Source organism: Hahella sp. NS-SX17, from assembly GCF_057367735.1.
Genome location: NZ_CM170632.1, coordinates 2485343 through 2600685, shown reverse-complemented (window position 1 = coordinate 2600685; position 115343 = coordinate 2485343). Strand labels below are relative to the sequence as shown.

Genomic DNA, 115343 nt, shown 5'->3' with positions numbered 1-115343 from the left:
GGCCGCCATGGGCGAGGTTCGTCACTACTATTCCTGCCTACATAAACTCGGTCACCTGCAGGGAGAACTGGACACCGCCATAAAACAGGCGGAAAAGTTCAAGGAAAAGGGCGACAGTGAATCGAAAGAAAGCCGCCAGACATTGAAGAAAATTCGTCAAATGGTGGATGAAGTGGAGTGGCCATCCGGCTACGAAAGGCCCTCTCTGCTTTCTCAAGCCGCGGAGCTCATGGGCGAAATCCATACCATTCAGGTCCAGCATATTCAGGATCAGAAGCGTCTAAAACAAGAAGTGCAGAAAAATATTCAACAGCTAAGCGATGCGATCGACGAGGGGGCCGTCAAGCGCGCTCTAAAGCTGAATAAGGACATTTCCCGCACTTTGGAGCGTCTTCCCGGCAAGGTCGCACATGATCTGACGACCCGGTTTCGACTGGAGCAAAAGCGCCTGGAAGACTTAAAAGACTGGCAAGGCTTCGCTACTCGCCCTAAACAGGAAGACCTGTGCGAACGCATGGAGCACCTGGCCGACCAGCACCTGGAGCCGCACCTGAAAGCTCAGCGGATTCGTGAATTACAAAAAGAGTGGCGCACACTTGGAGGCTCTTCCGACCAGTCCCTGTGGAACCGCTTCCGCGATGCGTCCGAAAAGGCTTACGGGCCATGCCGAGAGTTTTTCAGCGAAGAGGAAAAGCTCAAAGAAGTTAACCTCAACAAACGCCAAGAAATTGTTCACCAGTTACGCGACTTCATCGATACCGTGGACTGGGCGGCGCCGGACTGGAAACTGGTGGACAAGATCAACCGCAAAGCACGGGAGGAATGGCGTCAGTACTACCCTGTGGACCCTCAGCACGGCAAGCAGGCGCAGAAGCAATTCAACGAGCTGCTGAAGTCCCTGGATGAAAGGTTAAGTGGCGAAAAAGCGCGTAACCAAGCAATCAAAGCGGACATTGTCAAACGCGCAGAAGCTTTGATTGCAGAAGAAGATATTCGCACCGCCACCCATCAGGCCAAGGCGTTGCAAAAAGAGTGGCAATCAGCGGGAATCACCGACCATCGTGAAGACCGACGCCTTTGGAGCGAGTTCCGCAAAGCCTGTGATCAGATATTCGGTCGCTTGAATGAAACGCGCCAAAAGCATCACGAAGAACAGCAACACAATGTACATAGAGCGGAAGAGCTCGTTGCCGCCGCCATTGCTTTAGCAGAGCACCCTGACGATAGCACTGAAAGCACACTCGCCTCGCTCTCCGAGGCGTTCAGCGAATTGGGTCATTTGGGTGACCAAGGCAAGGAGTTACACAGTCGCTTCAAAAACGCCGCCAAGACCTGCCGCAAAGCGCTCGAACAACGCAGCAAAACGTCCTACATCCATTATTGGGGCGGCATTCTTGATAACGGCGCTTACATCCAAACCATGACAAACGCCCAAAGCGTTGAGTGGCCGACTGAGCTAAATGAGTTACAGGCTTCACATAAAGCACAATTTGAGAGCGCACTCTCCCATTTTGATCAAACGGGAAGTCTGAACGAAATTTCCCAAGACGACGCTCGCGACTTGGTGCTCACGGCAGAAATTCTGGCGGAGACAGAAAGCCCGACCGAAGAAAAAACCCGTCGCATGCAACTTCAAGTAGAGCGTCTTACCGCTGGCATGCAGCAAACCGCCCCTCTGGAAAGCCCTATTAATAAATTCGAACAGATCGTCCTGCAATGGGCGACCGCCAAAACTACGGACGATGAAGCGGCGCAAAACTTTGAGAAACGCTTGCGTGTAGCCTTGGAAGGCATTGTCGCTAAGTTGCCCTCACATACTCATCGCGATTGAAACACCCGCCGCACACTCGCCGCCACTGGATTTACGGCGGCGTAGCGCAGCGGAAAATACGCCTGTAGAGACTGGGCCCCGATAATATTTATTCTCGGTGCCCTTCTTTGACATAAGTGATCGCTTTGGCCACCGCCCCCACAACTTCCTCTTTCATTTTCAAGAACTCATCCGAAGAGAGATAGAACGCCATGTCCACGCCATGCCGGAAATAACGGGCCGGTAAGTGGTTTAACGCAATACAAACAATGTCCGTCAGAAAGTCCTCATCCGGCTCCTGCCCCTCCATCTGTCTAGCCAGTTCCTCCAGCACCAATTTTTCATAGTAGTTATAAACATTGTCGAGAATAGACATAGCGCCTCCAGATAACCCCTTTTCCACTCACATCTGTAATCTGATTCAGACAAACCGCTACAGCCCGTTTTGACGTCCGCCCCGAATTAGTCATCGGCAGACAAGTAGCGTCCGTCCATCTATTTATCAGAAGCAGCATGTCAGCCCTTGCTCTTCAGCGGCTAATCGCTACGCAGGCGCGCCCATGGGCCTGATCATTAGCCTGCCACTATCGTTACCATGCAATTAATAATAGACCAGACCACCCGCCCCGCCATTGTCTCTATCCCTGGCATGAGAAAACTGTATGTTTTCGCCAATGTGGTTGTTCGTTCCTGTCATTTCTCCGGAATAATCCCTCGCATAAGGTTAATAACATCACCAGCGTTTAATAAAACAAGAAGGTACGATCCATGGACACAGACGCTTTTATTTTTGACAGTGTTCGCACACCGCGCAGCCGAGGTAAAAAAGACGGAGCCCTATACGAAGTCAAACCTGTCGATCTACTTGCAGGAACACTAAAAGCCCTGCAGGAGCGCAACCAGCTCGATACGCAAGAAGTAGACGATATCGTTATGGGTTGCGTGACCCCCGTCGGCGACCAAGGCGCGGACATCGCCAAAACAGCCGCTCTGGTCGCCAATTGGAGCGATGCGGCGGCCGGCGTCACACTGAGTCGCTTCTGTGCTTCCGGCCTGGAGGCGGTTAATCTGGCAGCGATGAAGGTTCGCTCTGGATGGGAAGATCTGGTGGTTGCGGGAGGCGTTGAGTCCATGTCCCGAGCGCCAATGGGCAGCGATGGCGGAGCCTGGGCGCTGGACCCAGCGACCAATCTGCGCACGCACTTCATTCCACAAGGCGTCAGCGCCGACCTGATCGCAACGATTGAAGGTTACTCACGCACTCAGGTGGATGAGTTCGCGCTGAACTCTCAACGCAAAGCCTCAGAAGCGAGAAGTCAGGGATTCTTCAAAAAGTCCATCATCCCTGTTACAGACCAAAATGGTCTTATCTTGCTGCAGGAAGACGAATTGATACGCCCAGATACATCTCTAGATGGCCTGTCGCAACTAAAGCCTTCGTTCCAGATGATGGGAGAAATGGGCTTCGACTTTGTGCCGAAAGAGAAATATCCCTTTGTTGAGCGCATGACACATGTTCACACCCCCGGAAATTCCTCCGGCATCGTCGACGGAGCGGCGGCGCTGTTAGTTGGCTCGAAGAAAAAAGGCGAGCAGCTGAACTTGAGGCCGCGCGCCCGTATTGTCGCTACCGCAGTCACAGGCTCCGATCCCACCATCATGCTGACAGGACCAGCGCCAGCTTCCCGTAAGGCATTGCAAAAGGCGGGTCTGACCGTATCCGATATCGATCTATTTGAAGTGAATGAGGCTTTCGCTGCAGTTGTCCTTAAATTCCAAAAAGAAATAGGGGCGCCCGACGAGAAGGTCAATGTGAATGGCGGAGCCATCGCCATGGGCCATCCCCTTGGCGCAACAGGAGCCATGATCCTTGGCTCATTGCTGGATGAATTGGAGCGCCGTCAACTGCGGTATGGGCTGGCTACTCTCTGCGTAGGCGGAGGCATGGGCATCGCCACTATCATCGAGCGAGTCTGAATAGCGCGTCAAATATTACCAACGGACAATGACAGCGAGAGATCACATGACAGCCATACGCTACGAAAAAGACCAGGAAAACATCGTCCTTTTGACTATGGACATGCCCGGCCAAAGCGCCAACACCATGAATGCAGAGTTCCGCAACGCCTTCAGCAATACGCTGCAGCGCCTGCAACAGGAAAAAGATCATATTGCTGGCGTCATTATTACTTCAGCGAAAAAGACTTTCTTTGCAGGCGGCGACCTGAGAGAGCTTATCCAAGTAAAGAAAGAAGAGGCGCAGGACTTTTTGGCCATGCTGACAAACAGCATCACGCAACCCCTGCGCCAGCTTGAGCTGCTGGGGCGGCCCGTCGTCGCAGCGATCAACGGAACCGCATTAGGTGGCGGCTGGGAGCTGGCGCTGGCCTGCCACGCTCGACTCGCACTATCGGACGAACGCATTGAGCTGGGTCTGCCTGAAGTGACATTGGGGCTGCTGCCCGGCGGCGGCGGAGTAGCGCGTCTGCCCAGATATCTGGGACTGGAGAAAGCGCTCCCTCTATTACTGGAAGGAAAGAAATTATCTCCCCAAAAAGCTCTGTCGATGGGGCTGGTGCATGAGTTGGCGGAAAACCAGGAGGCGCTTATTAACGCCGCAAAAAGCTGGATTAAAGCGAACCCCGCTCCCAAACAGCCTTGGGATACACAGGGTTATAAGATACCAGGAGGGTCGCCCAGCCATCCCAAGATTGCACAAATGCTGGCGATCGCTCCCGCTATGTTGAAAACCAAGACTAAGGGCTGCTACCCCGCCCCGGAAGCAATTCTTTCGGCCGCGGTTGAAGGCGCTCAAGTCGACTTCGATACCGCCCAAAAGATTGAATCCCGCTATTTTACCTACCTCACTACCAGCCAAGTGGCTAAAAACATGATTGGAACCTTCTGGTTTCAACTGAATGACCTGAAAGCGGGACAAAGCCGCCCCAAAGACATTCCAACGCATAAAATGTCCAAAGTCGGCGTACTCGGCGCAGGTATGATGGGCTCTGGCATTGCTTTCGCCTGCGCGCAAAAAGGACTGCAAGTCGTTCTTAAGGATGTAGAACAAGCTTCTGCGGAAAAAGGCAAAGCCTATTCGGATAAAGTGCTTAGTAAAAAAGTCAGTCAGGGACGAATGAGTGAGTCCCAAAAACAGGAAGTGCTCGACCGCATTACGCCCACAACAAGCGTCGACCTGTTGGAAGGTTGCGACCTCATTATCGAAGCCGTATTCGAAAACAGCGAGCTAAAAGCCAAAGTAACTCAGGAGAGTGAGCCAAAGTTACGGCAGGGGGGAATCTTCGCCTCTAACACCTCTACTATTCCGATCACACAACTCGCCCAGGCCTCCCGGGATTCAGAGAAGTTCATTGGGCTACACTTCTTCTCCCCCGTCGACAAAATGCAGCTGGTGGAAATCATTCTGGGCGAGTCCACTTCACAAGAGACGCTGGCCAAGGCCTTCGATTTTGTCATTCAGATCGGCAAGGCGCCTATCGTTGTGAACGATAGCAGGGGCTTCTTCACCTCGCGAGTCTTTGGCGCCTTCGTCAATGAGGGCGTGGCTATGCTGGCTGAAGGCATCCACCCAGCAGCTATAGAAAACGCCGCTCAGCTTGCCGGGATGCCGGTAGGGCCGCTTGCTTTATCTGATGAAGTCAGCCTGACACTGATGACTCACATCAGAGACCAGTCCCGCAAGGACGTCGAGGCAAACGGGAAAAAATGGACGCCGCACCCAGCAGAGCATGTGATTGACGCCATGGTGAACGAGTTTGACCGCAAGGGAAAAGCCGCAGGAGCCGGGTTTTATGAATACCCGGCCAAAGGCGCCAAACACCTGTGGCCACAGCTCGTTGAGAAGTATACTGATATGGCGTTAACCCAAAATGTGGAACTACAGGAACTGAAGGAGCGACTACTGTTCATTCAGTCTCTGGAGACCATGCGCTGCCTGGAAGAAAAAGTCCTGCGCTCGGTCAAGGACGCCAATATTGGAAGCATCTTCGGCTTAGGCTTTGCTCCCTGGACAGGAGGCGCAATTCAGTACGCCAACCAATATGGTTTGCGTCAATTCGTCGAGCGAGCCAATACTTTGCGCCATCGCCATGGCGAGCGCTTCACGCCACCCGCGTTGCTTGTATCTCTAGCGGAGCAAGGTGGGATATTCGAGTAGCGCCTCAGCCACTCAGCTCTATACCCACGGAACCTTCCAGCACATCATACTCTCCGCCGGAAGGCGAAGGTATTTAGCTCGAAGAAATGAGACAAGGGAGAGGCCGTCCCTCTCCCTTGTCCTGCATAACGCGCCACATAATCACATTCCATCCAGCACACTGCAGCTAGCGCCTGTCCTGAGCGCCTTTTCACACCTTAAGCAATTAGCGGCCATTATGGATAGATTGTCATTTGCTTTTTTGCAACCCAGCATTAACTCTAGAAACTAGGTGTGTGTAAATCTTCATCGGCAATTCCAACACATGCAGACAAAATACACTTTTGATTGTCAGTCATTGCAAAGGCTTACAATTGGTGATGATTAGATACTAGTTGGAACGGCGTATCTGACCTACAATCAAAGTGTTAATACTGTATAAAAGCTGTGGAGTCTTTATACCCTTGCACAATTATCCCGGATTTAGTCGTGAATAAGTTTAAGCATATGTTTTTGTTACAACGCCGCAGTCTCTACGCTGTCCTGTTTACCTCACTGTGTTCACTGGCGCTGGCCGGCAACGCCGCTGTCGCTTCTGGAACGAAGACGGAAAACCCGGACTATCTCAACCTGTCCCCTACCGCGGACCAGGAAAAAGCCAGCAGAGACATCGCAAGGCAGCTGCAGTACGCACACTACCGCAGTCTGAAAATAGATGGCGACGTCTCCTCTGAGGTGTTGGATAACTACATAAAATACCTCGACCCGCAGCGAATCTACTTCACACAAAGCGATATCGACGAATTTGAAAACTACCGTTATCGACTTGACGGCGCTATCAAATCCGGCCAGCTTGACCCCGCATTCCGTATCTATAACCGCTTCCAGTCACGCATCGTCGGCCGACTCAATTACATCACCGGTCTTCTCGACACAGGCGTTGATAAACTGGACTTCAAGAAAGACGAAGAGATCCTCATCGACAGAGAGGAAGCGCCTTGGGCGAAGAGCGAGAGCGAGCTTGACAGCCTCTGGCGAAAACGCCTGAAAAGCGCAATTTTAAGCCAGCGCCTGCTGGGCAAAACGGATGAGGACATCAGTAACGGTCTGCGTAAGCGCTACGATAGCCAGCTAAGCCGCATTAAACAGTCTCGCTCCGAGGATGTATTTCAGGCGTACATGAACGCCCTGACGAATATTTACGACCCTCACACACAATATTTTTCTCCTCGCAACTCTGAAAACTTCAACATCAATATGTCCCTATCGCTGGAAGGCATAGGCGCCGTATTGCAGTCGGATAATGAACACACCAAAGTCGTTAGATTAGTGCCAGCGGGTCCCGCCGACAAAAATGGAAAACTCAAGCCTGCAGACCGCATTGTTGGTGTTGGGCAAGGCGATAAAGGCGACATTGTCGATGTGGTGGGCTGGCGCCTGGAGGAAGTGGTAGACCTGATCCGAGGCCCTAAGAAATCAGTGGTTAGACTGGAAGTTATTCCAGCGACCGCCAGTAGCGATTCCGAAACTCGCATTATCAATATTGTACGGGACAAAGTGGACCTTGAAGATCAATCCGCCCAGAAACACGTGCTCAATATAAATCGCGGCGGGCGCGAGTATAAGCTGGGCGTTATCGACATCCCCACTTTCTACGCTGATTTTCGCGCCATGCAATCCGGCGATCCCAACTATCGCAGCACCACGCGCGACGTAAACAAACTCTTGAATGAACTTAAAGCTGAAGGGATAGACGGTCTAATTATTGACCTCCGCGATAATGGCGGCGGGGCATTGCAAGAAGCGATTCAGCTTACCGGCCTCTTTATTCAGGAAGGCCCCACTGTACAAGTGCGCACGGCGGACAATCGCGTACGCGTATATGACGACCCGGACGAGCAAATCGTCTACACCGGACCTATCGCGGTAATGGTCAACCGTATGAGCGCTTCCGCGTCGGAGATTTTCGCCGCCGCCATTCAGGATTACGGTCGAGGCGTAATCATTGGCGAACAGACTTTCGGCAAGGGCACGGTACAGTCTGTACGCGGCCTTAGTCACGGCCAATTAAAAATCACCGAAGCCAAGTTCTATCGTATTTCCGGCGGCAGCACACAGCACAAAGGGGTAACTCCCGACGTTATTATTCCTTCCGCCATTGACAAGAGCGAGATAGGAGAAGATGCGCTGCCGCAAGCTCTACCCTGGGACCACATTGACGCCGTTGCGCATCGTAGATACGGGAACTTCAGCCCTTTGATTTCCGATCTGGCGAAAAACCATGACACCCGCATGGAGAAAAACGCCGAATACCAGGCATTACTACAGGAAATTGACTTCCTCAAAGAAACAAAGTCGCAAAAAACCATTTCTCTACGTGAAGATATTCGTAAGCAAGAGCTGAAAAGCCTGCAAGACCGCGAGCTTGCCTATGTCAACATGAAGCGCGCCGCCAAGAAAGAGGCTCAGTTTAAGACATACAAGGACTATGAAACATTTCAGGAAGAACAGTCCGCGCAAGCGCCCGCGAAAAAGGATCTCGATTTCGTAGCGCGTGAAACCGGCGAAATACTGGTAGACGTGCTGACCATGCAGCGACAAATCGCTGACTCTAAAAGCTAAACACGCCCTGGCGCTAGCAGAAACAGGTTGCTGCTAGCGTCATTGACTTCACTTATTTTTTAATCGACAGTGCAACAAGATATTCATGGTTGCAGGTGATCTTATGTCTGGAGACAATATCAAGAAGTCCAATGGACCAAAAATCAGGACTGACGCCAAGGACAGCGATTCGATGCCCCCAGCGCATAAATCATCCAGTAAAAACAAAAGCGACGCCCCCACAGTCAAAGGAGATGAGAGCGGCTGGTTTAATCGCATCAGTGAATTAACCACTTCCGCCCTGAAAATCGCCAGACTAACCACAGACAGTTCTATTCGCGTTGGCAAAACCATCCTGAGAAACCAGGACCAATTAAAACTTATGGCTGCCGCAGGCCAGTCTCTCAAGGACCTTCGCGAAGTTGCAGGTCTTACCATTCATGAACTCAGCGACTCTCTGAGTCTCAAAGACAAAAGCTTATGGGAGGCCGTAGAGAATGGTACGGCAACCATTTCTTTCGAACTGATTCTGCGTCTTGCCGCTTTATTGGCCCGCAATGACCCCGTTCCCTTTATCCTCAAATATACGCGCACCTATAATCCAGAGCTGTGGCGCATTCTTAACGACTGGGGCTTGGGACGGTTGCCGTTACAGTATGAGCGCGAGCGCAAGTTTATTAACATCTATCGACGTCACGACGCGGCGCGCCAGCTATCCGACGAAGGCTTCGACAAAGTACTGGAGTTTACGCAGAAGGCGTTTGAGTTGGGTCTGCATTTCGTTGCAGAAAACGAGCGGCTCAGCAAACCGAATAAGGACGCAAAGCAGGCGGAGAAATCAACTTCAGAAGAACCGTATCCCTCTCACAACGATAAGACGACCACGACCAGACACTCAGAAGCATCTAAAGTCGAGAAGGAATAGGATAAAACAGCTGTGCTTGTTGAGGCGATAATGGCCTTAAAAAAATCGCGCCCCAATATGGAGCGCGGTATAAAGCGAAAGAAATAAAGCAGATCGCCAGCTTAGTTTTCCTTGATCTGGCTACCTTTCATAGTAATCACGCCTGAGGCTTTGGTATTTACCTTATTGCCGTTAATAGTGATATCGCCATTCTTTTTCATCGTGATGCTGGCTTTGCCCACCTGCAAGGTGATTTCATTCTTAGCCGTAATCTGTACACTCTTCGCGTCAACAGAGTACTCTTTAGTAACGGATTCAGTATGCTTGCCTTTAATCGACTCGGTACGATCCTTACCAATCTCCACCGTTACATTTTTACCAACATTCAGTGATGAATTTTCGCCGATGACCTCGTCTTTGTTTTTGCCAATATCGATACTCTGATTTTCGCCAACAGTCAGGCTGTCGTTTTTACCGATATTGATAGTTCTGTTTTCACCCACTTCCTCAGTCTGATTCTTTACGACGCTGATAGACTGGTTATTGCCAACGCTTTCCGTGTCGTCATTTTCAACCGTAATGTCTCTATCTTTTTGGGCGTGGACCCGGATCAACTCTTCGCCTTTTTCATCAATGAGCATAATCTCGTTATAGTCCTCCGTACCTCCGCCTTTGGAAGAGCGCGACTTTACTCCTGTATGCGTCTTTTTGGCTGGCAACTCGTAAGGAGGCATTTGCTCCGCATTATATACGCTTCCAATGATCAATGGACGGTCAGGATCTCCCTCAAGGAATGAGATAACCACTTCCTGACCTATACGCGGAATATACTGCGCACCCCAATTCTTACCGCTCCATATTTGCGCAACCCGAATCCAGCAAGAGCTTTTATCGTCCTTCTTGCCCAAACGGTCCCAATAAAACTGGACCTTGATGCGTCCAAACTCATCCGTATAAATCTCATCAGCGGATGGACCAACAACCAAAGCGGTTTGTGTACCGCTTATTACCGGCTTCGGCGTCTTAATCACAGGACGCATGATCGTAGCGCTTGGCGCGCACTGCAGGGAGTTGGAATAGTGCGGCGCTGATTCAACGCCTGCGCGGTAGCTACCCTCCTCTGCGTTGTGCGTCACACTAGTGACCACATACTTCTCTTTACTTTCCTTGGAATCAGGGTGAACCCCAACCGTAAAAATGTAACCTGAACACATCGACGGGTAGTTACTCTCCGCGTTAACAAGAGAATAGCCGCTTTCCAATGTTTCCATACGCGTCTTTGCGTAACCATCGCCTTCGCCCTTCTGGGCGTATTCGCCGGGATAGTCGTAAACTTCAAACTTACTGATATTCGGCAGTTTGACTTTAGTTCCCTGGAAAACCGCCAAACTGGTGGCTGGCGTCTCAAAGTTGTAGTCGGTTAAAGAAACTTTTCCGCTGACAAGCTGGTAAGCATGCTCCCAACTACTGATCTTGAACTTGGTGTGAGCACCATCGGTGACATCCAAAGATGGTTCGGATACCGTTTCATACCCTTTGCCGTTATCGCTGAGCACCAGTGTGTGTTTGCCTTCCTCATGCTGGAAGTAGTAGAAAATTCCCTCTTCCTCCAACAGCCGTGAAACAAAATCGAAGTCGCTTTCACGATACTGAACACAGTAGACCCGGTTCTCATATGTTTTTTGCAGACGCCAGCTAACGTCTGAAAAACCTAATTCACTAAAGACTTTATCGATTATTTTTTGAACTGTCAGCTCTTGAAATATTCGGCAGTCGCGACGGTATTTGAGTAAAGAAAACCAGGGGACCATTTTAAGTCTGTATTCCCTGTAATGATTCTCTTCAATCTGGTGCGCGGACATCTGGGTTACGATGCCCGAAAAGTGCCTGGGCTTACTGGGGTCTGCATGTACGCTGATGGTGACTTCTTTACCAACGATAGCGTTTGGATCAATGTTGTAATCTGTACTCCAGACCGTCGCTGTCGTCTCAAACGGTTCTGACAGGCATTCCGTTACCTTGAGTTTTTTCATTACAAGCACATCCGCCCCCAACGGCGACTTAATCGTCAGGAGCTGTTTATCTTGCTTCGGTCCCGCCATGGTCTAACCCTTCCATCAGCATGATTAATTTTTTGTCGCCTCATTTTCGGTAAGACTAGAGGCCTGATTCAAATTCGGTTTTCTGCAATTCTATATGACCGCCGCACATCTTGCATAAATCGAGGGCGGGTCACTTATCACCATTACAAACAGAGCGTCAAAACTAACTGAAAGCCGTCAGTAATAGCTGATTTTTTACGGATTTTTGGGCGCAGACATTTAGCGAGAATGTCATACACAGAAGGCGTGAAATTAAAGAGACATCAAGAAAGTTCATCCCTCTGCGCTTTAGCTATTAACCAAGCCAAAGAGCCCTGATTCTACGCAGTATGCACAATAACAAATGCAACGACATATTGAGCACGCTACGACTCAAAGCCGAGCACTAGAAACGGCTTAAATTCTATCTCATTGGAGATTATGCCTACACCAGCCATAGGGATGAGATTTGACCAGAGCACTCAAACAAAGGTCATGAGTTTGCTTTACCATAAAGCTTTTCATCGTCGCAGCCCCCTTCACATATGGCCTAGGCCATACCCCCTCTTGCCCTGCCATAACAAGACAAATACCATTTCATTCCAAAAACACAATTGCACTAGCCCCTAGGGCATTATTGAACACAGGTTTAAGGAGTAACAGTGAATCAGACGTCCCCTTCGCAGAAGGTCGTTAACGACTTATTCCGCATCGCGGAGTTACTGCGCTATACAGAACAGATCACCCCATACGGGTATGCCTGGCTGATGGAGTTTTGCGCAAATGTAGAAGCCAAAGAAGATGAGCGACAATTTAGCAGCACAATCCCCTCAATTCAGCCAATGACCGGCATCACCCCAGAGCCGTCTGCGACGACTCAGTTATCCCGCAGAAACGGCTAAATAAACCGCCAGCACGGATATAACCTATACGCCAGGGACTTGGCTTTAACTTTAAACGCCAGAAGCGACCTGAAGCTCCTTCCTCACTTTCCCCATCCATTCTGCAAAACCCGCATCCAATTCTTTCGCTTCGTCATCAAGCCAGTCCTGATAATCGTCGTATCGACCAAGCCGGAACCATAACACTAATCGCTCAATGTCGTCTGGACGCTGCTCGAACATGTAGCGCACCGCCCAATAACCCCAATGATAAATACGCGACTCATCGCTATTGTAGTTAGAGTGTAAAATGTCTGAAAAACGCACTGTTTCGGTCAGAGCCGCGTCTTCCGCATCTGGATAGTGATCCAAAAAGGCAATGTACTCAGCGACGCCTTCGGCCCACCACACATTATCTTCAACGTACTCCGACTCCAAGCCATACATGGTGTATCGCCCGTCCAGATAATGCACAAACTCATGATCCAAGTTCAGTATCCGATGGGAGTCTGAGACCTCCTCAGACTGATAAGCCAATACCCGCGCCTGATTAGCTTCATCAAAGGGATCGCCCTCATAGAAAACACCGCCAGCGGTCACTGCATCAGAGTCAAACAATAGCCAACCCAAATCAGAGAAGGTGTCTGAGTCTTCAAATATAACCATTTCCAGAGTGTCATTCTGGTCGTCAGAAACAGGCTCTCGCTCACTGTTCAGCATCTCGTGGAAGATATCTTCGCGCCGGGACAAAGACTCGCAGGCTGAGTCAAATTGCTCCTCCGTCATAGATTGGGCGCGTATTCTAACCGTCCCGCCACACGTACGCTCTCGGCGTAAAACAGTGGTTTCAACGCGCTTTCTATACTCACAGGCATTGTACTGTCTGCAGTTCGCCTTATCGTAATAATCCACTGAGCCAGCCAAAATACTCCACACGTTCGCCGTATCACGGCTCAGGTCATACCTGTTCATCAGACTACGTATGAAGCGCCCCGTATCGTCCCTTATCGCGTTATACTGCAGAAAGCGCCCGAGCTCTTTGGCGGCATTCATCAATAGATACTCGCGGCCGCCTGCCAACCACGAGTCTTTATCAATTATGAAACGATAGAGCGCATTAGGATATTGCGAGTCATGAGAGGCAATATCGATAAAGGCTTCATTGTCATGACCTTTATAGTAGATATTGAGTAGCTCATTTAACGCCGAATCATAGCGCCCACTAGCATTAGTCAATGAGCTCAACTTATCCAGCCAAGCGACGGAGGCGCTGACGACCTCCCCCTGATTACCGGAACTGTTCACCAGCTTTAAAGACAACTCCGCCAATCGTGCACTACCTGCCCTGGCAGCGCTCTGAAAAGCATTATTGGTAACCTGAACGGCGGCTACCGCAACCTGTTTCTGCAACGCCTTTCCATATAGCTTCTTCTTACGCGAGCGACTTCTTTCCTGCACATATCCCGCATGCAAGTATTGAATGAGGTTCGCCAGCTCATAGACGTTATCGTCTCGAAAATAAGACGACTCTGAAATAGCTGCTTGCGTAATGGCGGACATATTGGCTTCTGAAAAGATGCTGTGACGAGCTTGCTCCTCCATTGAGAGCATTTCCCTCACACAACCATGATCCATTTCCCATATGGCCAACACAAACTCGTCACCTGAAAGCACCGCCATTCCATCCAGATAGCAGTCAGACTCCCTCTCTTCCTCGTAGGAGAGTTCATCCTCTTTTGCTCGATTGTATGCCGGTAGCGGCGGGGGTAATTCCGATAACTTTTCCGGCTGCTCCGAGTTGTGTCGAAAATACTTTAAAAACTCCACGCCGCCCTTCGACCACGCCATAACGCTTATGGTGAGAATGAAAAAGATAGCGCCAACCACAATGGGGGCTCTAAACCATCTGTTTGCTGGCGTCATTACAATTCCTAAGGTGGCTTTCAGCTTATAAGAAAGAATACATCGCGGATTACGAAGGTCGCCGCGTGGGCAAGGAATATAGCCAGACCTGTGCGGTCGGTCTGTCTAAGAAAAGCATCAAATTGTATCAGATCGCCAAACCGGTACTGCATTTAAGCAGGCATTCAAGCCACTGGATCTCTTTCTGCGCAGCAACAATTGTTCAGGTCAAAATTCAACAGACTTACTTAAACAGTGGTGAGTCATCTGTGTTTTCATCTTAATCCTCAGTGACTTAGACATTTTTTCTTTACTTGCCCCACCCATTACTGTATACATAAACAGACATGGATAAACATATAGTACACACAGATTATTTCAGACCTTTTGGGGTCGCCGGAGGGTGGAGTGATTAAGCTGACCAAGCGCCAGGAGCAGGTTCTACAACTGATTCGCGAGCATATAGAGGAAACAGGTTATCCACCTACCCGGGCGGAGATTTCCAATCGCCTGGGCTTTCGCTCGGCTAACGCAGCAGAAGAACACTTGAAAGCGCTGGCGAGGAAGGGCGCGATTGAAATGGTGCCCGGGGCTTCTCGCGGCATTCGACTGCCAGTGACTGAAACGCAAAACCAGGGTATTCCAATAGTTGGCCAAGTAGCGGCGGGATACCCCATTCTCGCGCAGGAAAATATTGAAGAGTATTGCGAACTCCCTTCATCCTTCTTTACCCCTTCCGCCGACTATTTTCTTCGTGTCAAAGGCATGAGCATGAAGGACATCGGAATTCTTGATGGCGATTTGCTGGCCGTACACCGCACGACAGATGTCCACAATGGACAAATTGTGGTGGCGCGTATTGGCGATGAAGTGACAGTAAAACGCTTCCAGCGCCAAAAGAACAAAGTGCTTTTACTGCCGGAAAATGAAGAGTTCGAGCCGATTGAAGTAAACCTGTCACAACAGCCGTTGGACATTGAAGGACTGGGCGTCGGCGTCATTCGCCGCTAACAATGAACCGACAGAGCGCCGACTGCCTCTAATTGGCAGTCGGGGACTTTAATGAACAGTTTTCGGTTTTTCTTCCGCTTCTGACTGGCGGATTGCCTCCTCCCGCATATCTCCCACCAACTTAATAGCGGCATTAATCATAGCGTGAGCGACAGCCGCATCATTTTCCGCCAAATACGCCTTGGCTTCCTGACCAAAGCTGATTTTCACCAAATGTTCGCTGCCGCCCCCCATGGGTTGCAGTGCGAAGTCGCCATTCGGCAACTGAACAATTTCAAAGAAGCTTGATGCCATTTCCAAATCTCCTACTCGTAAGTTCTCACTGAAATGTTTTCTATCGTTCCAATACCCAGGAACGAACACATCAGAAAACTAGCCACAGGCGCCTCATTCATTTTCCTAAGCTGTTATCAGTCGAGGCCTGAGAGGGTTTCTTTCATTCAAGCTTACCTCTACCACTCAAAACTGTGCTCTCTCATCTCGTTGATGAACGCCTGCATGGACTCCAGTATCACCACTAACTCCATTACATAGGGAGCTGACGTGGCGGCGATAATATTTTCATTTTGCGGCGTTTCATTTTTTCGGGGGCGAGATATTTCCCCAAATTGTTTCAGCAGTTGAGCCAGCCAGGAATCGGGTTGAGCCGCCGTCAGCTTCATGCTGATTACTTCTGGCGATTCAACTTCCAACTGCCCTTCCAAGTCAGCGAGCGTCTCAATTTTAACTTTGATGCGACGCTGCTCCGCAAGCTCATTCAAGAAGCCGACATATGCCTGCTGCAGAAAACGCAAAGCCGCCCGTCCGGCGCATTGCTTTTCCGCCACCGTTGAGGATGTATCCCTCCACTGCAACTGCAGCTTGGCGAAAAACAGGTTTTCATTAACATAAGTCAGCCACTTATCGGACATACCTTAACTCATCAACAATAGCTCTTTGTTAGTGTATAGGTTTTTAACCATAAGTTCTTTAATAAAAAAATTCCCCTCCGGACTATTTCCTGAGGCGCAATTCCGATTCGTTTAGACGCCTAAATTTCCTACCATTGCTGACTCCCCCCGACTCAGGCTTCCGCAAAAATGGCGACAAACTATCAGCAGCCCCTTTCTCATAGCTTAGCACCCGATCCTCAGGCTCGCCCCTTACACAAGTTAACGTTCAGCAGCAACCCGCCATAAACGCTAACAAAGGCGCTAGTGAGAAAACTAGAATAATATTTTAGACTGCTATAATTTTGTCCAGGGAGAGAAAGTAAGGGAACTGTCTGTTACTTCTAGAAAGAGAGTGAGAAAGACATGGCTTATAGCCGTAACGCAAGAAAAAATATAAATAACGCACTGGTATTACTCGTATTTTCACTAATCGCGCAAAACGCCCCAGCTAAGGCGCCGCCGGATCAGGTTGCACGTTTGGACCGGGATCTCACGCCGCTTGGCGCCGAGAGGGCCGGTAGCGAAGGGGGGGAAGTGCCCTCTTGGGATGGAGGCATTAAGCAGCCGCCTGCGAATTATAATCCAGATAAATGGCATGCTGACCCCTTCGATGCGGACGTTCCACGCTTCATCATTAACGCCGGCAATGCACAGGATTATTCAGACAAACTGACCGAAGGCCACAAGGCTCTGCTGCAGAAGTATCCAAGCGATTACATTCTAAAAGTGTATCCCAGCCGCCGCAGCGCGTCTTACCCTGACCACGTCTACGCCGCTCTGAAACAAAACGCCGCCAAGGCGGAACTGATGCCTCGCGGAACCGGCGTTAAAGGCTCTTTGATCACCAGTCCGTTTCCGATCCCCAATCAAGGAGTGGAGATTATCTGGAATCATATCCTGCGCTACCGTGGCGAAGAGGCCGCCTTCCGCTCTTCGTTCGCCGCCACACTCCCGGATGGTTCCTACACGCCGGTGACGACAGATTATGAGTATTTCTTTGTGTATGCTCAGCAGCACAATCGGCCGGAAGACATCGACAACAAAATCTTCTACCTCAAAACCGAGGTAGTCGCACCCGCCAAGCTGGCTGGCACCATGAACCTGGTGCACGAAACGCTGGATCAGATTCGCTCTCCCAGACAGTCCTGGCGCTATCAGGCAGGAGAACGTCGCCTGCGACGCTCCCCTAACCTGGCTTACGACGCCGAGGCCCCAAATAGCGAAGGGCTGCGCACTACCGACCAGATTGATATGTACAACGGAGCGCCGGACCAATATGAATGGACGTTGATCGCCAAGAAGGTCATGTATGTGCCTTACAACGCTTACCCATTGCACTCCAGCAATTTACGCATGAACGATATCGTGCGTCCCGGCCACATCAATCAGGAACATGCGCGCTACGAAGCGCATCGGGTGTGGGTGGTGGAAGGCATCCTGCGCGAAGGGCTGGGTCACATCTATCACAAGCGCCGCATGTACTTTGATGAGGACTCATGGCAACTGCTGGTTGCGGAGGATTATGACGATAAAGGTGAACTGTGGCGCGTATCGGAAGCTCACTTGGTGAATTACTACGAAGTGAAAGCCCCCTGGACCACGCTGGAAGTTATTTACGACCTGAAGTCAGGGCGTTATTTCGTCGATGGCTTGGATAACGAAGAAAGGCCTCGCGACTTTGCGCCCGGGCTGAGAGATAGCGACTTCTCGACTTCCGCGGTACGCCGCGCCGCCAGACGCTAATGGTTATCCATTAGACTCCTATAACCCATCTTTCTCCCACTAAAAAAGGCCGCTGATTATAGCGGCCTTTCTATTGCTGCAACTCAGACAGCTATGCGCGGCTTAGCCCGCGTTAGAAAGCTCAAGCAGCAGTTTATTCAGACGGCTTACGTAGCCAGCGGGATCTTTCAGGTTCTCGCCGCCAGCCAATCGCGCCTGATCAAACAACACCCAGGTCAGATCTTCAAAGCGCGCGCCCTGCTCTTCACCCAGCTTTTTCACCAGAGGATGCTCAGGGTTGATCTCAAAGGTCGGTTTGTTCTCGGGCAACGCCTGACCCGCCGCTTCCATGATGCGGCGCATTTGCACGCCCATGTCGTAAGCGCCAACCACCAGACAGGCGGGCGAGTCGGTCAACCGGTGAGTTACACGCACTTCTTCCACGTGGTCTTTCAGCACTTCCTTCAAGCGGTTCAGTAAAGGTTCGGCTTCTTTTGAAACCTCTTCCTGCTTCTCCTTCTCCTCCTTGTCTTCAACCTCGCCCAGATCCAATTCGCCTTTGGCGATATCCTGGAAGTGCTTACCGTCAAACTCATTCAAATGGCTCATCAGCCACTCGTCAATACGGTCGTGCATCACGAGCACTTCAATGCCTTTCTTGCGGAAAATCTCCAGGTGCGGGCTCTTCACGCCAGCGCTGTAGGACTCGGCGGTGATGTAATAAATCTTATCCTGCCCTTGCTTCATGCGGCTGACATAGTCTTCCAAAGACTGAGTCTGCTTGTCGTCGTCCTGATGCGTGCTGGAGAAACGCATCAACTTGGCGATTTTCTCGCGGTTAGCGAAGTCTTCTGCCGGTCCTTCTTTCAGAACACGACCGAATTCATCCCAGAAGGACTGGTATTTTTCCGCATCGTCAGCAGCCAGCTTGGACAGCATATCCAGCACACGTTTGGTCAGGGCCGAACGCATGCTTTCCACCGCCTTGTCGTTCTGCAGAATTTCCCGCGATACGTTCAGGGACAGATCGTTGGAGTCCACCACACCTTTTACAAAACGCAGGTACAACGGCAGGAACTGCTCGGCGTCATCCATAATGAAAACACGCTGGATGTATAGCTTCAGACCACGGGGCGCTTCGCGATTCCACAAATCATAGGGCGCTTTAGCAGGAACATACAGCAGACTGGTGTAGTCCAGCTTGCCTTCCACACGGTTATGAGCCCACAGCAATGGATCGCTGAAATCATGAGCAATGTGCTTGTAGAATTCTTTGTAGTCTTCGTCTTTGATCTCGTTACGAGGCAAGGTCCAGAGAGCTGTCGCTTCGTTAACCGATTCGAATTCAGGCGCGGATTCCGCCTTCTCTTTGCCTTCTTCCTCTTCCCCAACATCCATATTTTCTTTGATCATTTCAACCGGAAAGGAAATATGGTCAGAGTATTTTTTCACCAGACTGCGCAAGCGCCAGCCGTTAGCGAACTCTTTCTCTTCTTCTTTCAAGTGCAACACAATACGCGTGCCGCGCTCTTCTTTGGTCACAGTTTCAATGGAGAAGTCGCCTTCTCCTCTGGACTCCCAGCGCACCCCTTCTTCAGGTTTCGAGCCTGCCCGTCGGGTGTAAACCTCCACTTTGTCGGCGACGATAAAAGCGCTGTAGAAGCCGACGCCGAACTGACCAATCAGACGTGAATCCTGCTTTTGATCGCCAGTCAGGCTGGAAAGGAACTCTGCTGTACCGGATTTGGCGATGGTGCCCAGATTCGTCACCACTTCATCACGGTTCATGCCGATACCGTTATCCGATAAAGTGATAGTCTGCGCTGTTTCGTCAAACTCCAGGCGAACTTTGAGGTCGTTGTCGCCTTCGTAAAGATCTTCTTTGCTCAACGCCTGAAAGCGTAACTTATCCAAGGCGTCCGACGCGTTGGAGACCAGTTCGCGAAGGAATATTTCCTTGTTGCTATAGAGCGAGTGAATCATCAGGTGAAGCAGTTGCTTCACTTCAGCCTGAAAGCCTAAGGTTTGTTTTTCTGTTGCAGTCGTCATCGGTCGACAAACTCCTGGCGTAAGTCCGTATCGGAAACAAGTGAAATAATATTGATTGCAGGCCGGCGATTTATCCGGCTCTTGTGGCCAGAAAGTGGGGGCGAATATGGATATTTCAACCGTTTCGGAGCTATGCTCACATTTTCATGACTAACAAATGCGAGAAACCCTGTGGGAGATGTCATTCCATTCAAGAGGCCGTCCCTGAAGAAGAAAGCCAAAGGTAAAACCTTGTGTCGCAACGGCTTTCACAAATGGGAAGTCAGTAAGGAAAAGCAATTCGACGTAAAATCAGGCAAGCTGGTGACGGTATACCGTTGCGCCCGCTGTGGCGAACAGAAAGTGCTCGCGTTGTAACGCCGCCGAACGCTCAACGCCCCGGCCAGGGCAAATCCCAAGGAGACGCCCACTCCTCCTCCAATAAGTCGCGCAACGCCTGGGACACAAACAGCTCTCCAAACTGCGGCGGACGGATGATCGCCAAGCGCTCCCCTTTATAACTGAAACGCACGCCATAAGCGTGCAAGTATGTGCGGTCAAAATCCCTGGCCGCCTTTCCCGCATATAATTCATCCCCGGCGATGGGCGCCGAGATACTTTTCAACGCAACGCGAATCTGATGCGTTTTCCCCGTTAATGGACGCACGATAAACGCCCTGACGCCGGGCATTAGGGTGTGGCTGAAGAATTGGGTGACGGCGGGATTTTCGCGCCCCTGGGTTAATTTCCAAGCGCCCGCGCGCGCCTTTTCCATATCGCCGATAATTTTACCCTGCTTTTTTTGTGGCTTTTGCCCAGACAGGGCTAAGTAAAATTTCTCAACTTGGCGGGTGCTGAACTGTTCGGTCAATTCGCGAGCTAACGCTGGTGTTTTCGGCAGCAATAATAATCCAGACGTCACTTTATCAAGACGATGCACAGGATAGACGCGGACGCCTAAGGCATCCGCCACACTGGAGCAAAGGCCCTGCACACCGTCTTCATCATGAAAAGATATTCCTGGCGCTTTATCAACGACCAGCAAGTCATCGTAGTCGGCGACTATTTGAAAAGAGGATGCATTCACCGTTTCACTCCACATCGGCCAGCAGGTGGAGCGGCAGTTTACCCCAGGTGTTTTCAATGCACGAGTGGAGACCGCCGAAACCAGTTAAAACACATTATTACGGCGTTGCGATCAATTAACGCCGAGAAGGCAATCCATTGCGGGAGAGAGACGCGTCTGGGATCAGGCTCGACTGCGATAGTCTTCGAGAGAGATAACTTCGGCATTGGAAACCGGGGCGGCTTCCGCCTCAGCCAAAGCGAAGTCATAACGCTCGTTCAAACAGTAACGCAGCTCCGCCAGGGACTCATGCATTAACTGACTGATCTTGATGCATGCCGCCAAGGGGGTCTTGGCTCTGGCGCGGGTCATATCAACCTTGAACTGAAGTCCACGCAGCTTACGCTGGCAGTCAGTCCGGGCGGAGGTGATGATGTACTCCACCATCTCTTCTCTTAGTGCTTCCAATGCTTCAGGCCTTTGTTTGGCCATTTCAAGCAATTCATCAAAATGTGGAAGTTCCATTCTAAGCTCTCTTACTACACAACAGCCTGATTCGGCTTTCATACTACCAGCGGCTTTTTGTTACTACTCAGCAGCCACCTGCTGAAAAGCGATAGGCTCTTAAGCTTCAAGCCGGTCTCACCCAGCGCTCAAGACATGGACCCAACCAGAAAAAGCCACACCCTTATTGTTCAGTTTTTAACCATATTTAGATAGTACAAGTCTGCTTTTGACCTGTACACATAAAATGCATTCTACCAGAAAAAAATGGCATGTTACATTGTGTAAGTTTAGTTATATCTGTGTAATCAAAAGGCTTTATATACAAGCCGGTTAGCATTACAAGCTAAGGTGAATGTGCAGATAAACAACCTAAGTGGTCTAGGAAAGATGGGGAAAAAGGCAGGCGCCTGTTAATAAAAATGTGAGGTTGAACACGCTCGGAAGGCCATTATGTGGACAGTTTGAAGCCTGGTAACAAACTGATTCAGTTTCCACTGAACAAACTGCGAAAACTTTTTAATCGGGCTTGAACGCGATCACGAGCAAGATGATAGGGAAACAACGTAACTCCAAGCCCCAGATCCATAACTAATTGAGAACGAGGAGCCTGTTCGTACATGCTCAGATAAGCCCCCGCCATGGCGGTGATGGAGCGACTCAAGTGCAGATAGTCACTTTGCACGATAATCCCAAGCTGATAGGTATTGGATAACAAGTGCATCACTGTCTGTAGCCTCCGCTGAATACCTTTCGCTCCTTCCTTATACAACTGTCTCAGAGCCTGGGAACCCAGTGGCGTGACGCCCTTTTTCTTTAGCGTATCCTGTAAGGCGGTGCGAATGGTCTCTTCGCGGTTGCGGTTATCTTCGGGATGGGTGCTCATTTCTATCAACGCATGTGTCAGGCGATCTACGTCGGCCGTCAGCGCTCCATAGACATAGTCCCACACCAGCGGCCACTTGCCCCGCATATCCACCACGTTGCCCCAGTCAATCAGAAACAGGCGACCTTCAGGCGTCACCATGATATTGCCCGGATGTAAATCACCGTGAAACTCTTGATACACCAAGACATGCTGCAGAGTGGTGAATAGAAAACGCTCCGCGACTTTCCGCCGCAGGTCTTCCTTCTCCTGTCCCGCCACTTCCCGCAGCAGGCGATCTATCGACAACGCCGTTTCCAGATATTCCATTTCAATAATGCGGCCAGTGGCGGAGTATATCTGCGGTACGGACCAGTTATCGCTGTCCAGAGAACGTCGATAAAAGCGCTTTTGTATCGCCGCTTCGTCTTCAAAATTCAGCTCTTGTTCGAACCCCCGCGTAAACTCTTTAACCTGGCGGGACATCGCCTCCAAGAATGGAAGCAGTTTGGTGTGGGGAGCCCAATACTGGCTCGATATCAACATCAATTCCAGGGCCAACGCCCCCATCTGAAACTCCCGTTCGAGATTATGTCTGGACACCTTCACGACAACCGGGATCAACATTTCAACCCCTTCTTTACGTACAGGTTTCTTCGCCGCATAAACAGAGCCGATGGAGCCTGAGCGTATGGGCTTGGCGGCGTCGAATCCAAAATAAATTTCATCGGGAAGCTTGCCGTAGCATTCAATAAACGCCTGATTCACTTCCTCTACCGTCATTGGCTGCACGTCTTCCTGAAATACTTTCAGCTCGGTCGCGATTTCGTCCGGTAGGAACTCTGCGTTAGCAGCGGCTACCTGCGCCATTTTGATGAACAAAGGGCCGAACTCGCGCACCATTTTCGCCACGATCTGCGCCTGCCCGGCGAAATCACGCGGATCGGTTTGTAAAAAAGGCTTGATATAACGGATAGCGCGGATCTGCCGCCGCAAAATCGCCAGGTCGCTGCGCAGTACTCTCGCCTTCTGCGCCATCTCGCTGATAGCGTGATTATTCACCTGACGCAGGTGCTTGATGCGATTAATGATATCCACCAGTAACGGCTCATATGCGCGTAATACGGAGCGGATGATATCCAGGTTGAGCTCGACCAACCCTTTCAGTTCCGGCGCGCTGATCAGCTCATGAAAGAACTGCCAGAATTCGTTAACAATGGCTTCAGGAATTTCCACCGGGCTCCGCGACACCGTCTGCTTGACCAAAAACTGAATCAGGCCCTCTGTCGTCTCTTCATTGGGGATCAGTTTGTATTTGCGCAGATAGCCCGTCAGGGCTTTGGACTGTTCAGAGATGGGATGCTGGTAGAGGGCTTCAAATAGCAGGTCCAGTTCGCAGGCCAGCTGCTCTCTGTCAATGGGATCGTCGCTGAGAATTAACTGGCCAATGGGGAGAAAGGACTTAGGCAGCTTTATCGTACTGACCGCAAACTGGCCAGCTCCCCGCAACACCCTGTCAGTTCGTTGCTTTAAAACCGGAAAGTTGATCTCGATGAACTTCTTTGGGTCCGATTCACTCATGTGGGCGCCAGAGCCTGATGCTGTCCATAGTTTGTTGTATGAAGTCCGACAAGCTCCAAGCTTATCAATATCATTCGAGGCAAAAAAGCAGTCTAGCACTTATCCACCAAGCGAATAGATAAAGTTTGATGGAGTTGGCCAAACTTAAAATGACCACTAGTCATTTACATTGATACACTGCTATTCGAATCCTGCCAGGCGCTCCAGCATGGGGATCGCTGCATGGCCTCAGTCATTTTCGAGCGATTACACGAGGATCTTACGAACAGACACAGAAGATAACGGGGGAAGGATTATGAGTGCGAAAACTGTATTGATTACGGGCGCCTCATCTGGCATCGGTTTAGCCTTGGCGCGAGTATTCGCCCGCCATGGCTGGAATCTCGCGTTGGTCGCCCGACGCAACGACAATCTGGAACGTTTGGCCGCAGAGCTGAAAGAGAAATATGAAACGGACAGCCAGTGCATCGGTTTTGACCTGACCTCTGATAACGCCGCGCGAGCGCTGTACGATGAAGTGCGTTTTCGCAACTTGCAGATAAACTGCTTGGTGAACAACGCCGGACGAGGGTATTTTGGCTCATTTATCGAACGTGACTACCAACTCGAAGAGGAAACCATCTACCTTAACGTGACCGTGCTCACCTCGCTTTGCAAATTGTTTGGCCGCGACATGGTGGAGCAAGGCGGCGGTCGCATCCTGAACATCGCCTCCATCGCCGGTTTTATGCCAGGGCCGAATTTCGCGGTATACCACGCCACCAAAGCTTACGTGTTATCGCTGTCGCGGGCGATTCACACTGAACTCAAATCACAGGGCGTCACTGTTACCGCATCCTGCCCCGGGCCCACGGAAACCGAGTTTTTCGACAAGGCGGGAACCGGCGTACTGAAAGCGATGGAGTACATCCGCCGCATGCCAGCGGAAAAAGTGGCGGAGCAGGCTTACGACGCGACGTTGAAAGGCAAGCCCGTTGTGGTCCATGGGATGCTCAACAAGATGATGGTGGAGTCGCCGCGTCTGGTTCCGAAGAGCTGGGTTGCGCCTGTCGTGAAGAGCCTGATGCGATAATTACAGGCCCCATTACTCAGCGGGCGCCTCTTTCAATCTGCGCCATTCTCTGACCGCGTCCGGGTCCATGCGGAAGTAATGCAGGACCTGAGACGCCACCAACAGACTGATCACCCCCGCAGCGATAAACAGCCCGTCATAACCCAGCATCTTGGCGACGAAGCCGCTGAATACGCCCGCCGCGCCGGAAACAATCACCTGAATACAGGCCTGCAGCGTAAAGTCCGCGCCTTCGTGTTCTTTGCGGCAGTAGTGCATCATCATGGCGAACAAGGCGACATTGGCCATGCTGTCGACTATCTGTTCGAATATGGCGACCGCCAGCACAATCGGCATCTCCGCCTCGCCGCCGCTGACAATGGCGTACATCGCCAGCGCGAGGGCCTGCAACAAAGAAAGCGACACCAGGCAGACCCTGGGACCGAAGCGATCATAAAAACCACCGCCGGCGAAAACCGCCGCCACGCCAACTAACGAGGACATCAGCGTCACCACACCCACATCCGCCAAGGACAACCCTTTATCCACCAGCATCGGCTTGATCATGCCTGATGCCAGACTGTCCGGCATCTTGAATAGCAGTAGCACAGCAACCCAGTAGATCATGCCGGGCTGGCGCAGGAAGGACAGGTAAGTATTTAGGATCAGCGCCAGACTCACTGGCGACTTGTCCTTCACACCCCCCGGGTTTTCGTCCGTCGGCGACAAATCGCCCAAGGGGCGCTCATCAAACAGAAATATCGGAATCAGACAGCACGCCAGAATCGCCGCCATACTATACAGGCTCAGGCTCCATCCTATTCCATCAATGGCCATCAACAGTAAGCTGGCGCTGACGATCATACCCACCTTGTAACCGCCGACCTGCAAAGCGTTCCCCCACCCTCTCATCGGCGGCGGCAACAGCTTCACCGCTAACCCATCCGTCGCAATATCCTGAGTGGCCGCGCCAAAGTTCATGCTCACCAGAACCAGCATAAACAGCAGAATAGACCAGCTACTGAGCTGCCCGGGATTCATCGACCCCAACCACAGCAGCAACCCGCTGACGACGCCTATGGCGAGAATAATCCAACCTCTATGCAATCCCAGCTGGAACAAGTTGTAGCGATCCACCCAAGGCGCCCATAAAAACTTCAGCACCCATGGGAACGCCAGCATTTTGATCAAGCCGATATACTCCAACGGAACGCCATGCTCCCGCAGCACAGGCGGAATCACATGCACCATCAAACCTGCGGGAAAACCCTCAGCAAAATAGAGACTTAACAAAAGCACAGAATGAAAGGGCGTAAAGCGCATGGGTTATTAAACGTCATTGGATTTAGGGTAGATAACGCGGCTCTTATTCTACCTGCAGGATGCCACATCATGGCGCACAGGAGACTTTGATCCTGAGCGGAAAATCTCTTTATACACGGTTGCAGGCATCTATCGTAGCGCCCGAGGAAAAACAAGCAGTTTTCGTGGGACACCGCACGACCTATTCCATAATGCTGATTTGGGGCGGAACAAATTTTAGCTACGATGCCACCTGATGCCTTTAAATATGGAGGTTTACTCTTTAACGCCCGGGACTCTCTGGGGCATCACAACCCAGCATGTTCTTTTTATCTTCAACTTTATGCGTAAATATCGAGCAAAAAAACGAACTTTGGTAGCTTTTCGCATAACTCTTTAACTAGCCTTAAAGGTGAATGTAATGGGATTACGATATATATTTTTCGGCGGCACAAGAGAGAAAAATGCAGACGGTAGCAAAAGACAGTTAGGCGCAGGCAAATCGCACTATGTGATTACAAAGTAGCCAGACCCGATAGCACTTTTTTTAAGTAACCATGGTCCCAGCCCGCTCGTAGCCTCTTAGTTTTTATACCTCCTTTGTCCGTCTTCTCATTCTTCAATAAATTCAACGCTATATGTCTCAACACCGCTAGATTCTCCGCGCTGTGTCCCATGCGATGCCGTGAGTCATCCTCTTTAAACGCTACATCCAGCACCCAATGCAGTTTGTTCTCTATGTGCCAGTGCTTTCGCGTCGCATCCAGGAAATATCTCGCATCCCCCTCTCGACTCGAAATATACAAGCGGCGCTCCAGCGTTCTTTGCCCTGACTCCATTCGCTCTGTTTCTACGACGATGAAACTCTTCAGGTCTTGCCAGCGACTTTGTTGCTTTTCCAGACCCTCCAGACTCGTTGAAACGCGGCAGCGCCGCTTCTCCTCCTCAGCACGCCCTGGTTCGCATACAAAGTCGACAAAATCCTCGCCGAAGCCTTTAGCCTCAGCCTCCACGTACCGGTCGTGAATCGCATCGTGTAATGAGGCCTGGTTTTCTTTCACGCCTACCAAATAATCTGCTTCCGCGTGACGGATATGCTTCACGATCTCCCGCTGGCATCCCATCGCGTCCAAGGTGACGAGACTTCCTTTTAATGACAATGCCTTCAACAGTTTAGGAATAGCAGTGATCTCATTGGATTTTTCCTGAGTTTTCACCTGTCCCAACACCAGTTCGTTCGCTGTCGACCAGGCGCTAACCATATGAATGGCGGGTTTGGAAGAGGATCGGTCGTATGAGCGCCGTAGCGTTTTGCCGTCTATTGCGATCTGATCATCTGGAATCTGCTCCGCCAGCGTCGAAGCCCAGGATAGAAAGCTTGTCTCTAGCGCCTCGGGATCTAACTTCGCAAAGATGTTGTTGAAGGTGTCGTGGGAGGGAATGCCGTTGGGCAGCTCCAGAAAAGACTCAAACCACTCTTTTTTAGCGTCGCCAAACCGAGTGATGGTAACCCAATCGTCAGCCCCACAGATGATCCCGCAGAGCGCGATGGTGAGAACATCATAGAAATTATGCCGCATATTGAGCGTCTCTCGACGAGGATCAGAAAGGCTGGAGAAATGGTGTTTAACGCCGTCAATTAAAGAAGAGCCCATAACAGTCCTTATTAGGGGAGAAAAAGGGGCGTACTCTATGAATTTACTGTCTAGTATTCAACCATATAGTGCGATTTGCCTGCAGTTAGGCGTTGCCCATAATAGCGCATTTGAGTTCGCTGCCCTTAATGTAATAAACGACTACAAATCGGGAAACATCAAGAAAATAAAAATAACCAATGCCGCAGACATGGTAAAAGCTCTGAACAACAATCAAATATCTTCTGTAAGCTCCTTGGACATACTTTGCCACGGAACGCCATACTCGCTTAATTTTTCCGAAAATGAGAATGAGAATTGCGGCTTAATTACAGGGTTCTTCGCAAAAGCCGGACTCGCCTTCTACTATTCTTCCTGGGATGATGGCATTTACTCATTTTCTGACGATAGCAGGTATGTTTCAGATATAGATTTCAAAGTTTTTACTGAAGATGCACGAATCCAAATACATGGCTGCAACACAGCCAGGGGATCTATGCCTGGCGATACCCTGACCATCGCCTTGTCTAAAGAGCTATATCAAGCTGGAAAGACCAAGTCGTATGTCATTGGACATACCGACAAATCAAATCCGAATATAAACGGAGCAAAAACGACCATTAGGCAACAGGACTACAGACATGGGGAAAGGTCGGTATACTCAAATGGAAATCTGATTCATACTACGCAGATATCAGGTGTAATCACCCATGAAAGCATTCAGAATATACTATGAAAAAGCTAGTTATTACTATATTAGTAGCACTCCCCATCATTACATACAAATTTGCTTTTTCATTACAGGGAGAAGAGGTAAAAATAGAAGCAATTTATCTTCAGCTGGCTTGTGAAAAATGTTACCACATGGAGGTAATATCCTCTTCAAACGAGGCGTTAATCGGAAAAACCATCATCCCGACCTCCTCCGTATTGAATATAGAGAATATATTAGCCAACAATCTGACTCCTACATCTAAAGTTTGCCTAAAAGGAAAACCCTACCTTTGGAACCCTAACTGGGGGAATATTGATCCTGACGGAATTAGATTTAACGTTATATCCCAATGCAATTAAACCCTGAATCTTTAAGGCCTGCAGCCAATCTCAACAGGAGCCCCCATGACATCGGACGTTTCACCATCCATTCAGCAGCTTGTTGATCAATTGCGTTTGTCGCCGCACCCTGAGGGTGGGTTTTATCGGAGGATTTTCGCTGCGCCTTTTGTTGTTTCTACGCCCCATGGCGAACGTCCGAGCGCAACGTTGATTTACTATTTACTGCCCCGAGGCGGCTTTTCTCAGTGGCACAGGCTCCGTAATGACGAGATCTGGCTTCATCTCGGGGGAGACCGTATCCAGATTCACGCTATTGCGCCGGATGGTGGGCTGGTCACACAAGCCATCGGCCCTGGCGGCGGCAGAGACGCGCACGTACCGGGTATGCGCTGGCTCGCCGCTGAGCCGGAATCAGGCTCTTCGGGTTATGCCTTAGTGAGCTGCATGGTATCCCCCGGGTTCGATTTCGCGGATTTTGAATTGGGCGACGCGGACGAGTTAACCCTCCTCTATCCCAAACACTTCGACCTTATTCTGCGCCTAAGCCGAAGCGGCTCCCAGGGGGGCTAAACCCGGATGCCCCCAGCGCGGGCAAGGGATATACTTCTACTATGACGCCGTATGATTTTGTCTCGGCATTCAGCACTGCGTCCGTATTGCATCCGCACTACGTCCGTACCGATTTCCAAGAAAGGAGAATGACTATCATGACCGCCGCCTACCAATGGCTTGAAGCGAAAGACTGCGTACTGGTTCTGGTGGATATCCAGGGCAAGCTCGCTCAGCTTATGCACGAGAAAGAAAGGCTGTTCTCTCAGTTGCAACGCATGGTCAAAGGCGCGTTGTTGTTTGATATCCCCATACTATGGATGGAACAACTTCCGGAAAAACTCGGCCCTACCATTCCAAAAATCACCGAGTTGCTCCCGGACCTGCGTCCGATTCCCAAGCATGCGTTCAGCTGCTACGGTGAGCCTCGCTTCGTGGAGGCGCTGCAGAAAAGCGGCAGAAAGCGGGTGTTGCTGACGGGTATTGAGAGCCATGTGTGCGTCTATCAATCCGCCTATCATTTAATTGAGGCTGGATATGACGTCACTTTGATCAATGACGCTATCTCCTCCCGCGATCCCGCCAATCGTGAGTTGGGCCTCCAACGCATGCAGGCGTTGGGCGCAACGCCCTCCAGCGTGGAAATGGTTCTGTTTGAACTGCAGAAAGAAGCCGCTGGCGAGCGCTTCAAGCCGATGGCGCAGTTATTCAAGTAAAGCGCTTCGGCCTGCCGACCGGAGAACGTCTATCTCTTTGATGACAAAGCAGATTAAACTGACGATTATAAAAAACGACTCAGCAGGCGGCGCGTCCGGTGTTAAGCGCTCCGCTTCCCATTAGAGGTGGTGATTGATATGAGCCAGAATCATGACGCGGGGATGTACGACTCGGTGACGATTAAACACGTCGGAGACCTTGATCTGATTGAAATTGAGCGCCCCGAGTGTTCAGCCAGCCTGACCCTGCAGGGCGGCCAGTTGATCAGTTACGCTCCTCGCGGCGAACATCCCGTCTTATGGCGCAATCCAGACGTGGCTTATCAAAAAGGGGAAGCCGTGCGTCAGGGAATCCCCATTTGCTGGCCCTGGTTCGCCTTTCTGGAGCGCAATGCAGACCCCGTGCGCAACAGCTTCCCAATCCAGGAAGCCCCCGCTCATGGCGTGGCGCGCAATGCCCTATGGCGTTTATTGAGCATTACTGAAGAAGAAACCAGCACCACCATTGCTTTTGAGCTGAACGCCGAGCCCTTGGGCCTGAAAGCGGTAGTCACCTATCGACTGGGCGTGGTGATGAAAATGGAGCTGGAATCGTTCAACTTGTCAGATCAGCCCAAGCACTTGAGCTGCGCCCTGCATACCTATTTCGCCGTGTCGGATATTCAACAGGTCAGCGTGCTGGACCTGGACGACCTGCCTTACATTGACTCACTGCGAGGGTGGAGCCTGCACAAGCAGGACGGTCCTCTGCACATTGCGGAAGAAGTGGATCGCATTTACTACGATACGCCGGCGATACTGCGCATCCATGATAAAAAGTGGGAGCGTTTCATCGTCCTGGAGTCCTCCGAAAGCCGTTCCGCCGTGGTATGGAATCCCTGGACCGAGAAGAGTAAACGCTTATCCCAGTTCTCTCCAGACAGCTACAGACAGATGCTGTGCGTGGAGACTGGGAAGCTGCTGAATGATTATATCGAGCTGGAGCCGGGCCAGAGCCACACACTGGATCTGACCCTGTCATCCCGTCGTTAGATCAGGGAGTGACGGTCTCCGCGCCTTGCGGATGCAGGTTCTTTGAATAGCTCATCGCCTGGAACGCCAGTTCAAAGCTGGCTTCCAGTTCGTCTTTCTGGCTGAGGAAGTACTCACACTCCGTTTCCACATCGCCTTCCTTCAACTCGTTCTGGAACTCCCATTTGAACTTCCAGTATGCGTCTTCAGCGTTGTATTTGCGGTCCGGGTGATTGTCCATTTTTCTGACGATGGCGACCAGATTGGCGCGCTCGCCTTCTATACCGCACAAATCATAGGCGGCGGAGGCCAGGGCCAGGGCTTTCACGGACTCATTGAACAGGTTATCCACCGCTGACAGCACCGCATCGGAGTCGCGCTTGATCTGTTCCGCCAGCTCCTGGATCTGCTGACGTTCCGCAGAGGCGTCCTCGCCATTGCGCACCTTGACTTCCAACTGGCTCAGCACCTGTTCACTGATATTTTCTCTGGAGACTTTGCCGTCGGAAAAAGACTTGGATATTTTTTGCAGGTCCTGGCTGGCCTTTTCCCTCTCTTGCTTGGAAGCGGTCATCAGCGTCTCGAACCTGCTTCCGTCGCCGTCGTCCGTTGAACATCCAGCCAGAGTAAAAATAAGGGGGATCATTATGAAACGAAGCACAGGCATCCATCACCTTTATAATTAAAAACAGAAGCATACATAATCGGACGCAGCAAGCAAATAATCCATCCGGCCCCTGGGACAAGTTCATTTCCAGACGCAATCGTTCGCGCATAGTCTACACTGATTAATAAATAAAACATGGAGTTAGTCACCCGTGCCAGATACCCATACCTCCGCCGATCCATTGACCCGGGAGCTGGATTCACGCATCCAGGCCGGCAACCTGGATATTCCCATGCTGCCGGAAGTGGCGCAGAAAGTAATCGCCATCACCAACAATCCTGACTCCAGCGCGTCCGAGCTGGTCAAAGTGATTCAGGGGGATCAGGCGCTGGCCGCGCGGGTCATGCGTATCGCCAACTCCGTCGCTTACTCCCCCAACGCTTCAATTGTATCTTTGCAGCAAGCCATCGCCCGCCTCGGCATGGTGTCGATCCGCGACATCGCCCTGGCCGCGTCCATCAACGCCCGCATGTTCAAGGCCCCCGGCTACGAAGATCGTATTGCGGCCATGTGGCGTCACGCGCTGGCGACGGCGCTCTGGTGCAAGGAAATCGCCCGGCGCGCGCGTATGAATGTCGAGGCTGCGTTCCTGTGCGGGCTTCTGCACTCAGTGGGCAAGCCCATCATGCTGCAGGAAACTCTGGACGTGGCGGGAGCGGAAGGGCTGCAACCTGAGCTGGACCTGTTGCTGGACATCGTAGAGGAGTTGCATCTGGACGCCGCCCGCCTGGCCCTGGAACACTGGCGCATGCCGGAGCTGATCATTGATGCGGTGACGCATCAGGATAACTATCTGGAAGCAGGCAATGGCAAGGATCAGGCAAAATTGATTCGCGCTGGAAAACAGTTCGCATCCCATTTTCTGTTTGATGAACCGGATAAAGACACCTTACTGGCACTGCCAGCCATGGCGGATTTGAATCTCTATCCGGATGAAGTCGCCGAATTGTATGAACAGTCCGACACCGTGAATCAAGGGCTGGAGGCCATGCGCGCATGAGCGACTTCGACATCATCGTCATCGGCAGCGGTCCCGCCGGCCAGAAAGCCGCCGTGCAAGCCGCCAAAGCAGGCAAACAAGTCGCTTTGATCGAGCGGGACGCTCTGCTTGGCGGCGCCTGCGTGCATCGCGGCACCATCCCCAGCAAGACACTGCGTGAGAATGCGCTACGCGTGAATAACATGCGCAAAAACGCCGCCCTGTTCCAGTTCAAACTCAGTGAAGACCTGGAAATGGCGACACTGATCGACCGCCTGGATGACGTCATGAGATCCCATGACGAGTACATGCGGCGACAGATCGACCGCAACGCCATCAAGCGCATCCACGGCCGGGCCCGGTTTCTCAGCCCTAACGAAGTGGAAGTGACCTCCGTCAGGGGAGAAAAGCAGGTGTTGAATACGGACTATGTGGTCATCGCCACTGGCTCGTTTCCCCGCAAGCCGGAACAAGTGCCGATCGATCATGAAAACATCTTCGACAGCGATTCGGTGCTGTCCATGCTGTATCTGCCAAAAAGTCTCGCCGTCCTCGGCGGCGGCGTTATCGCCAGTGAGTACGCCTCTATCTTTCAGGCTCTGGGCGTACGTGTGGTCATGATTGACCGCTACCCTCGCCCACTGGGTTTTCTCGACAAAGATCTCACTGACAACTTCGTCAACGCCTTCCAGGACATGGGCGGCGTGTGGATGGGGAACAGCGTGGTGAAAAAAGTGTACTTTGACGGCGTAAACGACGTCATCACCGAATTGGAGGACGGCCGCACCATCATTACCCAGAAACTGCTGTGCGCCGCCGGCAGAGAGGCCAACGTGAAGGATCTCGATATCGATAACGCCGGTCTGGCGCTGGACGAACGGGGCGTGATTCCCGTAGACGGACAATTGCGCACCCGGGTGCCGAATATCTTCGCCGCCGGCGATGTCATCGGGCCGCCATCGCTGGCTTCCGCCTCCATGGAGCAGGGTCGGCGCGCCGCCTGCAACGTTATCGGGCTGGAAGTAGGCAGCATGCCTGAGATGATACCTGTAGGCATCTACGGAGTGCCGGAGCTCTCATCCGTAGGCATGACCGAACAGGAAGCGCGCAAAGCCCATGGCCAGATCATCGTGGGACGGGCGCCGTTTTCGGAAATCGCCCGCGGACATATTTCGGGTAATCAGGACGGCATGCTGAAACTGGTGTGCGACGCCGAAGGTCGGCGGTTATTAGGCGTGCAGATCGTTGGCGAGGAGGCCACTGAACTCATACACATCGGGCAGATGGCGCTGCTGTCCAAATCCGATGTGGATATCTTCGTAGAGAGTATCTTCAACTTCCCCACCCTGGCGGAAGCTTATCGGGTGGCGGCGCTGGCGGTCATTGGTCAACGCGCTCGCCGCAACAGCGTCTACTAAAAAACACCCCGCGGACGCTCAGATCAATCCGCGGGCGCCTGTTGCAGCTCATACAGCGCATCGCTGATGTTCTCCACCTGCATGCGAAGGATATTTTCCGCTTCGTCCAGAGCCTGGTTGTAGGCGCGCGGACCAATTTCCCGCACAAAAAAATCAATAAGAAACTCCGCCTGAAAGCCGCCGATTTCCTGGTCCAATTCACTGGCGAAGTAGTCTTTCACTTTCGCAACCAGTTGCTGTTTTTCATCCCGCGTCAGTTCAATCATTCGCGTCCTCTCCTTTGCCTCCGCGCACCAATCCTTTAAACGCGACCCGCACCGCACGCCAGCGGTTGATCAGTAGCGCAGAGAATATCAAGAAACAACCCAGCATCTGCATGCCGGACATGGTTTCCCCCAACCATACCAAAGCCATCAGGGTGGTGAACACCGGCTCCATGGTCATGATCACCGCCGCATGGCTGACGGGCGTCAGACTCTGCGCGAAAGTCTGCAGAAAGAAACGCAGACTGGTGGCGATCACCGCGCTGGCGGCCACCCATCCCCAAATGCTCGCGCTGACCTGCTGCGGCCATTCCTCCAACATCAGAGACAGTCCTGAAGCCATGACGCCGACCGTCAGTAATTGCACTGTGGTCAAAGCAATGACCGGCACTTTCGCGGACATATGGGTGTTCAGGGTGAAGTTAAGGGAAAACAGCAGCGCAGAGGCCAGAAAGAACAACTGCCCCAATTCCGGGTGCAGACCGTTCCGCAATGACAGCAACGCCAAACCGCAAGTGGCGACGGGCAACGCCAGCCAAGTGGCGAGCGCCAGTTTTTCTCCAAATATTACTCGTGACACCAAGGGCGCCAGCACCATGGCCAGACTGGTGATGAAAGCCCCTTCTCCCACATGATCACCGTAAAACAGTCCGGAGATCCACAGGCACATGGCGGCGGCGAACAATACGCCCGTGGATAGCGCAATGCGCAGTTGCCTGGCGGACAACGACATCAACGCCCGCCGCCCCACCATCGCCAATATCAAACCGGCGCTGAAAAAACGAATGCCGATAAACAGCAGAGGGGGTAACCCCGAAAGCGCCTCCTTGGAGAATATCCAACCGGCGGCGGCCAACAGGGTGACCAACAGCAGTAATAAGTCCGCCTTTAAGTGGCTGGACTGAGACACAGGCGGACTCAAACTTGTTCTGATTGTTTGAGCGCCGCCAGTTTGGCGTCTTTCTCCCGCCACAATGCCGTCATCCACTCCCTGAACTCCTGCTTGAAAGCCTCATCATCGACGTTACGGCTTTTCAATTCCTCGGGAATCGTGACGCGGCGAATGTACATTTCCACCGCCGGCACGCGTCCGCACATAAAGTCCCGCAGTCGTGGCGCGCCGCCAGGGTAGTGAATGGTGATGTCCACCATGGTGGGAATGTATTCCCCCATTGCGCTGAGAACAAAGGCTACGCCGCCCAGTTTTGGCTTCAACAAATTCTGGTAGGGAGACTGCTGGCGCTCGTGTTTGCGTTTGGTGAAGCGAGTGCCTTCCACAAAGTTCATCACGCTTACCGGCGTCGTACGGAATTTTTCGCAGGCTTTACGCGTGGTCTCCATGTCCTTGCCTTTCAGTTCTGGACGTCTGGCGACCTGCTCCGGGGTATGCCGGCTCATGAACGGAAAGTCCAGTCCCCACCAGGCCAGGCCGATTACCGGCACCCAGATCAATTCTTTTTTCAGGAAAAACTTAAGAAAAGGAATACGTCGGTTGAGCACGTGCTGCATGGCGAAAATATCCACCCAGCTCTGATGATTACAGACCACCAGATACCAGCCCTCTCGCTGCAGCTCCTCCAGCCCTTCCACTTTCCATTGGGTGCGTTGGGTCAATTTCATCCAGGCGCTGTTGCAGGCGATCCAGGCCTCGGAAATCAGGATAATCAGGCGGGTACAGGCCTTACGCCACGCGGGAATCGGAATGATCAGCTTCAGAATGGCCGGGATGTACAGCAGCGTACACCAGAATATCGTGTTGATCGCCAGGGACAGGGAGGCCAGACAACCGACAAGGGGGGCTGGCAGAAAACTCAGCATAACAAGCTCCGGACAACGATTGGATTAAAGGCTCCGCGACGCACTCAGCCTCAAAGTTGGAATTTCTCCGCCAGCTCCGCGCATTCGCGATGCTGCGGGCAAAACGTCATATGGTCGTTCACCATCCCTACCGCCTGCATGAAGGCGTACACAATAGTGGTCCCCACAAAGGTGAAGCCAGCCTTTTTCAGCGCCTTGGACATGGCGTCGGAGACTTCCGTGCTGGTAGGCGCCTGCTGCATGGATTGCAGATGATTGACGATAGGCTTGCCGCCGACGAAATCCCAGAGAAAGTGAGAAAACTCGATGCCTTGATCCCGTAGCGCCAGATAGCCGCGGGCATTCTTGATAATAGACTGCACTTTCAGGCGATTGCGCACAATGCCGGGATTCTGCAGCAAGCGCTCGACGTCTTCCTCGGTGAAGCGCACGATGGCTTCCGGGTCGAAATCAGCGAAGGCTTCTTCATAATTTTTCTGCTTGCGCAGGATGGTGATCCAGGACAGGCCTGCCTGCTGACCGTCCAGACATAACTTGGCGAACAGCTCCTGAGAGTCCTTTACCGGACGCCCCCAAACATTATCGTGGTAGCTTACGTACTGAGGATCGTTCCCACACCAACTGCAGCGTTGCTCGGACGCCATACCGGTCTCTCCTGTTCTTCTTGCTCTTGTTTGTTCCTACACGTATTCATTCTTGCACGTGTTCGTTTTTACACATGTTCGTTCTTATTTTCGTCGACTGATCGCAGCTTCCGCCCAAGCCGTTCACGTCTCAGGGTTTTCCGCGTTTACGCCGTAGCTGCGACTATCTGAAGAGCCGCAACGGTGAGCGGCGTACAACCCGCCGTATTGTGCCGTCGCCCACGCCAAAAGCAAACCACCTGGAAACGAAAAACACGGTTGCCAGCGGCGACTTATCTCCTCACAATGGCTATCTTTGCGGCCCACCGACGGACGCAGCAGGATCGCAATATAACGATGGATTTGCATCTCCCTATGCCTGAATCAACGCCTCATACGCCTATTTCCGCCGAGCAGCGCGCAACGCTGACCCGTTTGCGAAAGCTTGCGTATCGCCTGGACGCCCAGTTCCGCATCCCTGTTCTGGGCGTACGAGTCGGCTGGGATTCCTTGATTGGCCTTGTGCCGTTGGTGGGTGACATCGTCGGCGGCTGCCTGTCCCTGTATCTGCTGTGGCAAGCCTGGCGCATTAAAGCCCCGAAAAGACTACTGTTGCGCATGCTCGCCAATATCGGCGTCGAGCTACTTGGCGGCGCCGCGCCGCTGATCGGCGACGCCTTCGATATTTACTGGAAAGCCAACCAGCGCAATATGGACATGCTCGCCGTCTATCTGGAAAAGCAGATCATGCCCCCACCGCCGAAACGCAGAACGCCCTGGCTTTGGATCAGTCTGAGCCTGGCTCTGCTGGTGTTGTTCATTCTCTATCTGCTCAGTACGCCTGAGCCATTTAATTTCAGTTAAAACTAATGAAAATATTTTGGGAATTGCGGTTCTTTTTCATCCGCAACTGGCCGCCCTATCTCGCGGCGGTGGTGATGCTAACGCTGGTGGCGCTATTGCTGATGCTGCCGCCTCACCTGATCGGCGAGTTTGTGGATCGCATCGCGCAGCAGACGCTGGATGCGGATTACCTGATGATGACAGTAGGCGAACTGCTGGCGTTGGCGGTGTTGATCTATATCTTCCGCGTGCTGTGGCGGATCTTCCTGTTCGGCGCCTCCCATAAACTGGCGGCGGAAACCCGGCAGGATCTATACCGACACTGGACCACCATGTCGCCGCAGTACTTCCGCAAACACACCACCGGCGATCTCATGGCCCACGCCACCAACGATGTCGAGGCCCTGCAGATGACCGCAGGCGAAGGCATTCTGGCCACTTTCGACGGCTTGCTGACCGGCATTATCGTGCTGGCGGTGATGATGATCACCCTGAGCTGGGACCTTACCCTGGTGGCGCTGCTGCCCTGGCCGATCATGGCGATCTTCATGTATCAGTTCGGCCGCAGTCTGCATACCGGCTTCTCGGACGCACAGGCCTCCTTTGGCGCATTGACGGAGCTGAGTCAGGAGTCTATCTCTGGTATTCGCACCATCAAAGCCTACGGTCAGGAGGACGCCATGGCGAAGCAATTCGCCAACGCCGCGGAAACCGCCACGCAAGCCTACATGAAAGTGGCCGCCACCGACGCCAAGTACGAACCGACCATTGTGCTGACCATAGGAGCTTCGTTCCTGTCCGCCGTCACCTATGGCGGCTGGCTGATTCACCAACAGACGCTGACGTTGGGCCAGCTCACCAGCTTCACCATGTATCTGGGTTACCTGATCTGGCCCATGTTCGCCTTCGGCTGGATGCTGAACATCGCCGAGCGGGGCTCCGCCGCTTATGATCGCATCAAACGGTTGCTGGCGGAGGCGCCGCAGATTCCCGATACCGGCGAGCTGAAGTCCCTGCCGGATACGTCTCTGCAGGTGGCCATCGATGCGTTCCATTATCCGGATCAGGAACCCGTTGCGGGCGACGCGGAGCAGGACGCCCTTTCCGCACAGGCGGCGCTGCGGGAGATTCAATTCCATCTGGCGGCGGGAAAAACACTGGGAATAACCGGGCCAACCGGCTCAGGCAAAACCACTCTGATCAAGCTTATCCTGCGTCAGTACGCCCTGCCGCCAGGATCAGTGGCCTGGGGCGGCGAATCAGTGGAGCGTTATCAACAGGCGGCGTTTCGCGCGCATGTCGCCTACGTCCCCCAGGAGCCTTTCCTGTTTTCCACCACGGTTGAGGAGAACCTTTCCCTGGGTCGTCCAGAGGCGAGCCGCGAGGAAATAGAAAAAGCGGCGGGGCTCGCGGCCCTGCATGAAGATATCGAGTTGTTCCAAAACGGTTATGACACCGTCGTCGGCGAACGCGGCGTCACCCTGTCCGGCGGCCAGAAGCAGCGTCTGGCGCTGGCGCGGGCGCTGCTTATCGACGCCCCTGTGCTGATCCTTGACGACGCCCTCTCCGCCGTGGACACCGGCACGGAAAACCGCATCCTGCAACACCTGAAGGACGCGCGTCGCGACACCACCACCATTATCGTCTCGCACCGCCTGTCCGCCCTGCGCCACGCCGACAAAATTCTGGTGCTGGATCAGGGGCAAATCCGGGAACAGGGCAATCACAGAGAACTGGTGGCGCAGGCCGGCTGGTACAGCCAGATTTACGAACTGCAGCAAATTGAGCAGGATCTGGACAGGGTTCAGCCGCAAGACAAGGTCGTGCGACAAGAGTAATCGCGGAACAAAGCGAGATAGCTGAGCCTCGATTTGCAGCGGCCGGCTTTTGAATTAATAAGTATCGAATAAACAAAGTACGGGGTTGGATAGGTTCATGCAGTGGCGGGTGTTTAAGCGGTTATTAGCCGCCAGCGCGAGCTGGAAGAAACTATGGATAGGCGGCTGCGCCATTCTGTTGCTGGCCACAGCGATGGATGTCCTGGGGCCTTACCTGATCAAGCATTTTATCGACGACTACCTGTCGCACGGGCGTTACATGGACTCAGGCTCAGTGCAACTGTTCGTCATTTACGTGGTGTCGCTGCTGATAGGTTCTTTGGCGCACTATGGCGCGCCGCTGGTGTTCAGCCGTATCGCTCTGCAGGTAGTGGAAAAACTGCGCAAAGACGTGTTTCAAAGCGTGCTGTCGCGTCCAGTGTCCTATTTCGACAAAAGCGCTACCGGCGCGCTGGTGTCGCGCTTGAGCAACGACACGGAAGCCGTAAAAGAGCTGTTCCTGAATGTGATCGCCAACTTCATCACCAACGTGGTGCTGGTCACCGGCATTTTCATCATGATGGCGGTGCTCGACGTCCGCCTCATGCTGGTGTGCCTGGCGCTGATGCCCTTGGTGGTCGGCGCCATGGTGATGTATCAGCGCCTCAGTACGCCCATGTTCCAGAAGGTGCGCGCATTGCTCAGCGACATCAACGCGCAGTTGCACGAATCCCTCAACGGCATGCCGATTATTCAACTGCTGAATCAGCAAAAGCGTTTCAACGAACGCTTTCGCAGCACAGTGCAGGAACACTTCCGCTGGCGGGTGAAGAATGTGAAGCTGGACGGTCTCATGCTGCGCGCCCTGATCGACATGTTTTCCATGGCCACCCTGGCGTCTATCGTGTACTTCTTTGGCAGGCAGTCTCTGGAAGACGTGGTGGAGATTGGCGTGCTCTACGCCTTCATCAGCTATCTGGGCCGCTTCGTCGAACCCCTGATCGAACTGACCCAGCGCCTCAACATCATGCAGCAATCCCTGGTGGCGGGACAGCGAGTGTTCGAACTGCTGGATACGGAACCGGAGCGTTTCGATGGCGTCAACCAGATCACCAACGGCCGCATCACCCTGCGCAATGTCAGTTTCAGTTATAACGGAGAAACCCAGGTATTGCAGGATGTATCTCTGGATATTCCCGCCGGCGGTATGCTCGGCGTGGTCGGACGCACCGGCAGTGGCAAAAGTACGCTGATGCAATTGCTGATCCGGTTTTATCCGGTCACAAAAGGCGACATTCTGATCGACGACCACCCCCTCAACACCCTCTCCGCGACCAGTCTGCGTCAGGATGTGTGTCTGGTGGAACAGGAACCGTTCCTGTTTCAGGGCACGCTGGCGGACAACCTGCGTCTGGATCGCGACTATAGCGAACAGGAAATGACGGAAGCCCTGGCCAAAGCCGGTCTTAAAAGTATGCTGCAGCGTCTACCGCAAGGGCTGGCCACGCCTCTTGGAGAGCGCGGCGGCAGATTGTCCAACGGCGAGCGTCACTTGGTGGCGCTGGCGCGGGCGTTACTGCGCAAGCCCAAAGTACTGATTCTCGACGAAGCGACCGCCACGGTGGACAGCGAAAGCGAGGCGCGAGTGCAGCAAGCGGTTAACCGGCTGCACGGCGAAGTGACGCTGATTGTCATCGCACACCGTCTTTCCACCATTCGCCACGCCGACAAGATCATCGTATTGCATCACGGCAAGCTGGTGGAGGAAGGCGACCATCGTCAGCTCATGTCGCTGGAGGGGCTCTACCAGCACCTGTACAGCATACAAACGGCGCATCTGCTCGCCGACTGAGAGCAGTGCTGGTCTGACAAGCCTGCGATTCACAGCTAAGCTTTTAGGGTCTGTCGACGAATAGGCATCGCCACTGCAGCCCCTATGCTTGAACTGAGAGTATTACTGCTCTTACTGATTGCTAATGGAGCCCCGGTGTTCGCCCGCTTTCTAATGGGCGATCGAGGCGGCCTTCCCATTGATTCCGGCGCCCGCTTCAAGGATGGCCGCCCCTTGCTCGGCCCTGGGAAAACCTGGCGGGGCCTTATCGCCGCCGTCCTTATCAGCGCCTTGGCTGCGCCCTTACTCGGCTTTTCCATACTGACCGGTTGCATGGTCGCGTTGTTGGCCATGCTCGGCGACATCATCACCAGTTTCTGCAAACGCCGCTTTAACCTGACGCCCAGCAGCCGCGCGCCGTTTCTGGATCAATTTCTGGAAACGGTATTGCCATTAGCCGCATATCAGCATGCCCTTGGCCTGTCCCTGTTGCAAATTGGCGTTATCTTTATCGCGTTTGTGCTTGTGAATTGGGGCATATCGCCCCTGCTGTTTCGGTTGGGCGTGCGCAAGAAACCCTATTGAGGCGCTTACTTCAGGTATCGACTCAGGAAGGGATTATTCACAACAGGCCAGCAGCAACACGCTGATTTCCCGCCTCAACTCCAGGTCATTAGTGGATTTGGCCAACTCGTTGGCCTGCAATAGCAACTCACGGGCGGCGTCCAGCTCGCCATCGTCGTAAAGCCGGTTAGCCATAGCGAAGGTAATCGAAGCTGAATAGTCCACAAGGTTCTGCTCTTCCGCGTAGGCCAGCGCCTTGCGGTATATCTGCAGCGCCTGCCGACTGTCGCAGGTAAAGTCCGCCAGCGCCTCCCACTGAAAGGGGTGATTTCTCGGGGTGAACTCGTTGTTTTCACACAGCTTTCGCAGCTGTTGGTAGTTGCGCCATAACGCTTTGGTGTCGCCTTCCGCCGAGGCGTTGACAATATCCACCGCCAACTGATGGATCTCGTCAAAAAACGGCAGGGCGATCCTGGTTGTCATGCCTGTGCGCCCTAGTTGACAGGGAAACCCGCAGGAATGGCCTCCCGCAGGTTTCCGGTGGAAGAAATAGTCATAATCCCCGCGCTCGAATGCGACGGAGAATGTACCGCCGATCACGACTGTAGTGTTCGGCCAACTCCAGATCGTTATCGCCGGGCGCCCGCGACTGTTCCAGCAAGCGCTCCAGTTCACCACTTTGCTCCAGTTGCTCGATATACTCCTTCATCAACTTAACGACATTCTGCGTTCTCTGAGTGTCCGCCATAGCAGTCTCCTTTCTATTTATTACTTATAAGGTCCTGTCCCATGAACTTCCAAGGACGTCCTGAGCACTGATTACAGCGAGAAATGCACTGGGGAATTGTTACAGTCCCCATACTTAATATGTAGAAGATGAAACCGGCGGACGCAAGTCGCAATTTTTCCCCCTATTGGGTGAACTGCGTTAATTTACGCGGCAAAACAGCCGATTGCAGGCGCTTTTTGATAACGAAAATAATCAGGCGCCGATTGAGGGAAACGGTAGCTCTAGGGGATGAGCTCCTGAGGCGGAATAGAGAGATCGGACACCCTGGCGATCCGCCTGTCCGCCCTGTTTTCGGGCGCGCAGCCCTGGACCTCTCCAAGCCTACTCTCTTTAAACACCGCGCCTGCGGAGACATTGAAGTAGTAGTGGAAGTTGGTTTGAAATTGACATACTCATCAAGCAGGTTATCGGTGACTTTAATCCCTCAAGCCACCGACTAACGGACGCAATCTTCTATAACCGTCAAATATTCTTAACGTAACCAGACCAGCCTGCCTCGGCTTTGACGCCAATCACCAGCGCTTCGCCGGTTTGCGGCCCCTGGGCCAGCAGGTCGCCGCTGGGGCTCCATACCGCGCTTTTGCCGATTGGCTCCCAGCCGCCGGAGGGGCCGCTGAAGTTGGCCATGACCACGCACATGCCATGGGTCTGTGCGTAATCCTGTAGTTTGGCGGTGTCTTCATCGTACCCGCCAGCGGTAATCAAGACCGAGCTCAAATAGGCGGCGGCGCCGGCGGCGGCCGTGTTGCGGGCATGGGTGGCGACGCCAGTATCCGCACAGATCGCCAGCCCTAATGCAACGCCTTGAAGCTCAAATACCTTTTCGCTGGCGCCCGGCGCAAAGTGCTGATCCTCACCAGGATGTAAATGCATTTTGCTGTAATGAAATAGCGGCGCTTCCGGGCTGATAACAAAGAGGCCGATGTGAGGCTTGCCTTGCCCTTCCTGCACCGGCGCGCCGACCATCAGCGTCACGCCCTGCTCTCGCGCCGCCGCCTGAAAGGGCGCCAGACGAGAATCCGTATCGGTGAACGCCAACTCCCTCGCCAGATCCGGCTCATACCCCGTCAGAGAAAGCTCAGGAAAAATGACCACATTAGCGCCTTCTGCGGCGGCCGCCGCTATCAACCGCAAATGTCTCCGCGTATTTTCCTTAACATCCCCTCGCACCGGGCCAAACTGAGCCGCGGCTATTTTGAAATCGCCTTGCATCATAAATTCCTTGATAAATTGCACGCGCCTGTCAGACATTGGACTGCCCCGGCGCGGCGACGCCTGACGCCGGGGCTGAATGGGCCGGCTATAACATTTTCAGAAGCACAAAAACAGCCACGCCCAACGAGCTGGACAGTATAAGCCGTTTAGTAAACAACATGAGCGCAAATGTGGCCACTGACGCTAAAAAATAGGGGTGCGTCAACAGGCTCAAAGACACCTCTTTCTCAACGAAAACCACTGCCGGCGCGACAAGCGCAGCAATGACCGCCGCCGGCGTCATGCGCAGAATGTTTTCCACTTTGGCAGGCAAGGGTTTTCCCGCCCAAACCACCCAGGGCAGATAACGAGGCAGAAACGCACACACGGCGATCAATGCAATCAGAATATAAATATCCATCTCAGCTTTCCTTAACCTCTTCCACAACCGCTTCCGCGTTTTTCGCCGGAACCCATCGACCGTACAACACGCCGGCGGCGACGCCCGCGACCGTCCCCAGAATGGTTCCCAATCCGTATGGCGCATGATGAGCCAATATCGCCGTCAGGCCTGCAACCGAAACAATGCAGTAAGCTTTTCTATCCACCAGACAGGACGCCAGCATGGCGACAAAAAGAGCGGTCATGGGGAAATCAACGCCGGAGCCCGCCCACTCAAGCAGCGCGGAGCCGACAAGAATGCCGACTACGGTGGCGGCAGTCCAGGCGCCGTAAATGGAAAACGATCCCCCCAAATAAAACCACTGGCGAGCCGTCACCGGCGCGTCTTTATCTTTAAACTTCTCCACAAAGATAAAGAACAGCGCATCGATCAGGCCAAACCCCATCACCAGTTTCCATCCGGGAGAAATATCATTGACCTTGTCCCGCAGTACGATGCTGTAAATCATCATACGCAGACTCAACGTGAGCACCGTCAGCAGAACCACCGTCCAGCTCGCTGACTCCTGCAGCATCATGTAGACGACAAACTGAATGGTTCCCGAGTTCGCCAACATGGCCAGCAGCAGCGTCTGCAAACCGGTCAGTCCACTGGTGACGCCCAACGCCCCAGCGATCATCGCCATCGGTATGGCGGAAAGAATAAATGGAGACATGGCTTTCACGCCATCCAGGAAGTGCTTTTGTCTTAATTGCGAGTTTAATGGCTGTCCGGAGCTGTCATCCGGTTTTGCGGCCACACTTTCCATACTAAAGGGCTCCCTCACTGCAAAGTTTTTCAAGGCTGGACATAAACGCCGCCGCTTCAACCTACGGTCACGACTGGGGTGAACAGCTTCAGATGCTCATCCCGGCTTTGCGGATTGTCGGACTCAAAGATCATCCAGCCAATCCGGTCATAGAATCCCGTGCTGGACTTGATCTTGTCGCCAATGCGCGCGTCTTGCTTTTGTTTGAGCACGTTCACGCTGCTTTCGAACTGAGCCGGAAAGGCGAAGGCCTTTAACTCGCCTTCCTGCGCCATGACGAACTCAATGCTGACCAGACGATCCCGGGCTATGATCGGAGCCGGAACAGTTTTATCCGCAAGGAAATTAAACTGATCCGCAAACACTTCCGCGCCCGTGCTGAAATGGATCAGATCGGTAATAAAGTCGCCGCCGAAGCGAGAGTGCAGCTCTATGATTTCTATCTTGTCGCCGTCCACTTTGAACTCAAGATGGAAGGGGCAGTTGCGCATGCCCAGCGCCTCAAATACCTGCTGGAAATAATCAGCAAACGTTTCCAAGTGGGGATGACGGGTGTAGAAAGTGTGGCCTGTTTCGACAAAATACGGAGCATCCGTCGTCCGCTTCTCCGTCAGACCGTAATAGTAGACCTGGCCATCAAAGACCTGCCCTTCCACGCTGAACTCTTTACCGCCGATATAGCTTTCCACGGTAAGCTCGGTTTTATCGCCGCCATAGGGATGGCTGCGAACGCGCTCCAGATAACCTTCCACTTCCGGATAGGAAGACAGCAGTTGCACACAAATGCTTCCTCCCAAACGCACCGGTTTGACGACAACCGGAAAGTCGACGGAGAGCAATGCTTCCGCCAGTTCGGCGACGGTGGTTCTGAATGACTGAACCGAGGACAGCCCCTTTTCCACCAGGGTGTGGCGCATCAGGCTTTTATCAATGCTGAACAGTTCCACGTCTTCGCTATGCCCTGCAAAGCCGAAGTGCTTGCGCACCTTGGCGGCGATGGTCAGTCCGGCTTCAGCGGTGGAGATAACCTGTGTACAGGCTTCCGCCTCCACAAGCCGGATCACGGCGTCCACGTCGGAGGGGGAGCAGGCCACAGCTTTGACGTTTTGCGGCCACCAGGAAGCGGGAATGCGATCAATCCGCTCCTGCATGTCGATAAACACAAACTCGTGCGCACAGTTTCCCGCCTGGCTGAGAATGGACTGCGCAACGTCCAGATTAAACGGCAATGGCAATATGGCCAGTTTCATGTCTGATCCTTGATTTCATGTGTTGTTATTAATACGCATGTCACGACAAAGGCCCCACGCCGTCTGGAGTGGGGCCTTAACGTTATTGGGACAGTCGCATCAGTTCGCTGACCGCTGCGGCGGTTTCCGCCGGTTTGGTCCGGCAGAAGTAATGGCCGCCGTCAGCCAGCTCAATCAACGCTACTGACTCGCACACCTTGCTCCATCCCAGGTATTGCTCCCGATACTGCGGCGTCAGGGGATCGTCTTGCGCCGCCACCATGGTCAGTGGCAGTGTCATAGGCGTCCCGTTTTCCGTTAAATCAGCAAGGTAACGGTTGGCGCCGCAGGCGTCATGACGGAAGGCTTTCACCAATTGCGCCAGTTGCGGCTCGGACAAGGCGTTCAGATCGCCGTAACCCGTCTGCGTCACCAGCCACTCGCCCACGTCCTTCAACGGCATGGATTCCAGCTCGGCCGCAAGGCTGCGGGAACGCTCCGCGTCAGGCAGTAACTTACCGCCGATAAATACGCCGGCGACGCGGCCGCTCTCCCGCAGCAGACCGGCGGTGGCCAGGGCGGCGGCGCTGCCGACGCAATGTCCCCAAATGAAGACGTCGCCGCTGATATTGGCGCTGATTTCCGCAGCGACCTTCTTCGCCAACTCCTCGACGGACAACAGCGCTTCACCGGTATCGCTCAGGTTATGCCCCGGTGGCTCCACGGCGAAAACCTGCACCTCGGCGTTCATCTCAGCAAGACGTTCGGCGAATGGCTTGAAGTTAATCGCGTTGCCGCCCGCATAGGGGAAACACACCAGAGTGACCGGCGCCGCACGCCGATCAGGAGTCAGCGCCACCAGAAGGTCAGCCTCGTCGGCGGGCATTTTCTTTCTGGCCACATCCGCCAGCGGGGCCAGAGTGGAGTTGCGCATGAGATCCACCAGGGAAATCAGTCCTTCCAGCAGAATCGTGACTTTCATCGCCGCCAGAGAGTTGCCGCCCAGATCAAAGAAGTTATCGTGGCGTCCAATATTCTCTTGGGGAATCTTGAGCGCCTGCGCCCAGGCCGCCGCGATGCGCGTCTCCACCGCGTCCAGAGGAGTCTGTTGCGCCGCCGCTGTGTCGACGGTTTTGCCCTGCTGCAACTCAGGCTTCCGGAAAATCAGCGTCGCCGCCTCGTTGACAATCTCAACGCCGCCATCCTGGACGTAGCGCCCCTTCAGTTCAGTGGGTCGCAATCCCAGGCCGTTCAGGGCCGGGTTAACATCAGTCTCCAGTCTGTCCGCTTCCGCGTTCACAAAGTACAGGTCTCCGACCGCTCCCACAGGGATAAAACGCCCTGATTCTCCCAGGAGATAAACGCCCGCATCCGTATTTTTCAGTTCTGGACGCTGCGCTAGACTCACCGGAACTTTAGCGCCCTGCTCTGCGATAACCGCCAGTTCCTGTTGCGTCAGAATGGGCTGGCGTCTGGGGTCCGCTTTGGGGTCCTGAGTCATGCTCTCAAAGATAGTGAGATAGTATTGCGCGAAGTTCTCCACCTGCTCCGCCGTGAAAGCGTGCTCGTGGTAGTGCAGACTGAGTTTCACATCGTCAGTGAAGAAGTGACGGCAAAACTCAGCCCGAATCGCGAATTCCGTCTCCGAGTTCGCCCGCACGTCCAGCAAATTGAACTCCGGCATTTCCTTGAGTTCTTTCAACAAATAGAAATGGGTGTAGTTGAAAGCGGTGTCGAACAGCGGCTCCTGCGTCCCGATATCCTGTTTCATGCGCGCCATGGGATAACGACGGTGCGGCAACAACGCTGCTTCCGCTTGATACACGCGTTGAATCAGGCCAGCCCAGGACTCCACATCGACATCCACCCGGAACGGCACTGTGTTGAGGAAAAGTCCGATCGCCTTGGTGGCGTCTTCCGCTTCAGGACGGCCGCTGTGTTCGTAACCGGTCATGACGTCAGCATCGCCGGACACCACGCTCAGGAACTTAAGATGCGCCGCCATCAACAGTGTTTTGACCGGAACCGCCAACTGGTCAGCCAGCGCAATGATCCTGTCGGACAACTGCTTGCTGATGTCCACCTCATGAAACAGCACAGACAGCTCCGAGACGGGCTGCGCGGAGTCCAGTTTGGGCAGACGGGTATATGTCGCGCCGTCCAGCATATTCTCCCAGAACGCACGATCACTGACGGAGCGCAACGACTGGGCTTCCAGGCCGATGTAATTGCGAATGTGATTGTCCACCAGCGGCTCGTCAAAGGTCCCGCCCTGCAGCAGCCTGTTGTAGATGCGGAACAGCTGCGTATGCACCAGAGTGATGCTCCAGCCGTCGAGGGCGGAGTTATGCTGACTGAGCACATAGCGGTACATGTTGTCGCGCAGGACATGCACATGCAGGCGCACCAGGCCGGGCTGATTCCATTCGAAACGGTACGCTTTCTCTTCCGCCAGCCAGTTCTGATGCCACTGTTCCTGCTCTTCTTCGCTCATTCCCCGCAGGTCGTGACAGTACAGCGGCGCTTCCACTTTCGTATGCACCATCTGGATATACTCGTCGAAGCCATCCAGGTGATAGCTGGTGCGGAAGATCGGGTTGCGCTTGACCAGAATGTCCGCCGCGCGCTTGAACACCTCCAGATTGATCGGGCTCTCAATGATGTAGCTGATAATGTCGTGATATTGCGCCGTGCCGAAAGTCAGCTCGTTCTGGAATATCAGTCCCGCCTGTAACATGGACAGCGGATAGGCGTCATCAACGCCTTGTGGCAGACGCTGGCGGTCCTGCTCGCCGAGCAGCTCAAACGCGTCAAAGCGGTGCTGCTGAAGCTCGCCTTTTTCTTCTTCCATCGCCTGCGCCAATGTCGCTATCGTAGGGTTGGCGAACAACTGCTGGAAGGTGAACTCCAGATCGAATTTTCTGGCCTTGGCGAGAACAGTGACGAAGTGAATCGAGTTGCCGCCAATCGCAAAAAAGTTATCGTGCACGCCAACGCGAGGCAACTGCAGCACCTCGCGCCAGATGCCCGCCAGAATTTCCTCGGTGCGGTTACGGGGCGCAGTATATTCCGCGGTTTGCAAATAGCTGTCCGGCGACGGCAGCGCTTTACGATCCAGTTTCCCGTTCGGCGACAGCGGCATTTGCTCCAACACGATAACCATATCTGGAACCATATAGGCCGGAACCTGCCCCGCCACATGCTGACGCAGGGTCTCTTGCTCCGGCTCGCCATTTGCGGTGACGTAGGCGACCAGTTTGTCCAGACCAGCGGCGCGGTGCACCAGCGTGACCGCGTCGCGCACGGCGGGATGGGAACGCAGAACCGCGTCGATTTCCTGCAGTTCAATACGAAAACCGCGTACTTTCACCTGATGATCCAGACGGCCCAGATACTCGATTTCACCATTGCCGAGCCAGCGCGCCAAATCGCCGGTTCTATACCAGCGTTCAGAGGCGTTTTCAGGATTTGTGACAAAGCGATCCGCCGTCATTTCCGGCAGCGCATGATAGCCCCTCGCCAAACCGACGCCAGCGATGCAAAGCTCTCCGGGAACGCCAACAGGCAGACGGCGCAACTGCTTGTCTACAATATGAATCTGAGTGTTATCGATGGGACTTCCAATAGTGACCCTGTCCAATTCAGGTTTGGCGGTGCAGTCAAGATGCGTGACGTCCACCGTCGCCTCGGTCGGCCCATACAGGTTGATCAGACGGGTTCCATTGGCTGCGTGCAGCAGCTTCTTGAAACGCTCCGCCTGATGCAGGGTCAACGCTTCGCCGGAGGTAAACACCTTGCGCAGAGACTGCAAGCGGGGCACTGCCTGAGTGGACTCCACATAATCCAGGAAGGCGTTCAGCATGGACGGCACAAAGTGCATGGTCGTCACCTTATTCGCCTCAATGGCCGCCACGATTTTCTCCGGTTCGCGCTCACCGCCGGGCTCCAGCATGCAGACGCGGGAGCCGGTAAAGAACCACCAGAACAATTCCCACACGGACACATCGAATGAAATCGGCGTTTTCTGCAGGATGAAGTCCTCCGCCGTTAGCGGATAGGCGTTCTGCATCCAGGCGATCCGGTTGATGACGGAGTGATGCTCGATTAAAACGCCCTTGGGTTTACCGGTAGAGCCTGAGGTGTAAATGGCGTAGGCGAGATTTTCCGCACCGCCAACTGTTGCAGACGCCGCCGCGCTCTCTGCGCCCTGCACTTTCTCGTCAATATCGATGACGGTATAGCCGGACGTATCCAACTGCAGCAGGTTACGATGCGTCAGAATGACGCTGGCGCCGCTGTTTTCCAGTACATACTGAATCCGGTTTGCCGGATAACCCGGGTCTATCGGCAAGTAGGCTCCTCCGGCTCTTAAAATCGCCAGGATCGCCACCATCATCTGCGTTGAGCGCTCGGCCGCCACCGCCACCAGCTGATCTTCCGCCACGCCGGCTGCCCGCAACTGCGCCGCCAGGGCGTTCACTGCGTCATTAAGCTGCGCATAGGTCAGTTGTTCCTGACCACAAACCACCGCCGTCGCATCCGGCGTCTGCGCCACCTGCTCAGCAAAAACCGTTTCGATTCTGACATCCCGGCGATATTCCCGCTCGGTCGCATTGACCTGCTGCAGCAACGCCTCATCCGCTGGCGTGGTGATGGAAGCCGCCGTGACCTCTGCGTCAGGCGCGCTTGCTAGCTCCAGCAGCAGCTTCTCAAAGTGTTCGGCGATACGCTGAATGCTGTCCGCATCAAACAGGCCATCGTCATAGGAAATCGTCAATTCCCCTTGCTCAGCGCCAACGAAGTGACTAAACAGCACCCGACACTGAAATTGACTGGATACCGAGTCGTCAGCCTTCTCAAGCGCTTCCAACGCCACATCAAAAAAGGGATTGCCGCCCTTCTCCGCTTCCAGGCCAAACTCATCCGCCAACACCGTCAACGGATAGTCGCAGAATTCCAGCCCCGCAAGCATGGCGTCCCGCGCCGCGCCCAGCAACTGCTTAAAATTCACGTGCGCCGGCGCCTGAATGCGCAGCGCCAGATAGTCGGACAGTTTGGTTTGCTCCGGTTGCAACGGCTGACCGATGCAGGCCGTGTCGGAGCCGGTGTAGCGACGCAGCAATTCCGCCAGCGCCGACAGCATGACCACTTGACGCGTCGCGGTTTTGCCGCCGCTTAACTTATGCAGGCGCTGCCTTACGTCGGCGTCCAATGTATGCACATAGCGCTGATTCAGCGACCCCGAAGGCTTCACTCTATCGGGATGAAACAGGCTTTTCTCCACCGGCTCAGCTAAAAGACTGCGCCAGTATTTTCCGTGCTCCGGCCGCTGCGCCGCCGCAACCTTTAATTGTCCTTTGGTTTCTATAGACTGCATGTCCTACTGCCTCTAAATTTTAAAATTCAAACTCGATTTCCGGTAACGCAACCGGGCCACTTTCTTCGTCCTGATTCAGCGTTCGAATCTGGCTATTCACATCGCTCAGCGCCTTATCCATGATCTCCAGCAGCCGATCACGGAGAGAAGCCATTGTCTTGGCGGTGAAAAGATCCCGATTGAAATGCCAGCTTGCTCGCAGGCTGGTTTCGCCATCTTCAATTTGCAGGTTGAGGTCATAGATGGCTGCGCCGGTCGCCGCCGGCGTCCAGATGATCGCCCCGCCCAGAAAGGTTTGTCTGCTCAGCCCTGTGTTCTGCAGCGCAAACATGGCGTCAAACAGCGGAGAGCGTCCATAAGAACGGTCCGCAGCAACCTGCGCCACCAGACGGTCAAAGGGGTAATCCTGGTTGTCGAAGGCGTTCAGCGTCATGTCGGCCACCTCCCGCAAATAGTCTTCAAAGCGCGCAGCCAGAGCCGGCCGCAGCCTCAAGCAGAGCGTATTCACGAACATCCCCTGAATGTCGTCGACGCCAGGGGCCAGACGACCCGCGACAGGCGTCCCGATGGTGATGTCGTCATCGCCGGTAACCTGAGCCAGGAAGACGCCATAACAGGACAGCAGGAACTGATAGACGCTGACCTGAAGACACTCGGACAGGCGACGAATGTTCGCCGTCCTCTCTTCTCCCAAATCAAACTCAAGAAACTCCCCACTGAGACTGCGCACCCCGGATCTTGGAAAGTCCGTAGGCAAATCCGGCAGCGCAGGCTTCTCCGCATACATCTTCAGCCAATAGGCTTCCTGCTCCGCCAGATGGGCCTGACCGCCGTCGCTGGCCAGCCAGTGCGCATAGTCACGATATTGCAGGGGCGACGCAGACAAACTTTCGCCGCGATACAGCGCCTCCCACTCTGCAAACAAACGGAGCAGTGAATAGCCGTCGGTCAAAATATGGTGGATATCGAAGAGCAGATAGGTTTTCTCTGAGTCGCGATAGAGCGCTGCGCGCCACAGGGGCCCCTGCTGCAAGTCGAAGGGCTGGATGAATTGGGCCAGCGCATTGAATACGTCTGAAGCCGCCGGCGCCTCCGCTATCGACACAGCTGGGTCGGCATGAATCAACTGCCGGGTAACTTCTCCTTCGCGTTCAAACGAGGTGCGGAGAATTTCGTGTCGACCCACTAATCGCCGCAAGGACTCCTGCAAGCGAACCGGGTCTATATCCGCCGGCAGCGCCACCCAAATCGGTAAATTGTAATGACAGGCGTCCGCCTGCTTGGATTGCTCGATGAACAAACGCACCTGTTGCGGCGTCGCTTCTATGCTGGCTTGCGCTGGAGAAGCAATCACTCCACCCGTTGTGGCGCTCCGCCCCGGTTGCCCTCTGACCAACGTCGCTAACTCCGCCACCGTGCCACTGCGCAGAACATCAGCGACAGAGACTTTCACGCCCAGGTCACGACGCGCCCGCGACGCGATCATGGCGGCGGTTAACGAGCTTGCGCCCAATCTGATCAGGTCGTCATCCGTCGCCAGATGGTCAATGTTCAAAAGCGAGCGGCCTATTTCCAGCAAGACGCGTTCGATATCATCCACCGCTTCGGCGCCGCCGGACTCTACCTGCTTCATCTCCGCCAGCGCGCGTCGGTCCACCTTGCCATTGACCGTCAACGGCAATTCAGGCATGGCCCAGACCGCCGCCGGAACCATGTGCGAGGGTAGTTGGTCGATGAGTTGCTGGCGCCAACTATCCAGATCAAACTCGTCAGCGACGCCTAAATAGCAATGCAGCCGATATTCCGCTGCGCCTTCGGGCTTGAGTGCGAGCACCAAGGCTTCACTCACCGTCGGATGCGACAGCGCCGCTTTCTCGATTTCGCCCAGCTCAACCCGAAAGCCGCGAATTTTGATCTGAAAATCCCGGCGTCCGAGAAACTCCAGCTCATCCTCGACATTCCAGCGCGCCCGGTCTCCCGTGCGGTAGATCCGGCTTCCTGGAGCATAAGGATGAGGTACGAATGCTTTGGCCGTTTCGTCTTCCCGCCCCAAATACCCTAACGCCAAGCCAGCGCCGCCGACATACAGCTCGCCCTCAAACAACGACGGCGTCAGACGACCAAACCGGTTTAGCACCAGCGCAACGGAATTACTGATGGGAGCGCCGATGGAAATACTGTCCAGTCGAGCGGGATCAATACGCTGCACCGTGGATATGACCCCGTTTTCAGTGGGGCCGTAGGCATTCAGAATGACGATTCCCGGACAGGCGGCGTATACCGCCGCCACCTGCTTCGGAGAAATCACATCGCCGCCCACCAGTAACTGACTCAAGGGCGCGAACATGGCGGGATCATCGCTGGCCAGCTGTGAAAACAGCGAGGTCGTAATCAACGCAACATCTGTTTTCCGTTCCCGGAAAAAACGCGCCAGTTCAACGCTGTCCAGGAGCACTTCCCGATCGACAATCTGCAGGCAGCCGCCGTTGAGCAGCGCCGCCCAGATTTCAAACACACTGGCGTCAAATCCTGTTGCGCCGGCCTGAGCCACGCGCACGCCGGGTTTCAGGTCGAGATAAGTGGCGCGCCGAACCAATCGCAGAACCCCTGCGTGCGTGTTCAGTACGCCTTTGGGACGCCCGGTAGTGCCGGACGTAAACATCAGATAGGCCGCCTGAGAATCCGCCGGGGCGGACTGCGACGACGTCTGGATTTGCAAGGCGCGCACCCGCCCGCCAGGCATGTCCAGCGCTAGCGACGCATGTGTCGCACCGGCCAGGGCGCTCGGCGGAGCCTCTTCACTGTGAATCAACACGACGGCCTGACTGTCCTCCATCAGCAACTGAATGCGCTCGGCGGGATAGTCAGGGTCCAAAGGCATATAGACGGCTCCCGCTTTGAGCGCCGCCAGTGCGGAAACCGCCATGGGGATGCTGCGCGGGGTATGAATGGCGACAACCTGACCTGGCTGCACGCCCAGCTCGCGCAGGGCTTGGGCGAGCTGGTAGCTGGCCTCATCCAGTTCAGCGTAAGTAAGGGACGCCTCACCATGGGTTATCGCCAGCGCCCTGGGGGTTTCCGCCACGCGCGCCGCAAAGGCTTCTTCAATTCTGGCGTATTCATCAAAGGGGGTGACCGTCGCCGTTCCCCGCTGCAACCGCTCAGTAATTTCATCCGGGGCTAAAAGCTCCAGCTGAGACAAAGGTTTGTCCTGCAACAAACCCATCTCCAGAATATTCATAATCGCAGTGCATAAAGGGCGCAGGTAGCCGTAGGATGCAAACACGCCGCCCCCCTGAACCAGCAGCTCGGCTCCCTCCGCCGTGACGCGCAGCCCCATGACAATGGGCGCACGCGGAGCGTCTCTCTCTCCCAGATTGAACAGCAGGGGCGTCAGCAAGTCCTGCGCCGGCGGCAGAAGACCATACTCTTCCGCGGCAAGCTTGAGATAAGGAAACGCGCGATGAGACAACGCTTCCGTCATCGTCTTCGCGATCAGATCAATCACTGAGGCCAGATCGGCGCTGGAATCCAGCGTGAACGTCAGCGGAATAATCGTGGCGTCGTCGAGTTGCACTGACAGCGTCAGCCGCTCCATGTCAGTAAAATGCATCAACGCCGTCAACCACCCCGCCAACGCTACTTGCTGCTGCGTAACGCCCATCTCAGCGGCTGCGCTTTCAATGGCGCTCAGCAGGTCTGCGCCAACAGGGATGCTCGCCACCAGACGCTCAACAGGCTCCGCCGCACGGAACGGCGCTTTCAGTTCCGTTGGCGACCACTCTGCGTCAAACAGACCCCGCCAATAGGTTTCCGCCGCGCGGATCGCTTCAAGCTCGGTGAAATCCATATCACTACCCTCCATTGCCGACCATTACCGGCGCCAGTTTTTCAATGGTCTGCCGCACGTATAACTCACGTATCGGAAGCGCAGGCAGACCCGCCGCTCTCATGGCGGAGGCGATTCTGACCGCATAAAGGGAGTTGCCGCCAAGGCTGAAAAAGTTGTCTGCCGCGGTCACTTCACGCCCCAGCACTTCACTCCAGACCCTGACCATGTCAGCGACGAGACGGTCGGCTTCTGTCTCCGCCGCAGTCTCTTCCAAGCTGGTTTTAGCAGGCTCGGAAGAACGCTCCGCCACGACCTTGGGCTTATCCGCCGCTTTGCGGCGCGCATTGGGTTCAGGCAGCTTCTTAACGTCCAGCTTGCCATTCGCCGTCAGCGGCATGGCGTCAACCGGAGTGAAAGTGGAAGGCACCATATAAGCCGGCAGCATCTTCTCCGCTTTGACGATCACGTCCTCCACGGCGATATCCGACAACACCAGATAACTGTCCAGACGGGCGGAAGCCGGATCGTTTTTATCCGGCTGGTTCAACACCACCGCCGCCGCCTCTACCCCATGGACGCCGAGCAACACTTTGCGGATTTCATCCAATTCGATGCGGAAGCCACGCAACTTCACCTGACTGTCCAGGCGCCCTAAATGCTCCAGGCGTCCGCATGGCAATAAACGCCCCTTGTCGCCGCTGCGATACATGCGACCACCGCAGAAGGGGTCGGGCATGAAGCGTTCTTCCGTCAATTCCGGACGGTTCAGGTATTGCGAAGCGACGCCCGCTCCCGCGACGTAAATTTCACCCGCCACGCCCACCGGCAGAATATTGCGGGCGGCGTCCAATACATATAAACGCCAACCAGGAATCGCCGGACCGACGGAGCGCGAACCGGCCATGGCCTCTGCGCGCGCAATGGTCTGGGCGGTGACATGCACCGTGGTTTCGGTGATGCCGAACATGTTCACCAGACGACAACGGGATTCGGGGTAGCGGTCGAACCACTTCATCAGCATCTTCGCGTCGAGGGGCTCGCCACCGAAAATAACCAGTCGCAAATGCTCCAGCGCAGCGCCGTTGCGTTCCATTTCCATAAACTGGGAGAAAGCGGAAGGGGTCTGGTTCAGCACCGAAACCTGCTTATCCCTGACCAGCTCCAGAAACTCGTCAGGCGCGCGGGAGACCCAATAGGGCACAATCACGAGATGGGCGCCCGTCAGCAGACTTCCCCATATTTCCCACACTGAGAAGTCGAACGCGGCGGAGTGGAAAAAGGTCCAGGCGTCCTGCGCATTGAGGCCAAAATCCTCCTGCGTCGCCGCCAGCAGGCTGACGACATTCTTGTGAGGAACCACCACGCCTTTGGGTTTGCCAGTCGATCCTGAGGTGTAAATCACATAGGCTGCGTCATCGGCGCTGATATGCTCTGCAGAGGGCGTCGTCACCCGCGCATCGTCAATATCCCGCTCCAGCTCTGACGGCGCTATCAGCCGCCGCGCCTCCGCCACCGGGAATGCGTCTGCGTCGGTAATCACCAGACAAATCTCGGCATTCTCACAGGTATATGACAGACGCTCTTCCGGATAGGCCGGGTCCATGGGGATATATATTGCCCCCGCTTTCAGAATCGCCAGCATAGACGCGATCAAATCAAATGACCGCTCCAGACAGATACCAACGCGATCACCGGGTTTGACGTTGAGCACAACCAGATTCAACGCCATGAGATGCGCCTTGCGCTCTAACTGCGCGTAGGTCATTTGCTCGTTTTCGTAGGAGAGCGCGACGGCGTCTGGGGTTTGAGCTGCCTGCCGGGCGAACAATTCCTCCAGACGTTCTGCTGGAATATCGCCAAGCTCACGGTCCACGCCTAACGCGGCGACTTCCTGCTGCGCCTTTTCATCCAGCAGCGGAAAGCTGCGCAGATTCAATTCGCCATCTTCGCGCAAGCGCTCATACGCCCGGCGCACGCACTGAAAGAACTGTTCGACGCTGTCTCCGGCAAACAAAGCGCCGTCAGCCAGCCCGCTGATGCAATATCGACCCTGCCCCTGACTCTCAATGAGCAGCGTGAGCGGATAAGGCGCTCCCAAAGATGGCGCATAGTCGCAAGCCGCCACCTTGGCGTGCGGTGACGCTGCGGCGTCATAGATGAGCGCGGCCAGAGACACTTCACCGCCGTTTTCACAGTCTTGCAGACGATTCGCCAGCTCCTGCGAGCGCCAGACCGGTTGCTGCAACGACTGCTCGATGTTTGCTTTAAGACGCTGCGCTGTGGCGTCTTCCTGCACCGGCGCGGTGACTAGCGACCATCCGCTCACCGACTCGGCGCGGCTGTCATTAACGGCAACGACGGGTACGTTCGTCGCAGAATAGCGAGCCCATACCGTAGCCAGCGCACTGATCCAACCCGCCACCAATTGCTGGTCATCCTGGCCGCTGAAAACGCCCAGACGCATTCTGATTACGCCCTCTTCGCCCTTGCCCCGCCAGTCTGGAAGCGGTGAAAAATCGGCGGATAGCAGAGAGGACAACTCCAGCTCAGATCCGGACGCCGCCGCAGGCGAATGGTAAACAGCGTCCTGTTCAGAGATCGCCGCACAGACGAATGCATCCAGGGATGCTTTATCAAAAACCGCGCGATTGGCGACAATCACCAAGTCAACCAAGCGGTCTGCGTAGGTTAATAACACCACGCGAATATAGGGAAACGTCTCGGCCAGCGGCCTCTCCATTTCCTTTCTGACCCGGTCCGCAGCCTGATAGCTGTCCGCCCGCAAATGCAGCGTCTCAATCCAGACGTACTCACGCCCCTCGGCCGCCTTTTGCATAAACGGCAGGGCTGCAAGGGCGTGTTTTAGCCGCATCGCAACGGCCTCTGAATTGACGGATTGCGTCAGGCGATAGGCGGCGGCGTGCAATGCGCTGGGCGCCACATCGCCGTCACTCAGGTAAGAGCTCAGATTCCCGGCCATTTCCGGGTAATTAAAAAAAGTGCTTTTCATGGAAGTGCCTTATGTCGAATGAGAAAATCTGGACAGTCCTTGGCGAAGACCTCTTTCCACCGCCTAACGCGCGGAGAAGCCGCCGTCGACGGTGATCACGCTTCCGGTGACCTGACGGGACTCGTCAGAAGCCAGCCAGACAGCGCTATGGGCGATATCCTCAGGCTCGATCAGCGCATTCATGGGCTGCGCCTGCACAAAGGTGTCTTCGTGCTCGGAGACGGGCACGTGCAGGGAGCGCGCGATCTCAGACAACATGCGGCCTTCAACATGGGAGGCGTCGCGAACGGACCCCGGGCATAACGCGTTGACCCGGACTTTAAGCGGGGCGTAATCAAGAGCGACGGCTTTGCTCAGACCGATGACGCCATGTTTGGCCGCGACATAACCGGAGAAATGGCGGTAACCGACCACCCCCGCCGTAGAGGCAATGTTAATGATGCTGCCGGAGCGACGCTCCGTCATGGCGGCGCCCACTGCGCGAATCATCCGCCAGGCGCCGGAAAGATCGACGTCAATCATGGTCGTCCATTCATCTTCACTGATGTCATGGGCGATTTTTCCTGACGGCGCAGCGATGCCTGCGTTATTCAACAGCACATCAATGCGCCCAAAGCGATCCAGCCCTTTTGCGACGACAGCATTGATCTCAGCTTGTCGCGTCACATCCGCCAGACCAGTCAATACCGCGACGCCCTGCTCTTCACATAATTGAGCGGTGTATTGAAGCTGGCTCTCCGATCCGAGGGGATAAGGCACGGTGGCGATATCTCTTCCAATATCCAGCAGTATCAGATCCGCCCCCTGTCTGGCGAACTCAAGGGCGCAGGCGCGCCCCAACCCTCTGGCTGCGCCGGTAACCAGCGCAACTTTTCCTTTTAGTCTCATAGTTATCTCCTTGACGACACTGCGATCCACTAATAACAAAAATTAAAGAACCGCACTTTCGATCAGGGCGATAAGCGCCTTGGGATCGTCCATCAAATACATATGACCGCCGGGGAGTTCTTCGTGCAGAGTTTGCACCGAAGAAGCTTTGCTCCAGAGCGCTTTATCCTCAGCCGTCACCAGTTCATCGTCACTGCCGCGAATAGTCAGCACCGTGATCGGCAAGGAGTCATCCGCCAGTGGTTGATAGCTTTCATGCATCTCCACATCCGCACGCAGCGTCGGCAACAACACTTCCCGCATGATGGGGTCTTCCAGGGCGGGATGAGAGTAGCCGGCAAATTCATTGACCCGGCGTACAAATTCATCATCCGGCAATCCAGAGGCGCGCTCTTCCCTGCTGTTCCATGGGCTTGGAGAGCCACTCACGATTAACCCCTGCACATTGGCCTTTTCCTCTCCGCACATGGCGCGCGCCAGCTCAAACGCCAGCACAGCGCCCAGGCTGTGTCCAAAAAAGACGATGGGTTTGGAGAAATCCAGCTCAGCCATTAACTCGGGCATGATTCCCTGCACTGCTTCCGCCACGCTAGTGTAGGCGGGCTCAACAAAGCGCTTCTCCCGTCCCGGCAACTGCACAGCGATCACATTGAGCTTCTCGGACAAATCCTTCCACTCGTGAAACACCGATGCGCCCGCGCCAGCGAAGGGGAGACAAACCAAGTTAACCAGAGAGACTTCTTTCATTTTCTGTATCCTTTAGTTATTACTATTTCCTTTTCCGCCGGCGCATTTATAAACGCCAGACAATAGGAGGCCATAAAGCCTGTTTAGCTTTATATAAAAATATAATGATCGGTATTTATCGACGGACTAGAATAAGTCTATGCGAGGTTCCATATACTTCCCTTTCCACAATTAATACTTCCTGATTCCCGTTAAAGTTGTCTAATTAGACAAAAACATCAAATACGCAAACCATTTAATGCTCGCCAGATTGCATAAGTATGACGCCAGAAGCGATATTTCTTATCACCCCCAATCAAAGCGCAACACCATAAGCCATTGATTTTTATTGGCACAAAAATCATTCTCGTTGTGAGCCGCTAGCAATGGCGCGCCTGACAGCATAAATTCCATAACGACAAGTTGATGTCATTTTTGCTACAACCTTAAAAACAAGGCGTGGAAATTTCACTTAAAAACTTAACTATACTTGTATAAACGGGATAAGAAGCGGTGGAGAGAGGAGCCCGAGAGAATATAGCCGGGATAGGACATAAACGGACGGATAGAGGCCGTCCCCTTTGGCTTATAATACAACATCCTGTAATACTCGTAGTGCTGTTAATGTTTAATCAACAAAACGTGATTATATATATTTTTTTAGCCGCTTCAATCCGGTAATCCGTATTTTTTACTATATTGCAGAGTTAGGGAATAAAGACGCCCTTCCCATCGCCAGTTTGCCCATTAGTCCAGCCCCAGTGGAAAAGCGATCTAAAGACATTTAAGCCAGGAAGGCGCATCAAAATCTCGCGCTCAACGTCACTTTTTCATCACCCAATTGTTCGTCATTTGTAGACAGTCTAACCATATCCGCCATATTTATCCCTTTTCAAATTCCCAATAAACTGCTCCTGACATTGAGAAACAGGCTTTCAACCCTACACTCTGGAGACGATATATGAGCAGCAACATCGCATTGGTTACTGGCGGAAACCGTGGTCTGGGCAAAAACACGGTCTTGCATCTGGCGAAAAAAGGCGTGGACATCATTCTGACCTACCACAGCAATCGCGCAGAGGCGGAGGATGTCGTCAGCGAGGTGCGTCAAATGGGCCGCAAGGCGGTCGCATTGCAACTAGACGTCGCTGAAAGCAAGAGTTTCGCGGACTTTGCCAAATCAGTCGCCCAGGAACTTAGCGTCAATTGGGGCCGTGAGCAGTTCGATTACCTGGTGAATAACGCGGGGATCGGCATCCATGCGCCTTTCGCGGAAACGACGGAAGAGCAGTTTGATCAGCTAGTGAATATTCATCTGAAAGGCGTTTATTTTCTGACGCAAAAACTCCTGCAGTTCATCGCAGATGGAGGCAGAATCGTTAATATTTCCACCGGTCTCGCCCGCTTCGCCCTGCCCGGTTACTCAGCGTACGCAGCAATGAAAGGCGGCGTGGAAGTGCTGACCCGTTATATGGCGAAAGAACTTGGAGCGCGAGGCATAGCGGTGAACGTGGTGGCGCCGGGCGCCATTGAAACGGATTTCGGTCAGGGATTGGTGCGCGATAATTCGGAGATAAACAAGTTTATCGCCTCACAAACCGCACTCGGACGTGCCGGTCTACCGGACGACATTGGCGGCGTCATCGCCTCTCTGCTCTCAGAGGACAATCGTTGGATCAATGCTCAACGTATTGAAGCGTCCGGCGGGATGTTTCTCTAAGCTGTCTCAGCGGACCAGCCCAAGGGCTGGTCCAATTATGCATTTGTTGTAATCTCAACCGCGTTTTCTTTGCAGAAGTCAGGCTCTATGATTGGGACGTTTCAGAATTAGATTAATGGCTCGCTATGTCCTCAATCCCGGCATCGTGGTACTACCTGCTTTTTCAGCTTCTATCCATCGCTCTCTGCACCACACTGCTCGCATTGATACTGCAACGTTTAGGCAAATCGGAATACTTTTCCTACGCTACAGGTATTCTTAGCGCTATTTTTATCTTCTTAGCCGCGCCGAGACTCCTGGGAGTTTATGCTCGCAGCGGACAAATCACGTTGGATATGGCGATAGGGTTCATCGACTTTTTAACCGTCGGTTTATTTGGCCTGATGTATGTCTTGGCGAGCAACGCTTTATCTTATTTAAAAGCCAAATGGGGAAAGCGCCGTTAACGCGATAATCCAACGCTGATATAGCCACACACCATCAATACGCCAGTCGCCAGGATGGCGATATAAACTCTTTTCTTTAGTGCGTTGCGTCCTCGGGCGGAAATAAAAGCCGCCACCGGAACCAGTATTCCCATTTCAATCAGCAGATTTCGCCAAAAGTAAAAATTAAGGAAATCGAGCTTTCCCGCGCTGGGCAGGAAGCCATAGTCAAAGGTGTATACAGTGTCGGTCAGCGGCCAGAATATGGGGTTCTTATGCACGCCAACACAGTAATCCATGAGCACGTGAGCCATGGAAGCGGCGCAAATCAAAAGCGGGTTGGCGTTCCTTAAGCGTTTGACGAACACATACTTTTTCAAACCCAGTCCGATGCAGGCGATCACCAGACTCGCCCCAATGGAGTGGGTATAACGGGGCGCTATATTGATGCCAAAACACCATGTCAGCAGATAATCCAGATCGGGGCATATGACCAACCCCATAAAGAAACAGCTCAGGAACAACTGTTCCGATTTGCTTTCCGGTTTGGCGTTATCGCCAATCGCCGCTCCAATCAGAGCATGGCCGAATATAGATGACATCGATTTGAATTACCGCCACTCACCAGTGTTTCAGGGCGCGATTCCACTGGTACAAACACCAGGCGAACACATTATAAGTTTTGTTCAACAGCCAGCGCAGACCGGGAACTTTGGACACCTTCGCCTTCCACTGCTCCGACGACGAAACCTCCCAGATAGCGATAAAGGCTTCATACCCCACGCGCAAATCGCCATTAAGGTCGATGACATGCAGCCGCTCTCGGACAAATTCGAGATCCGCATTGAGATCTTTCACCTTATCATTGTCCAGATGCACGTCTTCCCATTCGACACCACAGACCGCTCCCTTTTTCTGCTGGAATTTAATGCCAGCATCACACACCGGACAGGCGGAGTTGTAGAAAACGCGGATTTTAGGTTCCATTAGCGCCCCAAAAAGGAATACAGCATTGGACAATAATACAAGTCAGGAAACGCAAGCATATGGAAAAAGATCTTACGCTGGAAGCGCGTTTTAAAGCTCTGATACAGAGCGTCCCTGAGATCATGGAAACTATTGAGGCTTGCGCCAGTTATGGTTTGCCTGATTACTATCTGGCTGGCGGCGCACTCACCCAGGCGCTCTGGAACAGCATGCTTGGAGAGGCTCCTCTAAGCAGAGTGAAGGATTTCGATGTGGTCTATTTCGCGCATGAAGCATCAGCGTTGGAAAAAGAGCATGAGAATACGCTCAACCGCCTGACTCGCCATAGCATTCCTATTGATGTTAAAAATCAGGCGCATGTACACGCATGGTATCCACGCAAGTTTGGACACGACATCCCACCCTATCAAAGTGTGGAAGCCGGCATTTCGTCCTGGTTGCCCGCATTCGCGATTAGCGTGCGAAAACAGGTTGATGATCTAAAAATATTCGCGCCTTTCGGACTGAATGACGCCATGAACATGGTTATACGTCCCAACAAGTCCGTCATGAGCGCAGCCAACTATATGACCCTGGTGGATAGTTTTAAACGTCGATGGCCCATGATAACGACTCATCCTTGGGAAGGTTTCGATAATGCATAGCTCCACCCGGAGCCAGTCTGTTAGGATTTCGACCAACGATGCTTAATCAAACTGCTTCTTGAATTGGATCTGCATCGTTGTTGCGCCATAAATAAAGCCCGGAAATTGAGCCAGAGGCGACTTTCGCCCCGTACACGTCAAGGAAGTATCTGATATTTAACATCCATTCTCAGGAGGAGAATCTCAATGTCAGGATGCTTAGCCACCCTATTCCCAACGTCATTAATCCGGGCCGTACTTGCCCTCCCGTTGCTGCTGTACTTCTGCGCAGGGCCCTCGCTCTGTCTGGCGGAGGCTTTTGGAATCAGAATCAAGGATTCCGCCAAAAACTGGGGGATAACGCAGAACAGTTATTATTCCTTCAGTGTCCATAAAGACGCGCTCTTCGCCGGCGGACGCGCTGTGTATGGTTCTGGAGGTCCGACTGCGCGCCTGTTGCGCAGTGAAGATGGTGAGAATTGGGCGCAGGTGGACGTACCTTTCAGCACAGATGATAACGAAGTCCGTCGGGTCTGGTCCGCCCCCGACGGATATCTCTATGCGGTAACGCAGAGCGACACGCCCAAAATCTATCGCTCGCTGAATGGGCGGCATAACTGGACGCGGGTGAAGACACTATCCGAGGCGGATGAATACGGTCGCTGGTTTGAATCATTTCAAGGCTGTATTTATCTGGCGGGACGCAGCGACAAACACACTGAAGCCAGACTTTATCGTTCCTGCGATGGCGTCACCTGGAACGTAGCCGCCTCCTTCCCCGGCGTCACCGGCATTTTTTCCTTACTGGCTCGCGAGAATACGCTGTACTTGACGACAGGACTCCCGTACTCAGGTGAAGTCAGCGTAATGGCGTCGAGTAACGGATTAAATTGGTCGCGCGTGAATGAAACGACTTTCGCCAGCGATGAAACGCTGCATTCTCTGGTGGAGTGGCAAGGCGCATTTTGGCTGGGCACATTAAACAGCACGACTGGCGGAGCGATCTGGCGCTCAGAGGACATGCGCGTCTGGGAGAAAGTCACCGGTGACGGCATGGGAGTGGGTCTTGATGAAAAAGAGGTGTATCGGCTGTATCCCTGGGGAGATCTGCTAATCGCAGGAACCTACAATCCGGTGGATGGCGGCCGCCTATGGGCGACGGAGAACGGCCGCGACTGGGGCCAGATAGGCAGTCCCGGCGGCAACTCCGGGAGCCAATATAAAGGCGTATTTGATTTCATCGAGTTTCACGGAGCGCTTTACACCGCACACAGGGTCAGCTCCATCGCAACGAATATCCCGACTTTCCCGCAAGTCTTGTTGAGGCAGTAAGTCCTTCATAATAAAGGCGGTTTAGATGTCCGCCTTTATCTCCAACCGCTGAATTCAGCGCACAATCTCACTGGGACAAAATACTCGGATTCTGTGTCCGTCCGGGTCCTGAACGACAAAGGTATAGCCAAAGTCCATTTGCGTGGGCGCTTGTATCACCTTCGCCTGCATCGCGCTCAAGTCTTCCAACGCTGCGTCGACAGTTTCCTTGCTATCCAGCATCAGGCCAATCTCCGCGCCACCGCCGGTCATATCCGCTGCAGGCTTCACTTCCTGTTTTGCCCACAGTCCCAGCTTCCAGCCGGACTCCAATACAAACAGCGAGAAGCCTGGGGAGGATTCCACAGGGGCTTTCTCCAATACATTTGAGTAAAACGCCGTACTGACTGGCATATTGCTGACATACAAAATGATATAGCTAGGTTCTTTCATAATCGTTCTCCAAATTCGATCTATCACTGAATCCCGTTATCGGGCGAAGCTGAAGCGCTTGCTTAGCTTCCGTCGCTTCGTTGGAGGTCATCTTAGGCAGACATACTGCCAGTTTCTGGCAGTAGTGTTTTATTGCGGCTCCACGCCTTTGTATTCACGCCATTCCTTCAACAAGTCATGACGACGCCGGGGAATGCGAGCCTCCAGACTGTGGAGTTCACCGATACGGTCAGTGCGAAAATGGCGGAACCCTTTGCGCAGTTCGCACCATGCAACCACGACTCTGATGGTGTCGAAAAAGCCAATCGCGAATGGCCAGATGATCCGAGTGGATGGGTTACCCTCGCTGTCGCCGTATGCAATGCATAGTTTGCGCTCAGCCCGAATCGCCGCCCGCACTCTTTCCAGTATGCTGTCGTCCTGGGGTTGCATCGCTGCGGGTCCAACCAATAGCGTGGACGTCTCCAGCTCCTGGCGCAACTCGGCGGGGATCACCGCCGCAACTTTTGCAATCACATTACGGGCAGCTTCTCCCAACTTCGCATCGCCACGTCGGGAGACCCATCTGGAACCCAGCACCAGGGCCTCAATTTCTTCATCGGAGAACATCAAAGGCGGCAACATAAAGCCAGGACGCAACAGATACCCCACGCCCGGCTCCCCCTCAATATGCGCCCCCTGAGCCTGCAACGAAGCAATGTCGCGATACAACGTGCGAATACTGACGCCCAACTCAGACGCCAACTGCTTACCGCTCACCGGGTAACGGTAGCGACGCAGAGTCTGCATGAGTTCAAGCAAACGTTCAGCCCGTGACAATTTTGGTGTTCCTATGAGGGGAATCTGAAAGCATGAAGCACATACTGCCATAAACTGGCAGCTTGTGCTTAGGAAGGAAGAGATTTAGGAAGGGCTATTTGGCGTTGTTGTAGCGCGTAATCTCTTCGTTATCCCATATAGACTATTCGATTACTGTGCAGCCAACAGTACACTAACCACTGCCACTAACAGTGGCTCTCATTTTATAACCTCAAAAAGAAGTTTAACCAAGGATGATTATTTTCAAAGCTCTGAAATCCCCACATTTAGTATCACAGCTTCGTCAACGCAGAAAGCTTATAGCCAGCAACGAGTTTTGCTTACTTTGTTTAGTTAAAGTCACCGGTAACCACAATTTCCAGGAGTATGTATGATTCCAAAATCTGGAGTAGCACTAGGAGCCTTCCCTAAAGTAGAGTTTTTTATAGGTGGTGGGGGTGACAAAGGTGATTGGATTACAAATGTGACTAGAGCAACAGGAATCAAATAATGAGACTACTTTTACTATTATCACTCTCTACCTTCTTTCTTGGCTGCGCCACAGAAAAGCTTCATTTAACTAACGCCCAACTTTTCCCAGTAGAAGTCATAGATACAAAAGAATATTCCAAAGGAGATCCATATCTATTTACGGGTACGTATTTAGCACTGAAATTTGACTCTGACACACCTATAGACATACAAGACTTTCTCAATCAGTTTAGAGCATCATTAATAAAAGACAACGACGAAATTGAATTTTACAACGGCATATTAGATCGTGACAGCCCCCACTACATGAGCTTTCACGAAGGTCTAATGTCATTAGAAAAGACTGATTTTGATCGTATAGAATTTCAGCTTAGGTACGACCCAATGCTGACTCCAGACTACACGAGCAATGTTATTTCTTTTACAAAGGAAGAAGTATTAGAAGCGACAAAAAAACCAGTTATAGAGTATTAATAATACTCTCAAATAGCGGGCAAATATTCGCACGTTATTCTCGATCATCTAGTGAGCCTCTGAAAAACGTTGGCGAGGCCGCCAGTGCAAGGAAAAAGTCGGCGAAAAAGCGCAGTTTATCGTGAATAAATGAGCATTTTGAGCCGACTTTTGACGCCGTAATGGCGGCCGCAGGTAGTTTTTCAGAAGTTCCCTAGCAAGAACATCCAACTCAACAACAAAGTTTACGCCCTGAAAGAAGCGCAGGTATAACTCGACTTTGTGCGTCCCACTTAGCAAAAAAGACGAAGTGTACTTGACTACTTTGTTAGATGTTTGATGTTAATTGCGCGTAGATTGGAACCATGAGCCAGAAGCCGCCGAAGATATCGTTTTTTAACACCGAACCATGTGCATATTTTGAGCTTGAACCGAAATAGGTTGCAAAGAGCAAAACAATAGCAGCCAAGAACAAAACCCAAAACATACTTAGCCACATGCCGATACCGAGAATGGATATGCAGAAAATGCTGCCGAAGTAAAACCATTTTGATTCGGATTTTTTATTGGTGCGTAAACAGGTATACCAATACAACCCTGTATAGAGAAACAAAGCTACTACAGATAGGATGATAGTTTCCATTGGAAGGCACATCACGTCTGGCTCAACGGTGGAGTCACAAAACTCATTGGCTTATCCAGGGTTTTACTTGACCCGGCAAAAGTACTCATAGAATTCCCACTTATCATCCTTGATTGAGTAACAATCACCATCCAGGGTAATAACTCGAATTGAATGCTCAGGTGCACCTTCTCCTGGGTATTCCATACTAAATTGCTTATCAGAAACCTTATGAATTACGTGAGGAATGAATTCAAAATTTTCTGGCTTTTCGTCAACAAAATACGCTATAGATTCGTTTTCCCTGGATACCACTATCAATTTCCCGAAAAATCCACTTCTAAAGAACGCACGAGTTTTTTCCGGAATTCCAGGTGCGGCCTCCATGCTACGCAGCGTCATCTCTTCGTTTGATTGCCATGTTCCTACTAGATCGCTAACTTCGTAGGCTGCCGCCAGCGGAGAAAAAATAATACATTGAACTAAAATCGCTCTCTGAATGATTTTACTCATAACTCTTCAATCAACCGAAACGTCATCAGTTTTGTGCATTGACTTTATACGAGGCTATTGGCTCCTTCCTCAAACTCCGACCAATAATCATTGCAACGCCAATTGTTATCACTGTAACTGGAAAATCGATAACCCATAATGGAGAAACAAACCACTCCCCCATTAATATGGAAGTAATGATAACGCCAAGTAGGTCACTTATCGAAACTACCGCTATCAAATGAAAAATCGTATAGCGAACTTGGACTTTAGCGTAGTAGGAAAGCACCAGCAAACACACCAAATTTATCGGTAGATATTGATAGAATAAAAAGTCCAACGAAGACTGGCTTGCCAAATCCTCCCCCCAAAGCACTGTGTAAGCCGCGGACATTGAGACACCCACCACAAAGAGAATCAACGAATATTTAAGAATACTAAGAAAGTTCAAGGTGACTCCCGCCACATAACGTTTATATATCGCGCATACGCGCCTTTTGATTTCAAGGCGCTAAAGATACCTTCTCCGGGCTACTGATTCCAGCGTACGGCAGACCAACGTTCACGGCTTTATTCACGAAAAGCCGTGCGGTCGTTTGGCCGAGGTATTCACTGAAGTTAGAGCGGATAGAGGTCTTGTGGCGAAAGCGATTCGGAATAACGACCTCTATGACCGCATCTCGAAAAATACAACGACGTTCTGGAGGCGTCTGAAGGAAGCTGAAGCATGCAGGTTCCTTCAGGCGTTTGTGGGTGGAAAGGGCGCTATAGACGCTTACGAATGATGTCAAAGAGTGCGCTGGATTCCCGCTTTATAGGATCGGGTTCACCCTTCTCCATGGCGTCCCAGTATTTCCAGTTCACCTTCTTCGTTCCGAGTTCGTAATCCATCTGATCCCAGCTGTCCTCCCGAAACGCATAGAAAGCCCAGTGCAGATTAAGGCTGTCAGCGGCTTCCAGCACATCCTTCAGATATTCGCCACAACCAGGAATCGTTCTGGCGCAGCCAAATTCTCCCATCACCATCCGATTAATCGGGACTCCCGACTTTTTCGCCCAGTTTATGGGCTGTGAAATATAGGCGGCTAGTTGCTGCGGACCCCAATGCGACGCTTTCTCCCCAAATGGAATATCGCCTGGGTACACATAGCGGTCTTCTCTATTAATGTTGGGAGAGCTGGTAAAGTCATAGGGCTCATACATATGGAAGGAATAAAGAATATTTGAATCTTCAAGCCCGGATGGCCAGTAGGAAAAAGCATCCGCAGCAGCGTACCAGCCGGCATCCAGCATCACCGTTACGTTCAGATCAACCTGTCGTATCGTTTTGACCAATGATTGATAGAACAAGCGCAGGTCACGGGAGCTTCCCTGACTCTTCTTATACCACTGCGCCATGGCGTCAGAATCGGCATGCTCTTTCAGGTCGCTATTACGTTCCGGCGCGGGTTCGTTGACGAGGTTGAAGGCTGCAATAGCCGGATGCCCTTTCAAGGCTGTCGAGAGATCTTTCCAGAAGCGACTGGCGTCGTTCCAATTATTTTTGTCCGACCAGATCCGGTCATCAAAAACATCATTATTGTTCTGTGACCAGCGCATATTGGGCAAAGACAATGGAGCAATGACCACTTTCAGATTCGCCTTATGCGCCCGGTCCAGCACCTGCTTCAGTTGCGCCAGATCGGCGCTGTTCAGGGATTGGTAATGATCCGCATCGCCGATCAGAAAATCCCGACCTTCAGAAGGCCACTTGTCATATGCCAACCTAACCCAGGTCGCGCCATAGGCGGCGAGAGCGTCAAAGTACTCCTGTGTCGGAGGAAGCCGGTTAAAGCTGTTTGCGCCATGCTGTGGGGAATCCCAGAAACTCGCCGTTTCTGCTCTGATGAAACAGGAAAATAGAATGAGTGAAATAAATACAACGCGTCGAAGCACCAATTAAAATCTCCATGTTTTTAAAATAGGGCGACAATAAAGAGCGAAAGATAGAAGAATTCTCCCTATTTAAATATCGGTATTTCTGCTGCTTCTTGGCGAAAATCCACCAGGACCTGCTCATTTTTATTAACTGTCAGCAATAAATGAAAACCGGAGAAAGAATTGAAACATAATATCACCTTTATCAAGTCGGGAATGCTTGTCAGAGGATTACAGAAGAGGATCTGGCGAAATGACTACGGTTGGAAATGCTTTATGACTTTACTCTATCAAGCCCAACCGTTTATTTGTCGCTATTTTTTCCAAATTTAGGCTTTCCAGCCTTTGCAAGCAAACCGACGATTGTTATCACAAGCATAGCAACGAAAGTGTACTGCCCTAATACCTGAAAGATCCCCCAGGCCAGAGTCGCTACCACGAGACAGCCCACCAGGAATAATAGATTTTTCGCCATTATGCATACCTTTTTGATGAAACTTTCGCCATTACATAAATACTATACGATGAGGATTCCAGAGGCTGGTGTTATCGACGTTAAAAAGTAGAGCCCCCTGCGCTTGGCAGTATAATCTTCAGAGGTCGAACAGCCATTTTATGATAAGATCGGCAACTATAGAATATGACAGATCAATTAAGTAACTAAGACAGGTATCGGATGGATTACTCAGAAGAGCGCGCAACGCCTCATGATAAAGAAAAACTAGCCGCTCTCTATGTGAGATCACTCAAAGAAAGTTTAACAACTATAAACCGTTTCAATCCAGAAAATTTAAATCAACAATTTCTGGAATATTATGATGATTTTTGCTTTATAAAAATACTGGTAAAAAGTGAAATTGTTGGCTTATATAGCACTAAAAACATGCCCGACCACATTTGGCTAGTTCACTTATATATTGATCCTAAATACCAGTCGTTGGGCATTGGGACTAACATCCTCAACAACATCATTCGAGAAGCTAAAGAAAAGATGCTTCCTGTGCGACTAGCAACGATAGAAAAGAGTCCCGCCAATAATTTTTACATCAAAAATGGTTTTACGCTGGATTATGCGGAAGACACCAGTAATCACTACATCTATAAAGACTTATAGACCGTAGACGCCGCGCCCCAAGAAACAGATCATTTGCAGCCATTCCTTTGGTAAACGCATTACCTGTTTTCAGAGCATGCCTGAGGCCTTACGCAAGTACGCCACTCGGGCCGCCGAAAAGCTCCGAGAGAAGCAGCGGGCCTCCTTCGTTACCACGTTTATCCAAACCGGCATACTGAACCGTGCTACACCAATGCAGCAACCGTAAACCCGCCTTTTCCTTCTGACGATACACGCAATTTTATTGAGCTTACCTGGGTGTTACTGCAGAGGATCTGGCGGGATTGCCACCATTACTTAAAGGCAGGAGTAATGCTTTGTGACTTTTCTCCAGCCAAAGAGCCAGTTAATCAACCCGGAAACCGCGTGCCTTGGCTCTTTTGATTTGCTCTTCCGTCAAAGGCGGTTCGTCATCCGATTTCCAAAAGTATGGGAGCTTTTTCGCTACTTCATTCAAGGGAATAAATCCTTTGATCTTGTCACCTTCGGATACACTGTCCCACCCATCAACGGGGTTCCAGTATGACGCAGATATTGTAGCCATCCCGTATGTTCCAACCGCAATGATATACACTCCCTGCTCTTTCGGGGTATCACCTACAGTCCACTGAATATCTTCAAACATGAGACTCTCCATCAATATTCAGCCTGAACTTTTCCGCTTCACATGCATATTCCCATAGCTTCGTGGTTTCCCTTTCAAGAAACTCATGCGCCCCTGCCAAACCATGGTAATGAGAAAGCAGTGATTATCAAGAATAGCCCTCCGGGAATAAGTCGGCACAGAAGAATGAATCATAGGAAGGATTCTCCTGCTTATATTACTCAATCGTCTGATATTCCAGAGGCTATCTAGTAATAAGCACCATCGTCAATATAGAGAAACAAAGATGCAGGCATATTAATAGAAATAAAAAACAATAAAGGTATGGTCTTTTCTTTTTCTCGTAGATGCTAGACAAAAAGTATGCCTTACCAGATTTGTGGGTAGAGTAAAGATCATAAAGAGAAACGAAAAAAAGAATTACCGCCGCAGGACCGTAGGCCATAGCCACTGAAGCACTGCCCATATTCACCGCCCAAAAGGCTACATTATAAGAAACGACAAAAGCGATATTGGCTGTAAGTAGCGGTTTTAGTATAGTTTCAAGCTTGCATTCAGATTAGGGCTCATTGGCATATCAGGCGATTATAACCAAGTCTACTCATAGCTCCACGACTCTGGGGATTGCTGTAGCTCATACTGATAGCAGGCCACATAGTGTCGAAGTCCTCTATCGCCATCATAAAACTGGAGGACTTTCATGATCCCCTCTTTTATTTCCAGCTCATATCCATCATCAAGATCGTCGACAGGGAGCAGCTTTGTTGCTTGCTCGAAGTTACATAGCTTTAGCTGGAGGCAGTTCAAGGCGCGCATCACCATTGGAATGGACAGGTAGCATACCCCACTAAACATAATGTGAGCGGAAACATTCTCGCCAGGACCGCCAGAACTAGAATTGACCTCTAAAACCAAGTCATATGCTTCGCAATCAAAGCGAACAACCACTGCCTCGTCCAACCAGGACAACGTCTTATTAAATGTGTCTAGGTCCATATCGGAAACCTCCAGTGCGGGCCAAAAATTATGCAAAACAGCCATATCTAACGCGATAGTCCTCAATTATTGAGAGTGAAAAAGGGTGCATTGTAGTATGGAGCTAATGGAGACATTGAATATGCTGGATGTTGGACGGATGACTTTGTTTGGTTTGCTGGGCAGGGTATGCAGTAGCCTTGGGGAACGAATAGTTGGGTGAGCCCCACCACATGATAAGTAGTTGAACCTACTTTTCTGTCATCAGAGGTGTAAACTAAAGTAACATATCATTATTTCTGAACTCTAAAGCCTACCACCCCCACCTCAGCCTATCATATAGAGATGCGAGCTTTCTGAAGTAGCTGGAATAGCTAGACCCACTAGGATAAATTTTACCCATGTTATCTATCAAAAATGCTTTCAATGCATCCAAATCAATTTTATCTTTCTGTAAAAAAGGAATATAAGCAGCTGCATTCTCCGGCGTGGAATTTTTCACTACATCATTCAAGCTACAGTTTAAATATTTTTTTAAATATGCACTCTCATAGCCTTTAAGGCTATACTTTTTATTATCAATTGATACCAAATTCTCAAGATCAATCCCACTCTCACGATATTTTTCATCACTATCAATGCCAATATCTCTAAGATATTTAAATACAGGAACATAAGGAGTTCTTTTGCAGCAAACAGGCAACACTTTTCCCACTATTTCTTTTGAGTCGTAATTTTTATTATCCTTTAACACATCTTCAATAAGATCTTCCACACAAACCGGCGCGTATCCATAAGTAGATACACCCTCTGTCTCACCCAGATCATATTTTGATGCAATACCAACACCCACAATAAACTCAACATCATTTTTATTTTCAATCTCATCAACATCGAGGACGCATATTTTCTCCTCTGGATTAGATGACTTAACAAGTTCGTAAAGCTGCTCTTTGCAGTAGCGAAGAACACGAGCAGGTATTTTTCTTTTAGTCTCACTTATAGCTGAGTATACTGCACCAAAATTATTAGTTTTAACCATTACGAGCGGTATATGAACCCCATTTATTGTTAAGTATGTGTCTGAAACGTCTTCATTTTCACCCTCCCGAATACGCTGAATAAAAATCAGATTTCTACGCAATTGGCCAACATTATCACGCCCAATACACGCAGCTATAGCCCCCAGAAGACTACTAATATTTTCATCCGATATTGAATATCCAACAAACACAACTGGATGTTCGACAAATATTGTTATTAGCTTTGCAGCCAAGTATGCATTTTTATCATTAAAATCCTCATAGTCTTCTCTAGTTAAAACCAAAGTTTCTGGTTTTGACGAGCACCCATGTATCTTATAAATCTCACCAATTTCCTGCGGACAAGAAAAAAGCAAATCCTTTTGACCTATATAAACCTTATATTCAGGAAAAAGCTGCTCAATAAAGCCATCCCAATTTGTAGTGATAACTCCGTCCACATTCAGACCAGAAAGAAGCTCTATCTCAGACTTATACTCCGAAGAAATAGCCTTAGCTTGATCAAGCGTATCCAGATAATTGCAAATTTCAAACCTTAAAGCTGATGTTTCATCAACTGCATACTTCCGAAATTTTTCTACGCTTTCTTTATATTCTTCCGATCGCCACCATATAGTATTAAAGTCTTTAGCAAGCATACTTGCCACAGTAGGAATATGGGAATTAGAGTATGCTATGTAGTACTCAAATGGGTGCCCTGTTTTACAGAACCGCTGCAATAGACCGCGCCAGTCTTCTAAACCAAGATATCTTCGTGAAAAACCTGAACCCAAAAAAAGAAAAGGTCCTGCAGGGCGTGATCTAAATATATCAACAAGGTATGACTTAACATCCATAAATAGCTCCAATATATTACACTATAACCTCTGATTCATGACCAACCTCATACTTCATTTTTTAACGAACTAATAACACTTAGCTATAGCATGAAGAAATGGCACCCACTCAAGCAACACTTGACCTAATTAGAATGTCCGTTCCGCCTTTCGACGATCAAGTTTAGGGATCTGCCGCAACGCAGAAGAAAAATTTTCACTGTCCAAGTAGTAAAGCCGCACAACTTCCCCCATCTACTTATCCCTGGCTCGCAACTTCACCCCACCTTGACAGCCTCCTGATCATTAATCACAAGCGACCTCCCAGCCATCCACGCATATGGCGTGAACGACAGATAGCCAACGTTATTTGTATAAATTTAGACCACCTAGCCCACGGTTCCAGTAACAACGCGGCTTCACAACTCTTCATCTCATCGCCTAACCGCTATCAATTCATTTTCAATAACTTGGATATACATTCACACCAACCAGTCCATGTTCAGTTATCCCAACATCCCCCAATAAGCAGCCAGCTTTTCCACACCCCATATGCTTTACACATATAATCCCCCTAACAAACAGGAGGATGCGTGATGCCTGAATATCCTGACATTACTGTGTATATCGGTGCGTTGGAGCGGCGGGTTCTTGGGCGGGTGTTGGTGTCGGTGGAGTTGCATAGTTATTTTCTGTTGCGGACGGCGGAGCCGTCTTTGGAGACGGTGGTTGGCGCGAAGGTGACGCAGTTGCGGCGGATTGGTAAGCGTATCGCCATTGGCTTTGATAATGATGTCTGGATGGTGTTTCACCTGATGATTGCGGGGCGTTTGCATTGGCGCGAGGCGGGTAAGAAAGCGCCGGGGAAAAATGCGTTGATCAGCTTGCAGTTCCCTAATGGCGTTTTGTTTTTGACAGAAGCGGGAACCAAGAAACGGGCGTCGCTGCATCTTATCGGAGAGGAAGCAGGATTGGCGCAGATCAATCCGGGCGGTCTGGAGATTTTGGAGTCGGATCTTGCCGCGTTCCAACGGACATTGACCCGCAACAACCACACATTAAAAAGAGCGCTGACTGATCCGCATATTTTCAGCGGCGTCGGCAACGCCTATTCCGATGAAATTCTGCATGCGGCCCGACTATCTCCCATCGCGCAAACTCAAAAGCTGAGTCCAGAAGAAATTGAGCGCCTGTATCAGGCGTGCCGTACCTGTTTGACCACCTGGACGCAGCGTTTGCGCGACCAGTATGGCGACGCCTTTCCAGAAAAAGTCACCGCCTTTCGCGAAGACATGGCGGTGCATGGTCGCTACAACCTTCCCTGCCCGGTCTGTGGCGGAGCCGTGCAGCGCATACGCTATGCGACCAATGAGACCAACTATTGCCCCAACTGCCAGACGGAAGGACGCTTACTCGCGGATCGGGCATTGTCCCGTTTATTGAAAAAAGACTGGCCGAGAAGCGTTGAGGAACTGGAGAAAATTCGCGGCAAAAACGATCACTGAATAAAGCCGCCATGGCCGCCAATCAGTCGTTGGGGTCATTGCCAAAACTTCTCGGTCGGCTAAACTTTCGGCATGGATACACCATTAACCAGGCTTCGCCCGTCCCCGCAGGGTCATGGCCCAATAACAAGGACTCAGTATGCTGCAAGACCAGTTCGCGCCCAATTGGACGCTAACCCCTACATCCGGACTGCAAATCAACACCACCGCCATTTCCGCCAACGGCGCGCAACTTATCACCGGCACTTCCTCCGAATATGGAGAAAGTAGCGACTTCGCCATTTACAGCTACGCCACCGACGGCTCCGCGCCCTCGTTGCAATGGAGCGATCCGCTGGGCGATAACGTCACCCAAGGCGTATTCTGGGTCGCCGTGTCAGGCAACGGCGGATATGCCGCCGCAGGCGGGCAATACAGCAGCGGCAACGGCTTTCTGCGCACTTACAATGTCGGCGTCGGCGTTACCAGCCGTCAGGAGTTCAGCGTAGACAGCCGCATCAATGAAGTGGAAAGCAGTTACGACGGCTCCACCATGATCGCCGTGGAAGGCGCCAACGCCTTGCTGCTGACTTTAAACGGACAAACCTACACTGACTCGAAGACCTATGTCAGCGAATCCTATTTGCGCAGTTGCGGCGTCTGCGACACCGGCGAAATCGTGGTGGTGGGCGGCGAGTTGGACAGCTATTCGGAGAGCGTCGAATTCGCCCGCGGACGTAAACCGGCGAAACGTGCGGAAGTCAGCTCCACCGGACTGGTCATCCTCTACGCCAATCAAAGCGGGACCCTGGTGGAATACGGTCGCTTTCATACCGCCACTGGCGTTCTGCGCGTCGTCATCAGCGCTGACGGGGGCTACTTCGCCGCCTCCACCAAGAACGGCTATGTCTATTTATTCGCCACGCCGGACAACCCTGTCAGCGGCCTTACGCCCTTATGGTCCTACACGCCTTCCGACCAGTCTCTGGGCCTGACTTACGCCCTGGCCATCGCCAATGTCAACGGACAGGTCTATGTCGGCGCCGGAGGCAATTACGACGGTTCCGGCGTGACCAAATCCGCGTCTGACAGCCCCGGCTTCGGTTTCGCCTATATGCTGCAAAACGCCGGCGAGTCCGGGGGTTATTACCCGCAACGCCTGTGGATCAACCAGCTGGAATATTGCCCCAACCCCGGCATGAATATGGACGCCAACGCGCAGTATGTGACCTCCGCCGACGGCGAGCCCATCTTCAGCGACAGCAACTCATCGCCGCAGGAAGAAACGCCCGGCAACTTCTATCTGTTTAATGCGCAGACCGGTGACCTGTACTGGAAATACGCCACCTCGCTGATGAACTGGCCCATGTCCATCAACGCAGAAGGCACCGCCGTCTTCGCCGGCAGCGATGACGGCAGCGTGTATTACTGGGGCAGCCCGGCGCTTTGATTGTTTGAGAAAGGAAGATAAGACGGCTCAGGGAGTGAGCTTCACCACATTGGGAGCGCTGAACTTCCCGATGATTTCATGTAGGTCGCCAGCTTTAGAGAAGTAGAACCCCTGAGCCAGAAAACATTTGTTTTCCTTCAGGAATTTCACCTGTTCAGCGTCTTCCACCCCGACCGCCACCACGTTCAGCTTCAGGTTATGCGCCATGGAAATCATGGCTTTTACGATTTCCGCATCATCGGCGTTCCTTAGCATGTTATGAATAAATGACTTGTCGATCTTGATGCAATCGATCGGTAATTGTTTGAGATTGCTCATTGAAGAATAGCCGGCTCCGAAATCGTCCACCGTGATGCCAAAGCCCAGCTTGTTCAGGTCGGTGATGCTGCGATTGCTTTGCTCCAACTCCTCAATAATAGTGGCCTCCGTCAACTCCAGCCGGATATTGCAGGGCTCATTACGGTGCGCGGCGACGATGCGTCCGATATCTGCGATCAGCCCCTTGTCCCGTAACTGTCGCGCCGACACATTAATAGCCACGCCGACATCGGAGAAGCCCATTTTACGGAGTTCCCGCGTGGCGGAAATCACTTCACTGATCACCCATTTCCCCAGTTCCACGATTAAACCGGTCTCTTCCGCCAAAGGGATAAAGTGATCGGGATAGACAATGCCCTGGTTAGGGTGATTCCATCGCAACAGCGCTTCCAGTCCAACCAGCTTTTGGGTTTCCAGATCAATAACCGGTTGATAGTCGATCCGGAACTGTTTCTTCGACAGGCCCTGAATCATTTCCGCTTCCAGCGCCTGTTTCTTCCTGGCTTCCTCATTCATGGAATGAGAGAAAAACTGAATATCGTTCCGGCCATTGCGCTTGGCCTGATACATGGCGGTGTCCGCGTTTTTCAACAGCTCATCCAGCTCCACGCCGTCGTCAGGCGCAATACTGATGCCGATACTGGCGCCGACGAAATATTCTTTGCCAGCGAACTTGAACGGACGGTTCAAGGTCCGACGAATGCCCTGCGCCACGCGCCGGGCGTCAGCATGGCCGCGAATATCGGACAGGATCACCGTGAACTCATCGCCGCTGATGCGCGCCACAGTATCGTTCTTGCGCACATTCTGCTTGATGCGCGCCGCCACGGTTTTCAGCACTTCGTCGCCGGCGTCATGGCCATAGTTGTCGTTGATTTCCTTGAAGTGGTCAATGTCGATAAACATCAGGGCGATCATGGACTTGTCGCGCACCGCGCGAGTAATGGCGTTCTCCAGCCGCAGCTTGAACAGCAGTCGACTCTCCAGACCGGTCAGATGGTCGTAAAAGGCCAATTGCTCCATTTCATCCTTGCTCTTTTTCAGGAGCGTAATGTCTTCGCAGGTCACTACGTAATGGCTGACCTTTTCGGCTGCGGGACGAAAGACGCCATAATTGCGCGCCGCCTGCTCATAGATGGGGAAAATAGATATCTGCATCCATTGCTGGTTACGAGAGGCGTCATAACAGAGCCGCTCGTCGCGAATCATGGGTTCAGGCAACTCACGGAAATTGATCTGATCAAGGCGGGGAAAACTGATGCGCTCCTCCAGTGAAGAAATATGCTTGTCGAATACCTGCATATGATCGTAGCCGGACATCATCAGAAAGGCGTTGTTGACGTATACGATTACGCCATCGGCGTTGGTGATGATGACCCCGCTGCGGCTGCTCTCCACCGCCTTGGAAAGAAGCCGCAGGGACAACTCTCGCTGCTCCCGCTCCGCAATCTCCAACTTCAGCTCCTGGTTGGCCTGCGCCAGCGCCTCGGTTCTTTCCTCCACCCGGGCTTCCAGCGCATGGTTCAGTTTGTACAGCGCCTGCTCCTTCTCCATCAGGGTTTGAGTCTGTTCATACAGCGCCTGATTGGCCTCTCGCAGTTGATGAGTGTGCAACTCAACCCGATTCTTGAGCCGATTATTGAAGGTCAGCAACAGCAAAATACCCACCGCCCCGGCGATCACCACCAAACCGCCAACCCAAAGCGCGGTATGTAACACTAACCTTGCGTCGTTGCGGTCTGGATCGAATACGAATCCATCCAGCCTGTAGTCTCTGGGGGCCATATCCAAAGTGGCGAAGGTGTCCGCTATATGCCGCCACCGTCCCGGATTCATATGCCCGATTTCCACCAGCTTGGGCACGATCAGGTCTATGGTTTCCCGGGCTTCGTACACCAGCTCATCATATTGTTTGCGAGAGTTGTACTTGCTTTTCAACAACCGAATGACTTCTTCCGGGTTCTCCACCGCATAACGCCATCCCTCGATCGTCGCCTCGCGGAAACGCGTCACATCATCCGTATCGGTCATGGCGCGGTTCTCGGTTGTAAAAAGGGTATCGCCGTAGAAATCAATGCCGTAGCTGCGCGGGTCCATCAGGTTATAAGCGATCTGGCGTTTACGCAGCTGGTAAGGCAGGTCGGTCACGTAGCCCACCATGGCGTCCACACGATGCTCAACCAGATCATTGATATCGAAAGACAATGGCATTTGCTTGACCTGAGAAAGCAGCACGCCTTCCTTACGCAGGATACCAATGGTATTGGCCCCGTATGGCCCATGGGGAAACATGACGCGTTTATCGATCAAATCCTGCGGACTGAGTATCTCCGACTCCGCCAGACTCACTAACACCAGAGGCGAATGCTGAATCATCACCGCGACGGCGGTGACGGGCGCGCCCTGTAAGCGATAGAGCAGTAATTCAGAGTTGGCGACGCCATAGTCCGCCCTGCCCTGCACCACTTCATCGATGGGATTAATATCCGGCGACGCCTCCCGCAGAGTGACGTCAAAACCGGCTTTATGATAGAAACCTTTTTCGATAGCAGCGTAAAAGCCAGCGAATTGAAACTGGTGCAACCACTTTAACTGCACAACGACAGGAGTGAGTTCAGACTCCGCCGCCCCACTGATTCTCGTCATCAAACAAAGAATCAGCACGCATATCGTCCGGATACGGCCAATAGGAGAAGATGAGTTCGACATCTATGGCATTACCACCGGTTTTTTTCGGATGAAACGCGACGCCCGAAAAGCTGCTGTGACGCAACCCAATCATGATTGACCGGAATTATCTCTTTAAGCTTAGTAGATAATGTTCTCGCGCACGCTGGATTTCCATATCTACAACACATTTTTTCATCTCTGGGACAATATTTTACTTCCCTGATCACGACCATAGTGTTTCAGTAAGTTTGATTATTATCCCTACAGCCGTAAAAGTCCGGTCTATAGTTAAATTTCAGGCGATCTTTTTTCTTTTAACTCCCATACGGAAACAAAACGCCACACCCTTTCACTTGAAGCCGCCTGATCCGCAAAACAATAAAGTAGAGGTACATATACGATGAGCGTATTGAAACGGTTGCCTTGGCTTGCGTTCTTTTTAGGTTTATCCCTTTTCGCCAGTGCGAAAGAACTGGGCTTTCTCATTCCCGGCGGCGAAGGAGGCGGTTGGGACACCACCGCCCGCGAAGCCGGCGCCACGATGAAAACTATCGGACTGGTGGATGACGCCAAGTTCACCAACCTGTCCGGAGGCGGCGGCGGTCGCGCGCTGGACGACTTAGTGCGCAACGCGTCCAAGTACTCTGAGACCTTGATGGTGCAATCCACGCCATTGATTCTGCGCAGCCTGACCGGGGTGATCGACAAAGACTTCCGCGACATCACGCCCATCGCCACGGTGATTGCGGAGTATCAGGTCATAGCGGTGAAAGCGGACTCGTCGATTCAGTCCGTGTCGCAACTGGTGGACCTGATCCGGAGCCAGGCTGCGAAGAACCCGATTATCGGCGGCTCATCCAAAGAAAGCCTGGATCACATTACCGCGGCGCTGCTGCTCAAGTCCGCCGGCATCGGCATTGACCAGATGCGTTATGTCCCCAGCGACGGAGGCGGTGACGCTCTGGAGAAGCTGTACAAAGAAGTTGGCGTCGCCCTGGTGACAGGTTTGGGAGAAGTGGTCAACGACTATAAATCAGGCAAGCTGCGCCTGCTCGGCGTCACCAGCGATGAGCGTCTGGAAGGCTTTGACATCCCAACGATGAAGGAACAGGGCTTCGAACTGGTTTTCGCCAACTGGCGCGGTTTCTTCGGCGCTCCCGGCATGCCGTCGCAAGACGTCGCCCAGTATGCCGACATGCTGGAGAAACTGTCGCAGAGCGATCAATGGAAGCAAGTGAGAAGCAAGTACGGGTGGTCCAACTTCTATCACCGCGGCGACGCCATGCAGCGTTTTCTGGAGAATCAGGAAAAAGACATACGCGAAGTGTTGCTAACCTTGGGCGTTAAAGTGCGCTGATCTCATTTCAGATAAGCTTTAGACATGCGCCGACGAATGTCGGCGCTGTTGCGATGGAAATGCTCCTTTATCGGCGAACTTTCGCTACCGCCTCGATTTCCACCAGTGTGCCCGGCGACGCCAGCGAGGCGACACCCACGCCGGTCAGCGCAGGCCGCGACGCGCCCAGATAGTTGGCGAGTATGGGCGCCAGCTTATCCATGTGTTCAGCCAGCTCTCCTCTTACAAAAATGCGTACTTGCAGCAAGCTATCGACGGCAGCCCCGGCTTCTTTCAGCACAATGCTCAAATTCTCCAGCGCATTCACTGTCTGCGCCTCAATAGTATCGTTCTTTAACTCGTAATTAGCGTCCCAGTCCACCTGCCCGGATACAAACACCAGCCCCGTCTCCGTATCGACCGCCGCTTGCGACAACCCAAAAGGCGAGCCGTCATACAGCGCACTGGGGTTTACCTTATTAATGCTCATAAAAACCTCTAAAACCGACCAATTTTGTGCAGCCAGAGTAGAACCTGAGGCGTAATGGAGCGATCAAGCCGCCTTTGTAACCGATACAAGCGTCGCCTGATTGCCCCCAGAAATTATGGCCGGGAAGCGCTCCGCCTTACGACGCTGAGCGCCCACATGATCAGGGGATCGCTCTTGGCGCTGGGATGATAAGCCGCCACCACTTCATAGCCAGGCGGATATTTCTCAAGCGGAATTTCAAATAATCCTGCGCCAGGCAGCAGTCGCGAGGGAATAAAGGCCACCATGTCCGTCTCTTGTAAGTACTCCTTGGCGATATGGAAGGACGGTGCGGACAGGGTTACGTTGCGTCGCAAACCCTGCTGCTCGAACCAGGCGTCCGCGGACCCGGTAAACCCACCAATCCCCGGAGACGTCACAATAAAGTCACGCTCAACCAGCTTATCCAGGGTAATCTCCCCTTTCTCCGCCAACGCGGCGTCGGCGGAGACACAGAGGTACTTTTCAGTAAACAGCGCCTCGGACAACAGGCCTTCCGGCACATAGCCATGTGAGGTAAACGCCACATCAATTTCCCCTTGCCGCATCTTCCGGGTCAGACTGACGCTTTCGATATTGGCGACCACAACTTTCACCCTGGGCGCGCTCTTTCTGAGTTCCCTGACCAGCTCCGCCACGATCACTTTCTGAGTGTAATCCGTTGCGGAAATCACCAGAGTCCTTTCCATCTTCGCCAAAGAAAACGCCTCCGGCGCAGGAATCTCATGCAGACAGATCAACACCCGCTGAATATGGGGCTCGATCAGCTTCGCGTAGGACGTCGGCGCCACACCATGGCCGGTCCGCACAAACAATGGATCTCCCAGAATGTCACGCAATTTTTTCAGCTGCTGACTGATCGCCTGCTGGGACAGATCGAGAGACTCCGCCGCCGCCGAGATATTGCCGAACCGGTACAATGCGTCCAATGTCCGCAGATGGTGAATTTCCAGCTTTTCGATCATGCCTGCCTCAAAAGAGTTGGGGAGACCGCTGCAACGCAACGGGACTGAGATACTTGCCTGGTTAATGGGTTAATGGGTTAATGGGTTAATAAATTAATTGTATGAGCATGACGCAGGAATGGCGACGCATTACCCGAAAATCCGCCGGGAACAGGCAATCCGAAATTGAGTTTGTCCGCGGGATCGTTTAGCTTCGTCCGAACTTTCGCAGAGCCGTTCGCACCGTGATAAAGCTCCTTTAGGCCAAAGAAGGATAAGTGTTTGAAAGATATACTGTCTTATCTCAATGAAGAACAGTTCAAAGCCGTTAACGCCACCGAGGGAGCCACTCTGGTTCTGGCTGGCGCCGGCTCAGGCAAGACCCGCGTGGTCACCTATAAAGCCGCTCACCTTATCCTGAATAAAAAAGCGTCGCCGAAGTCCATCATTCTGGTGACGTTCACCAACAAGGCCGCGAATGAGATGCGCTCCAGGCTCGGGGAATTGATTGGGCCCATCGCCAAAACCCTCCATATCGGCACTTTCCACAAGCTGTTCCTCGACCTGATCCTGAAGCCCAGTTCCGACCGTCCCGTCACGCAAAAATATGGTTACAACCAGACGACGCGGGTTATCAGTGAACGTGAGGCCAGAGTCTTTATTGATTCATTCTGGGGCAATCTGGGCGAGGAGCAACAGCGCTTTGTCGCCAGAAACGCCATTTCTCTCAATGAGGCGCTGGCCTGTTTATCCCGCGCCAGAGCCAATGGTTTCGGCTCCAACGACTATGCGCCGCCGATGGAGCTTTCCAATCGCGAACGCATGATCGACCGCATCATGATGGCTTTATGGAAGCATCTGGACGAAGAAAAACGAAAACTCAACGCCATTGACGCGGACGATATTCTTTATATCGCCTGCAACGTCTTGAAAGAGGACCCGGAGTTGAGAAATGCGCTGCAGTATCATCTGAAACATTTCATCATCGACGAGTTTCAGGACTGTAACTACTTGCAATTCGAAGCCATTCGGCAGTTGGCGTCCAACTCCGAGTCCATCACTGTCGTCGGTGACTCCAAACAGTCCATTTATCAGTTCAGGGGGTCTGAGCCGACGGTTTTCCAGGCGTTTTTGGAAGCCTATGAGTCGCCCAGGGTCAAGGTCCTGGACACCAATTACCGTTCCTTGAGCAAGCTGGTGCGGCTCAGCAACAAACTGGCCGACAGCATGCCCCACCGTTTGCAGCAAGACGTTCCCATGCGCGCTCACAAGAGCGATGACGGCACAGTGCAGTTCGCTTCGCCTCAAAGCGTGGTGACGGAATCGGATGATGTCGCCACGAGCATTCAAAACCTGCTAAACACAGGTGCGCCCCCCGGCGAAATCGCCATTCTCTACAGGGAGAACAGCCAGCGTCTGCATATCGAACAAGCGTTGATTGCCCGCAGGATTCCCTATCTGGTGAACGAAGGCGTTCCTCTCATGCGCAGACGCGGCCCGCGGATGCTGCTGAGCATGTGCCTTGCGCCGTCGAACGGCGAGAGCATGGAGGAAGAAAAATATCTGGAGTACATCCTCAATAATAGCCGGATAAATATCCAGTGGCGGCACAAGAAGGCTGGAAAATACAAAGACGAAGCGACCTTTAAATATCTGGAGTTTATTTCCGACGCAGACGGCCGCCTCGGTGAAAAAGCCGCAGAGATCATTCGCGACGTACGCCTGATCAAAAAACTGAACGCCTGCCCACTCTCGCAGGCGGAAGAGCAATTATGGGAAATACTGCTGCGCCATACCTACTTCAGTCGTGAAGGCATGGAAAGCCTGCCCGCCAAGGTAGCGATCCAACAACTATTGGACGGTTTGAAAAAAGGCGTCAGTCTTGAACAAAGCGCTGAGGAACTACTGAACATAAACAGCGAGAAAACCGAGTCGGACAAAATTCATCTCATGACCATTCACGCGTCAAAAGGCGCCGAGTTCGACAGCGTTTTTCTGATCAATGCGACCCTGGCCGAGCGTAAAGAGAATGAGGGCAACAGGGAGGAGGAACGCCGGGTTTTCTATGTGGCGCTGACACGGGCTAAAAACAGACTGTACATATCCTGCCCGCAATACAACGAACGCGGGTTACGCCTGGAGCCTTCGCCTTATATTGCGGAACTCAGACGCGTTTAGAAGCCTTCCGCCCTGTTGGAGCAACGCGCGATGACTCAGGGGGACAAATAAATTCCTTCTATTTGTCCGCTACGACAAACCCTGCCAGTACACATTCCGCTGGCGGCTTATTTCCGTTAAATTCAGGAATAACGATGTCATATGAAATTTTTTTTCAGAAATTCGAAAACGGTGACGCTGGCGTCATTCCGTTTGAAGAGATAAATGCCATATTAAAAAATTATGGTGAGATTATTGAAGACGACTCCGACTTGGAGTTTGTCTCGAAGGTCGGCGAAATCTGTGAGCATGCATACTTATTCGGTGAATCCCGCGACGCCATTTCCGGGATAGTTTTTTTAAGACCAATACGGCATGAACTCCTGCCCCAAATTATTTTTGAATTGCTATCAATAGAAAACACCTGCTTTTTTGGTCCTGGTCTAGACTATCTGCAGGCAAGGACTGACATTTCTTCACAGCTACCAGAGTCGTTACTTGAAGGCGCTGAGTCAGGCCTGCAAATCATAGATTCCGCTTACAATTCATGGCCATTATCATAGAACGGCTAAAAGTCCGCCCCCCATCGAACTTTCGCCGCCTGGGCGATACACTGACGTTCTCGCAGACATCCCAACTATCTATTAACTGTCACAGAGAAATGCGCCATGTCGACGCCCATTGCATTAGACCTGCGGCGTTATTCGCCGGAAACGCAATGCCACAGCCACGATTATCACCAACTGGTGCTGCCGCTCAGCGGTCGCCTGGAGCTGGATGTGGCGGGACAGGGCGCGATGGTGGACCGGCGCACCGCGGCGGTGATCGAAGCAGGACGGGATCACGCCTTCGCCGGCGGCGAGGATAACCGCTTTGTGGTGGCGGATCTGCCAGTGGCCATGGAGCCCGCGCTGGGACGTCTACCGGCCTTCATCGACCTGGACTCTGGCTTGCGCTCCTATGTCCAATTTATCGCGATGGAGCTAGGTCACGGACGCCTGGGCGAAGCCTCCCGCGAACGTATACTCGGCTTATTACTGCAGTTGCTTCGGGAACGTTATGGCGCGGCGCTGAACCTGGACAAACGTTTGCTCGCCGCCCGCGACTTTCTGGACGCCCATCTGAGCGATCCGGTCACACTCGATCAGGTCGCCACCGCGGCGAGCCTGAGCCGCCGACACCTCTCAGATTTGTTCAAAAGCGCATTCGGCGTGACGCCGATGGATTATCTGCGAGATAAACGCATGCGCCTCGCCCTTGAGCTGCTTGAGAACAGCCGGTTCAGTATCCAGCACATCGCCATTGAGACCGGGTTTCAAAGTCAGGCCGCTTTCAGTGACCGTTTCCGACGTCATTTCGGCAAATCCCCCAAGCACTTCCGCCCACGAGAGAAAAACTAGCGCCGCAGCGACGAATTTTTCCCAGCGACAAAACGCTAAGCTGACGTTTCCGAACCTTTTCTTTTATACAACGAAAAACCTCATACAACGGAAAAGAAACGTCATGAACCGACAAGCCGCAACGTCCATCGGGTTCACTGCTGTCGTCTTATGGGGCGCATTGGCCCTGTTCACGCGCTGGAGCGCCGGCATTCCTCCCTTTCAGTTACTGGCGATGACTTTTAGTATCGCCGCATTGCTGATGCTGGGCAAAACGGTGGCGCAGGGAGGCAGTCTTCTACGCCTGCTACGGCAACCGGTTCGCGCCTGGTTATTGGGCGTGGGCGGTCTTTTCGGCTATCACCTGTTTTACTTCATTGCGTTGAATCAGGCGCCGGCGGTGGAAGCCAGCCTGATCGCCTATCTCTGGCCGCTGCTGATCGTCTGTTTTTCTGCAGTGCTGCTGAAAGAGTCTGCGGGAAAAGCGCTGTGGCTGGGAGGGTTGCTGACGCTGGCGGGCTGCTGGGCGCTGCTGTGGCGTCCTGGCGCAGGCTTCGATGTGCGTTACTTGAGCGGCTACGGCGCCGCGCTGCTCTGTGCTCTGATCTGGTCGTTGTATTCAGTGTTGTCCCGCACCTTGGCCTCGGTTCCCTCTGACGCAGTGGGACTGTATTGCCTGGGCGTATCCGCGTTGGCGGCGCTGTGTCATGGCGTACTGGAAGAGACCGTCTGGCCCCTGAGCGGCGGGCAATGGCTCGGTGTGATCGGCCTGGGGCTGGGCCCAGTGGGGATTGCATTCTTTACCTGGGATTACGGCGTCAAACGCGGCGATATTCAGCTATTAGGAGTTCTGTCCTACGCTGCGCCGCTGATTTCCACTTTATTGCTGATCGCTTTCGGCGAAGCGGAGTTCACCCTGACGGTGCTGCTTGGCTGCGGATTGATTGTCGGCGGAGCCTTGCTGGCGTCGCTGGGACCGGCGCTGCTGCGCAGGCCGGCCCGACAGGCTTAGGCGCGGGTAACCCGCGCCCAGGGCGTCACCACTTTCCGGGAGGCGCCTGATAAGACAGTATTGCGTCGAGCAGTTCCGCCGGGCTCTCCCGGATCAACAACGCATCCACATATCCCTGACTCAGAAAGCGTTCGTCCTGCATATGACGGATGAAATCAAGCAGTTTGTCGTAGTAACCAAGGGCGTTATAGAAGCAACTGGGTTTGCTGTGATAGCCCAACTGACTCCAGGTCCAGACTTCAAAAATTTCTTCTAATGTTCCCGCGCCGCCGGGCATGGCGATAAAAGCGTCTGACAACGCCGCCATTTTCGCTTTGCGTTCGTGCATATCCGCAACCACGAACAGCTCAGTCAAACCGGTATGCTCGATTTCCTTTTCTTTCAGCGCCACCGGTATCACCCCGGTCACCTTGCCTCCCGCCGCCAGCACCGCATCGGCGATGACGCCCATCAAGCCGACATGGCCGCCGCCGTACACCAGTTCGATGTCCCGTCGCGCCAGCTCTTCCCCCAGTGCTCTGGCGGCGACTTGATACTCTTCTCGCGCGCCCATGCTGGAGCCGCAAAATACTGCAATTCTCACAAACTTCCCCTTATAAATCAGTTTGATGCCAAAGCGCCTACACTATAACGCCGATACTGGGATCACGCTATGCGGTCGTGTTTCGATCAGGCATTGGGCCTGGTTAGAGAATGGCGGGGACCATCAACTCCGACCGACAAGCCGGCTCAGTAACGAATGGCGGCGTCCTGTTCATACAACGCCAAGGCCGCTTCCGCAGGCAGCGGCGGCGAAAACAGATAACCCTGCGCCAGATGAATGCCCAGACTTTCCACCACCTCCAACTGCTGAATTGTCTCGACGCCTTCCGCCACCACCGCCATGTCCATTTTTCGCGCCATCGCGATAATGCTGGAAAGAATCGCCTGACCTGCCTCATCGTCATGCAGGTCACGGAGGAATGAGCGGTCTATTTTCAACGTGTTGAAAGAGAATTTTTTCAGGTGACCAAGGGACGAATAGCCCACGCCAAAATTGTCCAGCGACACGCGGAAGCCTTGACTGCGCAGCTTGTCCAAAGTCATTGCGCAGCCTTTGCGATTTTCAAACAGCGCGCTTTCCGTGACCTCAAACTCAAAAATATTGCGGGACATGCCGGCATCGACAAGCAGTTGATTGATTTTGCCAAACACTTCGCCAGTCACCAGCTGGCCAGCGGTAATATTCAGCGATACCGATGGCTGTATACGGTACTTTTCTTCCAGCGCTTTGATGAACGCACAGGCGTGAGAGGCCACCAGCAAAGTGATGCGATCAATCATGCCTCGCTTTTCCGCCGCCGGCACGAACTCTAAAGGACTGATCCAGCCATACTGCTCTGATCGCAGACGCGCCAACGCCTCAAACCCCGTCAGACGCCGGTTGCGCAGATCAATAATCGGTTGAAAGCAGATCGTGAACTCATCCTTGTCCAGCGCTTTACTGATCAGGTTATCCAGCGCCAGTCGCGCCTGTTCGCTGTGTTCCAGCTGCGGCGAGAAAAACTCGTAACGCATCTTGCCATGGGCCTTGGCCGAATACATGGCGATGTCTGCATACTTGATCAAATCATTGACGCCGTCCGCGTCGTCCGGGCACATTGCGATGCCAATGCTGGCGCCGATAAAGGTCTCCTGTCCGTCCACTTTGAAGGGAGGCCTCAATTGATCCAGCACTCGTTGCGCCACCGCCGCCGCATTTTTACGGGCGCCGATGTTGGGCACAATAATGGTGAACTCGTCGCCGCCAAGCCGGAACAGAATATTGCGTTCGTCATCAGTCTCATCCGACGCGCTTTCTTCGGAGATCTGATAGATCACATCGGACGGACGCAGTATCGCGCTTAAGCGGCCAGTCACCGCCGTCAGCAAACTGTCCCCTACCTGATGGCCGTATACATCGTTGATCTGCTTGAAGCCGTCCAGGTCAATGAATAACAGCGCCAGCGTCTGCCGGCGCTCTTCATTACGCTGCATCAATACCGCCAGCATATGCGCCATGGCGTGCCGGTTAGGCAGTCCGGTCAGGCTGTCCGTGTACGCCTGGCTTTTCAGCTCGCGCGTATACTGTCTGATCCGCCCCTCCATTTCCAAAAACGCGTGCTGCAGACGCCCAATCTCGCCGCTTTGCATGCGCAGCGCCTTAGCTTTGTCCGGCGCATTGAGAATGTGATAGGTAGCCGTGGCCAGTTCTTTTACCGGTCGTACAATCATGCGGTCCATCTGCACGTAGATAAACCAGCCCAACAGTACAAACACCGCCACCAGCACCACAATGGCGGTGAACAGCAAACGATGGAATTCGCCGCGCGCTTCAGAAAAGGGCATGGCGTTATAGAGACGCCAGTCGCCGATCAAAGGGCGCGAATCCACCAGATAATTCTCTCCCATCATCCGCGCCATGTATTGGCCCGCCCCCTCGTCTTTGGCGTTCGCCGCATTGGACAGAGCCCGCGCCTGCGCCTTGGACAGACCGGAGGCATAGATGACCCCGCGTCCCCGGCTGGCGATGAAAGTAGCGTCCACTTCCGCTGCATCGCTCCCGGGGTCATGCCGCATCAACCACTTCATGTCCACCGTAAATTTGAGCACGCCTTTCACAACTTTATTGTTCTCGTAAGCGCCCAGGGAGCGGTCGATCATGTAAAGCGCGCGGTAAAAGGTCAGGTTTGAGCCTTCAAACCGCTGCTGGTCTATAAAATCGTAATAAGTGTTATAGGGGTCCTGCATGGCCTGTTGGAACAGGCTATCACCGGCGGGCTCCGCTTCCGGAGAGCGGATATCGTCAGCGATACGGATATCCTCCACCCCATCGGGCAGCAGCAGGACAATCTCCAGGTATTCGGGAAACAATGTGGCGTAACGGCTCAAGGCCTTGGCGGAAATATCATACATGAGAGAGTAACGCTCATCTCCCATGGACAAATAGCGATCCAGCACATCTTCGGAAGCCAGCAGTCGCATATTGGCCAGGGTGTGCTCTACGGAGCCATCCACATTGGCGGCCGCCAACGACGCGGACTCATCCAGTAAATGACGACTGCGACTTTCCCAGAAGTCCGTCAGCTCAACATACAGTGCGGTCGCCAGACTCAGAAAGCAGGTGAATGTCGCCACTACCAGCGTAATGATCAACCGCGCGCGTAACTTCATTGCAGAATCTGTTCGAACCCGAGATTGTGCCAGAGGCTCATCAAACGCCGCTTATAGAGCGTGCTGGGCGCCTTATGAGTTCCCATCCTGGGGTTAATGGCCGGAAATACAGTCTGATTGGCCAACAGTTCTTCCGGCAATATTTTCAACGCTTCTTCATTATAGGTGGCCGAATAAGTGAACGCGCAGTTGCGGGCGGCGTTGCGCGGTTCACTAATGAAGTTCAGGAATTGATAGGCCGCCTGCAGGTCCGAGGCGTAACGGCTGACCATAAAGTAATCGAACCAGACAATGCCGCCTTCTTCCGGCAAACGATATTCGATGTTCGGGTTGAACTGTTTCAGCATTAACGCATCGCCGCTGTAGGTCACCGCCGCCACTGCTTCTCCCGTCACCAGCAGCGACTCGCCGTTTGTCTTCAACGCGCGATAGCTCAGCACATGAGGTTTCTGGGCGGCAATCAACTCCGCCGCCAGCGTCAGCGCCTGGGGGGATTCGTCGTACATGTCATATCCCAGGGTTTGCAGCGCGATAGGCAGCATTTCCGTGGCCTGCGGCGTCATCACGATTTTGCCTTTCAGCTCATCTGAAGGACGAAACAACTGCATGAAACGGGATACCGGCTGCACCAGATCAGATCGATACGCAACGCCCTGCGTACCCCAGGCGTAGGGCGCGACATAGCCAGCCAATGCGGGCTGATGGCTCCGCCACAGATCGTTATTGTATTTGAGATTGGGCACTTCGGCTTCGCTCAGGGGGGCCACCCAACCCAGTTTGATATAGGCTTCCGCAGTCAGCCCGTCCATCAGAATGAGATCGAAACCCTGGCCATTGCGAGTGGCCATGATGCGATCGCGCTTCTCTTCATTCTGGTAATAGCTGAACTTCAGCTTGATAGGATGGGTTTTCTCGAATTCGGCGACCACCTCCGGGTCCAGGTAGTCTTCCCAGGTGAAAATATGCAAAACACTTTCAGCGCGACCGGCGAAACTGAACAGCGACAGCACACTGAAAATCACAAGCGCAACCATAGACCGTTTCACCAGACACACGCCTCCCCGCTTAATTAAAGGCTGCCTCAGTTTAATGCAAGCGCCTGGCGACGTTAGGGGGGGTCCTGTAAATTCGTGCAAAATCTGCAGCGGACGCAGAACAGAGTCCAGGTATCCGGACAGTTTTCAGGCGGCTGTCCCGCTACCTGTCAGCATCACTGAACACTTATTAACCAGCAGGCACCCACGCATCCCTAACCTATTGAATTGCAAACCAAGATAATCCTGGCTCAGAACTTGAAAAGCATTTAGCGCGTTCTTTGTGATATCTCAAACGATGACACAAATATAACTTCAAACATGGCGTGTCCTGTTCCTCAGACAGTCGCAACTAACGGATAACGCTCACCAAGGACGTACGATAACAACTCAAGGGGCCGAGCATGAGCAAATTCATATCGCTGAAGAGCACAGTCGTTCTGACATCCACGCTGGCCGCCGGCGGAGCCGGTCTGGCGGTGTCTCCCGGACAGGAAAGCATTGATTTACGTCGCCTCAATGTCGACGCCGCCCAGATCTCCATATCCGGTTTATCTTCCGGCGCATTCGCCGCTATGCAGGCTCACGTAGCCTATTCCAGGACCTTCATGGGCGCCGGACTGGTGGCGGGTGGACCTTACGGATGCGCAGAGGGCAGTTTGACCCAGGCTATAGGTGGCTGTATGAGTCAGGGCGACCTGTTGGGCGCCGACGAAATTCTGACTCTGACCCGCGCGATGGCGGAAAAAGGAAAGATCGACGGATTGGAATTCCTGCAAGATGATCGAGTGTGGATCTTTCATGGCAAAAGCGATCGCCGCGTCAGAGCGGCCTCTTCACAACGGGCGGCGGAGGTGTACCAGACGTTAAGCGGCAGCCAGAACGTTTCCGTCAATATTGATCTCGTTGACGCCGGTCACGCTATGCCGACGCAGAGCTTCGGGGCGGACTGCGCGCGCAGCGACTCGCCCTACATCGGCAATTGTCAGTATGACGCCGCTGGCCTGCTATTGAACCACATATATGGTCCGTTGACGCCGGCGACTGAAACTAAGCCGGAGAATCTGCTGACTTTTGACCAGGAGCAGTTAAGCTATTCGCAATTTCTGGACGAGACCGGCTATGTTTATGTTCCCGACGCCTGTCGGGAAGACCAGGCCGCCTGCCGCGTCCATATTGCGCTGCACGGTTGCAAACAGAACCGCTCGTCCCTGCAAGACACCTTCGCCCGCCATGCCGGTTACAACGCCTGGGCGGAAAGTAATCGCATTATTGTGGTATATCCGCAAACCAGCAGTAAGGCGATGAACGGTTGCTGGGATTGGTGGGGCTACGCCGACAACAGCCATGGCTCTCTGGATTATCTCACCCAGCAGGGGCCGCAGATGCAGTTCATCAAACGCATTGTGGACAGAATGACTGGCGCGGAAACAAGCGGCGGCGGTTCTGTCGCGTCGGCGTGTTATCGGGAGGAAAATCTCAACCATACGCTGGCTGGGCGCGCCCGTTACTTCTGGGGAGTCTATTATGCGGTGGGTTCAATGGACTATCTTGGTTTTTCAGCCTCCCATCGCACCAGTCTGCATTGTGATAAAACGGATTACTGCCGATCGATCACCACTTGCGTTTAACGAAAAAAAGCGGCGGCTTCCGCGAGAGGCCGTCGCTTGATGCAAGTCTAATTGGCGTCGCATTTTACTTTATCAATATCGCACCAGAACGCGTCGATTTTGGACTCACACTGCTGCGCCGCCTTGCCGGTGGCTTCCAACTGGGTCAGCCCGGTACCGGTGAAAGTGCCCTTATGGGTTTTCAGGATGCAGGAATATTGGGTTTGCGACACTGGGGTTGATGGCGCAGGCTCGGCATTCTGCAGATCGTAAACCGTATCCTGCAACTGTCTCACCGCCAGCTCAAGATTCCTGACCCGCTCCCGCAGTTTACGATTAGCGCGATAGTGGGATTCATAGTCATACCCACGCTCCCGCATATACTGGTCATAATCGCGACGGTCAAACTCATCCTCTCTTGAAGTTTCAATGTAGATGATCTTTTCACCGCCCATCTGCACTCTGAATTCTTCCGCTCCTGCGTTCTGCATTACACTTCCCAGCGCCACCGCCAACAACATCGCTTTTTTCATTTTTAATGGTTTCCCCAGTTGAAACGCTTCGTCAGTTAATTCGTTAGTGATAGGGAAGCCATTGTAACGGCAAATCATGAACTTAAACTGAATAAATCTCCCTTTTTCAATGCGTCACGCCGGTCAGGCGGCCTAAAGTGAGTTCAGGCCGCCCTCCGGGTAAAAGGGGCAAGGCTTACTCAAAAGAGTCCAGAATGACCCGTCCCAGAGTTTTGTCGTCCGCATCGGTGATATAACGGTATTCCCGGAACCAGTCCCACCAGGCGTATACAGAGTGATACTCCACATCCAGCCCAATGGTGCGCGCGCCCGCGTTGTAGCGGTCAGCGCCGCTTAATGCGAAGGTCATATCCCGTCCGCGTTTGTTGGCCTGCATTTCGTTGTGCGCCATTTTCTCACTCATGATGATGGGATAGTGATAATCATACAGTTGGCTCAGGGAAGGCGCCTTGCTGACGCTGGTAACGCGCCCGTCTACACGCAAATCCCGCACGCAGGAATCCAATGCGCCGTCATAGGCGGCGCCGCAGGCGCTATGCAACGGCACCACGCTGTCGTCCCTGCCTTTGATAATGGGGTGCGTCGCAAAGCCGTAGAACTCGCTGCCAGTAGAGGCGATTCTCAAGCGGGGAATCGCAGGCAGATTATTGACCGCCGTATTGCGCGCGACAGAGGTTTGCAGGTCCAGCATTACGCCTGGGTTGATGCCGAGAGGAATGTCATACCCCAGAAACTCCAGCAAGGCTTCCAATATATCCGCGCCATGGTTAACGCCATTGATCAGATCCACCCCGAAGTTGGCCAGCTCGGTGCCGCCGCCCGCGCCCGCCATGTCGATGACCGCCGTGACTTTCAAACGCTGCGCCAGCGAAGAACCCAGCAGGGAATTCTTATTGGACAGCACATAGCGCATCACCAGATCTCCGGTAGAGTGAGTAATCACAACGCACTCGTTATCGCAGAAGCCAGAGGAAAGGATCGGCTGCAACTGGTTGGCGATCAACGCGGCGATGCCGCCAGCGCCCTGCAACCGGTAATGCGAAGGCCAGTAAAGAATGCGGGTGGTGGCGGGATCTTTCAGCGAGGCGTCGAAGCCGTCCCAGTACCCAATGCCATCCGCCCGCCCCTGATCGGTGGGATTAAACAGAATATGCTGGGGTAAAAAGCCCTGAATCAAGAGGACATTCTTGCCCGCCAACTGCGCCTTGGCGCCGCCGCAGGCGGCGAACATCAACATTGCCGTCAGCCATAGCTTGAGTGTTTTCACGTTAAATCTCCTTTTTTATCTTTGTTTTCGAGAACTGGGGCTCCGCGGGGTTACCTCCGCAACGTCGCGCCCGTTTACTGCACGCTTCCCAACTGGCGCAGAAACTCCAACCGCTTCTGCGCGTCTTCATCGACATAGGGAATATCGTCGTAATCAGAGAAAGGGAATCCGTTCACCGCAAAAGAACTTTGGGCGACGCTTCCGTATTCGGTTTGATAGGCGGGCGGGGACGGCATTCGGGTCAAGGCGATATCCCGCAGCCGATACGGACCGGCGTCGCCTTTTTGTTTCAGCGCCGCAATATGCGCCTTTAGATACATCAAGCCGTTTTCCACATTGATGTCTTCCTGCGCGGATAAGCGCACTAAAGGTTCCGCAGCCTGAGCGCTGTATAGAATCGCCGATACTTCGTGATAACCGGGGGCATTCACCCGAACATGCAAAGGAATGTAAAAATAGGCGCCGCGCACTTCCGCCGCTCCCACATGGGTTACCTGAGCCACACTCGGGGTGTAGGAAACCGGCGTTCCGATTTCATAGGCGCGGCCGTTGATGGTCAGATTGGCGATGACGCGCAGATCGCTGCCCGCGTCCGCCAATGCGGGGTCATCACCGGAGAAGATCAGGTTGAACGCGGAGCCGCTGCGCTGCACGCCCTCAGTGACGGCTAAGGTTTCAGCCAGCTCCACCAGACGTCCGTCCGCTTCCACCGTCGATCCGGCATTCAAGCCGGTGACGCTCACCGACGCGACGATGTCCTCGCCGATGAAGTACTGGCTCTTGGTGGTTTCGAGGCTGATGCGGGGGCTGTCTGGATCTTTGAAGTCCAGCGGCATGCCAGCGGGAACGCTTTTATTGGGGAGATACTTGGCGAGCGCCTCTTTATCTCGTATCGGATTGGAAAAACTGGGGTACTGAATCTGATCCTGATATTGATCAGCGATCTGCGTCAGGCGCGCTTTGACTTCCTTTGCAAAGAAGGGATTCTCACCGGCTTCTTGATCTTGTTCACTCTCACTGACATCACTCTCGATAGAGGGAGACGATGTCCCTGGCGATGCGGTTTTCTTAACTGGCGCAACAGCCGCAGCGGCGACTGAAGGCAAGTCGACGGCGGGCGTCATCGCCGCTTCAGCGTCCGAGATGTCGGCGCCCTCACCGCCCAGCAACCAATAACTTACAGATAACGCGGCAACCATTCCGCAGACGAAAGCAAGCCTGTGCTTTTCCTTGAAAAACATAACGATGAACCTTTGTTCCGTTGTTATTTTTGTTTTAACGTTCGGCGGACCCTGTCTGCGCCAAACGCGGATATTTTTATTTCCTGTGGGCCACTATAAGCGTTAGTAAGAAGACGCGAAACCGCCCAAACAGGTGATTTCAAACATTAGATATGGAGAGAGATTTGACCGACAGGTCAGTTTTGCGGAGCGGAAGAAGATGCGGAGGAACAGTCTTGATCGGCGGCGGCGTGAGCGGCGTTTTGAGAGCAGTCATCCTCCGCCAGATATTGTTTCAGCGTCGGGATAACCTTCACGCCAATTAAACCAAGCGCCAACAGAATAATCGGCAGCAACAACATCATTTTCGATTCGCGAGAGAAATGTTTATTCATAGCCTGGTTACCCTTCGCACCACAGGCTTTCAGTGTCTACTCTTTGCAAGAATTCGCCCAGGCTTTGCGAGACTATCTGCGGCTTATTTCCACCAAAATCATCTCTGTATACGAGAGTGGTGTATTCATCTTTAGGCTTTAATCTGTAAAGTTCACTCTCCAGGAGGTAGTCAGCGAAAAGCACGCCATACTCATTCCTGTCTGGAGCACGGGCTGCAATCTCGGCAAGAGGCCAAAAGCGGATAAGTCCCGCGCCAAAATCGCTCATTCCATCACACGCAAGATAGAACTCTAAGATGTCCTGCGTCGCATGCAGGCCACAATGGGAGAATGTATGTTTAACTGCATCGACCGTGGCGGGAGGATGGAATTGATGACCTTGCTCACGCCATCTCTGAATGAAGTCGGAAGGTTTGCTCAAACCGATAATCTCCTGACAAATAACAACTCATGCAGCGACTCGCCGGCATGTCCATGGTCCACCTTCGATCTTCCATCGGGCAGGAATCCTAATTTTTTATAAAACTCTATGGCGCGCAGGTTTCCGTTCAATACCCACAGGTATATGGCCTTGGCTTCTTTCTGCAGATAGTAGTCGCTCACATACTCCACCAGTCCTTTACCCAGGCCATGTCGCCAGTAGTTGGGATCAATATTGATGGCGTACAGCTCGACGCCCTCTTCCCCGGCGAGTTGCTCGTCGCGAAACGCACCACTGCTGCAGAACCCGGCGACACATCCCTCATGCTCAATCACCAAGCGTAATACCGGACTGTCTTGCGCTAACGCCGCCGTCCATTGCTGTGTTCTTTTTTCCACGGACAGAGACGCCAGAAATTCACTCGACATCAGCCCGCGATAGGCTTCCCGCCACGCCGCCACATGAATGACGGCGATGGTTGGGGCGTCTTCTATTACAGCGGGACGGATATGCATGCCGGAGTCCGCTGATATTACACGGGAGCGAGCGGCAGATAGGGCTCAGGCGGTAGCGACACAGTGATGGCGTCGTCAACGCTTACCGGCCCATCCGCCAACACAATGGCCATGACGCCAGATTTTCTGACCAGATTGCCTTGCTCATCGCGGTCCAGCACGGCGGCGGTTAGTCCTTTTTGATATTTATCCAGTTGTGAGCAAGGACTGCGCAGTCCGGTCAGTTCGATGCGGGCGGTTGCGCCAAAATTAAGAATCGTTCCTGTTGGCAGGGACAATAAGTCCAAACCAGTAGTAGTGATGTTCTCTCCGATCACGCCCGGGCTGACATTGAAGCCTTTGCTCCGCAGCTCTTCCAGCAACTCATGATGGATCAAATGCACCTGACGCAGGTTGGGCGATTCCGCGTTTTTCTTGACGAGATGGATATGCTTCACCTTCGCGCCGCGGTGGGCGTCGCCATCGACGCCCTCACCGGCGATCAAGTGAATAGTGGGAACCTGTGTTTTGTAAAACGTATGCTCTGCGCTCTTGCTGACGGATAAAACTTTAGCCAACGTAAAATCTCCTTTTAGCAACGATCTTCGGCAGAATAAATCTGCGCCACTGAGCTTACCAATGCTCCCACCTGTATGTTAAGTCGCTGACTTAGCTCAAGCTTTACACCAATCGATTTTGGTTCCGCCTTCATAGGGAACGGCGAGCTTTTCTTGGATCAGGGACTGTCCCAGGCTTTCACCATCCGCCACCACATCCGCCAGCACCCGGAAATATTTATCCCGCTGGATATTTTCCAGTTTCACCTGTTTTGCGCTTCTCAGCTTCTCCACCAGAAACTGTTTGGCCTTCAGAGCCAGGGCTTTTTCTTTCTTGCAGGAGCCGCGCAGCTCGGGAGTATCGATATGCTTGATGCGCACGCCGATACGTTGTCCCACAATCGCCGGCCAATCTGCAATGTCGGCGCGAAAGGTGTCGCCATCATAAATACTGGTGACCTGCGCGACGGTCGCAGAGCCAAAATTCTCATCTTTGATCCCGGCATTGGCGAGCATCGGCGCAGCCAGAATCAAACACAAAGCCAGACGTAACTTCATATGCATAACACCCTATTTATCAATAAGTCTAGAGCGAATGCTAAAGTTGAGTTGTAGATTTATCCAGTAAATATTTGTTTAGACTGACTTCTCTCTATCAGTCAAACAAAAAGTCGCGCACTTCCTGGTAGATGCGCTGCTCGCTTCTCCAGGCGCTGGAGGAGAATATTTCACTGGGAAACAGAGTCTTGCTCTGCATAACAAAACCCAGACGGGTGGCGTCGTCATTAGTTTCCAGAATCACGTCGCTAATTTCATGCAGCGGACATTCGAAATGCTCCACGTCGCGCCACAGTCGTTTTCGCGTGCAGACAAACAGACCGCGCTCTTTGTCCAAAGTAACGCTGGCGTTGGCGGAAATCATTGCGAACCAGACAAACACCGGAACGGCCAGGCCCAAGCCTGCTACGCCCACCCAACTGAATGATTGGTACAGCAGAACGGAAACAAGCGCGGCGGCGACTGCAAACAAAATCAGCAACCAGCGCACTTCACGGCATTCCAATGTCATCAGATTGTTGGTTTTGTGCTTTATTAACATACTGAATCGTTCACGAATCACCCACTTCAACGGACATTCGGCCTAACTAGATGACCTCATTTATATCCACAAGATCAATACACTAGGTGATCTAGTCCAGTTTAAGGTGGTCGCTGCTTTGATAGATTAACGCCTTACTGAAATTGCTTTATAAACTATTAATATCGCGGCAGAATCAATATCTTTGACTCTCTGATTTCGAAATAAAACGATGAACGAAGGTGATTTTAAAGAGCTCTCACCCAATCCTCAGAAAGGATTATATAGCTCCGCGCATGTAATTTCAGGCGTTCCTATCCCGAAAACACAGCGCGTACAGCTATTCGGCGCGGACGAATGGGAGGAGTTTACCGAGGAATGGGCATCATCTCTGAAAAGTTCATATTATTGCGTTAAACGCTTTGCTGGCGCAGGTGACAAAGGACTGGACGTTGTAGGTTTTATTAATTCAAACCAGTTCAGTAACGGGTGGGACAACTACCAATGTAAATTTTACGATAGGCCATTAACGCCTTCAGATATCTGGGTTGAGTTCGGGAAAATTATTTACTTTACATATTGCGGTGAGTTCCCCTCGCCACGAAAGTACTACTTTGTCGCTCCCAAAAATATCGGCACAAAGCTGGGCAAGCTGCTAGCCAATGCTTCGAAGCTAAAAGAAGAACTTAAGGAAAACTGGGAGAAGTACTGCGAGGATGACATCACATCGACTGCAAAGATAAAACTTCAGGGCGATCTTCTAGCACATTTGCAAAGTTTTGACTTCACTATATTCGGCTCAATTTCGCTGGTTCGGATGATTGAACAACACGAATCCACACGGTTTCACGCTGTTAGGTTTGGAGGGGGGCTCAGTATCCGTCCTGAGCCTGAAATTCCACCGGAAGATACAGTATCTCTGGATCATCGTTACGTAAAGCAACTTCTGAGCGTATACGCGCAGTTCATTGGTGAAGACCAGCAAACACCAGACCTTTCCTTACTCGATAAAGACGACAACTTACGCGCCCACTTTCAAAGACAACGTGAACGCTTTTATCATGCTGAGTCCCTACGTAACTTTTCCCGTGATACGGTTCCCTCTGGTGTCTTCGAAGCTCTTCAGGATGATATTTTTGATGGTATTGTGGATGTCTGTGAGTCTCAGCACAAATGCGATATGGATCGCTTAAATGCAACAATGAGCCAAGCTGCTAATGTGGCTGTCGAGGCTAGCCCGTTGACAAGTGTTACACGAGTGAGGGACAAACAAGGAATGTGCCACCAGCTAGTTAATGACAACCGGTTGAGTTGGAGCAAACACAATGAGTGATCAGCAGCAACCATATGTCACGGTATTTAATAGTGCCTTGGAGACAGGAGTTCGATCATTGGTCATTCTGACAGCGAACTTTCCAGATGCATTGGATTTGCAGCGACTTGTTGACTTCGACTACTTGGTTGTCCATTCCGGGGACGTAGGAGGACCCGAGAGCCTTCACCCACCTCTTCCTATGAGAGAAGGCGAGCTTTTGGTTAGACGTAGAATTATTGAGTCAGGGCTTTCTTTAATGATGAGCCGAGGCCTTATTACCAGAATTGCTCATGCAGAAGGTATTGCTTATCAAGCAAGTGACTATGCCAAACCATTTGTCGATTCCCTGGCTACTCCGTATATGCTCTTGCTGATAGAAAAAGCAAATTGGGTTGCAACAACCTTTGGCAATATGGACACGTCTGAGCTTCATAAATTAATAAACGGTTTTTTTGATAAATGGACTACCCAATTTCATCCATCACAAGGTTTAGGTGGCGGTTAATCAGATGAATGAGACAATTCAAATAAGAAACATAAGCTTCTTAGGCCCCAGTGTTGACCCCGCTTTGGTTAGTTTCGATCAAAGCTTGAGCGTGGTATGCGGAGCATCCGACACTGGAAAGTCCTTCCTTGTAGAAGCTATTGACTTCTTACTTGGTGGTAAAGACTTACGTGGAATTCCAGAGCTTGGCGGATATGACAAAGCCCGTATTGCTGTCGACTCCTCAAAGAAAGGTTCCTGGACATTTGAACGCAGCATAGAAGGCGGTAACTATCGGGTATACGAAGGTATTATTGAATCTGAAACCGACGCTAAAGAAAGCGATTCGATAAAAATGAAACACGCCGCAGGCCGAGAGGACAACATTTCTGGATGGCTTCTTGGGTGTATAGATTTGCTAGGAAAATATGTCCGAAAGAATGCGAGCGGAGAATGTCGATCCTTAAGTTTCCGCGATATCGCTAGGCTCATCATTGTTAATGAACAGGAAATAATACGCCAGGACTCTCCGTTCTTATCTGGCCAGCATGTTTCCAAAACTGCTGAAAAGTCCACCTTAAAGCTAATGCTTACTGGGACAGATGATAGCGCTATAGTGCTGGCGGATGCTCGCAAACAATCCGAATCAAATGACCAAGCTAAAGCAGAACTCCTCGAACAATGGATAAGTGACCTGGAGGACGAAATTAGTGAACACGGTTATAGCCGTGAAGAACTAGTAGAACAACTCGGAAAGCTTGAGGCGTCTATTTCGTTCAGTAAAGAACAGCTTAAATTAGCTCAGTCACAGCTAAATGAAATGACAACCCAAAGACGGGAAATTGTGAGGAACCGCGAGCTAGTCAAAGATAGAATTGATGACATAGCCTATATGTTAGAACGCTTTGCTTTGCTAAAGGCTCAATATGTTACAGACCTGCGTCGCTTGATGGCAATTGAAGAATCCGGCTCACTTTTCGTCCACCATGAGCGTGTGCCTTGCCCGCTGTGCGGTGCTTCACCTGAAACTCAGCATAGTATGGAAGAGTGTGAGGGCGACGTAGAATCCATAGTCATTGCCGCAGTAGCAGAGATGGAGAAGATTAAGAGACTAGCAAGTGATCTCGACTCTACGGTAACTGCATTAAAAGAGGAATCAGGCCGCTTATTGGAAGACCTTGTTAAAATCGAGGCAAATTTTAACTGCGTTGATAATGAAATCAAAAGCGCAATTGCACCGGAGTTGTCAGATGTGCAATCTAACTACACCGAGTTTGTGGATACTCGAAGCAAAGCTATTTCGCGTCTTTCCTTGTTTACTAGACTAGATAAGCTTCGTGCACAACATGAAGAGTTTTTTGGAGATGAAGAGAAAACTGAAGGTGGAGATAAAAAAATAGCTACGAAGCTATCAACTCAAGTACTACATGATTTTTCCAAAACGGTAGAAAAAATACTTGAAGCTTGGGACTTTCCTGATACCGGACATGTTCACTTTGACGAAACAACCATGGACTTCGTTATCAACGGTAAGCTTCGCGGTAATAGGGGAAAAGGTCTCAGAGCAATAACGCACGCTGCAACAACCCTAGGTTTGCTGGAATTTTGTAAGGAGCACTCGCTCCCGCATCCTGGTTTTGTTGTGCTTGACTCCCCCTTACTCGCCTACTACAAACCAGAAGGCGAAGGTGACAGCCTACAAGGCTCAGCTCTAAAGCAAAAATTCTACAAATATTTAATCGAAGAACATTCTGACAGCCAAATTATTATTGTCGAAAACGAACATCCGCCAGAGGCGTTTGAAGGCCAACTCGGACTGGCAGTATTCACGAAGAACCCTCAACACGGTCGTTTCGGCCTCTTTCCACTGAAAGCAAGCTAGGAACAAAGGGGACCATCACCAGCCAGAAATCTAATGGTGGGAGACCTCGAAATAAAAGCTTAACAAGCGAGAATGAGAGGATCGCGGTTTCATGTTATTACTCAAATGTCCGCTATTGTTCTGGTCAAATCCCACCGGACACTTTCTTTAGAGAGTTTTCATAATTAACCGGCGACATATCATTGTTCGCCGCTGCGTCGACGGGACTCACTTATCAACGACAGCCGTTCCATAAGCCAGAACTTCGACTGTGCCAAGGGCGTTTTGCACCCCGCTGGAAACGGTCGAGGTTTCCAGTTTTACGTTGTATATCTCCTTGGAGCCGAGGGAAACAGCCTGTTCTTTCATACGCAGAATGGCTTCACGGCGCGCCCTTTCCAGTAAAGACTCATAACTAAAGAGTCGCCCACCAATCAGCAGACGCAGCATGGCGAAGAAACGTTTGAAGTAGTCAACGGACACCACTACGCTGCCGGTTACCAGACGCGCCTCCACATTGGCTCGTGTTGGCGGAATATGGCGCCCCATGGATAACGCTACAGCTCGATGCCTGGCCTCACGAATCCGCAGCGATTTAAAATGAGCTTTCTCTGCACGACGCCCAAATCCATAGCCCAGGGCCATCAATAGCAGAAAAACGCCAAAATTGATCAGGATTTCCATGGGCGTTACTCCATGACCACCGCTGTGCCGTACACAAACAACTCCGCGGCGCCCTGAGCAACGGAAGACGTGGCGAAGCGCACGTTGATCACCGCATTGGCGCCCATGCCGCGGGCCTGTCTTTTCATGCGCTCCAGCGCTTCACCCCGGGCGTCTTCCAGCAGCTCGGTATAGCCGCGCAACTCACCGCCGAAGATATTCTTCAAGCCCGCCATGATATCGCGCCCGACATGCTTAGAACGAACCGTGCTGCCTTGCACCAGCCCAAGATGCTTGACGATATTTTTACCAGGAATGGTTTCGATATTAGTGATCAACATAACTAACCCACAGACCTCTTGTTAAGGACACCTGTGGACATAATATGTCACAAATATTCAAAAAGGGAAGGATAAATATTCACGCCAAGAGATCCGAGGAAGTCTAAGAGTCAGAGCGCGGTTTCATGACCTATTGCATGGCGGGTTACTTCACATATTCATCCCCATTCAGCCATATCGGCGATGGAGCGTTCTTATCGAGAACGATGGTTTTGTAGAGAGTCTCGCCATCGTCAAAATGGAGCGTCAGCAGATAACCGTCAATCTCATAGCGTCCTTCTTCCTCCGGGTAATAAAAACTGACGGTGGAGCTGAGAGCGTCGTCATGACTTGGGTATGAGTCCAAGTTGCGGATGAACTTTCCATCGGAGAAAAACTGGTAACGAACAACGTTGATTATGGGAAATGCGCCGCCGTCCGTCTCCTCCTGAAAACTCAGTGTATTCTCCATACGGAAATCTTCTTGAAGCGGCGGGAACTCTTTGGCGGAGACGAACTTTTCCCACGTCTCACCGTTCAGCCATTCCCGTTCGCCATTGTTGATTCGCCAGCGCGTCCACTTAACGGGGCGCCTGGCTTTATGTCTCGCAATTCCGCCGCGAAATACCAACGCATGCGCATCCATGCAGAGATCGCCGTTCTTAAACAGCAGCTCGGGCCTATCCACCGTCGCCAACTTTCCTGCAATGCGCACTTGGCGGCGATTGAACATCACCGCCTCTACTTGCGCCATATCCTGCCTGATTAGCTCCAGGTCCAGCGGTTGTCCGGCGACTCGCTCCATTTCGCTTGTTAAGACTTCCTGTGGGGTTCCATCGAGTAGCTTCTGCGTCAGTTCAGGGAATGCAAATACCGGCATAAAGTCCGGATTGGCGAGGATTTTCTCCAAATGGGCGCAGTAATCGGCGCTGTGCAGTTTAACTTCCGCTGCCGCGTCCCTGGCGATATCCGCCAAGCGGACCTGAAGCTGCCCATCATTCACCAGTAGAACATTAACAGCCGCCTCAATAGCCTCGACCTGATTGACCATACGCCAATTGAGATATTCCGTTTGGTAGCTGTCAGGACAGGCTTCGGTCAGCTTAGCGACATATTTGATCTTCGCTAACATGTCAGGAAGACGCTCCATACTGGCTTCTTCAGCAAAAGCGAAAACCGACAGACCAATGGAAAGAAAAAGGGACTTAGCCAAGACGCTCTTCATTTATGTTCAATACCTGTGATGAGATACCTGAGGCGGCGCGCCGAAGTTCGAAACGGGTTTCGCGCAATAGGAAATGTCGAGCGAATATATATTTTCTACAGAAAGTTACAACGGTTCTTTAACAAACCAGAACTCACTCTTACAAAAATCAATTTGGCTATTTTTTGAACCAAGCCTATGTTTTTTATTACCAGAGGAACGGAATAAAAAGTAACGATTCGCTGACAAGGAGTGGGCTGATGGATAACGCTGCGTTGACCTTGGATGTCGCGATTGTCGGTGGAGGGGTTTCGGGCGTGTACAGCGCCTGGCGCCTGCAGACGGAGTGCGGCGCACAGCAGGATATCGCTCTGTTTGAATACAGCGACCGCATCGGCGGACGCCTTTATAGCATCACGCTTCCCGGACTTCCCAATGTCGTGGCTGAAGTCGGCGGCATGCGCTATATCCCCGACGCCCATATCCTGGTGGCCAATCTGGTCAAATACCTGCAGTTGCCGACTAAAGACTTTCCCATGGGCGCGCCGGAACCCGTCGGCTCCAAAGACAACCTTTTCTTCCTGCGCGGTACGCGTTTCCGCTATCGGGACTTCAGCGGCCATCCCGACAAGATCCCTTACAACATGGCTTGGTCTGAGCGCGGCTATGGGCCTGAAGATCTGCAAGTAAAAATCATGAACTATCTGTACCCGGGGTTCGCGGACTTATCTTTATGCGATCAGATGCGGGTGAAAGTATTCGGCAAGGAGATCTGGAAATACGGGTTCTGGGATCTGCTTTATCGGGTGCTCAGTAACGAAGGCTATATGTTCATGAAGGACGCCGGCGGCTACGACGCCAACGTGGCTAACGCCAATGCGGTCACACAACTGCCGGCGACGGAGTACAGTGACGAGACCCAATTTCTCACGCTGAAGCGCGGATTCCAGACCCTGCCGCTGACGCTCTGCGAACAGTTCGTGCAGGCTCCGGGCAATCTGCTCGGAACCAAACGCCTCTATATGAACCACCGTCTGGCGGAAATCCGCTATACCGGCGACGCAGACTACCCCTACAGTCTGCACTTTCAACATACGCGCACGATTGATGGAAAAACCACAGACCAATCCGGCGAAACGATCGTGCGAGCCAAACGCATTATCCTGGCCATGCCGCGTCGTTCTCTGGAATTGATCCAGTCTGAGTTTTTCAATGATTCCTGGTTGCAGGAGAACCTGCCGTCCGTATTGATCCAATCCGCTTTCAAACTGTTCCTCGCCTACGAAAAACCCTGGTGGCGCAGCCTGGGACTGGTGGCGGGACGCTCGGTCACCGACCTTCCGGTAAGACAGGTTTACTACATGGGAACCGAGTGTGAACAACCCGGCGGCGAGCCATTTCTGAACTCCCTGCTGATGGCCTCCTATAACGACATTGGCACAGTCCCGTTCTGGAAGGGACTGGAGGACGGTCTGCCGTTTATCGGCTACAAACCATCCTGCCTGGAAACAGATATCAGCGCCGACAAAGTTGTGCCCCGAACCCGCTATCAAGTCAGCGAAGACATGGTGCGCGCGGCGCAACAACAAGTGCGCCAGGTTCATGATCAAGTGGAGCTGCCGGAGCCTTACAGCGCGGTGTATCACGCCTGGGACGACGATCCCTACGGCGGCGGCTGGCATGAGTGGAAAGCCAACTACCGGCTAGACAAGATCATGTGTCGCATGCGCCATCCGGTGGAGGATCAACAGATTTATATTGTCGGCGAAGCCTATTCTTACGATCAGGGCTGGGTGGAAGGCGCTCTGACCGTCGCCGAGTCGACGTTAGAGGAATTTTTCGGAATAGCGCGCCCTTCCTGGCTGCCCCCGGAACAACAATTTTCCCTGATGCCTGTCCCCTGCCCTGACGGTTGCGCCGAAAGCTGCGACTGTCTCTCCTGCGCTGACTGCAAGAACGTGTTGGATGAAGTCACTCAATTTGCGTACAAAGGAATCGACAATGTTGAAGGATAACTCATTTACCGTCGCTGACTATCTACTCACCCGCCTGCGCCAGCTTGGCCTGCACAAAGTATTTCAAGTCCCCGGCGATTATGTTTCCGAATTCATGGAAGCGTTGGAAAAGTTCGACGGCGTGGACGCCGTGGGAGACATCAATGAACTGGGCGCTGGTTACGCCGCCGATGGTTACGCCCGTTTCGCCGGCATTGGCGCGGTGTCCGTTCAGTATGGCGTGGGAGCCTTCAGCGTACTGAACGCGGTGGCCGGGTCCTATGTCGAGCGCAATCCGGTGGTTGTCATCAGCGCCAGCCCTTCCTCCCGGGACAGACTGATCATTCGCGATAAGGGCGTCTTGTTTCACCATTCCACGGGCAACCTGAATGCGGATAAGAAAGTCTTTGAACAAGTCACTGTCGCAGCGGAAGTGTTGACTAACGCCGCCGAGGCGCCGCTACAGATCGATCGCGCCCTCACCGCCGCCATCAGCAAACGTCGCCCGGTTTATCTGGAAGCCTGGCAAAACGTTTGGGGCGAGGCTTGTCGGGAGCCGGAAAGCCCGTTGCAGCCGCAAGCGCCTGTGAGCGACAGAGCGTCGCTGCGGGCAGCGGTGGATGAGACGCTGAAGAAGCTCGTCAACGCCAAGCGCGGCGTGATCATGCTGGGTATAGAAATCGCCCGTTACGGATTACAGGATCAGGCATTGCGCATGGTTGAGGCCAGCGGCCTGCCCTTCACCACTACACTGGAGGCGAAATCCGTTCTCGACGAAAGCCATCCGCAATTCATCGGCACTTATGCCGGCGCCGCCTCCTGCCCGGGCACGCGTGAATACATGAAGAATGTGGATTGCATACTGGCGCTCGGCGTGATTTTCACCGATGACTACCTGGACCTGATGCAAAGCGATTTCTCCGACATTATTCTGGTTAACGACGAGCAGGTGCGCGTAGGCTATGAATACTTCCGCAATGTGGCCATGACTGACTACATTGACGGCCTGTCGGCGCAGATCAAAAGCAAGAACGGTTTTCCTCATGCGCTGGTGAAAGTGCATCTGGACGAGGGGGATTGCGCCAGCTGGAATACGGAGCTGGGCGCCCAGCTCACCTACAACATCTTTTTCGATCAGCTCACTCACTTTTTCCAAAAGCGACGCTTGCAGTCAGAGCTTGAACTCATCCTGGGTGAAAGTTCGTCTCTCTATGTCGCCAGCAACATTAACGGATTACCTCAAAACAGCTTTATCGCAGACGCGATCTGGGGATCGCTTGGCCATGAAACCGGCTGCGCCATCGGCGTCGCCATGGCCAGCGGCAAACGCCCTTACGTAGTCGCTGGCGATGGGGGTTTCATGATGATGTGTCAGTCGCTGTCCACGCTGGCGCGACATCGCGTTAACGCCGTTATTTTCGTGATGAGCAACGGCGTCTACGCCATTGAGCAAGCTTTTGTCGACATCAAGGCCTTCACGCCAGAGGGGCGTTTTGCGCCTTTCGACATTTTGCCGCAATGGGACTACCAATCCCTCGCCAAGGCCTACGGCGCTATGGGATATCGGGCGCAAACCATCGACGAGCTGCAGAAAATATTATTGGATGTGGAGTCCTTGGTGGACTGTCCCGCGCTGGTGGAGATTGTTATTCCGCAAAAAGATCTGGCGCCGCAAATTCGTCGTCTGGCCAAACCTTCCTGAAGGATGAGGTCAAATGCCTGAAAGCGATTAATCAGGCAGAAAAATAATTTCCTTCTATCTGTCTGCAGCTTGTCTGCAACGACAGAGCCTGCACAGGTCAGGCCCAGTCTCCCAATACTAGCCGCCGCGCAGGCGCATCCATGCGCCTTATTATTTACATGCCAATATCGCTGCCATGTAATTCTATAAACAAGGCGGGCCACTGACCCGCCTGAACGATAGTACTGTGGCGAATAAGCGATCGTGTTATGGCAGGTAATAGTCAGCGGCGGAGACGAACTCAACAGTCGCCTTGACTACTCGCTCCATCTGACTGCTGACTCTACCCGGGAAGGCGGATTCCATGGCGTCGATACGGTCGCTGCCGGTATGCCAGATTTCTCCCCATTTTTCTTCGGCGTCTCTGTCGCAGGCGCCAATGGACGCTTCGTCAAAACAGTTCCAGAACTGCGTGTTAACGGTTTGCGAGTATCCGTCTTTTCCATATTTTCCATCAATGTCGAAGTTGGTCGCCTCGACATAAGCAATGGGAATACCGCGACAGGCGAAAGCGACATGATCTGACCATTCTCCGGTTTCTCCCGCTTGATAACCGTCAGCCACATCAGGATGGATAAGAAAATCGTTATCCCCTTCAAGAGCGACGGACGCATTCAACATCGCGGCCCGCACCCTGTCCCCGGCGGCATAAGAGGTGTTGTCGCCTTTACACTCGTAAGGTGTGGCGCTGTCGGCGGAATGCACATACAGGTAATCGCCCCCGGCCACCGTATCATAATTGACCATACCAACGATGTCGCCCAAATCATCCATCGAAAGCTGATTCACGTAGTAATTTGAGCCATGCAGGCCTTTCTCTTCCGCGCCGAAAAACACGAAGCGCAGCGTATAAGGCAAGGTTTTATCTTTAACGAGCCTGGCCACCTCCAGCATAACAGCCACGCCCGTACCGTTGTCTGTCGCGCCGGTTGAGCCAAGGTCTTCGCCAGTGGTGTCGTAGTGAGCGCCTAAGACCAATATTTTCTCAGGGCTGGTTCCAGCCTTCTCAAAAACGACATTGCTGGAGTTAAACTCGTTATCACTGACTTTATAGGTAAACGCCTGCGCGCTGGGGGTATACCCCAAGGATCTGAGTTCGGCCAGCAGGTAAGCTTCCGCTTTGCGTTCACTCTCTGTTCCCGCCACTCTGGCGCCGATGCCCTTGGTGGGATGAGCCAGGTCAACCAGATAGTCGTCCGCAGTCTTATTGGCGTTGGAGCCGCCATCATTGGAATCATTATTATTGGAGCAGCCTGTCGCTAACATCAGGCAAGCCAGTCCTGGCAGTAGTTTTTTTGTACTTATTTCAGGAAACATCAAATTTCTCCTATCTAAAAAAAGATGCGTAGGCATCAAAAACCCCGTCCGGCGATAAGCAAATATCGTGGAGAAGTCATTATTTTTATTTGAAAAACATCAAGATAATCGATGTAGCGACTACTGGCGGCGCCCCTTAGCGGCGGCGCCAGTCACAGTCGTCGCACCATACTGAAGCATTCAACCCCAGGCGGATATCCCTCATTTGCCTTAGGTTGCTCCTGCTCTTGATGAGCCAACTACAGCTTCGCTCAGCTCGGTGCTATAGTTTTTTACAGTGACTGTACAAAAAGCACCCAACCCTCTGAGTAGTCCATGCGCGCCCAAATTACGTCCCCGTGGTCTAAAATTCTGCTCCTTTCCTTAACGCTGATTGGAGCCACAGGAGCAGCTCGCACCGAAGCCGATATTGTGGAAATCAACGTTTGCGGCATTGACGTGGCCAACCCTCCCATTTACCGGTTGACTATGGCGGAGACGAAGGAAGCCACTGAGTACAAAGGCGTCGCCTATGAAATGTTGAATGAAATCGAGCTACAGGCCCCCATACGCATTATCTTTGAACGCCGCCCCTGGAAACGCTGCCTGGCCCAGTTGCAGGCAGGCCAGTCAGATGCGGTGATTGGATCTTCATATGTTCAAGAACGGGAGCAGTTCAGTCACTACCCCCGCAAACTGGACGGCTCGGTGGATCATTCAAAACTGGTGTACAGCAATACCCTATGGCTATATACAACAGATCCGGCGGTGATATGGGACGGCGTATCGCTCAAGCTTCCCCCAGGGACGCAGGCTGCCGCCGGGCTGGGCTACTCATCCGCGGATTTACTGCAGCGTATGGGAGTGGAGGTCATTGAGCGGTACGAACCCAAGCACCTCGCCAACCTCCTGGCCAGCCAACGGGTGTCGATAGTGGCCAGTTACGCGATGCAAGTGGAGCCATACCTCGATCTGAACGCCCCTGACTCCCCTGTGCGACGGCTGCCCACCCCACTGATGCAGGACGACATGTTCATCGTCTTCTCACGTTCATTCTACGCCCGTCACCAACACTTGTCGGAGCGTATCTGGGACATCTGCGCGGACATTCATCAGTCCGGGCGTTATGACGAAATCCTCGCCCTATACTTTTTGTATCTGGATTCTCAGTAACTTCGACCGGGCTTCCGTTTGAGACCTGACGCTGGCGGCAATCATTGGACCCGCTTCAGGCCACTTCCGAGTGAGCGCGCGCCAATAGTTGCTCCGGAGACATCGGCAGCAGGTTTTCAATCGCTTTGCGCTCCCGCACCAATTCCTCTTCCGTCACCTTCACCATACGTCGACAGAAGTCATCCAGATCCAACCCTTCCACCACTTCCGCCCGCCCTTTGCGACATGTGACCGGATAGGAAAAAAACAGCCCTGGCGTCACCCCGTACTCTCCCTGACTCAATACACCCATGCTGACGAAGTCTCCCTCTTCCGTGCCAAACCGCCAATCTCGCAAATGGTCGATAATCGCCTGCGCGGCTGAGCTGGAGCTGGTTCTTCCCTTGCAGGAAATCACCGCCAACCCGCGCTGCTGCACTTGCTCGATCATGATGTCCCGATACCAGTTCATATCCAGCGCCATACGAATGGGCTGCCCGTCTATACGCAGATGGGACGCATCTGGAAACAAGGTGCTGGCATGGTTGCCCCAGATCGTCAGGCGTTTGATGCGGCGCGGATTAACGCCAATTTTGCGGGCGAGAAAGCCCAGCGCCCGATTGTGGTCCAGACGCATCAGCGCGGAAAACTGATGATGAGGCAGGCATCGGGCGTTCGCCCAGGCGATTAACGCGTTGGTATTAGCGGGGTTGCCCACAACCAGGGTTTTCACGGTTTCCTTGGCCACGGAGCCCAAGGCTTTACCCTGCTCCACAAAGATAGAAGGGTTCTCCTGCAATTGTTGCATGCGATCCATATTCGCCGCACGGGGTTTGGCGCCGGTCAGGATAGCGAAATCCACATCCTTGAAACCGCTGGCGGGGTCGTCATGCAGACTTACGCCTTCCAGCAACGGCAAAGCGCAATCCTCCAACTCCATCGCCAGCCCTTCCAGGGCTTTCATCGATTCAGTCTTCTCGACCAGTTGCAGGCGGACATTGAAGTCAGGCCCGAATGGTTCGCCCGCCGCCAGCCTGAACAGTAATGACTGACAAACGTTTCCAGCGGCCCCAGTGACAGCGATAGTGACGGTTTGGCTCATGGCGCGCCCTCCTTGATGTATAAAAAGATACGGCGACGCTTTTATTCTAGTCAGGGTAATTTTGGCGCGACCTCAGCAATAGGTCGTATTTCGTACACCTGAGACTTAGACTTCCGGCTAATTTATAACGAGGAGATGATCAGGGGTTTCATCCCCCGAAAAAATCTGAATACTTAATTCCCTTATCGCCAAGTACTTAGGCGCATTTGTATATGACCACGACTGAGTGAGGAGAATGCTATGAGTAAGCCGGGAAACAATAGCGGGAAAATTGCGCTGGTCACAGGCGCATCCGTCGGCTTGGGCGAAGCGATTGCGGAGCGACTGGCGCAAGAGGGTTACGACCTGATCCTGCTGGCGCGTCGTCAAGATAAACTGGAGGCGCTGGCGGCCCGCCTGCAGACCAGCTGCCACATCATCGCCTGCGATATCTGCGACCAGCAAGCCGTGACGGCCGCGATAGAAAATCTGCCGCCGGCGTTCGCTGCTATAGAGTTGCTGGTGAACAACGCCGGTTTGGCGTTGGGCCTGGGTCCGGCGCAGAACGTCTCCTGGGAAGACTGGGGCCGCATGATTGAAGTGAATTGCACTGGTTTGGCGTTCATGACTCATTTGCTGTTGCCAGGTATGGTGGAACGCAATGCCGGACACATTATCAATATAGGCTCCATCGCTGGCTCATACGCTTACTTTGGCGGCAATGTCTACGGGGCCACCAAAGCCTTCGTCGAGCAGTTTTCCCGCAACCTGAAAGCGGACCTGCTTGGCACGGCGCTGCGGGTCACCAATATCGAACCCGGAATGGTGGGCGGCAGCGAATTCTCTCTAGTGCGCTTCAAAGGCGACGAAGACAAAGTGAAGGCCACCTATGAAAACGCCGACGCGTTAACCCCAGAGCATATCGCGGATTGCGTGGCCTGGGCGGCGACACGTCCCGCCAATGTGAACATCAACCGCATCGAAGTGATGCCAGTGTGCCAGGCGCCGGAAAGGCTGGCGATTCATAGAAACAAATCCTGAGCACTTAGACTCTTCGCCTGGACAGCCCTTGTCCAGGCGCGTTAAGAAGAGCGGATGAAGTCCGCAACAATGGCGCAGAATTCATCCGGGGCCTCCAACATCATCATATGCCCCGTATTTTTCTGCCGCACGCTCTGCAGCGCCGCTGCCCGCGCATAAGCAGGCGTATCCCACCCGGCGTCGGATCTCTCGCCTGAGAGCAGGTATAACGGCAGGCCACTATCCACGACGCGGCGAACAGTATCTTGATATTCCTCTCCAGCGGTTTCCTTCACGACAGCAGTAGCCACCGCATGGACAGTTTCCGCCGATTGGTTAAGCAATACCTTGCGCGCCCATTCGAGCCGCTCAGGGGTTGCTTCAATCTCCGCGCGAGCCAACCAGCTCTCTGGATCGCGTTGCATTTCCGCATAATTTTCTCGCCACTCGGACATAGACATGGCGGCGACTTTCCTACACCAGAACGCATCATTAAGAGTGAAGTTGCCTTCCACGCTAATAAGGCCGCGCACCAGCTGTGGATACGCCTCCGCCAACAACATCGCAATGGCGCCGCCCACACTATGCCCCACTACCCAACAAGGGCCCTCATCCAGCTCCAGTATCAGGTCGCGGACATATTCGGCCTGACCGCGTAAAGAAAAACCTTCCTCTCCATGCTGCATTGGGGTCGCGGCGTATCCCGGCAAATCCGGTGTTAACCAGCGAATGTCAGGAGCGCGTTTTTGCGGCTCAAAGTAACTAAGGGAACCCATTAATCCGTGGATCATCACCACATTCGTCGTATGCGCCATAGCGTTATGCCTGCTCTGAGTGAGAAACGT

Annotated in this window: 101 protein-coding genes and 1 pseudogene (1 of these 102 cut by a window edge); 43 read left to right on the top strand and 59 right to left on the bottom strand. The window is 52.7% G+C overall.

Annotated features, from left to right (window positions below; translation table 11 throughout):
* On the top strand, positions 1 to 1831 hold the 3' portion of the coding sequence (locus AC2IBB_RS11745) for a DUF349 domain-containing protein (protein ID WP_486333042.1). Its footprint begins 1022 nt before the window's first position; the window shows 1831 of its 2853 coding nt (coding positions 1023–2853); its start codon lies off the left edge, out of view; its stop codon occupies positions 1829 to 1831.
* 88 nt (positions 1832 to 1919) lie between these two features.
* Here the strand turns inward: AC2IBB_RS11745 and AC2IBB_RS11740 are convergent, their stop codons facing one another.
* Positions 1920 to 2186 (bottom strand): late competence development ComFB family protein, encoded by a 267-nt coding sequence (locus tag AC2IBB_RS11740; protein ID WP_486333041.1) that lies wholly within the window; start codon positions 2184 to 2186, stop codon positions 1920 to 1922.
* Between the two features lie 392 nt (positions 2187 to 2578).
* Here AC2IBB_RS11740 and AC2IBB_RS11735 point away from each other — a divergent pair, with 392 nt between their 5' ends.
* From AC2IBB_RS11735 to AC2IBB_RS11720, 4 genes are all read left to right on the top strand, one after another.
* The gene (locus tag AC2IBB_RS11735) at positions 2579 to 3787 is read left to right on the top strand and encodes an acetyl-CoA C-acetyltransferase (RefSeq protein ID WP_486333040.1); all 1209 of its coding nucleotides are present in this window, start codon (positions 2579 to 2581) and stop codon (positions 3785 to 3787) included.
* A gap of 46 nt (positions 3788 to 3833) precedes the next feature.
* Positions 3834 to 5987, top strand: a complete 2154-nt coding sequence (locus AC2IBB_RS11730; RefSeq protein WP_486333039.1) for a 3-hydroxyacyl-CoA dehydrogenase NAD-binding domain-containing protein — start codon at positions 3834 to 3836, stop codon at positions 5985 to 5987.
* Positions 5988 to 6455: 468 nt separating this feature from the next.
* Positions 6456 to 8588: a carboxy terminal-processing peptidase gene (locus AC2IBB_RS11725; protein WP_486333038.1), complete on the top strand. Its 2133-nt coding sequence runs from the start codon at positions 6456 to 6458 to the stop codon at positions 8586 to 8588.
* Between the two features lie 103 nt (positions 8589 to 8691).
* The gene (locus tag AC2IBB_RS11720; protein ID WP_486333037.1) at positions 8692 to 9492 is read left to right on the top strand and encodes an XRE family transcriptional regulator; all 801 of its coding nucleotides are present in this window, start codon (positions 8692 to 8694) and stop codon (positions 9490 to 9492) included.
* A gap of 101 nt (positions 9493 to 9593) precedes the next feature.
* Here the strand turns inward: AC2IBB_RS11720 and AC2IBB_RS11715 are convergent, their stop codons facing one another.
* Positions 9594 to 11573, bottom strand: coding sequence for a type VI secretion system Vgr family protein (locus AC2IBB_RS11715; RefSeq protein WP_486333036.1), 1980 nt, complete (start codon positions 11571 to 11573; stop codon positions 9594 to 9596).
* Positions 11574 to 12214: 641 nt separating this feature from the next.
* Between AC2IBB_RS11715 and AC2IBB_RS11710 the strand changes: the two genes are divergently transcribed.
* Positions 12215 to 12454 carry a hypothetical protein gene (locus tag AC2IBB_RS11710; protein ID WP_486333035.1) on the top strand — a complete coding sequence of 80 codons (240 nt, stop codon included), beginning with the start codon at positions 12215 to 12217 and terminating at the stop codon, positions 12452 to 12454.
* A 51-nt stretch (positions 12455 to 12505) separates the two neighbouring features.
* On the opposite strand, the gene AC2IBB_RS11705 is transcribed toward AC2IBB_RS11710, so the two are convergent.
* A complete protein-coding gene (locus AC2IBB_RS11705; protein WP_486333034.1) occupies positions 12506 to 14356 on the bottom strand; it encodes a collagenase in 1851 nt (616 codons plus the stop codon).
* Between the two features lie 387 nt (positions 14357 to 14743).
* Between AC2IBB_RS11705 and lexA the strand changes: the two genes are divergently transcribed.
* Positions 14744 to 15346, top strand: coding sequence for a transcriptional repressor LexA (lexA, locus tag AC2IBB_RS11700; protein WP_486333033.1), 603 nt, complete (start codon positions 14744 to 14746; stop codon positions 15344 to 15346).
* A 48-nt stretch (positions 15347 to 15394) separates the two neighbouring features.
* On the opposite strand, the gene AC2IBB_RS11695 is transcribed toward lexA, so the two are convergent.
* Together AC2IBB_RS11695 and AC2IBB_RS11690 are read right to left on the bottom strand one after the other, a co-directional pair.
* Positions 15395 to 15640 carry a hypothetical protein gene (locus AC2IBB_RS11695; protein WP_011395969.1) on the bottom strand — a complete coding sequence of 82 codons (246 nt, stop codon included), beginning with the start codon at positions 15638 to 15640 and terminating at the stop codon, positions 15395 to 15397.
* Between the two features lie 158 nt (positions 15641 to 15798).
* Positions 15799 to 16257 (bottom strand): DUF6586 family protein, encoded by a 459-nt coding sequence (locus AC2IBB_RS11690; RefSeq protein ID WP_486333032.1) that lies wholly within the window; start codon positions 16255 to 16257, stop codon positions 15799 to 15801.
* Positions 16258 to 16641: 384 nt separating this feature from the next.
* Here AC2IBB_RS11690 and AC2IBB_RS11685 point away from each other — a divergent pair, with 384 nt between their 5' ends.
* Positions 16642 to 18021, top strand: coding sequence for a DUF1329 domain-containing protein (locus AC2IBB_RS11685; protein WP_486333031.1), 1380 nt, complete (start codon positions 16642 to 16644; stop codon positions 18019 to 18021).
* A 102-nt stretch (positions 18022 to 18123) separates the two neighbouring features.
* Here AC2IBB_RS11685 and htpG read toward each other — a convergent pair whose 3' ends face one another.
* Entirely contained in the window at positions 18124 to 20049 is a 1926-nt protein-coding gene (gene htpG / locus AC2IBB_RS11680; protein ID WP_486333030.1) for a molecular chaperone HtpG, read from the bottom strand.
* A gap of 171 nt (positions 20050 to 20220) precedes the next feature.
* On the opposite strand from htpG, the gene AC2IBB_RS11675 reads away from it, so the two are divergent.
* Positions 20221 to 20406: a hypothetical protein gene (locus AC2IBB_RS11675; protein ID WP_011395964.1), complete on the top strand. Its 186-nt coding sequence runs from the start codon at positions 20221 to 20223 to the stop codon at positions 20404 to 20406.
* 13 nt (positions 20407 to 20419) lie between these two features.
* Here AC2IBB_RS11675 and AC2IBB_RS11670 read toward each other — a convergent pair whose 3' ends face one another.
* The 3 genes from AC2IBB_RS11670 to AC2IBB_RS11660 all read right to left on the bottom strand — a co-directional run bounded on the left by AC2IBB_RS11670 (position 20420) and on the right by AC2IBB_RS11660 (position 24044).
* The gene (locus AC2IBB_RS11670) at positions 20420 to 21115 is read right to left on the bottom strand and encodes a TIGR01621 family pseudouridine synthase (protein ID WP_486333029.1); all 696 of its coding nucleotides are present in this window, start codon (positions 21113 to 21115) and stop codon (positions 20420 to 20422) included.
* Between the two features lie 162 nt (positions 21116 to 21277).
* A complete protein-coding gene (locus AC2IBB_RS11665; RefSeq protein WP_041598539.1) occupies positions 21278 to 21619 on the bottom strand; it encodes a DUF3135 domain-containing protein in 342 nt (113 codons plus the stop codon).
* 466 nt (positions 21620 to 22085) lie between these two features.
* On the bottom strand, positions 22086 to 24044 hold the full coding sequence (locus tag AC2IBB_RS11660) for an AarF/UbiB family protein (RefSeq protein ID WP_486333028.1): 1959 nt from the start codon (positions 24042 to 24044) through the stop codon (positions 22086 to 22088).
* A 295-nt stretch (positions 24045 to 24339) separates the two neighbouring features.
* On the opposite strand from AC2IBB_RS11660, the gene AC2IBB_RS11655 reads away from it, so the two are divergent.
* Complete coding sequence (locus AC2IBB_RS11655; protein WP_486333027.1) at positions 24340 to 25116, top strand: SDR family NAD(P)-dependent oxidoreductase; 777 nt, start codon at positions 24340 to 24342, stop codon at positions 25114 to 25116.
* A gap of 12 nt (positions 25117 to 25128) precedes the next feature.
* Here the strand turns inward: AC2IBB_RS11655 and AC2IBB_RS11650 are convergent, their stop codons facing one another.
* Positions 25129 to 26346 (bottom strand): MFS transporter, encoded by a 1218-nt coding sequence (locus tag AC2IBB_RS11650; RefSeq protein ID WP_486333026.1) that lies wholly within the window; start codon positions 26344 to 26346, stop codon positions 25129 to 25131.
* Positions 26347 to 26912: 566 nt separating this feature from the next.
* Complete coding sequence (locus tag AC2IBB_RS11645; protein WP_486333025.1) at positions 26913 to 28052, bottom strand: ISAs1 family transposase; 1140 nt, start codon at positions 28050 to 28052, stop codon at positions 26913 to 26915.
* Between the two features lie 37 nt (positions 28053 to 28089).
* Between AC2IBB_RS11645 and AC2IBB_RS11640 the strand changes: the two genes are divergently transcribed.
* From AC2IBB_RS11640 to AC2IBB_RS11620, 5 genes are all read left to right on the top strand, one after another.
* Positions 28090 to 28767: a hypothetical protein gene (locus AC2IBB_RS11640; RefSeq protein WP_486333024.1), complete on the top strand. Its 678-nt coding sequence runs from the start codon at positions 28090 to 28092 to the stop codon at positions 28765 to 28767.
* On the top strand, positions 28764 to 29105 hold the full coding sequence (locus AC2IBB_RS11635; RefSeq protein WP_486333023.1) for a hypothetical protein: 342 nt from the start codon (positions 28764 to 28766) through the stop codon (positions 29103 to 29105). Before AC2IBB_RS11640 ends, AC2IBB_RS11635 begins: the two co-directional genes overlap by 4 nt.
* A gap of 45 nt (positions 29106 to 29150) precedes the next feature.
* Complete coding sequence (locus AC2IBB_RS11630) at positions 29151 to 29657, top strand: cupin domain-containing protein (RefSeq protein WP_486333022.1); 507 nt, start codon at positions 29151 to 29153, stop codon at positions 29655 to 29657.
* 128 nt (positions 29658 to 29785) lie between these two features.
* Complete coding sequence (locus AC2IBB_RS11625; protein ID WP_486333021.1) at positions 29786 to 30352, top strand: hydrolase; 567 nt, start codon at positions 29786 to 29788, stop codon at positions 30350 to 30352.
* A 138-nt stretch (positions 30353 to 30490) separates the two neighbouring features.
* Positions 30491 to 31384: a D-hexose-6-phosphate mutarotase gene (locus AC2IBB_RS11620; protein ID WP_486333020.1), complete on the top strand. Its 894-nt coding sequence runs from the start codon at positions 30491 to 30493 to the stop codon at positions 31382 to 31384.
* Between the two features lies 1 nt (position 31385).
* On the opposite strand, the gene AC2IBB_RS11615 is transcribed toward AC2IBB_RS11620, so the two are convergent.
* Positions 31386 to 32024: a hypothetical protein gene (locus AC2IBB_RS11615; protein WP_486333019.1), complete on the bottom strand. Its 639-nt coding sequence runs from the start codon at positions 32022 to 32024 to the stop codon at positions 31386 to 31388.
* Positions 32025 to 32181: 157 nt separating this feature from the next.
* Between AC2IBB_RS11615 and AC2IBB_RS11610 the strand changes: the two genes are divergently transcribed.
* Both AC2IBB_RS11610 and sthA read left to right on the top strand, forming a co-directional pair.
* Positions 32182 to 33030 (top strand): HDOD domain-containing protein, encoded by an 849-nt coding sequence (locus tag AC2IBB_RS11610; RefSeq protein ID WP_486333018.1) that lies wholly within the window; start codon positions 32182 to 32184, stop codon positions 33028 to 33030.
* Entirely contained in the window at positions 33027 to 34427 is a 1401-nt protein-coding gene (gene sthA / locus AC2IBB_RS11605) for a Si-specific NAD(P)(+) transhydrogenase (protein ID WP_486333017.1), read from the top strand. Before AC2IBB_RS11610 ends, sthA begins: the two co-directional genes overlap by 4 nt.
* Positions 34428 to 34450: 23 nt before the next feature.
* Here the strand turns inward: sthA and AC2IBB_RS11600 are convergent, their stop codons facing one another.
* Genes AC2IBB_RS11600 through AC2IBB_RS11585 form a run of 4 tightly spaced genes read right to left on the bottom strand, consistent with a single transcriptional unit; the run spans position 34451 to position 37152 of the window.
* Complete coding sequence (locus AC2IBB_RS11600) at positions 34451 to 34693, bottom strand: DUF2164 domain-containing protein (RefSeq protein WP_486333016.1); 243 nt, start codon at positions 34691 to 34693, stop codon at positions 34451 to 34453.
* Entirely contained in the window at positions 34686 to 35600 is a 915-nt protein-coding gene (locus tag AC2IBB_RS11595; protein WP_486333015.1) for a DMT family transporter, read from the bottom strand. The genes AC2IBB_RS11600 and AC2IBB_RS11595 overlap by 8 nt, the downstream gene beginning before the upstream one ends.
* 8 nt (positions 35601 to 35608) lie before the next feature.
* Entirely contained in the window at positions 35609 to 36508 is a 900-nt protein-coding gene (locus AC2IBB_RS11590) for an acyltransferase (RefSeq protein WP_486333014.1), read from the bottom strand.
* Positions 36509 to 36558: 50 nt separating this feature from the next.
* On the bottom strand, positions 36559 to 37152 hold the full coding sequence (locus AC2IBB_RS11585; RefSeq protein WP_486333013.1) for a DNA-3-methyladenine glycosylase I: 594 nt from the start codon (positions 37150 to 37152) through the stop codon (positions 36559 to 36561).
* Positions 37153 to 37506: 354 nt separating this feature from the next.
* Between AC2IBB_RS11585 and AC2IBB_RS11580 the strand changes: the two genes are divergently transcribed.
* The 4 genes from AC2IBB_RS11580 to AC2IBB_RS11565 all read left to right on the top strand — a co-directional run bounded on the left by AC2IBB_RS11580 (position 37507) and on the right by AC2IBB_RS11565 (position 42207).
* Complete coding sequence (locus AC2IBB_RS11580; protein WP_486333012.1) at positions 37507 to 37995, top strand: DUF4112 domain-containing protein; 489 nt, start codon at positions 37507 to 37509, stop codon at positions 37993 to 37995.
* 5 nt (positions 37996 to 38000) lie between these two features.
* Positions 38001 to 39812, top strand: coding sequence for an ABC transporter transmembrane domain-containing protein (locus AC2IBB_RS11575; RefSeq protein ID WP_486333011.1), 1812 nt, complete (start codon positions 38001 to 38003; stop codon positions 39810 to 39812).
* Between the two features lie 97 nt (positions 39813 to 39909).
* Complete coding sequence (locus AC2IBB_RS11570; RefSeq protein ID WP_486333010.1) at positions 39910 to 41643, top strand: ABC transporter ATP-binding protein; 1734 nt, start codon at positions 39910 to 39912, stop codon at positions 41641 to 41643.
* Between the two features lie 84 nt (positions 41644 to 41727).
* Positions 41728 to 42207, top strand: coding sequence for a CDP-archaeol synthase (locus tag AC2IBB_RS11565; RefSeq protein WP_486333009.1), 480 nt, complete (start codon positions 41728 to 41730; stop codon positions 42205 to 42207).
* A gap of 33 nt (positions 42208 to 42240) precedes the next feature.
* Here AC2IBB_RS11565 and AC2IBB_RS11560 read toward each other — a convergent pair whose 3' ends face one another.
* The 11 genes from AC2IBB_RS11560 to AC2IBB_RS11510 form a co-directional block, all read right to left on the bottom strand.
* Positions 42241 to 42669: a hypothetical protein gene (locus tag AC2IBB_RS11560; RefSeq protein WP_486333008.1), complete on the bottom strand. Its 429-nt coding sequence runs from the start codon at positions 42667 to 42669 to the stop codon at positions 42241 to 42243.
* Positions 42670 to 42739: 70 nt separating this feature from the next.
* On the bottom strand, positions 42740 to 42934 hold the full coding sequence (locus AC2IBB_RS11555; RefSeq protein ID WP_486333007.1) for a hypothetical protein: 195 nt from the start codon (positions 42932 to 42934) through the stop codon (positions 42740 to 42742).
* Positions 42935 to 43438: 504 nt separating this feature from the next.
* A complete protein-coding gene (locus tag AC2IBB_RS11550) occupies positions 43439 to 44227 on the bottom strand; it encodes a carbon-nitrogen hydrolase family protein (RefSeq protein ID WP_486333006.1) in 789 nt (262 codons plus the stop codon).
* A gap of 49 nt (positions 44228 to 44276) precedes the next feature.
* Entirely contained in the window at positions 44277 to 44591 is a 315-nt protein-coding gene (locus tag AC2IBB_RS11545) for an AzlD domain-containing protein (RefSeq protein WP_486333005.1), read from the bottom strand.
* Position 44592: 1 nt separating this feature from the next.
* A complete protein-coding gene (locus AC2IBB_RS11540) occupies positions 44593 to 45381 on the bottom strand; it encodes an AzlC family ABC transporter permease (RefSeq protein WP_486333004.1) in 789 nt (262 codons plus the stop codon).
* A gap of 56 nt (positions 45382 to 45437) precedes the next feature.
* A complete protein-coding gene (locus AC2IBB_RS11535) occupies positions 45438 to 46631 on the bottom strand; it encodes an ATP-grasp domain-containing protein (RefSeq protein ID WP_486333003.1) in 1194 nt (397 codons plus the stop codon).
* 82 nt (positions 46632 to 46713) lie between these two features.
* On the bottom strand, positions 46714 to 51987 hold the full coding sequence (locus tag AC2IBB_RS11530) for an amino acid adenylation domain-containing protein (RefSeq protein ID WP_486333002.1): 5274 nt from the start codon (positions 51985 to 51987) through the stop codon (positions 46714 to 46716).
* Positions 51988 to 52006: 19 nt separating this feature from the next.
* Positions 52007 to 55837 carry an amino acid adenylation domain-containing protein gene (locus tag AC2IBB_RS11525; protein ID WP_486333001.1) on the bottom strand — a complete coding sequence of 1277 codons (3831 nt, stop codon included), beginning with the start codon at positions 55835 to 55837 and terminating at the stop codon, positions 52007 to 52009.
* Between the two features lie 4 nt (positions 55838 to 55841).
* On the bottom strand, positions 55842 to 58829 hold the full coding sequence (locus tag AC2IBB_RS11520) for a non-ribosomal peptide synthetase (protein ID WP_486333000.1): 2988 nt from the start codon (positions 58827 to 58829) through the stop codon (positions 55842 to 55844).
* A gap of 63 nt (positions 58830 to 58892) precedes the next feature.
* The gene (locus tag AC2IBB_RS11515; protein ID WP_127972419.1) at positions 58893 to 59717 is read right to left on the bottom strand and encodes an SDR family oxidoreductase; all 825 of its coding nucleotides are present in this window, start codon (positions 59715 to 59717) and stop codon (positions 58893 to 58895) included.
* Positions 59718 to 59759: 42 nt separating this feature from the next.
* Complete coding sequence (locus AC2IBB_RS11510) at positions 59760 to 60464, bottom strand: thioesterase II family protein (protein ID WP_486332999.1); 705 nt, start codon at positions 60462 to 60464, stop codon at positions 59760 to 59762.
* 940 nt (positions 60465 to 61404) lie between these two features.
* Between AC2IBB_RS11510 and AC2IBB_RS11505 the strand changes: the two genes are divergently transcribed.
* Entirely contained in the window at positions 61405 to 62163 is a 759-nt protein-coding gene (locus AC2IBB_RS11505) for an SDR family NAD(P)-dependent oxidoreductase (RefSeq protein WP_486332998.1), read from the top strand.
* 125 nt (positions 62164 to 62288) lie between these two features.
* Complete coding sequence (locus AC2IBB_RS11500) at positions 62289 to 62609, top strand: hypothetical protein (protein ID WP_486332997.1); 321 nt, start codon at positions 62289 to 62291, stop codon at positions 62607 to 62609.
* Here the strand turns inward: AC2IBB_RS11500 and AC2IBB_RS11495 are convergent.
* Both AC2IBB_RS11495 and AC2IBB_RS11490 read right to left on the bottom strand, forming a co-directional pair.
* Positions 62606 to 63190, bottom strand: a complete 585-nt coding sequence (locus AC2IBB_RS11495) for a hypothetical protein (protein ID WP_486332996.1) — start codon at positions 63188 to 63190, stop codon at positions 62606 to 62608. The two genes, AC2IBB_RS11500 and AC2IBB_RS11495, sit on opposite strands and share 4 nt — an antisense overlap.
* Positions 63191 to 63209: 19 nt before the next feature.
* Entirely contained in the window at positions 63210 to 63575 is a 366-nt protein-coding gene (locus AC2IBB_RS11490) for a thiol-disulfide oxidoreductase DCC family protein (RefSeq protein WP_486332995.1), read from the bottom strand.
* A gap of 59 nt (positions 63576 to 63634) precedes the next feature.
* On the opposite strand from AC2IBB_RS11490, the gene AC2IBB_RS11485 reads away from it, so the two are divergent.
* Both AC2IBB_RS11485 and AC2IBB_RS11480 read left to right on the top strand, forming a co-directional pair.
* A complete protein-coding gene (locus tag AC2IBB_RS11485) occupies positions 63635 to 64219 on the top strand; it encodes a nucleotidyltransferase family protein (RefSeq protein ID WP_486332994.1) in 585 nt (194 codons plus the stop codon).
* Between the two features lie 186 nt (positions 64220 to 64405).
* Positions 64406 to 65530 carry a beta propeller repeat protein gene (locus AC2IBB_RS11480; protein WP_486332993.1) on the top strand — a complete coding sequence of 375 codons (1125 nt, stop codon included), beginning with the start codon at positions 64406 to 64408 and terminating at the stop codon, positions 65528 to 65530.
* 54 nt (positions 65531 to 65584) lie between these two features.
* On the opposite strand, the gene AC2IBB_RS11475 is transcribed toward AC2IBB_RS11480, so the two are convergent.
* Positions 65585 to 65962 (bottom strand): VOC family protein, encoded by a 378-nt coding sequence (locus AC2IBB_RS11475; protein ID WP_486332992.1) that lies wholly within the window; start codon positions 65960 to 65962, stop codon positions 65585 to 65587.
* A gap of 129 nt (positions 65963 to 66091) precedes the next feature.
* Positions 66092 to 66781: a helix-turn-helix transcriptional regulator gene (locus AC2IBB_RS11470; protein WP_486332991.1), complete on the bottom strand. Its 690-nt coding sequence runs from the start codon at positions 66779 to 66781 to the stop codon at positions 66092 to 66094.
* A gap of 489 nt (positions 66782 to 67270) precedes the next feature.
* Between AC2IBB_RS11470 and AC2IBB_RS11465 the strand changes: the two genes are divergently transcribed.
* Positions 67271 to 67726: a hypothetical protein gene (locus AC2IBB_RS11465; RefSeq protein WP_486332990.1), complete on the top strand. Its 456-nt coding sequence runs from the start codon at positions 67271 to 67273 to the stop codon at positions 67724 to 67726.
* A 307-nt stretch (positions 67727 to 68033) separates the two neighbouring features.
* On the opposite strand, the gene AC2IBB_RS11460 is transcribed toward AC2IBB_RS11465, so the two are convergent.
* The 4 genes from AC2IBB_RS11460 to AC2IBB_RS11445 form a co-directional block, all read right to left on the bottom strand.
* Positions 68034 to 68348 (bottom strand): hypothetical protein, encoded by a 315-nt coding sequence (locus tag AC2IBB_RS11460; RefSeq protein WP_486332989.1) that lies wholly within the window; start codon positions 68346 to 68348, stop codon positions 68034 to 68036.
* Positions 68349 to 68411: 63 nt separating this feature from the next.
* A complete protein-coding gene (locus AC2IBB_RS11455; protein ID WP_486332988.1) occupies positions 68412 to 68840 on the bottom strand; it encodes a hypothetical protein in 429 nt (142 codons plus the stop codon).
* A 744-nt stretch (positions 68841 to 69584) separates the two neighbouring features.
* A complete protein-coding gene (locus tag AC2IBB_RS11450; RefSeq protein WP_486332987.1) occupies positions 69585 to 70754 on the bottom strand; it encodes a glycoside hydrolase family 5 protein in 1170 nt (389 codons plus the stop codon).
* Between the two features lie 286 nt (positions 70755 to 71040).
* A complete protein-coding gene (locus tag AC2IBB_RS11445) occupies positions 71041 to 71211 on the bottom strand; it encodes a hypothetical protein (RefSeq protein ID WP_486332986.1) in 171 nt (56 codons plus the stop codon).
* Positions 71212 to 71412: 201 nt separating this feature from the next.
* On the opposite strand from AC2IBB_RS11445, the gene AC2IBB_RS11440 reads away from it, so the two are divergent.
* Both AC2IBB_RS11440 and AC2IBB_RS11435 read left to right on the top strand, forming a co-directional pair.
* Positions 71413 to 71850, top strand: coding sequence for a GNAT family N-acetyltransferase (locus tag AC2IBB_RS11440; protein ID WP_486332985.1), 438 nt, complete (start codon positions 71413 to 71415; stop codon positions 71848 to 71850).
* A gap of 76 nt (positions 71851 to 71926) precedes the next feature.
* Positions 71927 to 72234 (top strand): annotated as a pseudogene (locus AC2IBB_RS11435) (DinB/UmuC family translesion DNA polymerase).
* Here the strand turns inward: AC2IBB_RS11435 and AC2IBB_RS11430 are convergent.
* The 3 genes from AC2IBB_RS11430 to AC2IBB_RS11420 form a co-directional block, all read right to left on the bottom strand.
* On the bottom strand, positions 72197 to 72475 hold the full coding sequence (locus AC2IBB_RS11430) for a hypothetical protein (protein ID WP_486332984.1): 279 nt from the start codon (positions 72473 to 72475) through the stop codon (positions 72197 to 72199). The pseudogene AC2IBB_RS11435 and the gene AC2IBB_RS11430 sit on opposite strands and share 38 nt — an antisense overlap.
* Positions 72476 to 73051: 576 nt before the next feature.
* Positions 73052 to 73450: a hypothetical protein gene (locus AC2IBB_RS11425; RefSeq protein ID WP_486332983.1), complete on the bottom strand. Its 399-nt coding sequence runs from the start codon at positions 73448 to 73450 to the stop codon at positions 73052 to 73054.
* A gap of 292 nt (positions 73451 to 73742) precedes the next feature.
* Positions 73743 to 75308: an SIR2 family protein gene (locus AC2IBB_RS11420; protein ID WP_486332982.1), complete on the bottom strand. Its 1566-nt coding sequence runs from the start codon at positions 75306 to 75308 to the stop codon at positions 73743 to 73745.
* Between the two features lie 575 nt (positions 75309 to 75883).
* Between AC2IBB_RS11420 and AC2IBB_RS11415 the strand changes: the two genes are divergently transcribed.
* Together AC2IBB_RS11415 and AC2IBB_RS11410 are read left to right on the top strand one after the other, a co-directional pair.
* Complete coding sequence (locus AC2IBB_RS11415; protein ID WP_486332981.1) at positions 75884 to 76792, top strand: Fpg/Nei family DNA glycosylase; 909 nt, start codon at positions 75884 to 75886, stop codon at positions 76790 to 76792.
* Positions 76793 to 76931: 139 nt separating this feature from the next.
* Entirely contained in the window at positions 76932 to 78221 is a 1290-nt protein-coding gene (locus AC2IBB_RS11410) for a hypothetical protein (RefSeq protein WP_486332980.1), read from the top strand.
* Between the two features lie 27 nt (positions 78222 to 78248).
* On the opposite strand, the gene AC2IBB_RS11405 is transcribed toward AC2IBB_RS11410, so the two are convergent.
* A complete protein-coding gene (locus AC2IBB_RS11405) occupies positions 78249 to 81248 on the bottom strand; it encodes an EAL domain-containing protein (RefSeq protein WP_486332979.1) in 3000 nt (999 codons plus the stop codon).
* Positions 81249 to 81609: 361 nt separating this feature from the next.
* On the opposite strand from AC2IBB_RS11405, the gene AC2IBB_RS11400 reads away from it, so the two are divergent.
* Positions 81610 to 82566 (top strand): Bug family tripartite tricarboxylate transporter substrate binding protein, encoded by a 957-nt coding sequence (locus AC2IBB_RS11400; protein ID WP_486332978.1) that lies wholly within the window; start codon positions 81610 to 81612, stop codon positions 82564 to 82566.
* Positions 82567 to 82633: 67 nt separating this feature from the next.
* On the opposite strand, the gene AC2IBB_RS11395 is transcribed toward AC2IBB_RS11400, so the two are convergent.
* Together AC2IBB_RS11395 and AC2IBB_RS11390 are read right to left on the bottom strand one after the other, a co-directional pair.
* On the bottom strand, positions 82634 to 83035 hold the full coding sequence (locus AC2IBB_RS11395) for a RidA family protein (protein WP_486332977.1): 402 nt from the start codon (positions 83033 to 83035) through the stop codon (positions 82634 to 82636).
* A gap of 113 nt (positions 83036 to 83148) precedes the next feature.
* Entirely contained in the window at positions 83149 to 84039 is an 891-nt protein-coding gene (locus tag AC2IBB_RS11390; RefSeq protein ID WP_486332976.1) for a LysR family transcriptional regulator, read from the bottom strand.
* Positions 84040 to 84300: 261 nt separating this feature from the next.
* Here AC2IBB_RS11390 and AC2IBB_RS11385 point away from each other — a divergent pair, with 261 nt between their 5' ends.
* From AC2IBB_RS11385 to yddG, 4 genes are all read left to right on the top strand, one after another.
* Positions 84301 to 86196, top strand: a complete 1896-nt coding sequence (locus AC2IBB_RS11385) for an ATP-dependent helicase (protein WP_486332974.1) — start codon at positions 84301 to 84303, stop codon at positions 86194 to 86196.
* 134 nt (positions 86197 to 86330) lie between these two features.
* Positions 86331 to 86738, top strand: coding sequence for a hypothetical protein (locus AC2IBB_RS11380; protein WP_486332973.1), 408 nt, complete (start codon positions 86331 to 86333; stop codon positions 86736 to 86738).
* Positions 86739 to 86843: 105 nt separating this feature from the next.
* A complete protein-coding gene (locus AC2IBB_RS11375) occupies positions 86844 to 87575 on the top strand; it encodes a helix-turn-helix transcriptional regulator (protein WP_486332972.1) in 732 nt (243 codons plus the stop codon).
* A 103-nt stretch (positions 87576 to 87678) separates the two neighbouring features.
* Positions 87679 to 88566, top strand: coding sequence for an aromatic amino acid exporter YddG (yddG, locus tag AC2IBB_RS11370; protein WP_486332971.1), 888 nt, complete (start codon positions 87679 to 87681; stop codon positions 88564 to 88566).
* Positions 88567 to 88591: 25 nt separating this feature from the next.
* Here yddG and AC2IBB_RS11365 read toward each other — a convergent pair whose 3' ends face one another.
* From AC2IBB_RS11365 to AC2IBB_RS11355, 3 genes are all read right to left on the bottom strand, one after another.
* Positions 88592 to 89149, bottom strand: a complete 558-nt coding sequence (locus AC2IBB_RS11365; RefSeq protein WP_486332970.1) for an LOG family protein — start codon at positions 89147 to 89149, stop codon at positions 88592 to 88594.
* Between the two features lie 146 nt (positions 89150 to 89295).
* Positions 89296 to 91758: a bifunctional diguanylate cyclase/phosphodiesterase gene (locus tag AC2IBB_RS11360; protein ID WP_486332969.1), complete on the bottom strand. Its 2463-nt coding sequence runs from the start codon at positions 91756 to 91758 to the stop codon at positions 89296 to 89298.
* Complete coding sequence (locus tag AC2IBB_RS11355; RefSeq protein WP_486332968.1) at positions 91755 to 92792, bottom strand: polyamine ABC transporter substrate-binding protein; 1038 nt, start codon at positions 92790 to 92792, stop codon at positions 91755 to 91757. Before AC2IBB_RS11355 ends, AC2IBB_RS11360 begins: the two co-directional genes overlap by 4 nt.
* A gap of 404 nt (positions 92793 to 93196) precedes the next feature.
* Here AC2IBB_RS11355 and AC2IBB_RS11350 point away from each other — a divergent pair, with 404 nt between their 5' ends.
* Positions 93197 to 94423, top strand: a complete 1227-nt coding sequence (locus AC2IBB_RS11350) for an extracellular catalytic domain type 2 short-chain-length polyhydroxyalkanoate depolymerase (protein WP_486332967.1) — start codon at positions 93197 to 93199, stop codon at positions 94421 to 94423.
* A gap of 47 nt (positions 94424 to 94470) precedes the next feature.
* Here the strand turns inward: AC2IBB_RS11350 and AC2IBB_RS11345 are convergent, their stop codons facing one another.
* The 9 genes from AC2IBB_RS11345 to AC2IBB_RS11305 form a co-directional block, all read right to left on the bottom strand.
* The gene (locus AC2IBB_RS11345; protein WP_486332966.1) at positions 94471 to 94935 is read right to left on the bottom strand and encodes a hypothetical protein; all 465 of its coding nucleotides are present in this window, start codon (positions 94933 to 94935) and stop codon (positions 94471 to 94473) included.
* A gap of 175 nt (positions 94936 to 95110) precedes the next feature.
* Complete coding sequence (locus AC2IBB_RS11340; RefSeq protein WP_486332965.1) at positions 95111 to 96202, bottom strand: hypothetical protein; 1092 nt, start codon at positions 96200 to 96202, stop codon at positions 95111 to 95113.
* A gap of 74 nt (positions 96203 to 96276) precedes the next feature.
* A complete protein-coding gene (locus AC2IBB_RS11335) occupies positions 96277 to 97443 on the bottom strand; it encodes a hypothetical protein (RefSeq protein WP_486332964.1) in 1167 nt (388 codons plus the stop codon).
* A 176-nt stretch (positions 97444 to 97619) separates the two neighbouring features.
* Positions 97620 to 97817, bottom strand: a complete 198-nt coding sequence (locus AC2IBB_RS11330) for a hypothetical protein (protein WP_486332963.1) — start codon at positions 97815 to 97817, stop codon at positions 97620 to 97622.
* Between the two features lie 7 nt (positions 97818 to 97824).
* The gene (locus AC2IBB_RS11325) at positions 97825 to 98238 is read right to left on the bottom strand and encodes a hypothetical protein (protein ID WP_486332962.1); all 414 of its coding nucleotides are present in this window, start codon (positions 98236 to 98238) and stop codon (positions 97825 to 97827) included.
* Positions 98235 to 98753, bottom strand: coding sequence for a GNAT family N-acetyltransferase (locus AC2IBB_RS11320; protein ID WP_486332961.1), 519 nt, complete (start codon positions 98751 to 98753; stop codon positions 98235 to 98237). The genes AC2IBB_RS11325 and AC2IBB_RS11320 overlap by 4 nt, the downstream gene beginning before the upstream one ends.
* Before the next feature lie 17 nt (positions 98754 to 98770).
* Complete coding sequence (locus tag AC2IBB_RS11315) at positions 98771 to 99310, bottom strand: MOSC domain-containing protein (protein WP_486332960.1); 540 nt, start codon at positions 99308 to 99310, stop codon at positions 98771 to 98773.
* Between the two features lie 96 nt (positions 99311 to 99406).
* The gene (locus tag AC2IBB_RS11310; RefSeq protein WP_486332959.1) at positions 99407 to 99847 is read right to left on the bottom strand and encodes a thermonuclease family protein; all 441 of its coding nucleotides are present in this window, start codon (positions 99845 to 99847) and stop codon (positions 99407 to 99409) included.
* Positions 99848 to 99944: 97 nt separating this feature from the next.
* Entirely contained in the window at positions 99945 to 100388 is a 444-nt protein-coding gene (locus tag AC2IBB_RS11305; protein WP_486332958.1) for a hypothetical protein, read from the bottom strand.
* Positions 100389 to 100599: 211 nt separating this feature from the next.
* Between AC2IBB_RS11305 and AC2IBB_RS11300 the strand changes: the two genes are divergently transcribed.
* From AC2IBB_RS11300 to AC2IBB_RS11290, 3 genes are read left to right on the top strand one after another with little or no spacing between them, the layout of a single operon-like run.
* The gene (locus AC2IBB_RS11300) at positions 100600 to 101700 is read left to right on the top strand and encodes an ABC-three component system protein (protein WP_486332957.1); all 1101 of its coding nucleotides are present in this window, start codon (positions 100600 to 100602) and stop codon (positions 101698 to 101700) included.
* Positions 101693 to 102187 (top strand): ABC-three component system middle component 2, encoded by a 495-nt coding sequence (locus tag AC2IBB_RS11295; protein WP_486332956.1) that lies wholly within the window; start codon positions 101693 to 101695, stop codon positions 102185 to 102187. The genes AC2IBB_RS11300 and AC2IBB_RS11295 overlap by 8 nt, the downstream gene beginning before the upstream one ends.
* Before the next feature lie 4 nt (positions 102188 to 102191).
* Positions 102192 to 104048 carry an AAA family ATPase gene (locus tag AC2IBB_RS11290; protein WP_486332955.1) on the top strand — a complete coding sequence of 619 codons (1857 nt, stop codon included), beginning with the start codon at positions 102192 to 102194 and terminating at the stop codon, positions 104046 to 104048.
* Between the two features lie 207 nt (positions 104049 to 104255).
* On the opposite strand, the gene AC2IBB_RS11285 is transcribed toward AC2IBB_RS11290, so the two are convergent.
* The 3 genes from AC2IBB_RS11285 to AC2IBB_RS11275 all read right to left on the bottom strand — a co-directional run bounded on the left by AC2IBB_RS11285 (position 104256) and on the right by AC2IBB_RS11275 (position 106223).
* Positions 104256 to 104711 (bottom strand): YbjQ family protein, encoded by a 456-nt coding sequence (locus tag AC2IBB_RS11285; protein ID WP_486332954.1) that lies wholly within the window; start codon positions 104709 to 104711, stop codon positions 104256 to 104258.
* Positions 104712 to 104716: 5 nt separating this feature from the next.
* Entirely contained in the window at positions 104717 to 105031 is a 315-nt protein-coding gene (locus tag AC2IBB_RS11280; protein ID WP_011395889.1) for a YbjQ family protein, read from the bottom strand.
* A gap of 145 nt (positions 105032 to 105176) precedes the next feature.
* Positions 105177 to 106223, bottom strand: a complete 1047-nt coding sequence (locus AC2IBB_RS11275; RefSeq protein WP_486332953.1) for a hypothetical protein — start codon at positions 106221 to 106223, stop codon at positions 105177 to 105179.
* Positions 106224 to 106474: 251 nt separating this feature from the next.
* Here AC2IBB_RS11275 and AC2IBB_RS11270 point away from each other — a divergent pair, with 251 nt between their 5' ends.
* Together AC2IBB_RS11270 and AC2IBB_RS11265 are read left to right on the top strand one after the other, a co-directional pair.
* Positions 106475 to 108229, top strand: a complete 1755-nt coding sequence (locus AC2IBB_RS11270) for a flavin monoamine oxidase family protein (protein ID WP_486332952.1) — start codon at positions 106475 to 106477, stop codon at positions 108227 to 108229.
* Positions 108216 to 109910 (top strand): alpha-keto acid decarboxylase family protein, encoded by a 1695-nt coding sequence (locus AC2IBB_RS11265; RefSeq protein ID WP_486332951.1) that lies wholly within the window; start codon positions 108216 to 108218, stop codon positions 109908 to 109910. The genes AC2IBB_RS11270 and AC2IBB_RS11265 overlap by 14 nt, the downstream gene beginning before the upstream one ends.
* 246 nt (positions 109911 to 110156) lie before the next feature.
* Here the strand turns inward: AC2IBB_RS11265 and AC2IBB_RS11260 are convergent, their stop codons facing one another.
* Positions 110157 to 111266 (bottom strand): M28 family metallopeptidase, encoded by a 1110-nt coding sequence (locus AC2IBB_RS11260; RefSeq protein ID WP_486332950.1) that lies wholly within the window; start codon positions 111264 to 111266, stop codon positions 110157 to 110159.
* A gap of 411 nt (positions 111267 to 111677) precedes the next feature.
* On the opposite strand from AC2IBB_RS11260, the gene AC2IBB_RS11255 reads away from it, so the two are divergent.
* On the top strand, positions 111678 to 112418 hold the full coding sequence (locus AC2IBB_RS11255; RefSeq protein ID WP_486332949.1) for a substrate-binding periplasmic protein: 741 nt from the start codon (positions 111678 to 111680) through the stop codon (positions 112416 to 112418).
* Positions 112419 to 112473: 55 nt separating this feature from the next.
* Here the strand turns inward: AC2IBB_RS11255 and AC2IBB_RS11250 are convergent, their stop codons facing one another.
* Positions 112474 to 113499: a malate dehydrogenase gene (locus AC2IBB_RS11250; RefSeq protein WP_486332948.1), complete on the bottom strand. Its 1026-nt coding sequence runs from the start codon at positions 113497 to 113499 to the stop codon at positions 112474 to 112476.
* A gap of 240 nt (positions 113500 to 113739) precedes the next feature.
* Here AC2IBB_RS11250 and AC2IBB_RS11245 point away from each other — a divergent pair, with 240 nt between their 5' ends.
* Positions 113740 to 114519 carry an SDR family NAD(P)-dependent oxidoreductase gene (locus AC2IBB_RS11245; RefSeq protein ID WP_486332947.1) on the top strand — a complete coding sequence of 260 codons (780 nt, stop codon included), beginning with the start codon at positions 113740 to 113742 and terminating at the stop codon, positions 114517 to 114519.
* A 41-nt stretch (positions 114520 to 114560) separates the two neighbouring features.
* On the opposite strand, the gene AC2IBB_RS11240 is transcribed toward AC2IBB_RS11245, so the two are convergent.
* Positions 114561 to 115313: an alpha/beta fold hydrolase gene (locus AC2IBB_RS11240; RefSeq protein ID WP_486332946.1), complete on the bottom strand. Its 753-nt coding sequence runs from the start codon at positions 115311 to 115313 to the stop codon at positions 114561 to 114563.
* Positions 115314 to 115343: the final 30 nt, after the last annotated feature.

Excerpts from the sequence above, each read along its gene's own strand:
- AC2IBB_RS11650 (WP_486333026.1), bottom strand. The coding sequence starts at position 26,346 with ATGGTGCATGTGATTCCGCCTGTGCTGCGGGAGCATGGCGTTCCGTTG.
- AC2IBB_RS11330 (WP_486332963.1), bottom strand. The coding sequence starts at position 97,817 with ATGAATAAACATTTCTCTCGCGAATCGAAAATGATGTTGTTGCTGCCG.
- AC2IBB_RS11495 (WP_486332996.1), bottom strand. The coding sequence starts at position 63,190 with ATGTCATCTATATTCGGCCATGCTCTGATTGGAGCGGCGATTGGCGAT.
- AC2IBB_RS11345 (WP_486332966.1), bottom strand. The coding sequence starts at position 94,935 with ATGAAAAAAGCGATGTTGTTGGCGGTGGCGCTGGGAAGTGTAATGCAG.
- AC2IBB_RS11735 (WP_486333040.1), top strand. The coding sequence starts at position 2,579 with ATGGACACAGACGCTTTTATTTTTGACAGTGTTCGCACACCGCGCAGC.
- AC2IBB_RS11290 (WP_486332955.1), top strand. The coding sequence starts at position 102,192 with ATGAATGAGACAATTCAAATAAGAAACATAAGCTTCTTAGGCCCCAGT.
- AC2IBB_RS11620 (WP_486333020.1), top strand. The coding sequence starts at position 30,491 with ATGAGCCAGAATCATGACGCGGGGATGTACGACTCGGTGACGATTAAA.
- AC2IBB_RS11635 (WP_486333023.1), top strand. The coding sequence starts at position 28,764 with ATGAAAAAGCTAGTTATTACTATATTAGTAGCACTCCCCATCATTACA.
- AC2IBB_RS11720 (WP_486333037.1), top strand. The coding sequence starts at position 8,692 with ATGTCTGGAGACAATATCAAGAAGTCCAATGGACCAAAAATCAGGACT.
- AC2IBB_RS11630 (WP_486333022.1), top strand. The coding sequence starts at position 29,151 with ATGACATCGGACGTTTCACCATCCATTCAGCAGCTTGTTGATCAATTG.
- AC2IBB_RS11310 (WP_486332959.1), bottom strand. The coding sequence starts at position 99,847 with ATGAAGTTACGTCTGGCTTTGTGTTTGATTCTGGCTGCGCCGATGCTC.
- AC2IBB_RS11355 (WP_486332968.1), bottom strand. The coding sequence starts at position 92,792 with ATGGTTGCGCTTGTGATTTTCAGTGTGCTGTCGCTGTTCAGTTTCGCC.
- AC2IBB_RS11510 (WP_486332999.1), bottom strand. The coding sequence starts at position 60,464 with ATGAAAGAAGTCTCTCTGGTTAACTTGGTTTGTCTCCCCTTCGCTGGC.
- AC2IBB_RS11550 (WP_486333006.1), bottom strand. The coding sequence starts at position 44,227 with ATGTCTGACAGGCGCGTGCAATTTATCAAGGAATTTATGATGCAAGGC.
- AC2IBB_RS11280 (WP_011395889.1), bottom strand. The coding sequence starts at position 105,031 with ATGTTGATCACTAATATCGAAACCATTCCTGGTAAAAATATCGTCAAG.
- AC2IBB_RS11250 (WP_486332948.1), bottom strand. The coding sequence starts at position 113,499 with ATGAGCCAAACCGTCACTATCGCTGTCACTGGGGCCGCTGGAAACGTT.
- AC2IBB_RS11460 (WP_486332989.1), bottom strand. The coding sequence starts at position 68,348 with ATGGAAACTATCATCCTATCTGTAGTAGCTTTGTTTCTCTATACAGGG.
- AC2IBB_RS11395 (WP_486332977.1), bottom strand. The coding sequence starts at position 83,035 with ATGAGCATTAATAAGGTAAACCCCAGTGCGCTGTATGACGGCTCGCCT.
- AC2IBB_RS11555 (WP_486333007.1), bottom strand. The coding sequence starts at position 42,934 with ATGGCGGACACTCAGAGAACGCAGAATGTCGTTAAGTTGATGAAGGAG.
- AC2IBB_RS11260 (WP_486332950.1), bottom strand. The coding sequence starts at position 111,266 with ATGTTTCCTGAAATAAGTACAAAAAAACTACTGCCAGGACTGGCTTGC.
- AC2IBB_RS11690 (WP_486333032.1), bottom strand. The coding sequence starts at position 16,257 with ATGTCCGATAAGTGGCTGACTTATGTTAATGAAAACCTGTTTTTCGCC.
- AC2IBB_RS11245 (WP_486332947.1), top strand. The coding sequence starts at position 113,740 with ATGAGTAAGCCGGGAAACAATAGCGGGAAAATTGCGCTGGTCACAGGC.
- AC2IBB_RS11575 (WP_486333011.1), top strand. The coding sequence starts at position 38,001 with ATGAAAATATTTTGGGAATTGCGGTTCTTTTTCATCCGCAACTGGCCG.
- AC2IBB_RS11440 (WP_486332985.1), top strand. The coding sequence starts at position 71,413 with ATGGATTACTCAGAAGAGCGCGCAACGCCTCATGATAAAGAAAAACTA.
- AC2IBB_RS11740 (WP_486333041.1), bottom strand. The coding sequence starts at position 2,186 with ATGTCTATTCTCGACAATGTTTATAACTACTATGAAAAATTGGTGCTG.
- AC2IBB_RS11360 (WP_486332969.1), bottom strand. The coding sequence starts at position 91,758 with ATGAAGTTACGCGCGCGGTTGATCATTACGCTGGTAGTGGCGACATTC.
- AC2IBB_RS11540 (WP_486333004.1), bottom strand. The coding sequence starts at position 45,381 with ATGGAAAGTGTGGCCGCAAAACCGGATGACAGCTCCGGACAGCCATTA.
- AC2IBB_RS11640 (WP_486333024.1), top strand. The coding sequence starts at position 28,090 with ATGAATTTACTGTCTAGTATTCAACCATATAGTGCGATTTGCCTGCAG.
- AC2IBB_RS11350 (WP_486332967.1), top strand. The coding sequence starts at position 93,197 with ATGAGCAAATTCATATCGCTGAAGAGCACAGTCGTTCTGACATCCACG.
- AC2IBB_RS11380 (WP_486332973.1), top strand. The coding sequence starts at position 86,331 with ATGTCATATGAAATTTTTTTTCAGAAATTCGAAAACGGTGACGCTGGC.
- AC2IBB_RS11505 (WP_486332998.1), top strand. The coding sequence starts at position 61,405 with ATGAGCAGCAACATCGCATTGGTTACTGGCGGAAACCGTGGTCTGGGC.
- AC2IBB_RS11525 (WP_486333001.1), bottom strand. The coding sequence starts at position 55,837 with ATGGATTTCACCGAGCTTGAAGCGATCCGCGCGGCGGAAACCTATTGG.
- AC2IBB_RS11565 (WP_486333009.1), top strand. The coding sequence starts at position 41,728 with ATGCTTGAACTGAGAGTATTACTGCTCTTACTGATTGCTAATGGAGCC.
- AC2IBB_RS11295 (WP_486332956.1), top strand. The coding sequence starts at position 101,693 with ATGAGTGATCAGCAGCAACCATATGTCACGGTATTTAATAGTGCCTTG.
- AC2IBB_RS11300 (WP_486332957.1), top strand. The coding sequence starts at position 100,600 with ATGAACGAAGGTGATTTTAAAGAGCTCTCACCCAATCCTCAGAAAGGA.
- AC2IBB_RS11400 (WP_486332978.1), top strand. The coding sequence starts at position 81,610 with ATGAGCGTATTGAAACGGTTGCCTTGGCTTGCGTTCTTTTTAGGTTTA.
- AC2IBB_RS11465 (WP_486332990.1), top strand. The coding sequence starts at position 67,271 with ATGAGACTACTTTTACTATTATCACTCTCTACCTTCTTTCTTGGCTGC.
- AC2IBB_RS11425 (WP_486332983.1), bottom strand. The coding sequence starts at position 73,450 with ATGGACCTAGACACATTTAATAAGACGTTGTCCTGGTTGGACGAGGCA.
- AC2IBB_RS11535 (WP_486333003.1), bottom strand. The coding sequence starts at position 46,631 with ATGAAACTGGCCATATTGCCATTGCCGTTTAATCTGGACGTTGCGCAG.
- AC2IBB_RS11570 (WP_486333010.1), top strand. The coding sequence starts at position 39,910 with ATGCAGTGGCGGGTGTTTAAGCGGTTATTAGCCGCCAGCGCGAGCTGG.
- AC2IBB_RS11480 (WP_486332993.1), top strand. The coding sequence starts at position 64,406 with ATGTCAGGATGCTTAGCCACCCTATTCCCAACGTCATTAATCCGGGCC.
- sthA (WP_486333017.1), top strand. The coding sequence starts at position 33,027 with ATGAGCGACTTCGACATCATCGTCATCGGCAGCGGTCCCGCCGGCCAG.
- AC2IBB_RS11335 (WP_486332964.1), bottom strand. The coding sequence starts at position 97,443 with ATGTTTTTCAAGGAAAAGCACAGGCTTGCTTTCGTCTGCGGAATGGTT.
- AC2IBB_RS11410 (WP_486332980.1), top strand. The coding sequence starts at position 76,932 with ATGCTGCAAGACCAGTTCGCGCCCAATTGGACGCTAACCCCTACATCC.
- yddG (WP_486332971.1), top strand. The coding sequence starts at position 87,679 with ATGAACCGACAAGCCGCAACGTCCATCGGGTTCACTGCTGTCGTCTTA.
- AC2IBB_RS11660 (WP_486333028.1), bottom strand. The coding sequence starts at position 24,044 with ATGAGTGAATCGGACCCAAAGAAGTTCATCGAGATCAACTTTCCGGTT.
- AC2IBB_RS11430 (WP_486332984.1), bottom strand. The coding sequence starts at position 72,475 with ATGTTTGAAGATATTCAGTGGACTGTAGGTGATACCCCGAAAGAGCAG.
- AC2IBB_RS11665 (WP_041598539.1), bottom strand. The coding sequence starts at position 21,619 with ATGGAACTTCCACATTTTGATGAATTGCTTGAAATGGCCAAACAAAGG.
- AC2IBB_RS11580 (WP_486333012.1), top strand. The coding sequence starts at position 37,507 with ATGCCTGAATCAACGCCTCATACGCCTATTTCCGCCGAGCAGCGCGCA.
- AC2IBB_RS11655 (WP_486333027.1), top strand. The coding sequence starts at position 24,340 with ATGAGTGCGAAAACTGTATTGATTACGGGCGCCTCATCTGGCATCGGT.
- AC2IBB_RS11485 (WP_486332994.1), top strand. The coding sequence starts at position 63,635 with ATGGAAAAAGATCTTACGCTGGAAGCGCGTTTTAAAGCTCTGATACAG.
- AC2IBB_RS11475 (WP_486332992.1), bottom strand. The coding sequence starts at position 65,962 with ATGAAAGAACCTAGCTATATCATTTTGTATGTCAGCAATATGCCAGTC.
- AC2IBB_RS11625 (WP_486333021.1), top strand. The coding sequence starts at position 29,786 with ATGACTATCATGACCGCCGCCTACCAATGGCTTGAAGCGAAAGACTGC.
- AC2IBB_RS11320 (WP_486332961.1), bottom strand. The coding sequence starts at position 98,753 with ATGCATATCCGTCCCGCTGTAATAGAAGACGCCCCAACCATCGCCGTC.
- AC2IBB_RS11415 (WP_486332981.1), top strand. The coding sequence starts at position 75,884 with ATGCCTGAATATCCTGACATTACTGTGTATATCGGTGCGTTGGAGCGG.
- AC2IBB_RS11500 (WP_486332997.1), top strand. The coding sequence starts at position 62,289 with ATGTCCTCAATCCCGGCATCGTGGTACTACCTGCTTTTTCAGCTTCTA.
- AC2IBB_RS11600 (WP_486333016.1), bottom strand. The coding sequence starts at position 34,693 with ATGATTGAACTGACGCGGGATGAAAAACAGCAACTGGTTGCGAAAGTG.
- AC2IBB_RS11590 (WP_486333014.1), bottom strand. The coding sequence starts at position 36,508 with ATGCTGAGTTTTCTGCCAGCCCCCCTTGTCGGTTGTCTGGCCTCCCTG.
- AC2IBB_RS11560 (WP_486333008.1), bottom strand. The coding sequence starts at position 42,669 with ATGACAACCAGGATCGCCCTGCCGTTTTTTGACGAGATCCATCAGTTG.
- AC2IBB_RS11270 (WP_486332952.1), top strand. The coding sequence starts at position 106,475 with ATGGATAACGCTGCGTTGACCTTGGATGTCGCGATTGTCGGTGGAGGG.
- AC2IBB_RS11265 (WP_486332951.1), top strand. The coding sequence starts at position 108,216 with ATGTTGAAGGATAACTCATTTACCGTCGCTGACTATCTACTCACCCGC.
- AC2IBB_RS11520 (WP_486333000.1), bottom strand. The coding sequence starts at position 58,829 with ATGAAAAGCACTTTTTTTAATTACCCGGAAATGGCCGGGAATCTGAGC.
- AC2IBB_RS11390 (WP_486332976.1), bottom strand. The coding sequence starts at position 84,039 with ATGATCGAAAAGCTGGAAATTCACCATCTGCGGACATTGGACGCATTG.
- AC2IBB_RS11695 (WP_011395969.1), bottom strand. The coding sequence starts at position 15,640 with ATGGCATCAAGCTTCTTTGAAATTGTTCAGTTGCCGAATGGCGACTTC.
- AC2IBB_RS11685 (WP_486333031.1), top strand. The coding sequence starts at position 16,642 with ATGGCTTATAGCCGTAACGCAAGAAAAAATATAAATAACGCACTGGTA.
- AC2IBB_RS11405 (WP_486332979.1), bottom strand. The coding sequence starts at position 81,248 with ATGTCGAACTCATCTTCTCCTATTGGCCGTATCCGGACGATATGCGTG.
- AC2IBB_RS11585 (WP_486333013.1), bottom strand. The coding sequence starts at position 37,152 with ATGGCGTCCGAGCAACGCTGCAGTTGGTGTGGGAACGATCCTCAGTAC.
- AC2IBB_RS11455 (WP_486332988.1), bottom strand. The coding sequence starts at position 68,840 with ATGAGTAAAATCATTCAGAGAGCGATTTTAGTTCAATGTATTATTTTT.
- AC2IBB_RS11515 (WP_127972419.1), bottom strand. The coding sequence starts at position 59,717 with ATGAGACTAAAAGGAAAAGTTGCGCTGGTTACCGGCGCAGCCAGAGGG.
- AC2IBB_RS11705 (WP_486333034.1), bottom strand. The coding sequence starts at position 14,356 with ATGACGCCAGCAAACAGATGGTTTAGAGCCCCCATTGTGGTTGGCGCT.
- AC2IBB_RS11285 (WP_486332954.1), bottom strand. The coding sequence starts at position 104,711 with ATGGAAATCCTGATCAATTTTGGCGTTTTTCTGCTATTGATGGCCCTG.
- AC2IBB_RS11240 (WP_486332946.1), bottom strand. The coding sequence starts at position 115,313 with ATGGCGCATACGACGAATGTGGTGATGATCCACGGATTAATGGGTTCC.
- htpG (WP_486333030.1), bottom strand. The coding sequence starts at position 20,049 with ATGACGACTGCAACAGAAAAACAAACCTTAGGCTTTCAGGCTGAAGTG.
- AC2IBB_RS11715 (WP_486333036.1), bottom strand. The coding sequence starts at position 11,573 with ATGGCGGGACCGAAGCAAGATAAACAGCTCCTGACGATTAAGTCGCCG.
- AC2IBB_RS11445 (WP_486332986.1), bottom strand. The coding sequence starts at position 71,211 with ATGGCGAAAAATCTATTATTCCTGGTGGGCTGTCTCGTGGTAGCGACT.
- AC2IBB_RS11545 (WP_486333005.1), bottom strand. The coding sequence starts at position 44,591 with ATGGATATTTATATTCTGATTGCATTGATCGCCGTGTGTGCGTTTCTG.
- AC2IBB_RS11305 (WP_486332958.1), bottom strand. The coding sequence starts at position 100,388 with ATGTTAATAAAGCACAAAACCAACAATCTGATGACATTGGAATGCCGT.
- AC2IBB_RS11530 (WP_486333002.1), bottom strand. The coding sequence starts at position 51,987 with ATGCAGTCTATAGAAACCAAAGGACAATTAAAGGTTGCGGCGGCGCAG.
- AC2IBB_RS11375 (WP_486332972.1), top strand. The coding sequence starts at position 86,844 with ATGTCGACGCCCATTGCATTAGACCTGCGGCGTTATTCGCCGGAAACG.
- AC2IBB_RS11645 (WP_486333025.1), bottom strand. The coding sequence starts at position 28,052 with ATGGGCTCTTCTTTAATTGACGGCGTTAAACACCATTTCTCCAGCCTT.
- AC2IBB_RS11420 (WP_486332982.1), bottom strand. The coding sequence starts at position 75,308 with ATGGATGTTAAGTCATACCTTGTTGATATATTTAGATCACGCCCTGCA.
- AC2IBB_RS11490 (WP_486332995.1), bottom strand. The coding sequence starts at position 63,575 with ATGGAACCTAAAATCCGCGTTTTCTACAACTCCGCCTGTCCGGTGTGT.
- AC2IBB_RS11730 (WP_486333039.1), top strand. The coding sequence starts at position 3,834 with ATGACAGCCATACGCTACGAAAAAGACCAGGAAAACATCGTCCTTTTG.